Annotated in this window: 96 protein-coding genes and 4 pseudogenes (2 of these 100 running past the window's edge); 46 read left to right on the top strand and 54 right to left on the bottom strand. The window is 58.3% G+C overall.

Annotated elements, in window-relative coordinates; genetic code table 11:
• The 3 genes from KVH01_RS20150 to KVH01_RS20140 all read right to left on the bottom strand — a co-directional run.
• Positions 1 to 740: the 5' portion of an aminotransferase-like domain-containing protein gene (locus KVH01_RS20150; protein ID WP_217882624.1), read on the bottom strand. 667 nt of this gene lie to the left of the window's left edge; the window shows 740 of its 1,407 coding nt (coding positions 1-740); it begins with the start codon at positions 738 to 740; its stop codon lies off the left edge, out of view.
• A 33-nt stretch (positions 741 to 773) separates the two neighbouring features.
• A complete protein-coding gene (locus KVH01_RS20145; RefSeq protein ID WP_217882623.1) occupies positions 774 to 2,198 on the bottom strand; it encodes a hypothetical protein in 1,425 nt (474 codons plus the stop codon).
• A gap of 706 nt (positions 2,199 to 2,904) precedes the next feature.
• Positions 2,905 to 3,927: a zinc-dependent alcohol dehydrogenase family protein gene (locus KVH01_RS20140; RefSeq protein WP_043049405.1), complete on the bottom strand. Its 1,023-nt coding sequence runs from the start codon at positions 3,925 to 3,927 to the stop codon at positions 2,905 to 2,907.
• A 256-nt stretch (positions 3,928 to 4,183) separates the two neighbouring features.
• On the opposite strand from KVH01_RS20140, the gene KVH01_RS20135 reads away from it, so the two are divergent.
• The 3 genes and pseudogenes from KVH01_RS20135 to KVH01_RS20125 all read left to right on the top strand — a co-directional run bounded on the left by KVH01_RS20135 (position 4,184) and on the right by KVH01_RS20125 (position 6,000).
• Positions 4,184 to 5,098 carry a LysR substrate-binding domain-containing protein gene (locus tag KVH01_RS20135; protein ID WP_043049406.1) on the top strand — a complete coding sequence of 305 codons (915 nt, stop codon included), beginning with the start codon at positions 4,184 to 4,186 and terminating at the stop codon, positions 5,096 to 5,098.
• A 263-nt stretch (positions 5,099 to 5,361) separates the two neighbouring features.
• Positions 5,362 to 5,652: a type II toxin-antitoxin system ParD family antitoxin gene (locus KVH01_RS20130; RefSeq protein WP_217882622.1), complete on the top strand. Its 291-nt coding sequence runs from the start codon at positions 5,362 to 5,364 to the stop codon at positions 5,650 to 5,652.
• 2 nt (positions 5,653 to 5,654) lie between these two features.
• Positions 5,655 to 6,000, top strand: a pseudogene (locus KVH01_RS20125) (type II toxin-antitoxin system RelE/ParE family toxin).
• 539 nt (positions 6,001 to 6,539) lie between these two features.
• On the opposite strand, the gene KVH01_RS20120 reads toward KVH01_RS20125, so the two are convergent.
• The gene (locus KVH01_RS20120; RefSeq protein WP_043049411.1) at positions 6,540 to 6,950 is read right to left on the bottom strand and encodes a VOC family protein; all 411 of its coding nucleotides are present in this window, start codon (positions 6,948 to 6,950) and stop codon (positions 6,540 to 6,542) included.
• 77 nt (positions 6,951 to 7,027) lie between these two features.
• Complete coding sequence (locus KVH01_RS20115; RefSeq protein ID WP_217882621.1) at positions 7,028 to 7,768, bottom strand: SDR family NAD(P)-dependent oxidoreductase; 741 nt, start codon at positions 7,766 to 7,768, stop codon at positions 7,028 to 7,030.
• A gap of 156 nt (positions 7,769 to 7,924) precedes the next feature.
• Between KVH01_RS20115 and KVH01_RS20110 the strand changes: the two genes are divergently transcribed.
• Positions 7,925 to 8,584 (top strand): TetR/AcrR family transcriptional regulator, encoded by a 660-nt coding sequence (locus KVH01_RS20110; protein ID WP_217882620.1) that lies wholly within the window; start codon positions 7,925 to 7,927, stop codon positions 8,582 to 8,584.
• Positions 8,585 to 8,688: 104 nt separating this feature from the next.
• Entirely contained in the window at positions 8,689 to 8,904 is a 216-nt protein-coding gene (locus KVH01_RS30465; RefSeq protein ID WP_318836583.1) for a helix-turn-helix domain-containing protein, read from the top strand.
• A gap of 16 nt (positions 8,905 to 8,920) precedes the next feature.
• Here KVH01_RS30465 and KVH01_RS20100 read toward each other — a convergent pair whose 3' ends face one another.
• From KVH01_RS20100 to KVH01_RS20090, 3 genes are read right to left on the bottom strand one after another with little or no spacing between them, the layout of a single operon-like run.
• Complete coding sequence (locus KVH01_RS20100; RefSeq protein WP_217882619.1) at positions 8,921 to 9,895, bottom strand: saccharopine dehydrogenase family protein; 975 nt, start codon at positions 9,893 to 9,895, stop codon at positions 8,921 to 8,923.
• The gene (locus KVH01_RS20095) at positions 9,892 to 10,293 is read right to left on the bottom strand and encodes a VOC family protein (RefSeq protein WP_043049415.1); all 402 of its coding nucleotides are present in this window, start codon (positions 10,291 to 10,293) and stop codon (positions 9,892 to 9,894) included. Before KVH01_RS20095 ends, KVH01_RS20100 begins: the two co-directional genes overlap by 4 nt.
• Before the next feature lie 17 nt (positions 10,294 to 10,310).
• Positions 10,311 to 11,054: an SDR family NAD(P)-dependent oxidoreductase gene (locus KVH01_RS20090; RefSeq protein ID WP_217882618.1), complete on the bottom strand. Its 744-nt coding sequence runs from the start codon at positions 11,052 to 11,054 to the stop codon at positions 10,311 to 10,313.
• Between the two features lie 138 nt (positions 11,055 to 11,192).
• Here KVH01_RS20090 and KVH01_RS20085 point away from each other — a divergent pair, with 138 nt between their 5' ends.
• The gene (locus KVH01_RS20085) at positions 11,193 to 12,086 is read left to right on the top strand and encodes an AraC family transcriptional regulator (RefSeq protein WP_217882617.1); all 894 of its coding nucleotides are present in this window, start codon (positions 11,193 to 11,195) and stop codon (positions 12,084 to 12,086) included.
• 664 nt (positions 12,087 to 12,750) lie between these two features.
• On the opposite strand, the gene KVH01_RS20080 is transcribed toward KVH01_RS20085, so the two are convergent.
• The 7 genes from KVH01_RS20080 to KVH01_RS20050 all read right to left on the bottom strand — a co-directional run bounded on the left by KVH01_RS20080 (position 12,751) and on the right by KVH01_RS20050 (position 20,789).
• Entirely contained in the window at positions 12,751 to 13,179 is a 429-nt protein-coding gene (locus tag KVH01_RS20080; RefSeq protein ID WP_217882616.1) for a hypothetical protein, read from the bottom strand.
• A 288-nt stretch (positions 13,180 to 13,467) separates the two neighbouring features.
• Positions 13,468 to 14,568 carry a polyamine ABC transporter substrate-binding protein gene (locus tag KVH01_RS20075; RefSeq protein WP_137203770.1) on the bottom strand — a complete coding sequence of 367 codons (1,101 nt, stop codon included), beginning with the start codon at positions 14,566 to 14,568 and terminating at the stop codon, positions 13,468 to 13,470.
• 63 nt (positions 14,569 to 14,631) lie between these two features.
• Positions 14,632 to 15,447 carry a carbon-nitrogen hydrolase family protein gene (locus KVH01_RS20070; protein WP_217882615.1) on the bottom strand — a complete coding sequence of 272 codons (816 nt, stop codon included), beginning with the start codon at positions 15,445 to 15,447 and terminating at the stop codon, positions 14,632 to 14,634.
• A 369-nt stretch (positions 15,448 to 15,816) separates the two neighbouring features.
• Positions 15,817 to 16,731: a fimbrial protein gene (locus tag KVH01_RS20065; protein ID WP_217882614.1), complete on the bottom strand. Its 915-nt coding sequence runs from the start codon at positions 16,729 to 16,731 to the stop codon at positions 15,817 to 15,819.
• Positions 16,732 to 16,835: 104 nt separating this feature from the next.
• Positions 16,836 to 19,340, bottom strand: coding sequence for a fimbria/pilus outer membrane usher protein (locus KVH01_RS20060; protein ID WP_217882613.1), 2,505 nt, complete (start codon positions 19,338 to 19,340; stop codon positions 16,836 to 16,838).
• A gap of 81 nt (positions 19,341 to 19,421) precedes the next feature.
• Positions 19,422 to 20,141 (bottom strand): fimbrial biogenesis chaperone, encoded by a 720-nt coding sequence (locus KVH01_RS20055; protein WP_217882612.1) that lies wholly within the window; start codon positions 20,139 to 20,141, stop codon positions 19,422 to 19,424.
• A 54-nt stretch (positions 20,142 to 20,195) separates the two neighbouring features.
• Entirely contained in the window at positions 20,196 to 20,789 is a 594-nt protein-coding gene (locus KVH01_RS20050; protein ID WP_137203775.1) for a fimbrial protein, read from the bottom strand.
• Between the two features lie 303 nt (positions 20,790 to 21,092).
• Here KVH01_RS20050 and KVH01_RS20045 point away from each other — a divergent pair, with 303 nt between their 5' ends.
• On the top strand, positions 21,093 to 21,875 hold the full coding sequence (locus KVH01_RS20045; protein ID WP_217882697.1) for a response regulator transcription factor: 783 nt from the start codon (positions 21,093 to 21,095) through the stop codon (positions 21,873 to 21,875).
• On the opposite strand, the gene KVH01_RS20040 is transcribed toward KVH01_RS20045, so the two are convergent.
• Positions 21,866 to 22,975, bottom strand: a complete 1,110-nt coding sequence (locus KVH01_RS20040; RefSeq protein ID WP_217882611.1) for a DmpA family aminopeptidase — start codon at positions 22,973 to 22,975, stop codon at positions 21,866 to 21,868. The two genes, KVH01_RS20045 and KVH01_RS20040, sit on opposite strands and share 10 nt — an antisense overlap.
• Before the next feature lie 372 nt (positions 22,976 to 23,347).
• Here KVH01_RS20040 and KVH01_RS20035 point away from each other — a divergent pair, with 372 nt between their 5' ends.
• The 6 genes from KVH01_RS20035 to KVH01_RS20010 all read left to right on the top strand — a co-directional run bounded on the left by KVH01_RS20035 (position 23,348) and on the right by KVH01_RS20010 (position 33,491).
• Positions 23,348 to 24,904 (top strand): ShlB/FhaC/HecB family hemolysin secretion/activation protein, encoded by a 1,557-nt coding sequence (locus KVH01_RS20035; protein ID WP_217882610.1) that lies wholly within the window; start codon positions 23,348 to 23,350, stop codon positions 24,902 to 24,904.
• A 111-nt stretch (positions 24,905 to 25,015) separates the two neighbouring features.
• The gene (locus tag KVH01_RS20030) at positions 25,016 to 26,308 is read left to right on the top strand and encodes a filamentous hemagglutinin N-terminal domain-containing protein (RefSeq protein WP_217882609.1); all 1,293 of its coding nucleotides are present in this window, start codon (positions 25,016 to 25,018) and stop codon (positions 26,306 to 26,308) included.
• 223 nt (positions 26,309 to 26,531) lie between these two features.
• A complete protein-coding gene (locus KVH01_RS20025; protein WP_217882608.1) occupies positions 26,532 to 27,749 on the top strand; it encodes an MFS transporter in 1,218 nt (405 codons plus the stop codon).
• A gap of 62 nt (positions 27,750 to 27,811) precedes the next feature.
• On the top strand, positions 27,812 to 28,927 hold the full coding sequence (locus KVH01_RS20020) for an efflux RND transporter periplasmic adaptor subunit (RefSeq protein WP_217882607.1): 1,116 nt from the start codon (positions 27,812 to 27,814) through the stop codon (positions 28,925 to 28,927).
• 18 nt (positions 28,928 to 28,945) lie between these two features.
• Positions 28,946 to 32,047: a MexW/MexI family multidrug efflux RND transporter permease subunit gene (locus KVH01_RS20015; RefSeq protein ID WP_217882606.1), complete on the top strand. Its 3,102-nt coding sequence runs from the start codon at positions 28,946 to 28,948 to the stop codon at positions 32,045 to 32,047.
• A 10-nt stretch (positions 32,048 to 32,057) separates the two neighbouring features.
• Positions 32,058 to 33,491: an efflux transporter outer membrane subunit gene (locus KVH01_RS20010; protein ID WP_217882605.1), complete on the top strand. Its 1,434-nt coding sequence runs from the start codon at positions 32,058 to 32,060 to the stop codon at positions 33,489 to 33,491.
• Positions 33,492 to 33,528: 37 nt separating this feature from the next.
• On the opposite strand, the gene KVH01_RS20005 is transcribed toward KVH01_RS20010, so the two are convergent.
• Positions 33,529 to 36,759 carry a hybrid sensor histidine kinase/response regulator gene (locus KVH01_RS20005; RefSeq protein ID WP_217882604.1) on the bottom strand — a complete coding sequence of 1,077 codons (3,231 nt, stop codon included), beginning with the start codon at positions 36,757 to 36,759 and terminating at the stop codon, positions 33,529 to 33,531.
• A gap of 207 nt (positions 36,760 to 36,966) precedes the next feature.
• On the opposite strand from KVH01_RS20005, the gene KVH01_RS20000 reads away from it, so the two are divergent.
• On the top strand, positions 36,967 to 37,815 hold the full coding sequence (locus tag KVH01_RS20000; protein ID WP_217882603.1) for an EAL domain-containing protein: 849 nt from the start codon (positions 36,967 to 36,969) through the stop codon (positions 37,813 to 37,815).
• Between the two features lie 109 nt (positions 37,816 to 37,924).
• Positions 37,925 to 41,557 (top strand): transporter substrate-binding domain-containing protein, encoded by a 3,633-nt coding sequence (locus tag KVH01_RS19995; protein WP_217882602.1) that lies wholly within the window; start codon positions 37,925 to 37,927, stop codon positions 41,555 to 41,557.
• An 11-nt stretch (positions 41,558 to 41,568) separates the two neighbouring features.
• On the opposite strand, the gene KVH01_RS19990 is transcribed toward KVH01_RS19995, so the two are convergent.
• From KVH01_RS19990 to KVH01_RS19980, 3 genes are all read right to left on the bottom strand, one after another.
• Complete coding sequence (locus KVH01_RS19990; protein ID WP_217882601.1) at positions 41,569 to 42,198, bottom strand: response regulator transcription factor; 630 nt, start codon at positions 42,196 to 42,198, stop codon at positions 41,569 to 41,571.
• Positions 42,199 to 42,587: 389 nt separating this feature from the next.
• Positions 42,588 to 43,664 carry a fimbrial protein gene (locus KVH01_RS19985; protein ID WP_217882600.1) on the bottom strand — a complete coding sequence of 359 codons (1,077 nt, stop codon included), beginning with the start codon at positions 43,662 to 43,664 and terminating at the stop codon, positions 42,588 to 42,590.
• Positions 43,665 to 44,272: 608 nt separating this feature from the next.
• Positions 44,273 to 45,748 (bottom strand): aldehyde dehydrogenase family protein, encoded by a 1,476-nt coding sequence (locus tag KVH01_RS19980; RefSeq protein WP_217882599.1) that lies wholly within the window; start codon positions 45,746 to 45,748, stop codon positions 44,273 to 44,275.
• A gap of 86 nt (positions 45,749 to 45,834) precedes the next feature.
• On the opposite strand from KVH01_RS19980, the gene KVH01_RS19975 reads away from it, so the two are divergent.
• A complete protein-coding gene (locus tag KVH01_RS19975) occupies positions 45,835 to 46,755 on the top strand; it encodes an AraC family transcriptional regulator (RefSeq protein ID WP_217882598.1) in 921 nt (306 codons plus the stop codon).
• On the opposite strand, the gene KVH01_RS19970 is transcribed toward KVH01_RS19975, so the two are convergent.
• From KVH01_RS19970 to KVH01_RS19955, 4 genes are all read right to left on the bottom strand, one after another.
• Positions 46,752 to 47,501, bottom strand: a complete 750-nt coding sequence (locus KVH01_RS19970) for an SDR family NAD(P)-dependent oxidoreductase (RefSeq protein ID WP_217882597.1) — start codon at positions 47,499 to 47,501, stop codon at positions 46,752 to 46,754. The genes KVH01_RS19975 and KVH01_RS19970 overlap by 4 nt on opposite strands.
• A gap of 112 nt (positions 47,502 to 47,613) precedes the next feature.
• Entirely contained in the window at positions 47,614 to 49,431 is a 1,818-nt protein-coding gene (locus KVH01_RS19965; protein WP_217882596.1) for a Gldg family protein, read from the bottom strand.
• A gap of 4 nt (positions 49,432 to 49,435) precedes the next feature.
• A complete protein-coding gene (locus tag KVH01_RS19960; RefSeq protein WP_217882595.1) occupies positions 49,436 to 50,170 on the bottom strand; it encodes an ABC transporter permease subunit in 735 nt (244 codons plus the stop codon).
• Positions 50,167 to 51,090, bottom strand: a complete 924-nt coding sequence (locus KVH01_RS19955; RefSeq protein WP_217882594.1) for an ABC transporter ATP-binding protein — start codon at positions 51,088 to 51,090, stop codon at positions 50,167 to 50,169. Before KVH01_RS19955 ends, KVH01_RS19960 begins: the two co-directional genes overlap by 4 nt.
• Before the next feature lie 234 nt (positions 51,091 to 51,324).
• Here KVH01_RS19955 and KVH01_RS19950 point away from each other — a divergent pair, with 234 nt between their 5' ends.
• The 4 genes and pseudogenes from KVH01_RS19950 to KVH01_RS19935 all read left to right on the top strand — a co-directional run bounded on the left by KVH01_RS19950 (position 51,325) and on the right by KVH01_RS19935 (position 54,282).
• Positions 51,325 to 52,080, top strand: coding sequence for a hypothetical protein (locus KVH01_RS19950; RefSeq protein WP_217882593.1), 756 nt, complete (start codon positions 51,325 to 51,327; stop codon positions 52,078 to 52,080).
• Positions 52,081 to 52,178: 98 nt separating this feature from the next.
• Positions 52,179 to 53,156, top strand: a complete 978-nt coding sequence (locus KVH01_RS19945) for a fimbrial protein (RefSeq protein ID WP_217882592.1) — start codon at positions 52,179 to 52,181, stop codon at positions 53,154 to 53,156.
• 477 nt (positions 53,157 to 53,633) lie between these two features.
• Positions 53,634 to 53,924, top strand: a complete 291-nt coding sequence (locus tag KVH01_RS19940; protein WP_217882591.1) for a type II toxin-antitoxin system ParD family antitoxin — start codon at positions 53,634 to 53,636, stop codon at positions 53,922 to 53,924.
• A gap of 2 nt (positions 53,925 to 53,926) precedes the next feature.
• Positions 53,927 to 54,282: pseudogene (locus KVH01_RS19935) on the top strand (type II toxin-antitoxin system RelE/ParE family toxin).
• A gap of 729 nt (positions 54,283 to 55,011) precedes the next feature.
• Here KVH01_RS19935 and KVH01_RS19930 read toward each other — a convergent pair.
• The gene (locus KVH01_RS19930; RefSeq protein ID WP_217882590.1) at positions 55,012 to 56,187 is read right to left on the bottom strand and encodes a sensor histidine kinase; all 1,176 of its coding nucleotides are present in this window, start codon (positions 56,185 to 56,187) and stop codon (positions 55,012 to 55,014) included.
• A 5-nt stretch (positions 56,188 to 56,192) separates the two neighbouring features.
• Positions 56,193 to 56,882: a response regulator gene (locus KVH01_RS19925; RefSeq protein ID WP_043049438.1), complete on the bottom strand. Its 690-nt coding sequence runs from the start codon at positions 56,880 to 56,882 to the stop codon at positions 56,193 to 56,195.
• A gap of 219 nt (positions 56,883 to 57,101) precedes the next feature.
• Here KVH01_RS19925 and KVH01_RS19920 point away from each other — a divergent pair, with 219 nt between their 5' ends.
• Both KVH01_RS19920 and KVH01_RS19915 read left to right on the top strand, forming a co-directional pair.
• On the top strand, positions 57,102 to 57,914 hold the full coding sequence (locus KVH01_RS19920; RefSeq protein WP_217882589.1) for a MipA/OmpV family protein: 813 nt from the start codon (positions 57,102 to 57,104) through the stop codon (positions 57,912 to 57,914).
• Positions 57,915 to 57,930: 16 nt separating this feature from the next.
• Complete coding sequence (locus KVH01_RS19915) at positions 57,931 to 59,148, top strand: alginate lyase family protein (protein ID WP_217882588.1); 1,218 nt, start codon at positions 57,931 to 57,933, stop codon at positions 59,146 to 59,148.
• 192 nt (positions 59,149 to 59,340) lie between these two features.
• On the opposite strand, the gene KVH01_RS19910 is transcribed toward KVH01_RS19915, so the two are convergent.
• The 10 genes from KVH01_RS19910 to KVH01_RS19865 form a co-directional block, all read right to left on the bottom strand.
• Positions 59,341 to 59,478, bottom strand: coding sequence for a hypothetical protein (locus tag KVH01_RS19910; protein WP_217882587.1), 138 nt, complete (start codon positions 59,476 to 59,478; stop codon positions 59,341 to 59,343).
• A gap of 75 nt (positions 59,479 to 59,553) precedes the next feature.
• Positions 59,554 to 60,309: a 3-oxoacyl-ACP reductase FabG gene (gene fabG, locus KVH01_RS19905; RefSeq protein ID WP_217882586.1), complete on the bottom strand. Its 756-nt coding sequence runs from the start codon at positions 60,307 to 60,309 to the stop codon at positions 59,554 to 59,556.
• Positions 60,306 to 61,751 carry an FAD-binding oxidoreductase gene (locus KVH01_RS19900; RefSeq protein WP_217882585.1) on the bottom strand — a complete coding sequence of 482 codons (1,446 nt, stop codon included), beginning with the start codon at positions 61,749 to 61,751 and terminating at the stop codon, positions 60,306 to 60,308. Before KVH01_RS19900 ends, fabG begins: the two co-directional genes overlap by 4 nt.
• Positions 61,748 to 62,617: a fumarylacetoacetate hydrolase family protein gene (locus KVH01_RS19895; protein ID WP_217882584.1), complete on the bottom strand. Its 870-nt coding sequence runs from the start codon at positions 62,615 to 62,617 to the stop codon at positions 61,748 to 61,750. Before KVH01_RS19895 ends, KVH01_RS19900 begins: the two co-directional genes overlap by 4 nt.
• The gene (locus KVH01_RS19890; protein ID WP_217882583.1) at positions 62,605 to 63,087 is read right to left on the bottom strand and encodes an acyl-CoA thioesterase; all 483 of its coding nucleotides are present in this window, start codon (positions 63,085 to 63,087) and stop codon (positions 62,605 to 62,607) included. The genes KVH01_RS19895 and KVH01_RS19890 overlap by 13 nt, the downstream gene beginning before the upstream one ends.
• Complete coding sequence (locus tag KVH01_RS19885; RefSeq protein WP_217882582.1) at positions 63,077 to 64,906, bottom strand: acyl-CoA dehydrogenase family protein; 1,830 nt, start codon at positions 64,904 to 64,906, stop codon at positions 63,077 to 63,079. Before KVH01_RS19885 ends, KVH01_RS19890 begins: the two co-directional genes overlap by 11 nt.
• A gap of 30 nt (positions 64,907 to 64,936) precedes the next feature.
• A complete protein-coding gene (locus KVH01_RS19880; protein ID WP_217882581.1) occupies positions 64,937 to 66,154 on the bottom strand; it encodes a beta-ketoacyl-[acyl-carrier-protein] synthase family protein in 1,218 nt (405 codons plus the stop codon).
• A complete protein-coding gene (locus KVH01_RS19875; RefSeq protein ID WP_217882580.1) occupies positions 66,154 to 66,384 on the bottom strand; it encodes an acyl carrier protein in 231 nt (76 codons plus the stop codon). Before KVH01_RS19875 ends, KVH01_RS19880 begins: the two co-directional genes overlap by 1 nt.
• 46 nt (positions 66,385 to 66,430) lie before the next feature.
• Entirely contained in the window at positions 66,431 to 67,459 is a 1,029-nt protein-coding gene (locus KVH01_RS19870) for a beta-ketoacyl-ACP synthase III (RefSeq protein ID WP_217882579.1), read from the bottom strand.
• Between the two features lie 56 nt (positions 67,460 to 67,515).
• Complete coding sequence (locus KVH01_RS19865) at positions 67,516 to 68,409, bottom strand: DMT family transporter (RefSeq protein WP_217882578.1); 894 nt, start codon at positions 68,407 to 68,409, stop codon at positions 67,516 to 67,518.
• A 153-nt stretch (positions 68,410 to 68,562) separates the two neighbouring features.
• On the opposite strand from KVH01_RS19865, the gene KVH01_RS19860 reads away from it, so the two are divergent.
• From KVH01_RS19860 to KVH01_RS19835, 6 genes are all read left to right on the top strand, one after another.
• A complete protein-coding gene (locus KVH01_RS19860) occupies positions 68,563 to 69,144 on the top strand; it encodes a helix-turn-helix domain-containing protein (protein ID WP_217882577.1) in 582 nt (193 codons plus the stop codon).
• Between the two features lie 408 nt (positions 69,145 to 69,552).
• A complete protein-coding gene (gene mexE, locus KVH01_RS19855) occupies positions 69,553 to 70,794 on the top strand; it encodes a multidrug efflux RND transporter periplasmic adaptor subunit MexE (RefSeq protein WP_217882576.1) in 1,242 nt (413 codons plus the stop codon).
• Positions 70,795 to 70,809: 15 nt separating this feature from the next.
• Positions 70,810 to 73,989 (top strand): efflux RND transporter permease subunit, encoded by a 3,180-nt coding sequence (locus KVH01_RS19850; RefSeq protein WP_217882575.1) that lies wholly within the window; start codon positions 70,810 to 70,812, stop codon positions 73,987 to 73,989.
• Positions 73,986 to 75,401 carry an efflux transporter outer membrane subunit gene (locus KVH01_RS19845; protein ID WP_217882574.1) on the top strand — a complete coding sequence of 472 codons (1,416 nt, stop codon included), beginning with the start codon at positions 73,986 to 73,988 and terminating at the stop codon, positions 75,399 to 75,401. The genes KVH01_RS19850 and KVH01_RS19845 overlap by 4 nt, the downstream gene beginning before the upstream one ends.
• Before the next feature lie 291 nt (positions 75,402 to 75,692).
• The gene (locus KVH01_RS19840; protein WP_217882573.1) at positions 75,693 to 76,217 is read left to right on the top strand and encodes a hypothetical protein; all 525 of its coding nucleotides are present in this window, start codon (positions 75,693 to 75,695) and stop codon (positions 76,215 to 76,217) included.
• A gap of 990 nt (positions 76,218 to 77,207) precedes the next feature.
• Complete coding sequence (locus KVH01_RS19835) at positions 77,208 to 77,921, top strand: zinc-dependent metalloprotease family protein (protein ID WP_217882572.1); 714 nt, start codon at positions 77,208 to 77,210, stop codon at positions 77,919 to 77,921.
• A 284-nt stretch (positions 77,922 to 78,205) separates the two neighbouring features.
• On the opposite strand, the gene KVH01_RS19830 is transcribed toward KVH01_RS19835, so the two are convergent.
• On the bottom strand, positions 78,206 to 79,228 hold the full coding sequence (locus tag KVH01_RS19830; protein ID WP_217882571.1) for an AraC family transcriptional regulator: 1,023 nt from the start codon (positions 79,226 to 79,228) through the stop codon (positions 78,206 to 78,208).
• A 168-nt stretch (positions 79,229 to 79,396) separates the two neighbouring features.
• Between KVH01_RS19830 and efeU the strand changes: the two genes are divergently transcribed.
• The 4 genes from efeU to efeO (KVH01_RS19810) are packed head-to-tail and all read left to right on the top strand — an operon-like array spanning position 79,397 to position 83,617.
• The gene (gene efeU / locus KVH01_RS19825; RefSeq protein ID WP_043049834.1) at positions 79,397 to 80,242 is read left to right on the top strand and encodes an iron uptake transporter permease EfeU; all 846 of its coding nucleotides are present in this window, start codon (positions 79,397 to 79,399) and stop codon (positions 80,240 to 80,242) included.
• 10 nt (positions 80,243 to 80,252) lie between these two features.
• A complete protein-coding gene (efeO, locus tag KVH01_RS19820) occupies positions 80,253 to 81,455 on the top strand; it encodes an iron uptake system protein EfeO (protein WP_217882570.1) in 1,203 nt (400 codons plus the stop codon).
• Positions 81,456 to 81,468: 13 nt separating this feature from the next.
• A complete protein-coding gene (gene efeB / locus KVH01_RS19815; protein ID WP_217882569.1) occupies positions 81,469 to 82,773 on the top strand; it encodes an iron uptake transporter deferrochelatase/peroxidase subunit in 1,305 nt (434 codons plus the stop codon).
• Positions 82,774 to 82,798: 25 nt separating this feature from the next.
• Positions 82,799 to 83,617, top strand: a complete 819-nt coding sequence (gene efeO / locus KVH01_RS19810; RefSeq protein WP_217882568.1) for an iron uptake system protein EfeO — start codon at positions 82,799 to 82,801, stop codon at positions 83,615 to 83,617.
• A 73-nt stretch (positions 83,618 to 83,690) separates the two neighbouring features.
• Here efeO (KVH01_RS19810) and pssA read toward each other — a convergent pair whose 3' ends face one another.
• Entirely contained in the window at positions 83,691 to 85,034 is a 1,344-nt protein-coding gene (gene pssA, locus KVH01_RS19805) for a CDP-diacylglycerol--serine O-phosphatidyltransferase (protein WP_217882567.1), read from the bottom strand.
• Positions 85,035 to 85,159: 125 nt separating this feature from the next.
• Between pssA and KVH01_RS19800 the strand changes: the two genes are divergently transcribed.
• A complete protein-coding gene (locus KVH01_RS19800; protein ID WP_217882696.1) occupies positions 85,160 to 85,723 on the top strand; it encodes a TetR/AcrR family transcriptional regulator in 564 nt (187 codons plus the stop codon).
• Positions 85,724 to 85,778: 55 nt separating this feature from the next.
• Entirely contained in the window at positions 85,779 to 86,258 is a 480-nt protein-coding gene (locus KVH01_RS19795) for a nuclear transport factor 2 family protein (protein ID WP_217882566.1), read from the top strand.
• A 68-nt stretch (positions 86,259 to 86,326) separates the two neighbouring features.
• Here KVH01_RS19795 and KVH01_RS19790 read toward each other — a convergent pair whose 3' ends face one another.
• Both KVH01_RS19790 and KVH01_RS19785 read right to left on the bottom strand, forming a co-directional pair.
• Positions 86,327 to 87,484, bottom strand: coding sequence for a PQQ-dependent sugar dehydrogenase (locus KVH01_RS19790; RefSeq protein WP_217882565.1), 1,158 nt, complete (start codon positions 87,482 to 87,484; stop codon positions 86,327 to 86,329).
• A gap of 11 nt (positions 87,485 to 87,495) precedes the next feature.
• Positions 87,496 to 87,810 (bottom strand): hypothetical protein, encoded by a 315-nt coding sequence (locus KVH01_RS19785; RefSeq protein WP_124400574.1) that lies wholly within the window; start codon positions 87,808 to 87,810, stop codon positions 87,496 to 87,498.
• Positions 87,811 to 87,995: 185 nt separating this feature from the next.
• On the opposite strand from KVH01_RS19785, the gene ku reads away from it, so the two are divergent.
• Together ku and ligD are read left to right on the top strand one after the other, a co-directional pair.
• Positions 87,996 to 88,835 carry a non-homologous end joining protein Ku gene (gene ku / locus KVH01_RS19780; protein ID WP_217882564.1) on the top strand — a complete coding sequence of 280 codons (840 nt, stop codon included), beginning with the start codon at positions 87,996 to 87,998 and terminating at the stop codon, positions 88,833 to 88,835.
• A gap of 24 nt (positions 88,836 to 88,859) precedes the next feature.
• The gene (ligD, locus tag KVH01_RS19775; protein WP_217882563.1) at positions 88,860 to 91,358 is read left to right on the top strand and encodes a DNA ligase D; all 2,499 of its coding nucleotides are present in this window, start codon (positions 88,860 to 88,862) and stop codon (positions 91,356 to 91,358) included.
• 19 nt (positions 91,359 to 91,377) lie between these two features.
• On the opposite strand, the gene lpxO is transcribed toward ligD, so the two are convergent.
• Positions 91,378 to 92,277, bottom strand: a complete 900-nt coding sequence (gene lpxO, locus KVH01_RS19770) for a lipid A hydroxylase LpxO (protein ID WP_043049844.1) — start codon at positions 92,275 to 92,277, stop codon at positions 91,378 to 91,380.
• Positions 92,278 to 92,541: 264 nt separating this feature from the next.
• Positions 92,542 to 93,876: a Wzz/FepE/Etk N-terminal domain-containing protein gene (locus KVH01_RS19765; RefSeq protein WP_217882562.1), complete on the bottom strand. Its 1,335-nt coding sequence runs from the start codon at positions 93,874 to 93,876 to the stop codon at positions 92,542 to 92,544.
• 339 nt (positions 93,877 to 94,215) lie between these two features.
• Here KVH01_RS19765 and KVH01_RS19760 point away from each other — a divergent pair, with 339 nt between their 5' ends.
• Entirely contained in the window at positions 94,216 to 94,602 is a 387-nt protein-coding gene (locus tag KVH01_RS19760) for a TIGR03067 domain-containing protein (protein ID WP_217882561.1), read from the top strand.
• A gap of 139 nt (positions 94,603 to 94,741) precedes the next feature.
• On the opposite strand, the gene KVH01_RS19755 is transcribed toward KVH01_RS19760, so the two are convergent.
• A complete protein-coding gene (locus KVH01_RS19755) occupies positions 94,742 to 95,554 on the bottom strand; it encodes a class I SAM-dependent methyltransferase (RefSeq protein ID WP_217882560.1) in 813 nt (270 codons plus the stop codon).
• A 154-nt stretch (positions 95,555 to 95,708) separates the two neighbouring features.
• Between KVH01_RS19755 and KVH01_RS19750 the strand changes: the two genes are divergently transcribed.
• Both KVH01_RS19750 and KVH01_RS19745 read left to right on the top strand, forming a co-directional pair.
• Positions 95,709 to 96,947: an MFS transporter gene (locus KVH01_RS19750; protein WP_217882559.1), complete on the top strand. Its 1,239-nt coding sequence runs from the start codon at positions 95,709 to 95,711 to the stop codon at positions 96,945 to 96,947.
• Positions 96,948 to 97,089: 142 nt separating this feature from the next.
• On the top strand, positions 97,090 to 98,676 hold the full coding sequence (locus tag KVH01_RS19745; protein ID WP_080889092.1) for an ABC-F family ATPase: 1,587 nt from the start codon (positions 97,090 to 97,092) through the stop codon (positions 98,674 to 98,676).
• 75 nt (positions 98,677 to 98,751) lie between these two features.
• On the opposite strand, the pseudogene KVH01_RS29995 reads toward KVH01_RS19745, so the two are convergent.
• Positions 98,752 to 98,868: pseudogene (locus tag KVH01_RS29995) on the bottom strand (outer membrane lipoprotein carrier protein LolA); the annotation flags it as partial.
• A 39-nt stretch (positions 98,869 to 98,907) separates the two neighbouring features.
• On the opposite strand from KVH01_RS29995, the gene KVH01_RS19740 reads away from it, so the two are divergent.
• Positions 98,908 to 100,080 (top strand): MFS transporter, encoded by a 1,173-nt coding sequence (locus tag KVH01_RS19740; protein ID WP_217882558.1) that lies wholly within the window; start codon positions 98,908 to 98,910, stop codon positions 100,078 to 100,080.
• On the opposite strand, the gene KVH01_RS19735 is transcribed toward KVH01_RS19740, so the two are convergent.
• On the bottom strand, positions 100,074 to 101,111 hold the full coding sequence (locus KVH01_RS19735) for an alpha/beta hydrolase family protein (protein WP_217882557.1): 1,038 nt from the start codon (positions 101,109 to 101,111) through the stop codon (positions 100,074 to 100,076). The two genes, KVH01_RS19740 and KVH01_RS19735, sit on opposite strands and share 7 nt — an antisense overlap.
• A 190-nt stretch (positions 101,112 to 101,301) precedes the next feature.
• Positions 101,302 to 101,913, bottom strand: coding sequence for an FMN-dependent NADH-azoreductase (locus KVH01_RS19730; protein WP_217882556.1), 612 nt, complete (start codon positions 101,911 to 101,913; stop codon positions 101,302 to 101,304).
• Between the two features lie 125 nt (positions 101,914 to 102,038).
• Here KVH01_RS19730 and KVH01_RS19725 point away from each other — a divergent pair, with 125 nt between their 5' ends.
• Positions 102,039 to 102,947 (top strand): LysR substrate-binding domain-containing protein, encoded by a 909-nt coding sequence (locus KVH01_RS19725; protein ID WP_217882555.1) that lies wholly within the window; start codon positions 102,039 to 102,041, stop codon positions 102,945 to 102,947.
• On the top strand, positions 102,944 to 103,300 hold the full coding sequence (locus KVH01_RS19720; RefSeq protein ID WP_043049855.1) for an MmcQ/YjbR family DNA-binding protein: 357 nt from the start codon (positions 102,944 to 102,946) through the stop codon (positions 103,298 to 103,300). The genes KVH01_RS19725 and KVH01_RS19720 overlap by 4 nt, the downstream gene beginning before the upstream one ends.
• On the opposite strand, the gene KVH01_RS19715 is transcribed toward KVH01_RS19720, so the two are convergent.
• Genes KVH01_RS19715 through KVH01_RS19705 form a run of 3 tightly spaced genes read right to left on the bottom strand, consistent with a single transcriptional unit; the run spans position 103,289 to position 105,850 of the window.
• Positions 103,289 to 104,599, bottom strand: coding sequence for an amidase (locus tag KVH01_RS19715; RefSeq protein ID WP_217882554.1), 1,311 nt, complete (start codon positions 104,597 to 104,599; stop codon positions 103,289 to 103,291). The genes KVH01_RS19720 and KVH01_RS19715 overlap by 12 nt on opposite strands.
• Before the next feature lie 40 nt (positions 104,600 to 104,639).
• On the bottom strand, positions 104,640 to 105,023 hold the full coding sequence (locus KVH01_RS19710; protein WP_217882553.1) for a DUF1294 domain-containing protein: 384 nt from the start codon (positions 105,021 to 105,023) through the stop codon (positions 104,640 to 104,642).
• On the bottom strand, positions 105,020 to 105,850 hold the full coding sequence (locus KVH01_RS19705; RefSeq protein ID WP_217882552.1) for an undecaprenyl-diphosphate phosphatase: 831 nt from the start codon (positions 105,848 to 105,850) through the stop codon (positions 105,020 to 105,022). The genes KVH01_RS19710 and KVH01_RS19705 overlap by 4 nt, the downstream gene beginning before the upstream one ends.
• A gap of 227 nt (positions 105,851 to 106,077) precedes the next feature.
• Between KVH01_RS19705 and KVH01_RS19700 the strand changes: the two genes are divergently transcribed.
• From KVH01_RS19700 to KVH01_RS19685, 4 genes are all read left to right on the top strand, one after another.
• Positions 106,078 to 107,712 carry a methyl-accepting chemotaxis protein gene (locus KVH01_RS19700; protein WP_056845878.1) on the top strand — a complete coding sequence of 545 codons (1,635 nt, stop codon included), beginning with the start codon at positions 106,078 to 106,080 and terminating at the stop codon, positions 107,710 to 107,712.
• 111 nt (positions 107,713 to 107,823) lie between these two features.
• Positions 107,824 to 108,387, top strand: coding sequence for a nicotinamide riboside transporter PnuC (pnuC, locus tag KVH01_RS19695; RefSeq protein WP_217882551.1), 564 nt, complete (start codon positions 107,824 to 107,826; stop codon positions 108,385 to 108,387).
• The gene (locus KVH01_RS19690) at positions 108,384 to 108,914 is read left to right on the top strand and encodes an AAA family ATPase (RefSeq protein ID WP_217882695.1); all 531 of its coding nucleotides are present in this window, start codon (positions 108,384 to 108,386) and stop codon (positions 108,912 to 108,914) included. The genes pnuC and KVH01_RS19690 overlap by 4 nt, the downstream gene beginning before the upstream one ends.
• Positions 108,915 to 108,999: 85 nt before the next feature.
• A complete protein-coding gene (locus KVH01_RS19685; protein WP_217882550.1) occupies positions 109,000 to 110,517 on the top strand; it encodes an FAD-dependent oxidoreductase in 1,518 nt (505 codons plus the stop codon).
• Here the strand turns inward: KVH01_RS19685 and xth are convergent.
• The 5 genes and pseudogenes from xth to KVH01_RS19660 all read right to left on the bottom strand — a co-directional run.
• Positions 110,514 to 111,308, bottom strand: coding sequence for an exodeoxyribonuclease III (xth, locus tag KVH01_RS19680; RefSeq protein WP_217882549.1), 795 nt, complete (start codon positions 111,306 to 111,308; stop codon positions 110,514 to 110,516). The genes KVH01_RS19685 and xth overlap by 4 nt on opposite strands.
• 60 nt (positions 111,309 to 111,368) lie before the next feature.
• Positions 111,369 to 111,947 (bottom strand): annotated as a pseudogene (locus KVH01_RS19675) (gamma-glutamyltransferase); the annotation flags it as partial.
• An 84-nt stretch (positions 111,948 to 112,031) separates the two neighbouring features.
• On the bottom strand, positions 112,032 to 112,451 hold the full coding sequence (locus KVH01_RS19670; RefSeq protein WP_033901188.1) for a hypothetical protein: 420 nt from the start codon (positions 112,449 to 112,451) through the stop codon (positions 112,032 to 112,034).
• Positions 112,448 to 114,292: a site-specific integrase gene (locus tag KVH01_RS19665; protein WP_217882548.1), complete on the bottom strand. Its 1,845-nt coding sequence runs from the start codon at positions 114,290 to 114,292 to the stop codon at positions 112,448 to 112,450. The genes KVH01_RS19670 and KVH01_RS19665 overlap by 4 nt, the downstream gene beginning before the upstream one ends.
• Positions 114,292 to 115,343, bottom strand: the 3' portion of a protein-coding gene (locus tag KVH01_RS19660) for a hypothetical protein (RefSeq protein ID WP_217882547.1). It continues 562 nt past the right edge of the window; only the last 1,052 of its 1,614 coding nucleotides appear in the window; its start codon lies off the right edge, out of view; it ends in the stop codon at positions 114,292 to 114,294. Before KVH01_RS19660 ends, KVH01_RS19665 begins: the two co-directional genes overlap by 1 nt.

Genomic DNA, 115,343 nt, shown 5'->3' with positions numbered 1-115,343 from the left:
ACCGATGACAGCAGCACCAGGTGCACGGGTTCGTGGCGCAACAGGTGCTCGAACATCGCCAGGTCGAAGCGGCCATCGGCGAGCCAGGGCAATTCGATCACCCGTACACCAGCAGCCTGAAAGAGGCGCAAGACCCGATAATCACAGGGTGATTCGGTCACCAACACGGTGCCCTTGAGACCCAGGGCGTCAATCAGTATCTCCAGCACACCCTGTAGATCGGCACCGACATACACCTCGTCGGCCTGCCAGCAGCGCGTAGGCGATGAGGTATAACGTGCCGCTAGCGCTGCGCGCAGCTCCCATACACCGCAGGGTTGCGACCAGGGTTGCAGTTGGTGCGGGTAGCGGCGCACCAATTTGCGCTCCAGCGCCAGCAAGTCACCATCCAGCGAGCCCAACAGCGCCGGCTCATCCCCACTGAGCACGACCATGGCCGGCCGCCGCGCCGCCGCGTAGAGCCTTTCGAGCAGGTCAGCGCCCCCCGTCAGCTGGGGGTTGGCGGCTACCGGCCAGGCGAAGTATCCGGACTTGGCCACCGAGTACACCCGCCCTTCCTTCTCCAGCAGCGAGTAGGCGTATTGGATCGTCGAGATCGACACGTTCAAGCGTGTTGACAGCTGCCGCAAGGATGGCAACTTGACCGGTGTTTCCAGGCTGACTTCGTTGATCAGGTTGATCATGTAGCGGTAAACCGCCTGATAGGCAAAATCTGCCTGCCGCTCTCCCCGCAGGTTCATGGCCGCGCACCGGCCTGTACAAACAAATACACGCTAACGCCCCGATAACCGTGCAGTCGGTACTTCGGACTGCGTGAATCGCGGCTTGCGTGACAGGATGCCACGCTCCACCTGCAGCGGGCGCTTGCGGTACACGTGCTGCAATAGCGGCAATGGCAACCCACTGGTATCCACCAGCCACTGTTGCAGCATGTCGGCTGCAGGCTTGCCTTGAAGCGCCTTGTGCAGTTCGGGGAGCGCCACCAACATGCCGGGGTGGCATTGACGCAAGAAGCCCTCCAGCCGCTCGCCGTGCTCAATGAAGGGGGCGAACAGCAGGCAGGTCAGCTGCCCCTCGTCCAAGCCGAAGAATTGCTGGGCGTAGGTGGTGGACAGGATGCGCCCATCCTCGCTTGAGGCCTCGACGATCAATGCGTTTGGGATTTTCCGATGGAGCATGCAGTCCATTGCCTGGCGAATAAAACTCTCCACGCCATGCTCATAAGAAAGCTCACGCAGGCACTGGGCCTGCAAGCCGTGCAAGTGTGCCATGAGTAATGGATTGGGGGCGGCAGGATGGCTGAAGTGAAAATCAAACGGGTCCTGCTTGTGCGCCAGGAAGTCAGTCAGCAGCGTTGAGCGGGGTACATCCACATCATCGAGCAAGTCGGCAATGCCGATATAGGCGAGATGACGGTGCCCGCCCCGGCCCGGCTCCTCTGTACCCACATAATGCTCGCCATAGAGGTCACGGTAGCAAGCGATACTCCACTCCTCCATGCGTGCAAACAGCCGGTTGAGCGACATCGGTTTGCCAGGCGCGAAATCAAGTCCGGTTGCCAGCGCCGTTTTTTTCAGCCACGCCAGGTATTGGCTTTGCTTGCGTGGCGAGTCACCGCTGACCATGGCATGCACACCGCCGTTCCAGGTGGCAACGCATTGGTAGAACTCACCGAAGGCCAGGTAGGTGTCGTTGCACAGCGTGGCGCGGATATCGCCGGACGTCAGGTGGCCCAGCAGCAGCATATTGCGCTGACTGACCTCACGCCCGACGCTGGAAGCCGGGCGTTGCGGATTGAAGGGCTGGACGTCGCGGTTCTCGACCATCAACAACTCCACACGCGGGTCGTCATGAAAAAACAGCGCGCTATAGCCTTGGTTCAAGTTGTCGAGGGTGGCCTGGGTCATGCCGGCATAGCGCAGGGTAGCAACCCGCAGGTGAAACGTCTTGGGCGCACGGCCTGCGATGGTCAGTTGCGCGGCTCGTAGCATCGCCAGTGTATAACTGCTGACTTCGCCGCCGCCGTGGGTGATCAGCACCTTGTAGTGCCCCACTTGCTCCATGCCGCCGGCTGCCACCACAATTCGCTGGACCAACAATTGAAGTACCGTCCGCTCGGCCCGCGTGAAATGCCCGATCATCCGCTGCAGAACTTGTTGGTAAACATAGTTCATGGCTTGCTCATGAATTGCGCTCATTATTCTACTACCTGAGTTGAAGTGTCAGTTTCAAGCAACTATCAATATGCATTGCTCGACCCATTACGACTGTAGGTGTGTCGGGTGCCACACGGCGCAAAGACAGTTAAACATTAGCACCTTGCAATAAAAGCACCGGCGCCCCCATGCCTTCCCACCGTGGCCCAACCTCCGGGAAAATCGCGCTCCAGCTTGACATAGACGCGCTGGGTTACCGGCCCTAGGAATACTCCGACAACTTCCTACACTGTTTTAACTAAAAAACCAGGGACACATCTGACGAGTATTAATCACCCATTTCAATCTGCTCCTTGCAAAACAACCGGGCGTTTTCAGTACACTTTCAGGGTGCACAGTGACGCCTTCCTTAGTTCCTGAAGTACGCGGCGGGAATATCAGGTAATCAATCATTGCTCAGTCCTTGAGATGACAGGGTAGCCACAATTATCGGCGCTCAAGTAATGATTAACAGATACAGACGATCGCCGAAAACCCGTTCAGATTTGCCAGGTCAGAGACATTAATGGCGCCCACACGACAGCGCCGCACTGAGTTTCAGGGCGGCATAAGGGGAAAAAGGTATTATTTGCGGGGTGGGGTCCCCCTGGACAGGCTCAACCCCGGGGGTGGGTTAAGCCCTGTCAAATGGCGCATTTGCCTCATCGGCTCAGACGCCAGCGTATTCATTTGCGAATTCTCCTACAGCTCAAACAGCTTCAACCTGCAAGGCGACACGCTCGCGGCATGGACATTCGTCCATATAGCGGTGGGCTTCTACGAACTGATCGAACGCAAATACCGTGGTTTTCAGTGGCACAAGCACACGATCGGCCGTCAACTGGTTGATATCACGCAAGGCACGCTGCAGTGCCACCTGATCCTGGACAATGCCCAGCTCCGGCTTGCCGGTGAAGTTGCCGATACAGTGCACGAAGAACTGGATATTCTTCTGGAACGCTGCACAGGCCGGGAATGGCGTCTGGTTGCCACCTTGCAAGCCATACAACACCAGGCTGCCACGGGGCGCCAGGACGTCACCCAGCAACGACATCTGCGGGCCACCCAGGCCATCAAACACCACGTCGACGCCACGGTTGTCAGTGAACTTGTTGATCTGCATCAGCAGGTCTTGTTCTTCGGTGACAATGACTTTTTCCGCCCCAAGGGAGAGCAGATATTCGCGTTCGGCGCTGTTTTTCGTCGCAGCAATCACCCGCACACCCAGGGCCTTGCCCAGTTGCACAAACGAGGGGCCGGAACAGTGGCTGGCATCGGTCACCAGGGCAAACTGCCCGGGCTTGACCCGCGCCAGATCCATATAGGCGAAATACGCAATCAGCAACGGCGTGTAGTGCACGCTGGCTTCAATCGGGCTCAAGACATCCGGATAACGGGTCAGGGCAGAACGCGGCAAGATGATCTGCTCGCCATACACCGGGTAATCGTTGGGGCTTTCGGCCGGAAAACTAGCCACCTTGTCGCCCACAGCCAGGTCATCCACGCCGTCACCCAAGGCGACAACCACACCCGCCATTTCATGCCCCAGGCCCGAAGGCAGGCGAGCATGGGAAGACGCCAGGTTCTGGCGCCATAGAATGTCGTACCAGCTGATGCCAATCGCCTCGACACGCACCTGCACTTCGCCCGGTGCGGGCTGCGCGGCTGCATGCTCTTCGCATTTGAGCACCTCGGCCGGACCAAACTTGTGAAAACGGATCGTGCGGGACATCGCAAACCTCGTCAAAGTAACCTCTAATGCCATGAACTTTATCTGGGCTTTCCAGGTAAGGCCACCGGTCGCCATTAATAGTCGACATGTCTGTCATTGATTTCGCAAAGGAGGAGCAGAACTCAACTATCGTAGGAAAAATCAATTAGCCGGTGCAGAGTACCAGCCTTTCCCCGTAAGATTCATGCCGGTCATGCTGCTGAATCGTGCTATATGGCCGCTCACGTCAAGTTTACAGACTCTTCCAGGACACAAGATGAACCGTAACGACCTGCGTCGTGTCGACCTTAACCTCTTGATCGTATTCGAAACCTTGATGCATGAGCGCAGTGTGACCCGCGCCGCCGAGAAATTGTTCCTCGGCCAGCCGGCCATCAGCGCGGCCTTGTCGCGTCTACGTGGGCTGTTCGATGACCCGCTGTTTGTACGCACCGGGCGCAGCATGGAACCCACGGCCCGCGCCGTGGAAATCTTTGAGTTGCTCTCCCCGGCCCTGGACTCGATTTCCACCGCTGTCAGCCGCGCCGCCGAATTCGACCCGGCCACCAGCACTGCGGTGTTTCGTATCGGCCTGTCCGACGACGTGGAATTCGCCCTGCTGCCGCAATTGCTCAAGCGCCTGCGCGCCGAAGCCCCGGGCATCGTGCTGGTGGTGCGCCGCGTCAACTACATCCTGATGCCCGGCTTGCTCGCCTCGGGTGAAATCTCCATCGGCGTCAGCTACACCGCCGACCTGCCGGCCAACGCCAAGCGCAAGGTACTGCGCCGCAGCCTGCCGAAACTGCTGCGCGCCGACAGCGTGCCCGGCTCATTGAGCCTGGACGACTTCTGCTCGCGCCCCCATGCCCTGGTGTCCTTCGCCGGCGACCTGAGCGGGTTTATTGATGAAGAGCTGGAGAAACTCGGCCGCAAACGCCATGTGGTGTTGGCGGTACCTCAGTTCAACGGGTTGGGCACGTTGCTGGCGGGAACGGACATTCTGGCCACCGTGCCGGATTACGCCGCCGAGGCGCTGACCTCGGCAGGTGGCTTACGCGCCGAAGACCCGCCGCTGCCTGTGCGTTCGTTTGAGCTGCACATGGCCTGGCGTGGGTCGCAGGACAATGATCCGGGTGAGCGGTGGTTGAGGTCGCGGATTCAGATGTTTTTCGGGGATCCTGAGAGTCTATAGGAGCCGTCTGGCGTGCTGTTTATCTGATCAATTTTGCCTTTCGACAAACCATGGAGCTCCGTTCACGTCCAGTGGATGGCTACATTGGGGGCATATCTGAAGGCATGCTTTGGTATGGGCGGATGACTTTTAACCTTGCTGGTTGGCGCCGAATCAGCCATCACCTGATCGCCGGATGTAGGCCCCAAGTTATTCCCCTGAGCTAAAATGGCATAATATGCCAACAAGCAAAAGTGCCTGTTTGCATAAAACTGGAGCTAGTTATGGCGACGCGAAACGTTGTGCTCACCCCTCAGCAGGATCAACTTATCCATAACTTGGTGCAGTCCGGCCGTTATCAGAATGCCAGCGAAGTGACGCGAGAAGGTTTACGTTTATTGGAGCAGCGCGTCGCCGAAGACACCGCCAAAATTGAGGCACTGCGTCAGGCCACCTCGATCGGCATCATGGATCTTGAGCAAGGGCACTTTACTCAGGTGAACGAAGGGGATCTGGAGCACTACCTCGAGGGCTTGAGCTTGGAGGCAACCCTCCCCGCGAGAGAGAAACACTGAGCATGCCGCAATATCGGATTTCCAACCCGGCGCGCGCCGACATTGTCGACATCCTTAGGCTCTCCCAGACGCAGTTCGGCGATCAAGCACGCCAGTGCTACCAGGCGCTGATCCTCGCGGCGCTGCAAGCGCTTGCTGACACGCCTTATCGCATTGGCAGCCACGACCGCGATGAGCTTGCACCGGACCTTCGCAGCTATCACCTCATCTATTCACATCATCAGGCCAAACAACCCCATGGAACGGTCAAAAGCCCACGCCATATCGTGTGGCAAACGACGACGTGTCGAGGTTGTCAGACTCCTTCATGACGCCATGGAAGTGCAGTTGCACTTGCCTAACGACTGATAGCGACCTGGCCCAACGGCTTAACTGGCCAAAAATAGCGAAGTCCGCCGGAGATCGCCATTCGCGATCACTCGCACAGTCGGTGCGAATGAGGGCAAACTTGGGGGCAAACAAAAGTGTTACCGACCTAAAAACAGTGTCCTAGAGCCCAGTCAAAATGTTTTTTGGCGTCCCTGAGTTATATCTCGCCAACGATAATCCGACACAAGGTCAGCCACTGCATAGGTGTCAGAGGAAATGCACTAGGGCCGGTTAACATCGGCATCACTCATACGGTTGTCTATCGACTATTTGGCCCCAGGACCAATCAGTGAGCTTTCGATCTGAGCACCTGGCATCATTTGCTGCAGTCCCTCGATCAGCCTGTCACCCGCTTCCGTCAAAGCTTCAAGCGGCATCGCTGGCAGACAGTTCGACCCGCAAACGCAGTAATTGGCGCTTTCGCGCAACGACGGCGGGGCTGCCGTTGGTAGCCGATGCATTTTCTGCAAATTAAGGCTGTACCCTGGTATTTGGGATGGATCTGATGTGTGCCTCGATCAAGAGGCCACTTGGCAAACGGCTTCCAGATTCACGCCATCAGGTGTCAGCACATAAGCGGCGTAGTAATCGGCGTGGTAGTGCGGCCTGATGCCCGGCGGCCCATTGTCACGTCCGCCGGCAGCAATGCCGGCCGCGTGAAAAGCATCAACCGACTCACGAGTTGGGGCGATCAGTGCTATATGCACCCCCTGACTGGCGACGGACGCGCCATACAACCAAAAGAATGGCTTTCCTCCAGAACCAAACCCCAGTCGTCGAGGCTTCGGCCCTGGCGGATCCGCCAGGATACTCATCAACAGGGTGATCCCTAACGGCCTGAGCACCGATTCGTAGAAGGCTTGAGAATACGAAGTTTCCGAAACAGCGATGCCCATATGATCTATTGCCGAACCAGTAAAGTCGCTCATCAGGTAACTCCTTAAATGCCAATTCATTGGCATCGCATACAGCTTTTAACCACAGGGAAGGACTGTTCCGTACCCGCCTAGACCTGGGACGCACCACCGTCGGCGAACAGTTCAGCGCCATTGACGTAACTTGACGCATCACTTGCTAGGAACAGCGCGGCCTGGCCGATCTCGTGCGCCTGACCGATCCGACCAAGTGTGCTCTTCTCACTGAGAACATCGATGATCTGCTGTGCGTTATCGCCCAGTACATCGCGCAGAGACTGGGTGTTCACCGGGCCGGGGCTGAGCAGGTTGATACGAACGCCAGAGCCCTTGATATCCAGGATCCAACTGCGCACCAGCGCCCGTAGCGCTGCCTTGGTAGCCCCATAGACACCCAGGCCGGGGCCAGGATTGATCGATGCGGTCGAGCCAATGATGACGATACTGCTCCCCTTGCCCATTAAAGGTAGCGCACCCTGTACCGTGAACGTCGTGCCTTTGACGTTGGTTGTGAACAGCTTATCGAAGCCTGCGACGGTGATTGCTCCCAAGGGCTCGACTGCACCTGTCCCAGCGTTGGCAATCAGCACGTCAATACGGCCATGGACCGCCTGTATGTGACCGAATAGCGCGTCAAGGTCGGCGGGGTCCGAAATGTCTGCGCATACGGTAGATGCGTTTGCACCGAGGCGGCTCACGGCATCGTCGAGTTGGGCCTGGCGACGCCCGGTTATGATCAAAGTGGCACCTTGGTTGGCGAACGCTTCTGCAATCGCGAAGCCAAGGCCCGAAGAGCCACCGGTTACCAAAACGACTTTATTGTTGAACAGCATGAGAAACACCTCCAGGAATTTATGTAGCGAACACTATATAGATTTGCGCCCACCCACAAGTTTTTTAGCGACCACTATATAAAAAGACCTGCACGCGGCGATTGATATACGTTGTAGCGGTCGCTACAGTTGCCGTATCGACTCAGCGAGATGACCATGAACGAAAACAACCGGCAGCGCCGTCCCGCCTTCGACCGCGAGCAAGGGATAGCCATCGCTCAGGCACTGTTTCATCAACACGGTTTTGACGCCGTGAGCCTGTCCGATCTGACCAATGCCATGAACATCAAACCCCCGAGCTTTTATGCCGCCTACGGTAGCAAGGCAGAGCTCTTCGAGCGGGCGATGCGTCGTTACGCCGGTGAAAGCGCGCTTCCTTTAGACAGACTTCTGGCGCCGGATCGACCTCCTGCTCAAGCGCTGACTGCCCTGTTGGTTAGCGCTGCGACGCAATACGGACGAGATAAAACCTTGCGTGGATGCTTGATCACCGAGGGCATGCGGGCGGACGACCCGATTGCCCGAAAGATGGCAGAGACATTGGGTGATGCCGCGATTCAGACGATCCGTCGTTATCTCGACCAGGTTTGCCCGCAAGCCGCGCAGACGCTGGCCGACTACGTGCTGATTACCCTGCGGGGCCTATCCGCTGCAGCATGCAGTGGCCTGTCTCGAAAACGCTTGATGGAAGTAGCCCAAGTTGCCAGCAAAGCAATTTCTCTGGTATTGGCAGAACACGAGCCACCGCAGACTTCTGAGCCACTCAGTACTGCGCATCTTCCAAAAATCTTCGACTCCGGGCGTTCGTCGGCTTGAACAACGCTCATAGACGCCAAACGGCCTTTGATACGAAAGATTGAGGCAACGCAGCGTTAACCGTCGGGTTAATTTCGACCCTCCCCCCTTCATGGAGCGCAGCCTTGGATCAACTTCTCGCCATACGGGTCTTCATCCGAATTGCGGACGCTCGCTCATTTACGAAAGCTGCCGATTCGCTGAACATACCCCGCTCCTCCGTCAGTAAACTGCTCCAGGATCTGGAACAGCACCTGGGTACCATTCGGTCTGCCTCCGGCACGGGACGCGGCCAGATGCACGACGCCCGCCCCGACCCAAGATTTATAACAGCCTCTTGAACAGCCAACACTCACCTCAGAAGTCGGTGATCACCGTGCCGGCAATACTCTCGGCAAACCCACCACCAAACACGTTGGCAGGCGTTGCAAAACCCGGCTGCTGCTCACCGTGCATTACTCGCCGCGCAGCTTCTACCGCCGCCAGCGGCGTATAGGAATAGCCGTTCACGGTTTCAATCACCGAGCGCGCGATTGCGCCATCAGTCCCGGTGACCTCAACCACTGCCCGCGCGCGATAAGCAGCCCTTTGCTCGGGTGTGGGACCATCAGGCAACTGCGACAGATCACCTTCGGGAAACGCGTCGCCCGAGATATGCACGAACATCGCAATGTTGCGGATGCCGGTCGAATGCCAGCCCGTCACCAGATCGCCGAATGACAACGGCGCACAGAGGACCGGTCCCTGGCCAAAATCAAAAAGCCGCGGCGCGGCATCCGGTGTCGCAACCAGTTCGCCATCAACCCTGGCGAGCACGCCTGCGCCGATGATTTCGCTGACGCTCATCGCAGACCCGCGAGACATCGAACCGGGGACCTGAAGCGCGATACTCAGCGCAACCGGTTTTACTGCACGCTTGGCAACATGTACCGCCAGCGAATCGGTAGGAACGACATCCCAGCCGACACCCGGCAACAGCATGACGTGGTTAGCAGCCGCTTCAGCACCCAGCCCCTCGGCCATGCGGTAAATATTGATCTCGGCAGTGATGTCCAGATAGTGCACGCCGACCTTGATACAGGCGTGCATCAACGGCTCGGCCGTTTGCGCGAACGGCCCGGCGAAGTTCAGCAATACTGAGATGCCAGACAAAGAGTCTTCGGCATCATGGGTATCAAACACCCGATAAGGCACGTCCAACTGCGCTGCGAGCGTTTCGAGACGCTTGGCATTACGCCCGGCGATTTCGAAATCCAGACCGAGCGCTTTTGCTCGATCAGCAGCCATCCGACCGGTATAGCCTGTAGCTCCGTAAATCAGTAGCGTACTCATTGGACGTGCTGCCATTTCTTGTAGACGAATTCGAGGCTGTACCCGTCCGGGTCCAGCACATTGGCCGCGTAGTAATCGGGGTCGTAATGCAAGCGTGCCCCAGGTGGGCCGTTGTCGACCGCACCCTGATGCAGGGCGGCGGTATAAGCGGCATCAACTTCAGCCTGGCTGCTTGCGACAAAACCAACATGTACCGCGCGCCCTTCCACAACGCCTTCACGCAACCAGAAAAACATCCGGCCGTTGGCACCAAACCCTTTCAGGTCAGGATGGCCCGGTGGGCCATCCTTGCCGTCGTAGTCCAGGCGCGCGGTGATACCCAACGGGGTCAGAGCAGCTTCGTAGAAACGGATAGACCGTGCGATATCGCTCACGCACAAAAAGATATGATCCAGCATGGCAAAACCCTCATGATTCAGATGTTGTAGCCGCCGGCCACTTCGAGGGTCTGGGCATTGATCCAGGCGCCCTCCTCTGACAGTAACATGGCGATAACGTGCGCGACGTCTTGCGGCTCGCCGACCCGGCCGAGTGCCGTTTGCGCCGCCAGCTTCGCCTCGAGCTCAGCGTTCAGCCCCCCGCCCAAGTCGGTGCGGATGGCGCCGGGTGATACCGCGTTGGCCCGTATGCCCCGATCACCGAATTCTTTGGCCATGTAACGGGTGAGCACCTCGAGCCCGCCCTTGAAGGCGGCGTAGGGCGCCACGCCAGCAGTGGCGACGCGGGTCGTGGCACTGGTCAGGTTGACGATACTGGCATTTTCCGCGAACAGCGGCAGTAGGGTTTGAGTGAGAAAAAACGGCCCTTTGAGGTGCACGTTGAACAAGCCGTCGAACTGCGCCTCGGTCACAGTGGCCAATGGATTGAACAGGCCGTACCCGGCATTGTTGACCAGGCCACTCAGCAGGGTGGCGCTCCAGGTGTCCCGTAAGGTCAGCACCACTGACTCGCGAAACGCTTCGAAGCTGCCCACATCAGACACGTCGAGCTTGAGGGCGACAGCCTTGCCACCGACGCGCTCGATGCGTTCCACGACTGAGGCAGCGGCCTGGGAATCAGCGTTGTAGGTCAGAATGACACCCCTACCGCGCCGAGCAATGTGCTCGGCGGCACTGGCACCGATTCCACGGCTACCGCCGGTAATGACGATGACGCTCATTTGATGTTCCTCTGTGGCTTATAGATGGCCCCACAGTACTCATCACGATCGCCAGAGTCGTACCCATTTCTACTTGAAACCTGCCTGTTTCTGCTTTTCGCTTGCATGGCGCAGCGTTCTGCCGTCAGCATGCTCAGCATGGACAATCAACTGAATGAACTCAGGTCGCTCGCGGCCAAGGCTGAAAATCGCCGCACCGAAACGGGCATCCCGCGCGTGGCCATGGTCAAGGGCAAGATCCCCGAACACATGCTGGCGGCGGTCTATGACCCGATGATCAATCTGATCCTGCAAGGCAGTAAAAGCATGAGCGTGGGGGATCGAACGCTTCGGTATGACCCTGCGACCTATTTCGTCATGTCCATTGATTTGCCGGCAGTGGGGTCTGTTCATCCAAGCGTATCGGGAGAACCTTATTTGGCAGTCAGCCTTACTCTTGATCCAACTGTGTTGTCGACGCTGTTTGAAGACCTGCCCAAACCTGTCAGCCGCCCTGAGAACAATCTCGGGTTTTCAGTCGCGCCAGTCACAACCAATTTGATGGATGCGTGGGTACGAATGCTGCGATTGATGGGCGATCCTGACGCCATCGCAGCCCTGGCCCCGGTTTATGAACGGGAAATCATCTTCCGTGTGCTCCAGGGCCCCCATGGCTGGATGTTGCGAGAGATCGCAGCGCCAGATACGGCGATGGCCCGAGTCAACATGGCGATCCAGTGGATCCGCCGTGACTTCGCGCAGCCGATTGGGGTGGAACGCTTGGCGCAACGAGCTTCAATGAGCGTCTCGGCATTTCATCGCCACTTCAAGGCAGTCACCAGCCTGAGTCCTTTGCAGTATCAAAAACGGGTTCGCCTGCTCCAGGCTAGAACACTGATGGTGGCCCACGCCAAGAGTGTCATGGCGGCTGCCCTCGAGGTCGGCTATGAAAGTGCGACACAATTCAGCAGGGATTATTTACGGGTGTTTGGACTTCCTCCTGCACAAGATGCCGGGAGGATCCTCGGGGAAACGAGCGCCATCAGACGCTAATCAGCTTGAGGATTGGATAACCGGCTAGAAAAGATCCATGACCGTCAGCCAATTCGGATTTACCGGTTAGCCTCGCTGATAGCCGGCCTCTTGACGATTGAGTTCTGGACCCTCCGTCCGGATCAAATGTGGAATTACACTGAGAGCCAGCCAAAGCCACGCTGGTGTTTATCAGGAATCGCCATTCGCGATTGCTAACCCATCCGGCGCAAATGGGGGCAAACCTGGGGCATAATTCGATTTTTTCAGGCTGTAACTACCACACTAGAGCCAAGTCAAAATGTTTTTTGGATCACCTTGACCGCCGACCACGGCTCATAGTCATGAAACGGGTTGAGACCCATGACATTATGGAGGCTCTGACCGACATACCCTTGGTAACTGGCTATCCGAGCAAAAACGCCGCAGCATGGTTCAGATTCCAATCGCTGAGAAAGAGCAACAGTGCGGTAAACGCCATCAAGCGTTTACTCCCCCGCATTGCACCATACCCCCTGCCGATTGCTCTGCGCAGTGGATCGTAGTGATGTGATATGAAGTGCGACAGTGCAAGCGTGGCGTCGTACTCCATCTTTGATGTGGCTGGGTCGAAAGCTGGCTGCCCCTGATGATCACTCACGAGCTTTGCGATTCGAGAAACCAACCGCCTAATCATGCCCCTACGCTAGAAAAGATACCCGAGCGGCGACTCGTGACGGCGGGCCAGCATCACGTTCGTGGCCGTCCCGAGATCAAAGCCAGGAATACTCAGGAGCTCCTGGTTAATCGTCAGCCACTGCGACTGGTACTTAACCGGCCAAGCTCCGGCCTGCACCGTAGCGACCCACTGCAGTACCTGCTGATCTAGGTTTACGTCTAACTGGGAGGTGAGTTTTTTATGATGGAACCACTCACGCGCGCTCCTCATCTTGACTTGATCCAGCGCGCCGATTTGAATTGCTTTACACACCAAATCCCGTATCGCCCTAGATATCCCGTCACGTGCAGTCGAGATAAATTGAACTAGCCCTTCTGGAGCTTCGCCAGGCGGCAAAATGGCGAAGTCGCAAAATGGGTGGTGCCCACTAGGAAAACGGAAGTGCGCCTGCTTCACTGCCTCCTCGGTCACTTTCGAACTTGAAGCTCTAGCGACCTCGCGGCTCCCTTCAAAAAGCACTCCGAACATTCGAGATCACTATGAGTGGCCTGCTTCCAAGTATCCGGAATGGATTCCCTTGATTTCAACTTACCCCGCTGATGACTGTCGGCGAGATACTGCAGAAGCTGATCTACATCCAATTCCATTTGACGAGAGGCGGAGAAGGCGGTCAGCGGCATATCAAGACTCCATTTGAATGCAGTAGCCACCCGTTCGTCAGACCTACCATTGTCCACCACACAATCAGGTCCCACTCTTGACCTTACTCCAGACCCGCGTGCGCACCCGCTCCAGTTTCAAGGGCAGCGGCTCCAGCGCAAACAGCGTATCGAGCACCGCTTTGGAAGGATAAACCCCTGGATTTTCGCGCACCTTCGCATCCACCAAACCCTTGGCATCCTTGTTGGCATTAGCGTAGCTGAGATAGTTAGACGACGCGGCAATCACCGGCGGGCGAAGCATGTAATCGATAAACGCCAAACCCTGTTGGGGGTTCGGCGCATCATTGAGCAGCACCAGATTTTCCACCCAGATCGGCGCGCCTTCCTTGGGAATGCTGTACTGGATCCGGCGACCATTGCCGGCGGCATCGGCAGCTTTGCGTGCGTCCATTACGCCGCCCGCCCAGCCGACGACGGCGCAGATATCGCCGTTGGCCAAATCGGTGATGAAGCGCGAGGAGTCGAAGTAGCGAATGTGCGGGCGCAGTTTCAACAGCAGGGCCTGGGCCTTCACATAGTCGTCCGGGTTCTGGCTGTTATAGGGCAACCCCAGATAGTGCAAGGCGATCGGGATGATTTCAGCGGGTGCATCCAACATGGCTACGCCACACCCTCCCAGCTTGGCGAGATTCTCCTCCTTGAAAATCAGGTCCCAGGAATCCACCGGTGCGTCATTGCCCAGCAGCGCCTGGACTTTGGCTACGTCGTAGCCGATGCCGGTGGTGCCCCACAGATACGGCACTGCAAAGCGATTACCAGGATCGTTGCGGTTGACCTTGGCGAGGATGTCCGGGTCCAGATGGGACAGGTTGGGCAGTTGCGAGCGATCCAGCTCCTTGAGCACGCCGGCCTTGATCAGGTTGGGCAACAGGTCGCCGGTAGCCACTACCACGTCATAGCCGCTGCGCCCGGCCATGAGTTTGCTTTGCATGACCTCGCTGTTGTCGAACACATCGTAGGCCGATTGAATGCCGGTCTGCGCCTGGAAATCCTTCAGCGTAGTGGGCGCGATGAAGTCATACCAGTTATAGATATTGACCTTTGACTCCGCCGCTTGAGCGCAAGCCATTACGCCGCTGATCACGGCAGCCAGTCCCCATTGCATACATCGAATAGCGATCATCACGAACTCCTGGGCCGGCACCTGCGCGCCAGCTGATTATTGTTATGGAGGGTACAAACGCGGTCAGCGAATCAGCAGTTCACGGCGGCCGTCGGGGTGCTCGACAGCCTCTCCTTGCAGTTGCAGTCGACGATCATTGAGGTAGTGATAATCCCTGCGAGCCGCCTTGATTTGAGCAAGGTCCAGGCTGATCACATGGCATGTTTCTTCGCGCCCGGCTTCGTACAACACGCGTCCAAACGGGTCGACCACCGCACTGCCGCCGGCGAATACCAAACCGTCATCGCCCTGCCCGGCGCGGTTGACCATCACGCCGAACAGCTGGTTTTCCTGGGCCCTGGCCATGATCGCGGTGCGATGTACCGGACCGTAGGGGTCCATGTTGCCGTTGGTGACGATGATCAATTCAGCACCCAGTTGCGCCAGCGCCCGCGCCGTTTCCGGCAGCTCGATGTCGTAGCAGATCAGCAGGCCGACACGCACGCCGTTCCACAGCGTAGTGGCAAAGCGATCGCCGGGTGTGATGTCGGCGCGCTCGGAGGGCCACAGATGGGTTTTGCGATAGCGCAGGGCAATGCCGTCGGGGGTGATCAAGACCGAAGTGTTGTAGTAGTTGCCCGCGTCACGCTCGACCAGACCGATGACCACTGACACGTTGCGCTCACGCACCGCCTGTTGCACGGCTTGCAGTGTCGGCCCTTTCAGGGGCTCGGCGACGCTGGCCAACTGTTCGCCACCGACGAAGCCCATCAAATGGGTTTCCGGGAATACCAGCAGGTCGGTGTCCGCGTTGCAATTGACGATGGCCTTCAATGCGCAAGCTAGGTTAGACGGCGTGTCGCCATCGCGACCGGCTAACTGTATCAATTCAATTTTCATCGGTGATTCTTCCGCGCAGCTCAGCAAGTTCTGAAAGAGTATGGGCGGCGCTGACGAAGCGAAAAATCACGTCGATGGGGTACCCCCGTAGGGGTAGTGAGATCAAATAACACTCAGATCAAAGCAGACCGTTCATAAGACAATATCATCGTTACACCCGCGCTCACCGGCCCTGAGTGTGCGTTCACGGCCGTGCAAATGTAGCGCACGCTTAGGGGCTTACTGATCGACCCAGCGCCTTTAGGCATAGCGCCTAACGTGCGCGGGGAAGCAGCCTCCGAACGTCACTGCCGTTACCCCCGCCATGATCTGCAACCACACGCCTGAGGCCTGCTCGTTTACTTTCGCCAATGCAACTGCGGTTAAAAATTATTCATAAGAGAGCGTTACGGTGACTCCAGCGTTTACTTTTCCTGGTGTCATTTTCCCGGTACGAATATAGTGAACACCAAAGAGTTTACTAATAGTTCCGCCCTGAACCCCCATATCCCCGAACTCTCCTTTGAGTGTAGAAGCCGACGTTTGAGCCCCGAAGACCACAGGCGTCTCGCCATCAAGCACTTGCAGGGACACGCCCGAGGCCGAATTGCCTGCTGAATTTAGCATTAGATTTGAAGTTGTATTGCCCGGAGTATTCACATCCTCCAACGAATAAAGAATTTTGTACGCTGCATAGGAAGCGGCACACGTCACGCCAAGATTGAAATTTACTCTTCCGGTCGTCTCACCAACTGAGGAGAGTAACGACAAATTAGTCTTTTTTAGACCCACCACAGATGGCGCACTTAGCGTGCAGGACGTATTGTTCACAGAAATATTAGCTGAGGGTAAATATCCATTAGCGGAAAATTGGGGGTAACCCAATTCGAAAACTGATATCCAAAAAAATCGATTTATACCTGCTACTACTAGCTCACCAACTGGCAATCGGTTAAGAGACACATAACGATATCTATAGCTATAACTTTTTTTCAGTATTCCGCCATTGCCTGGAATGGAAAGCTTCCGAGTATAATAATTTACAGGCACGTAAGCCTCACCTGTAAAAGCGTGCTCATAAATCAAACCAATATTGGGATTATTAGTAGACGCCAATGAATACGATTTGCCCTCGAATTCATATGTAGAACTAGGATCCGCAGTAATGGCAAAAGTTATAGTAAAGACCGACTTTGGATCAGTCTCACTGCAACTCAAAAAATCAAGGGTGCTTCTTTCATGCCAAATACTCGAAAGCATCTGCCGCCCAGTCTGCCCCTTCGACTGCTGCACTTTCAGACTCACACTCGACGCCGCACTAAGAGATTGCTTTATACAATTAGCGGAGGCCCACGCGTTATTATTGCAAAGAAAAAAAAACACAAGACACATACACTTATAAACCAAATTCACCTATCACCTCCAACACAAACGGCATCAAAAACCTCATACATTAACTCTTTTTTTGCAGGCGGCAAATTATAACTAAAACTACATTGTCCACCGTGCCAGCCGACAGTGAGTTCGCCTTTGTCCGTCACACCGAAAACAAGAAGCCTTGATACATTATCAACTACGCCAAGCACATTTCCATTTTTCCCATAAACTTGAGCACCAAACGGAATTTTTTTACCATTACTCAACTGCAATGAAAACTGTAACCTGCGCCCCGACTCAACCTCAAACCGACGCTTAACCACAGCGCCACGCGTCGGCACCACCCGCTGCGAACTTTCTGCGACTTCGATATCGCTACCAAAAGTATTGGTATCCAAGTTGATCCAGTTGTAACGATAGGGTTGTGCATAGGGCACGACCGCATAGCCTTTTTTATCGGTACGCACCGCAGTCCCACTTTCGACGCCGACGCCCTTGGTATCGGGTACTTCAACCAATGCGAAGGTTTCACCGACCGGTTGCCCCAACGTCAACCCGCCGCTGTGAACCACTACCGATCCACTCGCCCCGACGTCAAAATGCTTGTTATCCCGACCCTGCCCATAGTTGCCACTGACTTTTGCGTTAGGCGTGTCCCAATTCATACCGACGCTGCCGGAGGCACCGCTGGTTTTGCTTTTGCTGCCCTGTACCGAATAACTCAAGGTATTTTGTTCGTCGATGTTGCCGGACAGGCCCGTTTGAATCGACGTCTCACCTTGGGACGATGAAGTAGCGCTGGTATACAGCCGCTGCGCGCGACGATTGTCACCGAACGGAATACTAAAGGACGCAGACACCTGGTTATCGATTCGTTGACTGCCACCCTGCCCCTCTGTACGGGACACGGCAAAGCTGTAGCTGGTATCGGCATAGCTGCCGTTGTAGCCGAACTGCCAACGCCGCGTGCTGCCCTGACCGTTCCAGTAACTGGTTTCGCCCAAACTTAGAAACAGCGACCCACGCCCTTCCAAGGACTGGTTGACGTTCATGTCAAAACGGCTTTTTTGTCGGCCGTAATAAGGGGTTGTGAAGCGATCCTGTTCATCCACATGTTGGCTGAACGTGCGATAAGACTCGGTGGAATAGCGATAGCCGACCATGGTGAAGGTGGTATCGGTGCTGCTCAGGGTCTTGGAATACAAAAAGCGCGCACTCTGGCCCACGTTCTTGCGCCCGGATGCATCCTTGGAGTTGCTGTTGGTGACGTCAAACGACACACCGCCCCACGGCGAGTTAACCCCTATGCCCAAGTTCAAAGCATTGTAGGCCTGGGAAGCGAGTAACCCGCCGTAGCCGGTGAAGTTGTCGGTCACGCCATACACCAGCGTGCCTTGCGTAAACTTGGGCGCCGCCTGCCCTTCTGTCTGGTATTGGCCGGCGGCCAGGCTGTAGCGGGTACTGCCTCGACGTGTCATCACCGGCAAGTATGAATAGGCCTGGGAGTATTGACGCTCGCGCCCATCGGCCTCGATGATCTTGATGCTCAAGTCACCGTTGGAGCCGCTGGGGTAAATGTCGCTGATCTCGAAAGCACCTGCCGGAACGCTGGCCGAATAGATCACGTAGTTGTTCTGGCTGATCTCCACTGTTGCGTTGGTTTCAGCGATACCGCGCACCACTGGTGCGAAACCGACTTCATCATCGGTCAGCATGCCGAGTTCCGATGTCAATTGAGCGCCGCGAAAACGCACACTGTCGAAGATATCGCCCTGGGTGTACAGCTCACCCCCCGCCAGTTTGCTCTTCAGGCTGATGACGTCACGCTCGGCATAGGTACGGTTGCTATTGAATGTGTCGCGCATACCGGTGCCGCCGGAGATCGACGACTCGTTGCGAAAGCGCCAGGCACCGAGGTTGAAGCCGTTACGCAGACCTATATAGCGGTAGTCGCTACTGTAACCACGGCTGATATTACGACTGAAGTTGGTCTGATAATTGGTGTACAGGGCGGTAATGCCGTTATCCCACAACGACGGATCGACATAACCACTGGACTGCCTCTTTACGTAGGCTTGGGGCATGCTGATCTGCAACGCCAGCGCCGTCACGTCAAACTCAACGTCGGCTCCCGGCACCAGCGCCGACAGATTGATCACAGTATCGTCGGCACTGCCCGCAGTGATGACACCTTCTTGCTCAAGCCGTGCAGTGTTCACCCCAATCGCCTTGAGCAGGCCCAGGTGTATGACCGGCTTGACTTCCGACCCGCCCTGCACGGCAAACTTAATAGATTCACGTAGTATCAAGACTTGATTGAGGTAAATATCAACATTGTACGTGCCAGGGGCGATCGTGCTTCCTTGCTCAAAGTACTTCAATTCGGCCGTGGCGCCATGCTTGTTCAAAAAGGCATCATTGAACTCCACGGCATGGGCGGCAAGCGGCAGGGAAGCGCTTGCCAGCACTAGACCAGAGGCGCCAAAACGACCAAACAGACGGGTACCAGTACAACTCCCAAAACAAAGTGCCCACATAAGAATTCTGCCTCATTACTCAATCGTTACCGCTCGACTTGTTTTAGGTGCAGAGCTGTCTGTTCTTTTTTTAAAAGCCAATCAGCTTGAAATATTGGCGAGACTCTTAACAGGAACGCCATAATCATTAATGGCATTAAATTCAACGACAACTTGAGCATTAGCAGGTATTGCACCGGCGCCTTCCACCAGAAACTTACCTGTCGTACCGGGCGCTACCATCTCCGCATTGACCGGGTGACGAGCGCCCTTATACTCAAGGGAAACAGCGCCAAAGGATGCGTAATAAACAGAGTTATTGGAGACCAACAGCCAGCGTTTTCCGCCTTCATTTACCAACTGCCACTTCAATAACTTGACAGACTCTTCAGGCGTACCGGACAAACCCGTCGGCCGATAAAACAGCTTGATCCGTTGGCGCACTGCAATTTGCAAAGTGTTATCGGCCTCAGACTTTTGGGGAATCTCCTGCACGCTGAGCCAGAACACCGATTCTTTGTCTGAGGGCAAACCTTTCCCCGCATAAAAAATGCGCAGGCTTTGTTGCTTGTTGCCGCCCAGGCGACTCAGCGAAGGGGTTAACGCAAACGGTACATCCTGATCCGTTTTTTTTGAATCCGGCTCCAACCAGGACTGAATCATGACGTCCCTGTCGGCGTCATTCTTGACCATGATGGAGGCTTCCTTGAGCTTTTGCGGGTAGATAACCCGCGTGCCGCCCAATGTAATACCGGCCTGTGCGATACCACTGAAGAGCAATATGATCCCCGCCAGCCAATACCTGGAGTACACGTTCTTCATTTAGTTACCTGCGATAAAGTAGAGAAGCATGAATATGCTTCTCTAATGAAAGACTTATTGGTAAGTCAGAGTGAATGGCAGCGTGCCATTGGCTGGACCAGGCACAATCGGACTAACACCGTTAGCCACATAAGAGGCACGCATGTTTAAATTAGCGGTATACGTGAAGGCTGGGTCAGTACCGGCCTTGACTAACGGCGCGTCAAAAGAGCCGTTACCTGCCAGATTAATCAAGTTATTGCTGCTATCGAAGATACCAATACCCACGCCCTTCGCAGCACCGGTGGTTTTGAGCAAGTTATTATTCGACCCATCCACACCGGAACCAGAGCTAGGGTCGAACATTACCTTAACAGTGGTCAACCCAGCAGCGGTATTACCACAGTCCAGATTAATATTAATCGCCGTGCCCGAAACAATCCCAGGATTTTTCGTGCTCAGGGAGTCAATACTGACCTTGCCCATCGGCACTTCAATTATCTGCGCACCGGCGGCTCCACCCACACTGGTACCGGCGCCTGAAGAGGCTTTGCAGGAAGCGGCAGTAATTTCACCGGTAAAATTGATAGTCCCGTCTGCCGCCAAAGCGGAAGTTGTAATCAACGCGGTGATAGCCGCTGCCAGAATATGCCTTTTTTGGATAGCCACAATCAATTTCCTTTAGGTTGTACAGGAGGTTAATACTTGTAATCGACCCTATAAAAGAGTCGGCTAAGTTTACCCAGTACACCCTCAGCAACAATCGCAAGAATCCATGCCTAGCCCTAGACGAATCCTTACAAGTCATCAGATAAATCCTACAAAGTTGACGAGTACTCAAATAACCTTTGATACAACGGCGAATACGGTCTGTAGACTGGCCCGTCTTACAATATACGCGCGAGACACGAGCCAGTGGCGCACGGCCAAGGGCAAGCGATAACGTCGAAAGGAGCACCGATGGGCAGTGAAATGAACCTGACATTGCAGGATGTAGCGTGGCATGACGCGGTCGGCAAGCTGATCGAGGCCCTGGACCGCCCAGACTTCTGGCGATCGTTGACGCGTTTGCTGGGGCGCTACGTACCGGTGGATAACTGGGTGGTGCTGATATTCAGCACGGGCAGGCCACAGGTACTCGCCGAGTCTGCCGCAGAGGGTAACGAGTCCGACTCACTCTTCCAAGATTACCTCAAGGGCCTGTACCTGCTAGACCCGTTCTACCTAGCCAACCGCGAGTTACCACAAAGCGGCCTGTTCCAGTTGGACGACGTCGCCCCGGAGTGCTTTGAGCAGACAGAGTATTACCAGCGCTACTTTAAGTTGAATGTGGTCGCCGACGAGATTCATATCAATGTGCAATTGGACACCAGCCGCACTTTGAGCTTGTCGCTAGGCAGTAGTAGCCGCTTCAGCCAGCAGCAGATCGCGTTGCTGGCCCTGGTACAGCCATGGGTCGCCGGCTTGATGCGCCAACGTTGCACGTTCGAACAGAGTTTGAAGTACGCACCGGAGCAGGCACCTGACTGGCAGGCGCGCCTCCACGCAACCACGCGACAGATCAGCGCTTCATTGTCTGCCCGCGAAATGGAAGTGGGTCAACTGATGCTCAGCGGCTGCTCAAACAAAGAGATCGCCCGCAAGCTGGCGATCTCTGCCGAAACGGTCAAGGTGCATCGCAAGCATATGTACAACAAGCTGGGGATCAAATCCCAGTCCGAGCTGTTCCTGTTATTCCTTCAGGCTCAGGAGTGAACCGGGGCCGTCCAGCCCACCTTCGCCATCGCTGCCAGCAGTTGCTCAGGCTTGAGCGCCAGCGCGTGCCGGCCACGGCCCTCAAGGTCGTTAGCGGCCAATAGCGCATTGAGAATTGCCTCTTCGACGGCGTCCGCTGCGGCAACGAATAACGTAGAGATGTAGTCGTTATTGACCATCTGCAAGGCCGTGGTCGGCGGGCCGGGTTGCCCGAGATTGGCCACCGGCAAGTCGGTATTGCCCACCGAGAACGCAATGAAGATGTCGCCGCTGTCGTCCTCGGTGCCGCCACCGACCCGCGCCAAGCCGACGCTTGCGCGCTGTGCAAGACGCGTGCACTGATGAGGCAGCAACGGCGCATCGGTCGCGATGGTGATCACGATGGAACCCATGCCGGGTACGCCGACATTAACCGGCCCGTCATAAGGCGAAGGCGTGTCCTGCAATACGCTGCCCACCGGGTAACCCGCCACGCGCAAGGCGCTGCGTACGCCGTAGTTGGCCTGCACCAATGCACCTACGATCCAGCCGCCCTCTTCGGCGCTCAGCACGCGAGACGACGTACCAATCCCACCTTTGAATTCATGGCAGATCATGCCGTTGCCACCGCCCACACAGCCTTCCTGCACCGGGCCACTGCGTGCATCCGTCAATGCGGCGTACACATGCTCGGCAGTGACGTGCTGGTCCCAGATATCGCTCAAAATGCCATCGTAGGTTTCCAGCACCACCGGCATGCACCAATAGGTATGTTGCTTACCCATCTCGCGCTCGGCAGCCACCAATGCATCACGCACCACGCCAACGCTATGGGTGTTGGTGTAGGCAATGGGCGTAGTCAGCAAACCTGCTTCGCGAATCCACTCCAGGCCGGTGGCGTCGCCATTGCCGTTGAGCACGTGAACGCCAGCGAAACACGGCGCCAGATGGGCGGCGACCGGGCGTGGCTCGATGATTGTCACGCCGGTGTGCATCGAGCCCTCCGAGCTTTCGGCGTTGAGGGTGTGATGGCCAACGCGTACGCCGGGCACGTCGGTGATGGCGTTGAACGCCCCGGGTGTGCCGGTACCAATGGAGATGCCTAGGTCTCGTAAGCGCATGTTTTAACTCTCAATAGTCGAGTGAAGAACGTGCGTGAAGTCTAAGTTGGCGGCGGTTGCGTGACGATAACCTCCTGTGGTTACCCTCGGGACGTTAGGCTATTCGTACGATTTATCGCAGCACCTATACGACTGCACCCGCCCCATTGAGCGTAATCTCCTTGGACCGCCGAGCTTCATCTTATTTTTTCCTGCGCTCGGTCTTCTTAGCATAGGCGGATGAAATCAACGTCCGGCAAGCTCGGCCCCCACGCCTGTATCACAACCACCCTGTATCTAACGACGCTATGGCTGTTTACGGCGATTCAGCTCGCGCGAGCGGCCAGCCCGATCGATATCGTCACCAGCACCCAACGCCTGCAAGACCTCCAAATGAAAAGTTTGCAATCCCAGGCACTTGGAACCCCGGGTGCACTGACCGCAACACCCCTGCCCTCCGCCAATGCGCTGAAGGTGCCGGAAGAATCACCATGTTTCGTTATCCGCACTGTGGAGTGGAAAGGTGCAGATGATTTCGACTGGCTGGAGCGCGCGCCGGCGATCCTGGGGCACTGTGTGGGCGGCGAAGGGTTGACGGTTTATCGCCGTTGGTTAGCAGCACAACTGATGGCGCGCGGATACATCACCACCCAGGTGTTGATACCGCCTCAAGACCTGAGCAGCGGCCACTTGATCGTCCAACTTATCCCTGGGCGCATGGGCAACATTGATCAGCAACCGGAATCGCTTGGCTGGCCAGGCATGGCCTTTCCCGCAGCCAAAGACGAACTGCTGAACGTGCGCGACCTGGACCAGGCGTTGGAAAATGTGCGCCGCCTGCCAGGCCAAGCCGCGACAACGCTGAATCTGATTCCAGGCGTTGAACTGGGTGAAAGCGATGTGATCATCCAGCAACCGCCGCAGGCGCGCCGGGTGTTTGGCTTGCTGACCGTCGATAACAGCGGTATCGACGCCACGGGCCGTCACCAACTCGGTGGGATTGTCGCCGTCGATTCTCCGACCGGGCTTTACGACCAACTGCTGCTGACCTACAGCACCGACACAGACTTCAATAACCACACCCGTGGGTCTTCGGCTAAAAGCCTGGCCTGGAACGTACCCGCAGGCTATGCCCTGCTGTCGTTCGGTGCCAGCGAGTGGACCAGCAAGCAAGCCTTATTCAAAGACCCCGGCGGACGAAGCATTACATTCAGCTCCCGCACCCGACGTATAGATGCCGGGCTGGACTACGTGGTGAGTCGCTCCAATCGCAGCAAAAGTGTGCTCAACGCTCGCCTGGTCAATCGTGAGGATCGCGCCTGGGTAGCCTCGACCGAACTGCAGCAATTGCACCGGCAGATCACCAGCTATGAACTTGGCCTGACCCACCGAGCCAACCTGCGCTTTGGCAAGTCAACGGTGCAGGCTGGTGTGCGCGGCTCACTGCCCGGACTCAGCAAAACGCCCGGCGCGCTCTATGAGCAACAGGACTGGAACGGTCGCTATCACCTGTTCACTGCCAAGGCGGCGTTTGAGATTCCGTTTGACCTGGGCGCAATGCGTTTGGGCTATCGCAACGCGCTGGTCTACCAATATGCGCCGGTGCCAGTGCCGTCGACCGAATACATGCAGATCGGCGGCCGCTACAGCGTGCGCGGCTTTGACGGTAACACCACCCTCGCCGGCCCCACTGGCTGGACCCTGCGCAATGAGCTGTCCATCACCGCCTTCAGTGGCAGCCAGGCGTATGCGGCACTCGATGCCGGTGCGGCGTCGCCGGTGGGCGGCCAGCGGCAAGATCGACAGCCATTGATCGGCGCAGCTGTCGGCTTGCGCGGTAATGTCAGCCGCTTTGGTTACGACCTGGCCCTGGGCATGCCGATCAAGCGCAACGACGAGATGAACACCACCACGCCAACCCTCGATTTCTCCCTGAGCAGCCGCTTCTAGGCGAACACTTTTTCCCAGGGATGGGAATCCGAGTGCCACCCAGTGCACCCGCCCGGCGCCCGCAGTCACTGCTGCGGGACGCCTCTTTAACCTTCAACCCTCGAGGTCTGTATGAACCCAATGATTCAACCCACTCGGCGCCCGTCCAAGCGCACGCTGCTGGCCCTCGCCTTAATGGGCAGCCTGCCGCTGCTGCAAAATAACGCGCAAGCGCAACCCGCCCTGACGTTGGACCCGAGCGCTGCGCGCAATGCAGCACTGTCGCAGATCAACGACACCCCGGTGGTCAACATTGCCGCGCCGAATGCCGCAGGTGTTTCCCACAACCGCTTCACCGAGTTCAATGTCGGCACTGCCGGGCTGATCCTCAACAATAGCGCCGCAGGCGCCCAAACCACCCTGGGCGGCGCCATTGCCGGTAACAGCCTGCTCAACGGAACCTCTGCCGGCGTCATTCTCAATGAAGTCACCGGTAAAACCGCCTCAAGTCTCAATGGCATGATTGAAGTCGCAGGGCCGAGCGCCCGCGTGATCATCGCCAACCCCAATGGCATCACCGCCAGCGGCGCTGGTTTTATCAACGCCAATCGCGTGTCGTTGGTAGCGGGCACGGCGGTATTGGACGCCAACGGCCAAGTAGCTCGATTGCAAACCGACCACGGCCAGATCCGCGTGGAAGGTGCTGGCCTTGACGCGTCCGGTGCCAACGAGGTCGACCTCGTCGCACGTACCCTGCAGATCAATGCGCAGCTGCAAGCCAAAAAGCTCAACGCCGTGGCCTTGAAAGGCGAAGTCGACGCGATGGACCCAACCACTGTTCTCAAGCACCTTGGCGCCGATGGCAAAGCCGATATCGCCATCGACGTGGCCCAATTGGGCAGCATGCACGCCGACTCGATCCGTCTGCTCGGCAAGTCGGCCGGCGTAGGCGTGAACGTTCAAGGCAACGTCAAGGCCCTGACCGGCGACTTGAAGGTCACCGCCGATGGCAAGGTACAGATCGCTTCAACGGGCGTGTTGGACGCCAAGCAGGCGCTGTCGATCGCTGGCGATCTGAACAATCAGGGCGTGCTGCGCAATGGCGGCCCGTTGAGTATGGTCGGCAATATCGACATCCAGGGCCCGATTCACTTCGGCGGCACGGCTGGGTCGGTTAACAACCTCAAACCTGGCACTATTGTGACGGGCGGAGCCGCCGCCACAGGCGCTCAAAATGGTACGGGTGTGGTGATCAATCGACCGATCGCTTCGCGCCCGTCCTATGTCGTCGCGCCGCCTGTATGGAGCAAGCCGGTGGCGAGCTACCCAGCGTTCAACTGGGGCGCCTATCCGTCGTTCGCGTTTAACACTGCGACAAGCCTGAAACAACCGACCCGCATCCTCCCGCAACCACGCTACTGGTAAACCGCTCCAGCCGGGCGCGGTGGTCCACACCCACCCGGCCACCTCTCAAGCCTCGCTGACGCGGCTGCCTGGACGATGACGAATGAAGCCTGGGGTTTCGGGCATGGTGCCAATCGCACCGGTCCGTATCATTTGCCAATGGGCAAAGCCCTCTAAACCGCATTCACATCCCGCTTGCAAACATTCACTCGGCAAAAGCCCTGAGCGCTGGGCTGGGAGACACATGTCCGTCGATATCACTAAACACAGCTCAAAAGGCTTGTTGTTTTTTCTCGCGCTGTCACTGACCGCAGCGCTCATGAACAGCAGCGCACCCACGCCGCTGTACCCGTTTTACCAAGAACATCTGCAGATCAACGCTGTGGACCTGACGTTTATATTCGGCGCCTACGGTGCCGGTGTTTTGCTGGCTTTGATGACCCTGGCGCGCATCGCCGGCCATGTCAAAGACCAGCGTTTTTTGCTGCTCCCAGCCATTGCACTAGTGCTGATCGGCGCATGGTTGTGCGCCGAATGCGATTCGTTGTGGGCCCTGTGTGCAGCCCGCGCCATCTCGGGGCTTGGCGCAGGGATCATGACCACCGCGGTGAACGTGACGCTGGTGCGGTTCGGTCCGCTCGACAACGGCAAGCTGGCGGCGACGCTGGCCACCTTGGCAATGATCCTGGGGTTGGCTTTCGGCCCGGTACTCAGCGGCGTGGCGTTGCAACTGAACCTGTACCCGGCCAGCCTGCCCTTCTGGTCGATCATGGCCCTGGTCACCATCGCCGCCCTCGGCGTACTGGCGCTCTGGCCGCGCCGCGCCCTCCAGGCCCACACCGCCGCTCACACTGCACAAGCGTCGTTACGTGAAGGCCTGCGCGGTATTGGTCGGCCCTTCCACTTGTGCGCATGGTCGGTGTTTTTCAGTTGGTCGTTCACGGCCTGCGTCTTCGTGATTGGCCCCGGCGCTGCCGAACAGCAACTGGGCTTGAGTGACCGCGGGATGTTTGGCTACAGCATGGCGGTGTACCTGTTGATCGCCGGGGCCAGCCAGCTGTATTGCAAACGCCTGGATGCAGCGCGTGCATTGCGTTCTGGGCTGCTCGCCCAGTGTGCAGCCTTCCTGCTCCTGCTGACGGCCTTCTCGGTCCATTCGCTGACGCTCGCCGCGTTGGCCCTGGTAATCGGCGGCTATGCCTACGGGGCCATTTTTGTCGGCAGTGCGCGGCTGATCAATCAGCTGGCTCCCGCCAACTGCCACGCCAAGTTGGTGGCGTATTTCTATATGACCATCTACCTGTTCAACGCTGTGCCTATTCCACTTGGGCTGCTGGTGGACTCGATTGGGCTTGCCCCGAGCGTGCTCGCCGCCTTGGTCTTTTTTCTGGGGCTCGGTGCCGTGCTGGCGATTCTCGCTGCACGGGTCCGACTCCCTCATGCGCATCAACAACCCGGTTGAGCGCTCGTCACCGTTGAACCCTCAGGGTTCTTAATTTTTTGCCTTACGTCAGTACCGGAACCATGCATAAAAAACTTAAAGTGTGCGTCACGATTGCTGCGGTGCTCGCCATTGGCGGCGCCGTCGGCCTGTACCGGCAGTCCACCTCTGCCCAACCTACCCAAACGTCGGCCGGAACGGCTGCGCCGGCCATCCAGGTGGCCGTCGCCACCGCCACGCAAGCCGATATGCCCAACACTCTGGCGGGTATCGGCGAACTGGAAGCCACCCGCCAAGTCATGGTCACCGCCGAAAGCGGTGGCCTGGTACGTGCCATTGCATTCCAACCCGGCGAGCGGGTGAAAGCCGGGCAAACCCTGGTGCAGCTCAACGATGCGCCGGAACAAGGCGAACTGGCCAGGCTTCAGGCCCAGGCCGCCAACGCCAAGGCCCAGTTACTGCGAACCCAGCGTTTGCTGCCTCAGCAGGCGGCGACGCAAGAGGAACTGGATCAAGTGCAGTCCGCCTACTCCCAGGCGCAGGCCGATATCGTGCGGATCAAGGCGCTGATCGATCAAAAACGCATCAAGGCGCCCTTCACCGGCGTGCTGGGTGTGCGCAAGGTCAACCTGGGTCAGTTCGTGCAGGCCGGCGATGCCATGGTGTCGCTGACCGACGCACAGACGCTGTACGCCAATATCACCCTGCCCGAACGTGCCCTGGCACAGCTCAAAACGGGCCAGGAGATGAGCGTCAGCGTAGACGCGTACCCCCAGCGCTTGTTCAAGGGCCACGTCAGTACCCTCGAACCACGTATCGACCCAGGCACCCGCACGGTGCTGGTACAGGCCACGCTAGCGAATCCGGACAACCTGCTGTCACCCGGCATGTACGCCAATGGCGAAGTCCATCTGCCAGCCAAAAAAGATGTCATCAGCGTGCCCGAAACGGCTGTGAGCTACAGCGCCTACGGTGACTTTGTCTACGTGGTCGAAGGCGCCGATACACAACTGACCAACACGGTACGCCAGGTCTACGTGAAGACCGGTGAGCGCTCCGAAGGCCGGGTCGTGCTGCATGACGGCGTAAAGGCCGGTGATCGCGTGGTCACCTCCGGTCAGTTGCGCTTGAGCAGCGGCGCCCTGGTACGCATCGCGCTCAAGGACACCGTAGGGCTCGATCAGGCCTCGAGCCGCTGATACACCAAGGATCTGAAAATGAAATTCACCGACTTGTTCGTGCGGCGCCCGGTATTGGCGCTGGTGGTCAGCACCCTGATTTTATTGATGGGGCTGCTGGCCATAAACAACCTGCCGATTCGTCAGTACCCCCTGACGGAAAGCTCCACGCTGACGATCACCACCCAGTACCCCGGTGCTTCGCCGCAACTGATGCAGGGTTTCGTCACCCAGGCCATCGCGCAATCTGTCGCTACGGTGGAAGACGTCGACTACATGAGTTCGACGTCGACCCAGGGCAAAAGCGTGATCACTGTGCGCATGAAGCTCAACGCCGACTCCAACAAGGCCATGACCCAGGTGATGGCCAAGGTCAACGAGGTCAAATACCGCTTGCCGGAGCAGGCTTACGACCCGGTGATTGTGAAATCCTCCGGTGAAGCCACAGCCGTGGCCTATGTGGGTTTTTCCAGCCCAACGCTGTCCACTGCTGCACTCTCGGACTACTTGCAGCGCGTGGTGCAACCGCAACTGTCTTCCATCGAAGGGGTCGGCAGCATTGACCTCAACGGCGGGCAGAAAATGGCCATGCGTATCTGGCTGGATGCCAATCGCATGGCCGCCCATGGCGTTTCCGGCAGCGATGTGGCCCAGGCCCTGTTGAATAACAACGTGCAGGCTGCGCCCGGCCAGGCCAAAGGTTTGTATGTGGTATCAGATATCCAGATCAACACCGACCTGGTGGATGTCGCCGAGTTTCGCCAGTTGGTGGTCAAGTCCAGTGCAGCCGGTGTGGTACACCTGAACGATATCGCCACGGTGGAACTGGGCGCGGCGTCGACCGACACCAGCGCCACCATGGACGGCGTGCAAGCGGTGTTTTTCGGTTTGAATGCCGCACCCAATGCCAACCCTCTGGTGATCGTCAAGAAGCTCAACGAACTGCTGCCGGGCATCCGCGCCAACCTGCCGCCGGACGTGAAAGTCGCTGTGCCGTTTGAGCTGGCACGTTTTATCAGCGCATCGATTGATGAAGTACTCGGCACGCTGGGCGAAGCCATCGCCATCGTGGTGCTGGTGATTTTCTTAAGCCTCGGCTCGGCGCGGGCAGTGATCATTCCGGTGGTCACCATTCCCCTGTCGATGTTGGGTGCAGCCGCGTTCATGTCGATGTTCGGGTTCAGCATCAACTTGCTGACCTTGCTGGCGATGGTATTGGCCATCGGCCTGGTGGTGGATGACGCGATCATTGTGGTAGAGAACGTGCATCGTCATATCGAAGAAGGCAAGTCTCCCACTTATGCAGCCCTGCTGGGCGCGCGTGAGGTGGCAGCGCCGGTGATTGCGATGACCCTGACGCTGGCGGCGGTGTATGCCCCCATCGGCCTCATGGGCGGGCTGACCGGTTCGCTGTTCAAAGAGTTCGCCTTCACCTTGGCCGGCTCGGTGGTGGTCTCGGGCATCATCGCGCTGACGCTGTCGCCGGTCATGAGTTCACTGCTGCTCAACAGCCAGATGAACGAGGGCTGGATGGCGCGCAAGGCCGAGAGCTTCTTCCATCGCCTCGGCAGCGCTTACGGACGCGTGCTGGATCTGTCGCTGCATCACCGTTGGGTCACGTTCACGATTGCGGTCATCGTGTTGATCAGCGTGCCGTGGCTGTACAGCCGTGCCCAAACCGAACTTGCGCCCACCGAAGACCAGTCCACCGTGCTGACCGCAATCAAGTCACCACAGAACGCCAACATTGATTACGTCGAGAAGTTCGGCAAGCAATGGAACGACGTCATGGTGACCTTGCCGGAGCAGAGCAACCTGTGGCTGATCAACGGCAGCAACGGCGTATCCAACAGCATCGGCGGGGTCAACTTCGTCGACTGGGAAAAACGCGAGCGCAACGCCGACCAGATCCAGGGCGATATGCAAAGTCGCGCCAACACCATCGAGGGCAGCAACGTCTTTGCCTTCCAGTTGCCTTCACTGCCGGGCTCGACCGGGGGCCTGCCGGTACAGATGGTGATCAAGAGCGCCGGTGACTACAGCGTGGTCTATGAGGCGATGGAAGCACTCAAGCACGCTGCGCGTGAAAGCGGCTTGTTCATGGTGGTCGACAGCGACCTGGACTACAACAACTCGGTGATCAAGATCAAAGTCGACCGCACCAAGGCCAATAGCCTGGGCGTGACCATGAAGGATCTGGGCGACACCCTGGCGGTGCTGGTGGGCGAAAACTACGTCAACCGCTTTGCCATGGACGGCCGCTCCTATGATGTGATCCCGCAGAGCCTGCGTGGTGAGCGGCTGACGCCAGAAGCACTGTCGCGCTTTTATGTGACCAGCGCCACGGGTGGGCAAGTACCGCTGTCCAATCTGGTCAGCGTCTCGACCGGGGTCGAGCCCAATCAATTGACCCAGTTCGACCAGCTCAACTCGGCGATCTTCCAGGCGATTCCTGCCCCAGGCGTGGCCATGGGCGACGCGGTGAAGTTCCTCGAGGCGCGAGCCAAACTGCTGCCGCCGGGTTTCACCTACGACTGGCTTTCGGATGCTCGCCAATACCATCAGGAAAGTGGCGCGTTGGTCATGGCGTTCCTGTTCGCAATCATCGTGATCTACCTGGTACTCGCTGCGCAGTATGAAAGCCTGCGTGACCCGTTGATCATTCTGATCAGCGTGCCGATGTCGATATGCGGTGCATTGATTCCACTGGCCCTGGGCATGGCGACCATCAATATCTACACGCAGATCGGCCTGGTAACGCTGATCGGCCTGATCAGCAAGCACGGCATCCTGATGGTGGAGTTCGCCAATGAGATGCAGGTCAAGCAGGGCCTGGATCGTCGCGAGGCGATTCTGCACTCCGCCAAGATGCGCCTGCGGCCGATCCTGATGACCACAGCGGCGATGGTGGCGGGCTTGATTCCCCTGCTGTTCGCCTCCGGTGCCGGTGCCCATAGCCGTTATGACCTGGGCCTGGTGATCGTGGTGGGCATGTTGGTGGGTACGCTGTTCACTTTGCTGGTTTTGCCGACCATGTATTCATTCATTGCCGTCGACCATCGTATGGCGGCCACCACACCGCGCGCCCGTGCGCTGGCCGCTGCCGATGCAGCCGACGCCGCCACGGCTCAGTCGGTGTAAGGAGACACACATGCATCCTATCAATACCTTCGTGATTCGCCCGCTCGCGCTGCTGGTCTGCTCGGCCTGGATGACGGGCTGTACCGTCGGCCCGGACTACCGGGCCAGTAACGAGCCCGCAGTAGAGCTGACTCAAAGCCCCGATACCGCGCTGTATAGCAGCACCCGCCTACAACAGGATTGGTGGCGACAATTCCAGGACCCACAACTGGATGCGCTGATCGATCAAGCGCTGTCGCGAAACCATGACCTGCGCATTGCACAAGCCCGGTTGCTGGAGGCTCGCGCGGTGCTGGACCAGCGTCAGTTGGACCAACTGCCAACAGTGACCGCCAGCGGGGCTTATTCCCGCAGCCTGTCCCAGGCCAACCCCGGCCCGAGCGGTGAGCGCAACCTGGCCAAGACCTATCAGGCCGGCCTGGATGCGCAGTGGGAGCTGGACCTGTTCGGCAGGCTGCAGCGCCTGTCGCAGGCCTCTTCGGCACGCGCCGAGGCCGTCGCAGCAGACCTGGCACAAACCCGCATCGTAGTGACCGCCGACGTGGCGCGTCACTACTTTGAACTGCGCGGCGCGCAACGGCAGTTGGCGGTGGCCCAGGCCAACCTGAGTAATCAGGAAAAAACCGTGGCGCTGGTACAGGGCCGCGTGGATGCCGGGCGCGGCACCGCCGACGAACTGGCCAGCGCCCTGGCCGAGCGCGCACGGGTGCAAGCCACATTGCCGAGTCTGGAAACCCGTCAAGCGCTCAGCCGTTATCGACTCGCCGTACTCACGGGCTCGCGTCCCAATGAGCTGCAAGCGCTGACCGACCTGAAACCCTTGCCGGCACTGGTCACACGCCTGCCGATTGGCCAGGTCAGCGATTTGCTGCGACAGCGTCCCGATGTCGCCAGCACCGAACGCGCTTTGGCGGCCTCGAATGCGGACATTGGTGCCGTGACAGCCGAGCTTTACCCAAGGATCGACCTGGGTGGCTTCCTCGGCTTCGTGGCCTTGCGCGGTGGGGATTTGGGCGACAGCGGCAGCCGCGCGTTCAGCGTAATGCCCTCGATCAGTTGGCCTGCTCTCCACCTGGCCAGTGTCAAGGCAAGGCAGCGCGAGGCGCAGGCGCGTGAAGTGGGTGCCCAAGCGCGTTATGAGCAAGTGGTGCTGAATGCGATTGAGGAAACCGAGGGTGCGCTGACGACCTATAGCCTGTCGCAGCAACGGGTTCGTAGCCTGGCTGAGGCAGCTGCGCAAAGTGAGCGTGCAGCTCGACTGGCACATGCGCGTTATGAAGCAGGTAGTGCGGCGTATTTGGTAGAGCTGGACGCGCAGCGTACGCAACTGAATGCTCAGGACGCGCTGACGCAGGCAGAGACCGCGTCGTATCTCAATGTGGTGCAACTTTATAAAGCGTTGGGTGGCGGCTGGCGTGCGCCGGAATCAGTGGTATCCAAGTAACCCATAGCCGCCCTGAACGGGGCGGCATTTTCAATGCTTATACATTCGCAATAGCGCGTTCGACGCGCTGGATGAAAGCAGCCACGTCTGGATGGGTATGGACCAGCCCGTCCCGGGCGACAGCGACCTCCAACTCGCGACACAGTTGGATCAGACTTTTAGCTTTGCCTACCGCCAACGCACCCCGAATCCGATGCAGCAAACGGACGGTTTCATTACGGCCCTGCCCCCTGTCCAGCGCTTTAAGCTCACTCATATCCTGGGCGATGGTCTCAAGGAATAGTTCAAGCATGCGCTCCGGTACATTGATCTCGTCTACATCGCTCACCGGCGTATCGATTTCGCAAGCCTGGAAGACCGCAGGATCAAGCACACTGCGCAAACACAGATAGAGCCCCTGGATATCCATCGGTTTGGATAACCAACTGTTCATGCCCACGCGGATGCAATGCTCGCCCTCCTCGCGCAGCGCATTGGCGGTGACGCCGATAATCGGCATATCCACATCGCGCTGGCGCAATGTATCGGCAAGTTCATAGCCGTCAATCAGCGGCATGTTCACATCCGTCAGCAGTACGTCGTAAGCCTTCAACTCCAACTGCAGCAACGCCTGGACGCCATCGGGCACGACATCCACCGTACAGCCGATACGTTCCAGTTGCTCTTTCATCAGCACCTGGTTGACCGGGTTGTCTTCGGCCACCAGCACATTCAGCTCCAGTTGCAGATGCGTCACCGGTGGTTGCGGTAACGGTGCCTCCGATTCGCCAGTGATCGCCATCACCAACGCACGGCAAATGGACCCGACGCTGTTCTGGTTCACCACCACGTCCTGGCCGATAAACTGGGGCGTACTACTGAAATCATGCTGGGCGAAGACATTAATCGCGCCTGAGCTTGCCACCTCAACCTCTTGCGGCATGACCGTCAACACGGCATCAGGCGCTCCGCGAGCATCATCACCCATCACGGTAGTGTGTGCCCCGTGCCACTCCAGCCAGGCGCAAAGGTTATCGGACAAGGTTGCATAGGGGGTGCGAACATCGATGCACTTGCCTAATAACTGCGGCAGTGAAGATTGACGGGCCTCTAGAATTTCCAGGGCCAACTCGAATATGAAGGTACTGCCCTCGCCCAGCACACTGTCCACGCTCAATGCGCCCCCCATCATCTGGCTGAGATGGGAGCAGATAGGCAGCCCGAGCCCGGTGCCGGCGACGGTGTGATGCTTGCTGTCAGCCTGGTAAAAGCGCTCGAACAGTTGCGCCTGCACCGCTTCGGACATCCCTGGGCCGCTATCGATCACGCACCATTGCAGGCTCACTTCGCCTGCGCAGACTCCGATAGGCGACAGGAAGACTGCGACATGCCCGCTCTGGGTGAACTTGATCGCGTTATTGAGCAGGTTGCCTACGATCTGCTGGATACGCAGGCGGTCACCCTGCACAAGGTTCGGCACGCGCGGGTCAACGCAGCAGTAAAGCGCCAGCCCTTTGTTCGCCGCCACCGCCGAGAACCCGCGCACGGTTTCTTCAAGCATTTCCAGAGGCTGGAACGCCACGGACTCCAGAACCAGCTGGCCCGCTTCGATCTTGGACAGGTCGAGCACATCGCTGATCAAATGCATCAATACCGCGGATGAGCTATCGATTGTACGCAGATAACCACGTTGGCGTTCATCCAGAGAGGTCATGCCCAGCAGTTCAAGCGTGCCCAGCACACCATATAACGGCGTGCGTAGCTCATGGCTCAAGGTGGCGACGAAGTTGCTTTTCTGTTCATTTGCCGCATCCGCCGCCTGGCGGGCGAGGAGCAACGATGCAGATGCTTCGCGGTGGGAAGAAATATCAGTGAAGGTACACAGCAACACGCTGTCGCCAAGATACTCGGTGGGTGTATAGCGCACATGCAAGACCCGCTGATCGAGCAGCAGGCAGCCTTCACCGGTAAGGGGTTTATCCTGCTCAAACAGCGGCCATAGCGCCATCATTTGTGCAAACTCGGTTGGCTCGCCCAACCACTGCGTATACAAACTGTTTTGCGTCAGCAGTTCAATCTGCGGCCCTTTGACCACACATAACGCCAGCGGTACTGTCTGCAGCAAAGACAGGTTGAAGTCATGGTTGACCAACAACTCTCGAAAGTCATTGCTCGCCGGCACCACGATGCGCCGCTGGTACCACCGGATGACGCCCCAGCCACAAAGGACACACACACCCAGCAAACCGACCAGCCCAAGTAGCGGCCACCGCGCATCCCGAATCAGTTGCTCATAGGGGATGCGATACAAGGCTTGCCATGTACCGAAATCACCAGCACTGCGTTTGATCAACAGGCCGGAGGGGGTGAAGTGAAAGCCACTTTCGTACTGGTAGATCTGCGGCGACTTGTCGCCCACGACCCTCGTGCCATCCGGCGCAACGACGTCGACAGCATCGAACTGCGGCAGGTCAAAATATTGTTTTTCTATGCGAACGCCAGCCGTATCGAACTCCTCCCAATCGAGTAACGTAGCAGCCACCAACTCTCTTGGTGGGCCCTCTTGCTCCCACGCAAGAGCCTCACTGCGCCCCGAAATATAGCCCAGGATCTGCGTACCCTTGCCGCCAAGGTAACGATGAGTGGGTCGCCAGCGCACGATCAAATCACTGCTGCGCGGTGGAATTTGCAGTGCGGCTCGCCTGACCTCGTGCAGCACCTGGGAAAAATACCTTTGCCCAGCATGGGCCATGGTGGTCTCGTTGCTGAATGCCGGCACGGCAAAAGCGTAATCGCTCATCAGGTCAAACACGAACATCTGCGGAGACTGGAAGGTCGAGCCGCTCCAAAAGTCTCCGTAGACGTTGGTCAACGCATTGCCAAGATGCAATTGCTGATCCAACACACGCGTGTTGCGGCTCAAAATGTCGGTAGGCACTGCCGCCTGGAACGTTAGCGGCAACTGAGAAGCCTGGGCCTCGTAAATACGCACATTGCCCTGGGATGCAGAATTGACCACATAACTGGCGGGATTGAAGACGGGCTTGTATTCCAATTGACTGCTGGCTTTTATCACCCGCAGTAGGAATATCTCATGATCGTAGGCGCGGCTCACCAAGCGCATGAAGTGATAATCAACTTTCAGCACTTCACCGCGTATGACCTTGTAGGTCACCCAATAGCCGGCCACGGCGAAAAATACCAGCAACAACAAAGACACGAGTAAGCCGAAACTCAGGCGTAGAGAGACTTTCTCGAGCTTGCCTACGGTAGATTGCCTATAGCGCATACGTGATGCCAGTTACACGGTTCATCAGGGAAATCCAGGACATTGATTATTCATGTGCGGTTACCGAGCAACGGACCCTGCGGACAAGTCTATAGGCTTTTCATTAGCCAGTAAGATTAGTCCTACATATCAGCTCGAAAGAGCTGACATTTATGGTTACGTATATCCCGCAAAATTAACTCATGGCCATCCCTTGCAGGGCATTACATGAAAACCTCAGCCGCACTCAGCCTAAGTCAGATTCCAGCCGCCCCGAGGGTTCAAGAGCCCGACGTCCAGGAGCTACGCCAAGGGTTGGCGGATCACGAGTTTGTGGGTTTTTACCAACCTCAGCTTTCGTTGAAAACGGGTACGATTAGCGGCTTGGAAGTACTTGCACGCTGGCAGCACCCTCACAAAGGCCTGCTGACGCCCGGTTATTTCCTGCAAGCACTAGCGCGTCATGACCTGATGGATGAGCTGTTCCTGCGCCTCTTCGAGCAAGGGCTGATCCTGCGCCAGAAACTGGCCAGCCTGAACCTGCCATTGACGATGTCATTCAACCTTCAGCCGTCTCAACTCAGCAACCCCATACTGAGCCAGGCGATTAAAGTGCTGCTGCGTGCACATGAGTGCCCTGCCCGAAGCATCATCTTCGAGATCACCGAAACCGGCACGCTCAATCCGTGCAGTGTCGCCATGAACAACCTGTTGCAACTCAAACTGTTGGGCTGCGGTTTGTCCATGGATGACTTTGGCACCGGTTTCTCGTCACTGGAGCGCTTGTGTGATGTGCCTTTCACCGAGCTCAAACTCGACGCCGGTTTCGTACACAAACTCGACACGCACTCGGCCTGCACCGCCATTGTCGCCCATACCGTCAGCCTGGCAGCCAGCCTGGGTGTGTCGCTGGTGATCGAGGGTGTCGAGACCCCGGCCCAGCTCAAGCGGCTCAAAACCCTGGGCGTATCCATTGTGCAGGGATATGCCATCGCCCCGCCGATGGCGGATACCGCGCTGCTGCCGTACATCCTTGAATACATTGCGGGCTCACAGGTGGTGCTGACGTCAGTCTGAACGCCCATTCACATCGCTCTAACTTCCCTCCCCACCCGCCACGTCCGTGGTCGACCTTGAGCCGGCCAGCGCGGCGTACTTGGCATTTTGCAGTCAGGTATACGTTTTCATGTCCACGCTCAGAGCCTTCGTGGCTTTCTTCACCGTACTGCTGCCGGCTGTATCGTACGGCGCTGCCGCAACGATACCCATGCCGCAACAGCCCCTGCACTTGCTTAGCCAAGTGAGTCAGGAACCACAAAAGCTGCAATTACCGGAAGCCGACTGGGCCTGGTTGCGCCAACGGCGTGTCCTCACCCTGGGCGTTGTCGCACCGTTCACCCTGCCCTTCGACATGGTCTACGGCAACGGTGATTACGAGGGCATCAGCGCTGACGTGGCGACAATGCTCAAGCAGCAACTGGGCCTGGATATCAAAGTCGTCGGGTTTGCTGACCGAGGGCAAGCGATGGCCGCCTTGCGAGCCGGCGAAATCGACTTGATCAGCCGGTCCAGCGACTATGATCGCGACTCTTCTGACACGGTGGTGACGCTGCCGTACAGCGTCAATGCCCCCGTACTCTATCAACGCCAGGACAGCGACATTGCGGTTTCCTCAGATCTCAATGGGCTAACCGTAGCAGTCTCCAAGGACTACCTGCCATACGCGCTACTGACCGACCGCTATCCTCATGCACAGTTTTTTACCTACGGCACCACCGCGCAAGCCTTGGCCGCCGTCGCGTTCCAGAACATCGACGTGTTTTTGGGCGACTCGGTAACCACCCACTACTTGGTCAACCATAGCTTTTTCAGCTATCTCAAATTTATCCAGTTCGTGAAAGTCGACGCAGGCGGCTATGGGTTTCTGCTCAAGCAGGAAGATCAACGCCTGCTACGCATTCTAAATGCCTCGCTGACCACATTCGGCCAACTGCGCATGAGCTACCTGATCAAGCGCTGGACCGGCGGCGGCACAGTAATGCCGGACGATAATGTGCATCTGAACGCCCAGGAAAAACGCTGGCTGGCCCAGCACCCAGTGGCGCGCTTCATGATTAACGATGACATGGCACCCTCGGCGTTTTTTGACGCCAAGGGCCGCTTCAACGGTGTGATATCCGACTTGTTCGAGATCATCACCCAACGCACCGGGCTCAAGTTCGAGATTCAACGCGCCTCTAGTTTTGAAGGCATTCAGGACGCTTTACGCGACGGCGATACCGATTTAGCCGTGTTGACGGCCAGCCCGGAGCGGCTGAACCATTTCCGTTTCAGCCATCCATTCGCAACCAGCTCGTTTGCGCTGGTCGCGTCGACGGCTGAATCGGGCCGATCGCGTTCGAGTCTCAATGCTTTGACCGGCAAGCGCCTGGCCATAGTCCAGGGGCATGTGCTGATCGACAGCATTCGCAAAGGCTTTCCCACGGTGCAGTTGATCACCCCAACAAACAACCTTGAGGCCATGCGCATGGTGGTCAATGGCGAAGCCGACGCAGTGTTGATGACCCTGTCCATGGCTCGCTACTACACCGCGCGCCTCTATGAAAGAGACCTGCGCGTGGCCGGGGTCGTCGACGGCCAGGCGGCCACCGCCAACTTCGCCATGCGCCGTGGCGAAACCGAGCTGCAGTCGATCATGGATAAAGCTCTGCTGAGCATCCCACCTGACGAGCTTAATGCAATCACCATTCGCTGGCGCGCAAATGCGGCCATGAGTGGCCAGAACTGGCGCGACTACAAACTGGTCATCCTGCAGATCATCTGCTGCGCATTGCTGGTGCTGCTGATTTCGATCATCCGAATCGTGCAACTGCGCCGTCAGATCCGGCGCCGGGTCGCAGCTGAAAAAGCCCTGAATGATCAGCTGGAGTTTTTGCAAACCTTGAACCATGCCATGCCCGTTCCCGTGTATGTACGCGACCGCGAAGGACGCCTGCTGTCATGCAGCCGCAGCTATGAACACGTCATGAAACTGTGCCAATCCCAGGTGCTGGGTAAAACTGCTTTGCAAACGAACCATGGCGATATCGAACTGGCGCCCTCGCTCCACCAGAGTTACCTGCAAGCCATGGAGGATGGCAATGCCATCGAACAGCAACTGCAGATCACCATCGAGGGACAATCCCACTTCATCGAGCATTGGATTCAGCCGTTTCGTGATTCTAATGGCACGATCGCCGGGGTGATCTGTGGCTGGCAAGACGTCTCGCAACATCATCACCTGATCGAACAACTGCAGCAGGCCAAAACCCAGGCCGACGAGGCCAGCCGCGCCAAAACCCAATTTCTTGCGACCATGAGCCACGAAATCCGCACCCCCATGAGCGCGGTGATCGGCACGTTGGAGTTGGCGCTCAAACGCGCCGACCACGGCGTACTGGATCGAGTGAACATCGACGTGGCCTACACGGCCGCCAAAAACCTGCTGGAGCTGTTGGGCAATACGTTGGACATCGTACGTATCGAATCCGGGCACTTGAGCTTCTCGCCACGCCGGGCCAACCTCAAGAACCTGGTGGAGATGGTGGCGCGAGTGTTCGAAGGGCTGGCGAGAAAGAAGAAACTGGACCTGATTCTCGAGATCGACGCCGGCACCACCCTTGATGTCTCCATCGACCCGCTGCGCTTCAAGCAGGTACTGTCCAATCTGGTGAGCAATGCGATCAAGTTCACCGAGCGCGGCCGAATCGTCATCCGCTTGGTGTGCCGCGTGTTGAAGGGGCAGACACTCAACATGCATCTGCAAGTGCAGGACACGGGCATGGGCATCAGTGAGGCAGACCGGCAAACGCTGTTTCGCCCCTTCGCGCAAGTGACTCAGTCGGACCTATCGGTGCATGGCGGCAGCGGCCTCGGGCTGGTGGTGTCGCGGTCGCTGTGCGAGATGATGGGTGGCCGCCTGGAACTTACCAGCACGCTGGGGCAAGGCACTACGGTCAATGTAACCCTCAAGCTCAAGCTTCTGGAACCGCTGCCTGAAGAAGAAACGCCGCTGGCTGCGTCTTGCGAGGCCACTCCAAGCTGGGCCATGCGAGTGCTGATCGCAGACGACAATACCTTGAACCGTCAAATGCTGCGCGCGCAGCTGGAGTACCTGGGCTGCAAGGTGATTGAAGCCAGCAATGGGCTGGAGGCATTGGAGGCCTGGCGTGCCTTTCCGGTTGACTGGCTTATCACGGATTACCACATGCCGATCATGGACGGAGTAGAACTGACACTGGCGATCCGCAAGGAAGAACAGCAACGCAACAGCGGTGTATTGACGATTCTGGGGGTGACAGCCGACGCCCAGCAGGAAGAAATGGACCGCTGTCTTAATGCGGGCATGGGCGACTGTCTGATCAAACCCATCAGCCTGACCATCCTTGAACAGCGCCTGGCATCACTGGAGCCTGCGGATAAGCCGGCCTATAAAGGCACCAGACCGACGCTGCATCGGCCTGAATTCGACATGAATCTGCTCCAGCCGATTACCGGTGACAACCCGGCAATCATTCAACAACTGCTAGCTGAATTGATGCGCAGCAATCAACAGGATATCGAGCAGTTGCGTGACTTCAGTGAGACACGGGATCTCGCAGGCATTGCGGAGCTGGCACACCGTTTGAGGGGCAGCGCGGCATTGATGCGCAATGACTATCTGCTTGGGCTGTGCAAAGAACTGGAGCATGGCTGCCGAACCGGCGCTGAGGACGTACCGGCGCAGGTCAGGCAGGTGAAGAAGGAGTTACGGCGCATTCAAAACATGCTCGAGCCCTAGGCTGTGAGCGACTACGCCAAGCCATTGCGCTTGGCCAGGTCACCGAGCGCAATCAGGTTTTCTACACTCAGTTTGCGTTGCAGGCGGATTTTATAAGTGCTCACCGTTTTGTGATTGATCATCAACTCATCGGCGATGGCCTGGTTGCCCATGCCGCGTGCCAGCAGTTTCAACACGGTGATCTCACGATCTGACAATTGCGCAATCAGCTGGCTTTCCTCGCTGGCGGCCTGGGTATTGTCGCGTAATTGGTGGATGGTATTGACCGGGAAATAGCTGTAACCCGACAGCACTGCCTTCACCGCCCCTATCAGCTCGTCCAGGTTGTCATCCTTGCAGACAAAACCTGCGGCACCGGCTTGTAACGAGCGCATGGCGAAGTTGCGAGTGTCGCCAGAGGTGAGGATCAACACACGGGTAGAAATGCCGATAGCCTTCAAGTGCGCGATGACAGAGAGGCCGTCCATTTTCGGAATACTCAGGTCAAGAACGATCAGGTCCGGGAGCAGTTTGCGGACGACTTCTACCGCGTCTACACCGTTGTCGACCTCGGCGACAATCGAATGGCCTTCTTGCTCAAGCATCACGCGCACAGCCATACGCATCAGGGGGTGGTCGTCGACGATGACTATGTTGCCCATAGTTAATGAGTTCCTTACAGTTGAGATAAGATGGTAGGCCTGCTGATGACAGTTCAAGCCTACATCGGCCCGCGGGGGCTGTATTATTGTAACCCTCCCCTCCCCATTCGCCACTACTAATCGCATACTCGACGCACTACGAGTACGCAGAAAGAATAACAGCTTGCTCATAGAGCATGGATAGGGTGAAGGTAAAAAACCTTGAGCACATCACCCGCAAACAAAGGAGCAACCGTAAATAGCAACACTTACCCGATCATTGCAATACGCGTGAAGTCCAAGTAACAAACAAAAGACATGACCACCACCCTCATGCAAAGTTTATTTTTTTGGAGAAGCGCCTGCAAGCCAATACATAATTTACAGAAAATCCATAATTTAAGCGCGCCTCATTCATAAACCAGAGTGACAACCACACCTGCCTCAACGAGACCTGGGGACATTTTTGAAGCATCACGCTTATACCGAGCAAAAAACTGCTTACTTAAGTTTGCGCCTGCAGTCCCTACAGCACCAATATAGCGCCTGCTAAGCGTGGTAAGTTCAGAGCTAAAATTCACTGGAGTAAATCCATCAATCACTTGCACGCGTATTCCTTTCACATAACGTGCCCCATCCGGAGAGGCGAGCAGAGCACTGTTATTTGCTGAATTATAGGCATCTGTCATATAGTAGGATACCGTGTATGGAGCAAATGAATCGGAACAAACCAGCGAAAGACTAAATTGGGTGTCGCCCGCGGTATCACCGACCGATTTAAACTGTGAAAAGCTGGACTTTGGTAGCTTTACAACATCCGGCGACTCAAGAGTACATGATTTTGACTTTGCAGTGACTGTCGTGCCGGAGGTAGTTGCAATACCCATATCAATCGACGCAAAACCGTTTTGATCAAACGTCGAGGCTATTACATTGAAGGGGGGAACGGTATAAATACCTGACTTGAGACCCTTATCTATAGCCACCAATCTTATTCGCGCACCTATCTTGATATGTTGATTAATAAACGATACCGGAGCACCTGACGAGCTATGTGTAAGCATCACGCCACCACTAGCTGTGACATCAGTAGCCGCCCCCCAATCCCCGATCATATACATAAGCTCAGCAATAAAACCTACACCCGGGACCGGTGTTGAAAACAATGAATAGTTACTTTTGCCAAATGAGAACGTGCCTACACGAGGGGCCAAGAACGTATTATTCAATTGAAAAACACCAACACCATTGCAAATCCTTTGATTGGATGCGGTATGCCACTCGGTAGAAATCATACCATCAGCATGGCTTTCTTTCTGCCAGTTTATGTCAGACGGTAAGATTATCTTCAACGGTGACGAGACCGGAGCGCATACAATTTCCGCATTACATACGCGAACAAAAAAACAGAAAAACACAAACCATAATTTTCTCACACCACTCTCCACATCGCCCAAGAGGAAATACAAATCAAACTTATCATACATCAACTCCCTAAATTGATAGTACCGTCAGCAGCCATAGCAGATGTAGCGAAAAGCCCAACGATGGACGACGCGAGAATTATTTTGAATGGAATAGACACCACTGTGTACCTCTAGGTTGGCAACAACAAATAGATAAGTTCACTATGCTTAAGAGTTCCCGGATTCTACCTTTCTCACAGAAGCAGCCAACCGCAACGATCCACACAGACCAAAGATAGATCCTCAGGCCTTGTAGGACTATTCCTACACAGCATAAATAATTTTTCTCAGCCGACATCAACCCCAACAAAACATAATGAATTAGAGCATATAAAATATGATGAAATATATTCGGACGGGAATTCCGATAGCGGAAAACCAATCACACTCCGAGAGGGATTATTGATATTTCTAACACAGTTCACATTCAGGCATGAAGTGAGTCACATCATCATTGGATAAGAAGCTCGACCGTACCGAGACAAAAAAATTGGCGTGCATCTGTGAGGCAACGCCAACCTAAACTTCTACATTTTAACCTTGCATGTTTTTATCGATTCTAAAGCACTCAACATGCGCAAGGTGCTGGTGGGCGCAAAAAATCAACTACCCAAATGAATTGCCTGTTTTTATCTTTCGGTGAACCATACCTTCGGCAACCTTGCTTGTACCGTCACAGTTTTGATCTGCGTGTAGGCATTCAGGGTCTCCCGACAGAACTCTCGACCAATACCACTATTTTTATAGCCGCCAAAGGCGGTGCCATCGGTAATGTTCGAATAACGATTGATCCACACCGATCCCGCCTCCAACCTTGCTGCGGTTTCCATAGCGTGCTGCAAGTTGCTGGTATAGATTCCGGACGCCAAACCATATTCGGTGTCATTGGCCTGGGCGATCATCGTTTCATAATCATCCCACACGATCAGCGACAGTACCGGGCCAAAAATCTCTTCTTGGCAGATGCTCATGTCATTACGTGCAAGTAACAAGGTTGGCTGGATGAAGTAGCCGTGATTACTACCTGGTACTGCTGCGCGACCGCCACCTGCGAGCAGCTCGGCGCCCTCTTCCAAGCCCATAGTTATGTAACTCAACACACGCTCACCTTGTTGCGCGTTGACCAGACAACTGACCCGCGACTCTTCGGACAGTGGAGAACCCACTTTCACTCGATTGAACGCGGCAATCAGCTTTTGCTTGAACACTTCAAAAATCGCGGCATGCACAAACAAGCGGGTACCGGCCAGGCATGACTGCCCGTTGTTATGAATAGCTGCGAAGGTGGCGTTATCGACCACCGCATCAATGTCGTCGATATCGGGGAACACAATATTGGCGCTCTTACCCCCCAGTTCGAGTGTCGCGGGTACCAGACGCCGGGCGGCCACTCCGGCCACGGTGCGACCGACTTGCGTACTGCCAGTAAATGACAGCTTCCTGACCAGAGGATGCTCGCTCAACGCCGCACCGACTACCTCCCCCAACCCGGTGACCATGTTCACCACCCCGGCCGGGAAGATCTCGTTAATCAGCTTGCCTAATTCAAGCGTCGATAAAGAGGCGTTTTCATCGGGTTTCAAGACCACAGTATTGCCGGCCACCAATGCCGGAGCGAGCTTGAACGCAGCCATAATCGCCGGCGCGTTCCAGGGAATAATCTGCCCGCACACGCCCAAGGGTTCACGCTTGGCGATGGCGTAACCACCGTCGATTTCCCGACCAGTGTCTTCATGAGCCATGATCACTGAGGCGAAATAGCGATAGTGCCGAACGGCGGTAAGGTAGTCCTTGCGTACTTCGCTGATGCAACGACCCACGTCATGGGCATCGATCATGGCCAGGCGTTCACTGTGCTCTTCTATCTCGTCCGCCAGCAGATTTACCAGACGTGCGCGCATCTGCTGACCCAGGGCACGCCAGGCTGGAAACGCAGCATGCGCCGCAGTAACGGCGCGATCGACGTCCGCGGCGTCACAATAACGGATGTAGGCTAAGTGCCTGCCCGTGGCAGGGTCGATCGCAGCAAAAGAGTGCGCTTTATCGTCAGTTTCAAACACCCCATTGATCAGTGGGCCATAGGACTTATCGAAATTGATTTGCATGGTGTACCTCATATTTAAACGTGAAATCTGGATGATCTATGTTATAAAATCCAGACTACTTTATTTTCCGTCCAATTGGGTGATATATGGATCCTCTGTCCGACGTCCTTTCATTGTTAAGAATCCGTAATTACCACTCCGCCACGCTGTCCTTGGGCGGTGATTGGGCTTTCACCTTTCCTGAACGCGAAGGCATCAAGTTCACGGCGGTAGTCAAAGGCAGTTGCTGGCTACAAGTGGATGGCGAACAACAACCGCAGCGACTGCATCAGGGCGATTGCTTTCTGATGACCAGAGGCATGCCTTTTTCGCTCTACAGTGATATGTCCCAGCCGGTGATGAATTCCGACGGTCACTTTCAAACCCTCGCGGCGGACGAACTGGCCCTGCATTACGGCGGCGATGAAACTCAGTTGGTCGGTGGCCGTTTTGACTTCAGCGGTGTCCCTACTCAATTGCTACTCAGCGGCCTGCCCTCGCTGGTTCACGTACAAGGCAATGATCCGCAGGCCTCGGTCCTGCGCTGGGCGCTTGAGCGGTTCACCTCGGAGTTGCAGCAGAAGCGCCCAGGCCGCTCGCTGATGAACGAACACTTGGCGCACCTGATGCTGGTCGAAGTCTTGCGCACCCACCTGGCGACCCTGGAAAGCAGCGGCATCGGATGGTTTTACGGCTTGGCCAACCGCAACCTCAGTGTTGCCCTTAGCGCGATGCACGCCGACCCGGCCCATCGCTGGAGCGTCCAGGAGCTGGCGCAACTGGCGACCATGTCACGCTCAGCATTCGCGCTGCGCTTCAAGCAGGTGGTCGGCGCAGCACCTATGGAGTATCTGACGTACTGGCGCATGTTGCTGGCCAGTGATCGGTTGAAGAACTCCGATGACTCGGTGTCTACCATCGCGTTCTCATTGGGCTATGAGTCCGAAAGCGCATTCAGCACGGCATTCAAGCGCGTCATGTTGCAGTCGCCCCGCCACTATGTGCGCGAGCATGCCACCCAGGCTTAGTGCAGCCCGCCGCCGATTATCAGGGTTTCACCGGTGATCCAGCTTGCATCCGACGATGCCAGGAAGGCGACTGCGGGTGCAATATCCTCGGGCTGACCAATGCGACCCAGCGGCGTTATGGCTTCTATTTTTTCGCGAAACGCATCTTCGAAAAAACCGCTGGCATGTACGCCTTCGGTGACAACCAACCCTGGGTTTACTGAGTTGACACGAATATTTCTGGGGCCCAGTTCATTGGCCAGGGTACGGGTGATGGCGTCCACAGCCGCCTTGGAGGCGGTGTATACCGCCGAGTTGGCCGGTGTGAACGAGGTGACGCTGGAGCTGATGTTAACGATGCTGCCGCCCTTAGCGTTGAACACTTCAACTGCTGCCTGGGTACACTGGATCAGTCCCAGGACGTTGAGGTTGAACTGGCGATGAAACTCCGCCTCAGTAATGTCGGCCAAGGCGCTGGTCGAGTAGACACCGGCATTGTTGACCAAAATATCGAGGTGACCATGCTCATGCACAATGGTCTTGAACAGCGCCTTGAGGTCGGCGCTGTTGGAAGCATCGGCCTGCACTGCATATGCCCTGGCGCCGGTTTGCAGGATCTGTTCAACCACCCGGTTAGCGTCCTCGCGACTGTTGGCGTAATTAACGATGACAGTGGCGCCATCCTGGGCCAATTGTTTGGCAATGGCCGCGCCAATACCCTTGGAGGCGCCGGTCACCAGCGCGACTTTCTTGTGTAACCTGTTCATGTTCACTTCCTTTCTATTGCAGGCTGAAAATCAGTGAATCCAGCTTAAGAGGATGGCGGGAACCGGTTAATAGCCAATGCTCCAGAAAAGCTTAGTAATCGTCCTGCCTTCATCACGACCGCCCGCGCCAAAAGAATATGCAAAAGCAGATCAGTGAAAGCAGCAATGGGATTGCCAGGATGTTGAGCGCCTTGAGCAACAGGCCTAGATGCTCAACCTGAAGGGTCAGCTCTCGCGCTACAAGGCGCATCTGCATTTCAACGCCTGCTTTTTCAGCGTTAAATTGTGCAAGGGCGGTTTGCTGTTCCGCCGTCAGAGGCATATTGCGCCCCTGCTCTGCGGCCAATGGCGCGAGATGCTTTTCAGCTTCATCGAGCTTGCCCTGCAACTCAAGGCTCATTCTGCGATAACGCTCGCGGGATTGCTGCTGCAAATGTTCGACCACAGTGAACGTTCGGCTGTAATGCCCGCGCGAGCGCAAGCTAATCAAGGCATCCGACCCGGACAGGCTGTCCAGCGCATTGAGCACAAACACCGCATTGTCAGCCCATGGCACGGTTACCAGCCGGTCCCCTTGCTGCTGCACATCCGCCCACAGGTTGTCGCTCAGCATATCCGTGTCCGCCACAACTACGACGTTGACGTTCTGCGCCTCGGTAAGCGGTCCGGCAATGTCGGTGAAGGCCGAACGTGCCGGCCCTTGCAGCCGCACCGCAATCAAGTAGCGTTCACCTGTAGCCCTGAAGCTCTTGACCAAGTCATCAGGGTTTTTCAGATGATCCAGCCGCGCCGTCTTGAAAGCCATGGCCTGTTCTGAACTGTGCAGCAGCGGCGTCAACGTGGTCGTCGCACCGGGCACTGCGCTCAGAATACCGACGGTTGTCAGGTTGAGGCTGCCAATGCCGGCTGTAATCACGTCCTGTGCGTTCATCGAGGCAGTTGGCAACCCTAAAGCGGTTGGTTGCCAGACCGGTACTGCGCCTGGCGCCAAAGCCACAAATTGGCCATGACGACCGTCGCCCAACACACTATCGCTCAACAACTTGATACCCCAAGCCTTAAACAAGGGCGAGAGATCGGAGGACTTGTCTTTACTGGGTATCCCAAAATAATGATCGCCGCGATCCTGCTCGCTATAAGGATCGGCGAACACCAGCAATCGCCCACCGCGCAGTACAAACTGGTCGATGGCGCGCAGTGTCGCCTTTGGTAACCGCTTGGGATGAACCAGCATCAAGACCTTGAGTTCGCTGTCGATAGTGTCAACATCAAGCTGCACTTCGCGTACGTCAAACGCGTTACCGATCTCCTGCATAATCCGCCACGGCTGCCGGGTTCGCCCCAACTGAGCGTCGAAGCCTCCCACCAACGGCAGCGAAGACATTAAGCCGATCACCGACTTTTTGTTTCGAGCCAGCGCCTGCAATGTGCGACTGATGTCGTACTCAAGAAACACCTGCTGTTCAAGCGCAAAAAAACCGATGCTCGCGTGCCGTGCCTGGGCGTCGACCATGGCCAGGCCAAAAAACACCGCAGACCCTGCCTTGCCGATAGGGGCAGATTGCATGCCAAGCTCCACTGCGCGCGCTTCGTCTGCTGAAAATGGCGCAGGATCTATGACATGAATCCGTAACCGACCCTTCGAGACGCGCTCGTACTCGCGCAGCAGGGCCTCGATGCGCACCGCATAGCTGCGCATGACCAAAAGATCCCTAGCGGCCTGGCTGGAAAAGTAGAAGTACAGGTCCGTGGGTTCGGTCACGGCCTGGATAATCTGGCGGGAGCCCGGGCTGATGGTATAAAGCTGCTGCTCGGTAAGGTCCGCCCGCATTGATGCCAGACGCGGCGCCAAGTCAAAATTGACCGCCACGAAACCGACGATAATAATCGCCAGACACAAGCAACTACGTGTCAACGGTTTGAACGACATGGCCTCATACCGCCTTTTTTAGCTCAACCGCGATGACAGTGGCGGCGAGCCAGGCGACAAGCTGGCTGATAAAGTACAGCAGGTCCTGCGGGTCTAACACCCCTCGGCAGAGCCCCTCAAAGTGCGTGAGAAAACTCAGCGAAGCCACGCCATCCAGCCACGGCAAGCTAGCCCAGCCACGCAAGGCATCCAACAAAACCGGGGTACCACAGACCATGAATGCAAGACACAACACCATCGCTGTAAGGTAGGCAATCAATGGGTTCTTGGTCAGCGCTGAAAGACAGCCGCCGATCGCCAGGCAGCTCCCCGCCAGCAGCCAACTGGCCAAGTAACCGCAGAGGATTACGCCGTTGTCCGGTACACCCAGGTAGTTGACCGTGATAACCAACGGAAACGTCATTGCCAGCGCGATTGCGCTGACTACCCAGGCGGCGAGGAACTTGGCTACAACCGCTTCCGCCGTCCCCACCGCCAGGCACATCAACAACTCGATCGAACCGGTCTGCCGCTCAATGGACCACATGCGCATCGCCAAGGTTGGCAACAGCAGGGCGAATAACCATGGCAGGCAGTCGAAAAATGGCTGCAAGTCAGCTTGGTTGCGCTGGTAAAAGTCGCCTAGGTAAAAGGTGCTGATACCGCTGAGCACCAGCAACAACATGGTGAACACGTAGGCGATAGGCGTGATGAAATAACTGCACAGCTCGCGCTTGAACACTGGCCAGAACGTCTTCATGCGTGTTGCTCCCGGGTCAGCAGCCGGAAAACTTCACCCAACGAGCCGCGTTCGACTTCCTGGCGGGGCACATCCCAACCGCGGCTCAGAATAAGCGAGTTGATCGCCGGTAATATCACCACTCCAGTGCGTGCCAGCACCCGCACGCTATGGAGTTCAGGCCCCGCCTCGATGCCAGCAACGCCTGGCAGCATACCCAGCGTCATCATATCCAGAGGCTGTCTGGGATAAAGCGTCACGGCCTGGTGATAACGCGAACGACTTTCCAGTTCCAGTGGGGTGCCGTCCACCAACAGACGCCCTTTATCCATGACCAGCACACGACTGCACAACGCGGTGACCTCTTCCAAAATATGCGTGGAAATAATCACGATCTTGTCGCGGGCCAAGTCTTTGATCTGCTCACGTACGCGGTGTTTTTGATTGGGATCGAGGCCATCAGTGGGTTCATCGAGGATCAGTATCATGGGGTCATGCAAAATCGCCTGCGCCAAGCCGATACGGCGCTGAAAGCCCTTTGACAACGTATTAATAGTCTGGCCACGGACCTCCATCAACTCGAATTGCTCAAGCATGGCTGTGACCCGTGACTTCTTATCGCCCCCACGCAAACCACGCACTTGAGCGATGAAATCTAGAAAACTCACGACGGACATTTCGTTGTAACAGGCACCGGTTTCCGAGACGTAACCGATCAAGCGCTGAGCATGGCGCGACTGCCGGCGGATATCAAAACCACAGAGGTTGGCGGTACCCGAGGTGGGCGATATGAAACCGGCGAGCATACGTAAGGTGGTTGATTTGCCGGCGCCGTTTGGACCGAGCATTCCCAACACCTCTCCGGAGGTTGCACTGAAAGACACATCATCCACTGCAAGAGCATTGCCGAACCGTTTGGTTAAATGGGCTATATCAATCATGGCTATCGAATTACCTGCGCAAACGCGTTGAAGCGCATAGGAGTGCACGCTTCGTTTCGCACGCACCTTAACCACAGGATGAGGGCCCTGAAAGGTCAAGTGTGATAAATCCGATTGTCCCTTGGCGCGCTTCGAAATATCTACGAGCAAGTGCGATTTATCTGATATGCGCATCAGAGTCGGCTGGCTATTGTCTCAATCTTAAATCCCTCAATCTAAATAGCTGGAATCCAAATGTTATTGCGAACCCTCGAAGTACCTGACGGCCACGGCCAACTACACAATGCTGTAGTGCTGTGTGGCTTTATCGCCACGCACATCAACCGAAAGTTTCTGGTTTATAGCCTGAATGAAAAATCTGGCGATGAATTGATCAAGATTTATCTCACACCCCTCGAAGGAGATGATCGTAGCCTTGATATGTGTAACGCCCCACCGGAAGCGCTGACGACCGCTACACAAGTGCTAAAAAGTATTATTCGCGATGCTTGCTCAGTTGATGCCACGCAGACTGACGACACCTATAGGGTATTGGACCTGACAGAAACAAACATTCTGTGCAGCTCAGAGAACACTCATTACAACTTGAAAATCAGCGAAACGTGGCTTAATAGTCTTCTGCACTATAGCCCTGGCACTTACGAAAATTCACCCTCCTTTCAATCCAGTGGCAGCGATGAGCCTGAGCGCAGTGCAACAAAGACTGAATCGGCTTCTTCAAATGAGTTACTAGAAAAACCCTGCGAACAGATAACCTCTGAAAAAATTGAAGTGAACTTGAAATCACTCATTGCCAGCGTGGTTAAGCACAAGGAAATATTACTGGGAAAATATATAGCACTTGAAGAGCGAGAAAGAGAGTGTGAGCGGCGAGAAAAATTTTTAACAGATCAGGAGTTGATAATGAGCCAACGCGAAAAAGAGCTGCACAGAAGTATTGAATCACTGCAATCGGCTGAAAAACAACTCAACGCACTTTTGAGAGCCTGAACACTTTATCCCTTCGCGCCTTTTATCGCTCCAGTCATTGAAAAGGCTCACCACAAAAAAAACACAAAATACAGTAAATTTAAAGGAATCAGTGAACCATGAGAATAGGCTTTCAAAAGCTATCAGTAGCGAGCGGAGCTTGCTTTTTCCTTTTGTATATCAGCAGCAACCTGATGGCTGACTGTAGCTTCCCTTCTGGAAATAGCAAAAGTGTGATATCAATTAATTTGCCAAAAACAATTGTGCTACCGAGGGATACTCCGTTAGGCACAACGGTGTTTGAATCGGCAACTTACCCGCACAATAGTAATTCATTAATACATTGTAGCGGACAAACCCCATTCGGTGTCACAAACAATCTTGGAAGCAACCCAACTACGACAGATTTATTTCCTATCGGGGACACCGGACTATCCTGGCAGTATGTCTACAATCGCGTAACTGTCAAAGGATACGGCTATACAATAACCAACCTCCCGCCCACGGGCTCGACTAGCTCATTAGCAAATTCGACAGGCGCTCTGCGTATTGTAAAAACTAGCAAGATCGTGAGCGGGGCGACCATTCCTGCCGGAGATATGGGTGGATTGACATTTGGAGGGCTTCTTACAACTAGCATTCGGCTGACCAGCATTGCAACCGTTACAAGCCCAGCCTGCCAAACCCCCAGCGTGCAGGTCGACATGGGCCAACATCGACTCGACGATATGCCTAAAGATGGCTCGCCTTCAAAAAAAAACATCGCATTCAATATCAACCTCTACAACTGCCCGCCCGGTATCAAGAAGGTGTTGTATACGCTCACGCCCACCTCATCCTCGCCGTCATCGAACAGCAGCCTGGGCATTATTAAACTCAACCAAACCTCGACAGCGAAAGGTATAGGCCTGCAGATTGTCGATGGCGACCTTAAGCCTGTAGCACTAAATACCCCCATCACTCTCAATGATTATTCGGAGACCGGCGTAAGCTTCACCATTCCTTTGAACGCGCGTTATACTCGAATTGCAAGTGGATCGAAGATAAGCCCGGGTACAGCAAATGCCGAAATAACATTCGTCATGAGCTATTTGTAGCATTTAGGTCTCAACTTTTTCGCAGTCTTTATGGAAACGTAAACGTAAACTCTGCCGCTCCGTTGGCTGCACGAGCTTTCAAGGCCTCACCACTGCCCAACCGAACATACTGAGCACTCAAGAGTATTTCCATCCCCGGCCCACTTCATTGCATAATTGACTCTGTCGTAACGAACCACCTATGGGTTATTTCATTCGTCATGACAATCCCGAAACAAAGAATTTGGTTGCCGGCGTGAGAGCGCCGGACACATCAAACTAGGCTTGGCCAAACTGAAGGCCAAAGGCCTACACTAATCAAGCTGGCTATGACGTCCCGCTACGACAGCCCGCTTTTGACTTTGTGCGCATGCCACAAAGGATGACCCCGTACGACACAGTTCGTCAGATTCAAATCCAAAACTGTGTGCACCCAGAAAAAATGGCATAATATGCCAAAGTTCGAAAGATACTGTTTATCGAAAGCTGGAGCTTATTATGGCGACGCGAAACGTTGTGCTCACCCCTCATCAGGAGCAGGTTATCCATGACCTGGTGCAGTCTGGCCGCTATCAGAATGCTAGCGAAGTGATGCGGGCAGGTTTGCGGCTATTGGAACAGCGTCTCGCCGAAGACACTGCCAAAATTGAGGCCCTGCGTCAGGCGACCTCAATCGGCATCATGGATCTTGAGCACGGGCGCTTTACTCAGGTGAGCGAAGAGGGTCTGGAGCACTACCTCGAGGGCTTGAGCCTGGAGGCAACCCTCCCCGCGAGAGAGAAACACTGAGCATGCCGCAGTATCGGATTTCCAACCCGGCGCGCTCCGACATTGTCGACATCCTCAGACTCTCCCAGATGCAGTTCGGCGATCAAGCACGCCAGCGTATCAGGCGCTGATCCTCTCGGCGCTGCAAGCGATCGCCGACACACCTTATCGCATTGGCAGCTACGAATGCGATGAGCTGGCACCGGGCCTTCGCAGCTATCACCTCATCTATTCACGACAGCTGGCCAAACAGCCCCATGGGGCGGTCAAGAGCCCTCGCCATCTCGTGTTTTATCGTGTAGCAACCGCCGACGTGATCGAGGTCGTCCGACTCCTTCATGACGCCATGGAAGGGCAACTGCACCTGCCCAACGACTGATCGCCGAGCGAGCTCAAAGGCTTAGCTGGCAATGAACAGCGAAGGTAAGGCGCCCGCATCTATATGCAACCTGAGCGCCCTCGCTGCCATCCGGCTCCGTACCCCGTTGAAGCGAGAGGTTCTGGGGCCGACCGGACTATTGAGACCCATGATCAGAGGCACGATGCTCAGCGTTGCGTACCACATTGAATACTGAACAACCGCTTCCTAGGCGTTTTCGGTGGCCAGGCGCCTAGCATTCCCCTCCGTCAGCCGTTGGACACGCGGATCGATCTCCCTGGCGACCAGCGCCATTGCAACATCTCGCAGAGCATGAGCATCTTACGATGCCAATTTCAGGACAGGTGCTGAAAGACAGCCCGGACAACTCCAATTAAGGACATCGATTCATCTAACGACCAAGAATTTGCCAGATTCGGGTTGGTCATCCAGTATACGGAGGCGCACTGAATACCAGCCACGGCCACCCCGCTCCGGGTCAGAAATCGCCATTCGCGATCGCTCGCCCACCCTGTGCAATTGGGGGCATATCTGAGGGCATGCTTTGGAGGGCTTGAAAAGGCTGCCCCCACCGACGCCCCTACCGCCCCGCTCAAGGCCAAGACCGCCAAGACAGTGCGCACCACGTTTTCCACTCCATGCGCAATGCCCCGTCAATGCAGACGCTCGAATGACCGACGTAGACGGCATATTTGCCTATATCCAGCCATAGACATATAGCCCGAAAAACTACAGCGCAAACTCCGCCCGGATCAGCGTCCCCCCTTCGGCGCGGTTGCTGGCGGTAATGGCTCCGCCATGGGCCTGGCAGATTGCGCGGGCGATGGACAAGCCCAGCCCGCTGCCGCCCGAATAACGCGCCCTGGAGCGCTCCGCCCGCCAGAAGCGGTCAAATACGCTGTCCAGGTGCTGAGCCTCGATACCTGGGCCGCGATCACCGATCTCTAACACCATCCGGTCTTCGACTCGATGCGCCATGACGCTCAATTCGCCCCCGCCAGCCGCGTAACGCAGCAGGTTATCAACCAGGATATTGATCACCTGGCCCAGACGATCGCGATCGGCATGCAGACGAAACCCATCGGCAATACTGACCTGCGTGCGCACGCCGGCCTCATCCAGTTGCGGCTGGAACCAGGCCAGTCGTTCGGCGACCAGGGCCGCCAGGGAAAAATCGCTGCGCTCCAGCACCAACCGGCCGGCCCGGGCCATCGATAACAGGTGCAGGTCATCCACCAGTTTTCGCAGTTGATCGAGCTGGCGCTTGACCATGCCCAACTGCGCGGCATCGCTGGGGAACACCTCATCGAGCATGCCCTGCACCCGGCCCATGGCGGCGTTCAATGGCGTGCGCAGTTCGTGGGCGATGACCGCGCTGGACTCGCGTACATCGCGCTCATAGCGCTCCAGTTGCGTGGTCATGCTGTTGAAGTCACCGATCAGTCGCTGCAGCTCATCGGGTGCGTCGCGGTGAACCGGCAGGCGCGTCAGGAAATCACCGCCGGCAACCCGTTGCGCGCCCTGGGCAATTGCCGAGAACTGGCTGGACAAGGGGCGCGAAAACCACAAGCCACAGGTGATGATGATCGGAATTGCGGCCAGGACCAGGCAAGCCAGAATCAGCCAGTCGCGGTTGGCCATGTCCGGCAGGAAGAATTCCAGCGGATAGTATTCGGCAACCAGTTGGCGCAAGCGTGTCTCATTGAGCTGCGGCTCGACGCGCAGCTGCAGCAACTCCTCGCGCGCCGCTGGCGGCAGGTGCTGCAAAAAATACCGGTCCGACAGCCTGAAGTTGATCCACATGCAGATGGCGATCACCACCACCGCGCCGATCGCCAACAGGCTCATGCGCATGCCGACCCAGCGCCACAGGGGTTTGTCGTTGACCCGTGAGTTCTCAAGCATGGTGCTCACCTGAATCGATAGCCGATGGAGCGCACCGTCACCAGTACCCCGACGATGCCATGGGTTTCGAGCTTGCGCCGCAGGTTGTGCACATGGGCGTCAACGACGCGGGCCAGGGCTTCGCTTTCCGGCAGGCAGATTTCCAGCAGCTCATTACGGGTGAAGGCCTTGGAGGGGGTCTTCAGCAAGGTGACCAACAGTTTGAACTCCGTCGGCGTCAGGTCCAGCAACTGCGACGGCGCATCGCGGTGTTCAATGGCCGCGGTGAAGGCGACGAGGTCCACTCGCAGGTTTTCATGACGCAGTGACTGTTCCACCGGTTGGCTGCCCGTGGTACGCCGCAACACCGCGTGCACCCGCGCCACCACCTCGCGTGGGCTGTAGGGCTTGACCACATAGTCGTCGGCGCCATAGCGCAAGGCGCCGAGTTTTTCCGGCTCGTCGCCCATGGCCGTGACCATGATCACCGGCGTATCACTGCTGCGCCGCACGGCGGACAACACCTCGGTGCCACTCAAGCGCGGCAGCATTACGTCGAGCAATATCAGGTCGGGCCGCCAACTTTTGTGCAGGTCCAGGCCGCGTTGGCCGTCTTCGGCCAGGGCCACCTCAAAACCGTCCCGACGCAGATAGGCTTCGAGAATGTTGGCGCTGTCGGCGTCGTCTTCGACGATGAGGATACGTTTTCCTGACACAAAGAAGCCTCTTGATGAAACCTTGATAATTCACGAACGGTTTATTGAAAGTCCGTGGGCAGTATTGCCCTACGCCCGGCTTTCGCGAGCCGATCCTATGCCGACCACTGCATCGCTGTCCAAGCCTATCCAGCTGCCTGAACGTCTTGGCGCGGTTTTGCTGTTGGTCGCCACGCTGTCCGGCGCACCGTTTTTTTTCTCCGCTGAAAGGGTTTCAACATGAACTTGACCACTCCTCCTACCCGTACCGTGCTATGGGGCGCCGCCGCATTGATGGCCTGCACGCTCGCGGCCCCGGCACAGGCGGCCGACGCCAGCCCGGCAGCCGACGAAACCACCGCCACCTTGGGCCTTGGCATGGGGGTCACGCCGCGCTACATGGGCGCCGACCGCTACCACGCGCTTGTGCTGCCGATGTTCAGCATCCAGCACGGCGTGCTGTTCGCCGATACCACCCGTGGTCTGGGCCTGCAATTTCAATCCGACAGCGGCTTTGGCGCCAGCGCGGCGATCAACTACGACCTGGGTCGCAAGGAGAAGGACAGCACCAGCCGCCCGGGTGACCGTGAGCTGAACGGCATGGGCGATGTCAACGGCGCCACCGTCGCCGACTTCACCCTCAGCCAGCAACTGCTTGACTGGCTGTCGGTCAGCGGCGAAGCCGAACTGCGCATGGCCGGTGAGCACCGTGGCAACCGCTACCGCTTCGGCCTGGAAGGCATCCTGGTGCATACCGACAGCGACACCCTGGCCCTGGACATTGACGCCCATGCCGGCGATGGCCGCTACAACCAGACCTTCTTCGGCGTCACCCAGGCACAGAGCCAGCGTTCGCTCTATGGAAAATACAGCGCCGATGCCGGGATCTACGCCTACTCCGCCGCCTTGAACTGGCAGCACAGCCTGGACGCACACTGGTCGACGCTGGTCAGCCTGACGCTGACCCAGTACGCCGACCAGGCCCGTAACAGCCCGTTGGTCCGGCGTGAGAGCGCAGGCCAGGGCATGTTCGCCATCAACTACACCTTCTGATAACGAGGCGCCAGGCATGCAGGGTTTTGCTCAATTGCTCCGTCCTTGGGGCCGTCTCCTGCTGCTCGGCGCGCTGTCGCTGAGTACCGGTGCCCAAGCCTCGGCGTTCGTCCATCCGGGCCTGCTGCAGACCGAGGAGGACTTCATACGCATCCGCGAAAAACTGGCCAACCATAACCAGCCGTGGCTGGCCGGCTGGCAGAAGCTGATCGCCAACCGGCACGCATCCCTGGCCTGGAACCCAAGCGCGGTCGCGGTGGTGTATCGGGGGGCAGATGGTCGACATCCGGAAAACTACGCCAGGTTATTCAACGACGCTGCCGCCGCGTACGCCTTGGCCCTGCGCTGGCAGCTTTCGGGCGATACCGCGTATGCCGACAAAGCCGTAGCGATGTTGAACCAATGGTCCACCACCCTGACGGCGATTGAAGGCACATCGGACCGTTTCCTGGCATCCGGTTTGTATGGTTATCAACTCGCCAATGCCGCAGAGTTACTGCGCGGTTATTCAAAGTGGACGGCTGCGGATTTTCATCAATTCCAACGCATGATGCTCACGGTCTTCTACCCGATGAACCATGATTTCCTGGTACGTCACAATAACGCGCGGGTCGACCACTATTGGGCAAACTGGGACCTGGCCAACATGAACTCGATGCTGGCAATTGGCGTACTGACCGACCGCCGCGATATCTATAATGAAGCGGTCAACTATTTCAAACATGGCGCTGGCAACGGTGCCATTGAGCACGTGGTCTGGAAGCTCTACGGCAATGGCCTGGGCCAGGTCCAGGAAAGCGGGCGTGACCAGGCGCATACATTGCTCGACATCGCCTTGCTCGGGAGTTTCTGCCAAATGGCCTGGAGTCAGGGTGAGGACTTGTTCGGTTACCAGAACAACCGCGTGCTACAAGGCGCCGAGTACGTGGCCAAGTACAACCTGGGCCACGACGTGCCATTCACTCCCTTCATCAATAGCGGTTTCAAGCAAACCGTTATCTCGCCGGAACATCGCGGTGACATCCGTCCGATCTGGGAACTGCTCTACAACCACTACGTCGTACTTAAAGGCCTAAAGGCGCCGAACGTGAAAGCCTTCGCGCAGAAGGTCCAGGTTGAAGGTGGTGGCGGGGATTACGGACCGAACAGCGGTGGCTACGATCAGTTGGGGTATGGAACCTTGCTGTATTCGTTGGGGGAATATGGGCTGTCCAACACTGAGCTGATGCCGTGAAGGTCCATCTTCGAGCCGGCAGCCCCGCTTTAGAACGGTAGCCGGCCGCTCAGCATGTCCCACCAATTTTCCAATCACCTGATCCATGCTTTACCGGTTTATATCCGGCAATGGCCCCCACTTTATCGGATTTACTTACTGCCAAACCGGCAGTCATTCGAACCGTCGCAGCGCTTGAACCCGAACAGGCGCTCACAACGGCCCGCAAAATAGCCCCAGGCAGTGCTGCTGAGCCAAGTGGGTGGCGACCAGCAGCGTACGCCAACCCTCAAAGTCATAGAACAGGACCTGCCATATCAACCACAGCCACAGGTAGTTGAATTGAAACACCGCCCCGATCATTTCTGGCGACCCACGGTTCCACTAAGCCTGGCCTCCACTGCCATGTCGATCGGCTCCGATAACTCAGGTCAGGCCGCCGTCCACCACCATGACCTGGCCAGTCATGTAGGCCGCGTCCTGCGACAACGCGAAGGCCACGACTTTTGCGACCTCTTGCGGGGTGCCGAAGCGGCGCATGGGGATGCGGTTTTCCATGTCGGCCACCCGTCGTTCGTTTAGCTTGCGGGTCATGTCGGTGTCGATGAAACCGGGCGCGACGACATTGAACCGCACGCCACGGGCGGCGAATTCGACCGCCATCGAGCGCGTCATGCCGATCAGGCCCGCCTTGCTCGCGCAATAGTTGGCCTGCCCGGGCACGCCGATCAGCCCGGATATCGAGGCCATATTCACTACTACGCCAAAGCCCTGTTCGATAAACAGCGGTAACACCGCCTTGCAGGCAAGGAACGCGCTGTCGAGGTTACTGCCGATTACGCTGTGCCACTGTTGCTCAGTCATGGCCAGCGCGCTGCGGTCCTGGGTGATGCCGGCGTTATTGACCAGCCCTTCGAGGGAGCCAAAGTGCGCTACGCACGCCTTGACGGTCTGCTCGAGAGCATTGGCATCACGCCCATCGGCACGCACCGGCAGCACCCGATCAGTGCCCAGGGTTGCCGCCAATTGCTCGGCCTGCTCGATATTATTGAGGTAGGTAAAACACACGTTCAGGCCGCGTATCACGAGGTCCTGGACCACCGCGGCGCCCAGCCCGCGTGAACCGCCGGTTACCAGCACCGTACGCATTGGATGATCGGGGCCGTTGGATTTATCGGTCATGAATGCGCCTCCCTGGCAGGTGTATCGATGGAAAAGATCTTTCCGGGGTTGAGAATGTTATCCGGGTCCAGCGTGCGCTTGATCGCGCGCATCATCGCCACGGCCCCCGCGCCTGCCTGGTCGATCAGATAGCCCTGCTTGTGCAGCCCGATACCGTGTTCGCCCGTGCAGGTGCCCGAGAGCCGAATAGCCCGTGCCACAAGCCGATCGTTGAGTGACTCGGCCAGCGCCCTTTGCTCCGGGTCGTCAGGATCAATCAAGTAGCCGAAGTGGAAATTGCCGTCGCCCACATGCCCTACCAGAAAGTACGGCAGGCCCGTCGCGTCGACTTCGGCGATGGACTCCAGCAGGCATTCGGCCAAGCGGCTGATCGGCACGCAGGTGTCGGTGCTGATTGCACGGCAACCGGGCTGCGATTGAATCGCGGCAAAGTAGGCATGGTGTCGAGCCGTCCATAACCGCCGACGCACCTCGACGCTGGTCGCCCATTCAAACGCCTGGCCGCCCCACTCGCCGGCAATCGTCTCCACGGCTTGTGCCTGCTCACGCACACCCAGTTCGCTGCCATGGAACTCCATCAACAGCATCGGCGCCTGCGGCAGCTCCAGTTTGCTGTGCACATTGACCATGCGTACGGTATTGGCGTCGATCAGCTCGATTCGCGCCACGGCGATACCGGACTGGATCACCTGCATCGCCGCGTTCACCGCCTGGTCGATGCTGTCAAACGAACACACGGCAGCGCAGATCGACTCCGGCACAGGGTGCAGGCGCAGGGTGATCTCGCTGATAATGCCCAGGGTGCCTTCGCTTCCCACCATCAAGTGGGTTAGGTCATAGCCGGCGCTGCTTTTTTTGGCCCGGGTACCGGTGCGGATGACATCGCCGTCGGCAGTCACCACCTGCAGGGCCAGCACATTCTCTTTCATGGTGCCGTAGCGCACCGCATTGGTCCCGCTGGCGCTCGTGGCGCACATGCCACCGATGGACGCATCGGCGCCCGGGTCGATGGGAAAGAACAGGCCGGTGCCCTTCAAGGCCTCTTCAAGCTGACGGCGGGTCACGCCCGGCTGCACGGTGACGCTCATATCTTCGGCATGGATCGCCAGGATCTGGTTCATCTGGCTGAGGTCAAGGCTGATGCCGCCCTGCACCGCCAGCAAATGACCTTCGACGGACGACCCGGCACCATAAGCGATCAGCGGCACGCGGTGCGCAGCCACCAGGCGTACGGTGTCAACGATGTCTTCGGTGCTGCGGGCAAACACCACGGCTTGGGGCAGCGGTGCATCGACATACGCCGACTCGTCGCGGCCATGCTGCTCACGTACGGCCGTAGCGGTCGAACAACGTTCATCAAAACGTGTCGCGAGGGCTTCGATAAGCTCAGCCGGCGCTTCACGTAATACCGTGCGGGCAAAGGTCTGGGCAAGTTGGCTCATGTCATTTCCTTATTGAATGCGCGGCATACCTGACGCTGCGCGCCCAGGCCAGCGACCTCGGCCTCGACCACATCGCCGTCGCGCAGGAACGCCTGGCCAGGTCGCCCCAATGCCATACCCCCCGGGCTTCCGGTGAGGATCACATCGCCAGGGTGCAGGGTCATGAAGCGGCTAAGGTAGTGAATCAGGTGATACACGTCGAAGATCATGTCCTCGCTGCTGTCGCGCTGCATGACCTCACCATTGACCCGGCAAATCAGTTCCAGCGCCTGGGGCGACGGCACCTCATCGGCCGTCACCAGATAAGGCCCCAGCGGTGCAAAGCCATCGAATGACTTGCCCTTGATCCATTGCCCGCCCCGCTCCAGTAACCAACTGCGTTCGGACAAGTCATTGGCGGTGCAGTAACCCAGGATGCAGGTTGCCGCGTCAGCGGGCATGGCCAGGTATTGGACCCGCCGGCCGATGACCACACCCAACTCCACCTCCCAATCGGTCTTGTCGCCGTCCAGTGGCAGCACCAGGTCATCGAAGGGGCCCGCCAACGCATGCACCGATTTACTCGACACAATGGGTTCTTCCGGCACTGCCATCCCCGCCTCCCGCGCATGCCGGTGGTAGTTCAGGCCAATCGACAGGATCTGTCCCGGCCGCAATGCCGGCCCGATGCGTTCGTGCTCGATATGAACCTGCGGCAGTTGCGCCCATTGCTGGGTGAAACGCCGCGACAACGCTTCCATCTGCGCCACCGCCAGCGTTGCCCCGGCCCAATCATCGACCCACCCACTGAGGTCACGCACCGAGCCATTGACGTCGACTGCACAGGGGCGCTCACGCCCCGGTGCACCCACCCTCAGCAGGCGCATGACAACGCCTTACGTGGGCTGAGGAAACGCTCGAAGAACGCCGTTTCTTCATCGCTCATGGTGCGCGGATAGCGCCCTTCATAATTGAATGGCGCCATGGTGGTCGACGCTAGGGCGCACAACGTGTCGCCATCACGCACTTCGTATTCGATCGTGACAGCGGCGGCACGCACTTCGGAGACCCACATATGGATGGCCACGGGTTCATGCTTATGCACCAGCGGACGCTTGTATTCGATCCCATGCCTGACCACCACGGAGCCGCCGCTGAAGAAGGCATCGCCCTGCTCCGCGCCCAGGCGCCAGATGAAGTCCACCCGCGCCTCCTCGAGCAAGCGCAGGAACGAAACATTGTTGACCACCCCGTACACGTCCATGTCGGACCAGCGGACGGGGCATTGATAGATGTGCACAGAAGTCTGTGCAGTAGCCGACGTGTCTATGCGTGGGCTGGCAGTATCAATCGACATTGGCGTGTACCTGCATACAGAAAGCCTGGATGTAGTCGTCCTGGGCAATGGGCGCGCGCAACAGCTCAGGTGACAGGGCAAAACCCTCGATCAGGGTCGGCACGTGGGGGCGCAGGGCTGTGCATTGCTGGTCGATTCGCCCCGACAGCGATAAGGCTTGGCCGGCGTCGATAAGCTCATGTGCCAGGAACCAAACTGCGTCGCGCTGCAGCAGGTTCAGGCCGTACAGCGACACCAGGCCATTGAGCGCCGCCTTGGTTTCGTCCTGCTGCGCATGCAGCGAAGCACTCCACAGTTGCTCCAGGGCCATGCGCTCACCGCGCAGCCGCGCAAGCTCCAGGCCCGGATTCATTGCGTCGTTCCACACCTCGAAATAGCCGCGTTCATCAGCGTTCATCTCCTCGCGGATCGTCAGCCACAGCTGATGCTCACGGAACGCGATGGCCGTGATCAGCCACTCCGGTTCGGCCAGGCGTCGGGCGCGTGCCGGGCGTAGCGGCACTGGCCCTTGCCAGGCCTGCGCGAGCAATTGACCAGCCACGGTTGCGAGCAGCACCAGGTTGTCACCCTCGGCGGTCACCAGGCCTTGCAGCAGCGAACCGTAATCGGCGATGCGGTTCACACTGAAAATGCCTTGTGCGCCACAACGCTCGCGGCACTCGGCAATCACGCTGGAGGCATCCCAGGTCGCCAGCGCCTTGGTAATATTGATCAGGCTGACGACATCGGCAGCCGGCTCCACCGTGTTGGCCAAGAAACGCGCCTTGGCTTCGTTGAGCAGCAGCGTCATTGCATAGGTGCTGGCCAGTGCCGAGAACAGCGAGCGCTGGTAGCTGCGGTACTCGATGACAGGCATGTCGTTGGTTCCGGGAGCGTTGGTCAACCGCTGCTGGCCATAGCGCAATGCGATGTACAGGCTCGCACGACTGGCGCCCTGGGCGGCACTGGCCACACACAAGCGGCCAGGCACGATTCGCGACATGGCACGCAGGAAGCGCGAACGAGCATTGCCCGCGCCGAGTACGAAGCTACCGTCTTCGCTGAAGTGGCCCATGTCGCCGTGCAGCAGGCTGCTACGGGGCACGCGCACGTTGTCGAACCAGGTCAGGCCGTTGTCGAGCCCTTGCACCGGTTTCTCCGGGCACATGACCGCACGGATGCCCTGGCATAAGCCAGCCTCAGTGGACAGCCTGATCAGAAACGGAAATACGCCGTGATCCTTGCCGTCGATTTTCAAGCGCGCCATCACGGTGGCGACTTTGGGGATATCGCCGAACCCGCTGTAGGACATGTACTTTTGCGCGCCGGCACTCGGCGTATTCAGCGTAAAGGTCTGTCTGTCGCGGTCATACACCGCCTCAGTCTGCAACGCTGCGACGTTATTCCCAAAGCCCAGTTCGGTCGCCATGTAGGGGCCGAACGAGGTCAGCTCGTCCAGCGCCTCGGTCAGCCCGGCGATGTCGTCACGGCCCTGGGCGTGATCAAACACCGTGCCCAGGCAAAGATTGTAGTGGACCATCAACAGCGAGAAGCTGGCGACGTCCAGCAGACTGGGCCATTCGGCCAGGGCAAACAGCCTGCGCGGGTTGGCGAGGATCTGCAGCGGACGTTCCAGCGCCGCGTGCAGATGGCGGCTGCGGGCGTAGGCCAGCCGTCCGGCCTCCTCCAGGTTCAGACCTGGCTGCGGGTCGAAGATCGGGTCGAGCAGCAGCTGGCGTATGCTCTGGTGATGGCTCTCGAAGGTGCCGGCAAACAACAGGTCGCGCAGTTCGTCGCGCGCCAGGGGAGCGACGGCTCCCGGGATGCTTGGTTGAGTCATGACATGTCCTGTGCAGTGAGCGGCGATGTCTCAGGCGGCGAATACCAGTGAGACATTCTGGCCGCCAAATCCGAAAGAATTGGAAAGCGCCACCTTGATTGGCTGCACGCGTGCCTGACCCTGGACCAGATCAACGGCGATCTGCGGGTCGGGGTTGCGCAAGTTGGCCGTCGGTGGCACCCGCCCGTGTTCAAGAGCGAGCAAGGTGTAGGCCGCCTCGATAGCGCCAGCGGCGCCCAGCAGGTGTCCGGTCACGCCTTTGGTCGAACTAACCAGCATGCGGGTACCGAACAACTCGGCGATGGCATGCGACTCGATCACGTCATTGCCCGGCGTCGACGTACCGTGGGCATTTACGTAATCCACGACGCCGGCCTCGATACCGGCATCGCGCAACGCCGCCTGCATCGCCAAACGGGCACCGAGACCTTGCGGATGAGGCGTGGTGACGTGGTGAGCATCAGCCGATGCGCCATAACCGAGCAAACGGCCACGGCTGCGTGCACCTCGGGCCCGGGCATGCGCCTGGGACTCCAGCACGAACATCCCCGCGCCTTCACCGATGACGAAGCCGTCACGCGCCGCATCGAATGGTCGCGATGCACCACTGGCATCAGGGTTGCGCGATAACGCCCGCATCTTGGCAAAGGCAGCGACATACAGGGGAGTGATCGGTGCTTCCGCACCGCCGGCCACCACAATGTCACATACCCCGCGGTTGATCAGGTCCTTGGCCATGCCCAGCGCCGAGGCCCCTGATGCACACGCCGAGCACGGCGCCAGGCATGGGCCGCGCGCGCCCAACTCAATGGCCACCTGCCCGGCGGCCATGTTCAGCAGACCCATGGGCAGGGTCAGCGAGGACACATCGTCAGCCCCTTCGGAGAGCAACACGGCGTGCTGCTGCTCCAGGGTGGCGGTGCCCCCTGCCCCGGAACCGATGATCACCGCGACGCGGCTCGCATCTGTCCAGCTGCCGGCCTCGAGGCCAGCATCCTCGAGGGCCTGACGCGCAGCCAGCAAGGCGAACTGCGCGTAACGGTCCCACTGCCAGGGGTTCTTGACGCCCAGCAAGACGCTGTCAAAACTGGGCACACGGCACGAGATCCCCACCGGCATCGCTTCGAGCGTCTGGTCCGGCGCGGCCGTGGCTTGACCTGCCACCACCCGCTGCCAGTTCGCCTCAAGGCCAATGCCGGCGGGGGTGACCAGGCCGATACCGGTCACGACCACCGCTTCAGCGACCATTACGCCTTACCGTTGGCCAGTGCCAGAACGTCACCGACCGTGGCGACTTCCGACAGCTGCGCATCGCTGATCTGCACACCGAGTTTCTTCCTCAACAACTGGGCCAGGTCGACCTGGGACAGCGAGTCAAAACCCAGGTCTTCAAGGGAAGCCTCCGGCACGATACGGCTTTGTTCGATGTTGAAACGCGCGGCAATGGCTTGGGCGATAGCTTCGTTACTTACGGTCATCACATGACTCCTGTTGTGTGGAACTGTAGGTGGGTACAAATCTGAATCAGTCCTGCCACTCGCTGCTGCGGGTAGTCAGCTGTGGCCACTGCAGCACGGTCGAGCCCCATGAGAGGCCGGCGCCGAAGGCACTCACCAACACGCGTTGGCCAGCCTTGAGGTCGCCGCTCATTGCCATGTCGTTAAGTAACAGCGGGATAGAAGCCGTCAGGGTATTACCCAGCCGCTGGATATTTACCGCCACCTTCTCTGTGGGCAGGCCCAGTTCGAACGCCACGGATTGCAGGATGCGCACATTGGCTTGGTGACCGACGAACCAGTCGACTTGGTCCATTGACCAATGCGAGCGGTCCAGCACGCTGCGGGCCGATGCAGACATGCGTGCTACGGCCTGTTCATACACCGCGCGGCCATCCATGTGCAGGTAGAACTCGCTCGGTGCTACCCTGTCGTGCCCCAGGCCGGCACTGGCCGAACGTTGTCGCGAGCCGCCCGCGGGGATGGCCAGCAGGTCCGAACGGGCACCGTCACTGCCAAGGTCGAAGCCCCCCAGGGCACCGGGTTCATCCGCCTCGCCACGGCGCAACACCACGGCACCGGCACCGTCACCGAAGATTGGCCGGGTGGCGCGGTCTCGTGGATTGACGAAGGTGGTAAAGGCTTCTGCACCGATGAGCAGGACGCTGTTGGCAATACCTGCTGCAATCAACCCGGACGCCGTGGCCAGGCCATACACGAAGCCGCTGCAGGCAGACGTGATGTCATACGCGGCGATGTCACCCAGACCCAATGCCGATGCTACCTCCGGCGCCACCGCTGGGCAGATGCGCTCCGGCGAAGTGGTTGCGACGACCACCGCCTGCACCGCCCGCCCCTCTGCCGAGGCGAGCGCACGCGCACCGGCCTTGATCGCCAGATCGAGCATGCTCAAGCCATCACTGACCATTCGGCGCTCGCGGATGCCAGTGCGCGACTCGATCCATTCAGGCGTGGTGTCCAGCCCGCTGGAAATCTGCTGATTGTCAATTATCTGAGGCGCAAGGCAGCCTCCCAGGCCACACAAAATCACAGTCACGATCAACTCCCTTGATTTAACGATGGTTCAGATGGCGTGTGCTGTCGCGTGCGCCCCTACGTCACTTCCTGACGCGGGGCGCGACCCAGCGACCAACCGAAGTTCATGCCCGCAGCCGCCAGCAGGATGGCGCTCGCACCGATCACTTGCAGGACGCTGAGCGGATGCGCAAAGGCAACCCAGTCGACCAGAATGGCCACGATCGGATAGATGAATGACAAAGCCCCCACCAGCGCCGTGGGGATTTTCTGAATGGCGCTGTACAGCAAGGTGGACATGAGCCCGGTATGAACCACGCCGATAATGATCAGGTACGTCCAGGCGCCCTCCACCGTATCGACCCTGCCCACATCCACGAACGGGGCCAGGACCAGCGCACCGACCACCATCTGGATCAGCACGATCAGGTGCGCGGGCAGGTCCTTGAGGCGTTTGGTGATCGCTGCCGCCACCGCGTAGAAGAAGGCTGAAGCCAGGGCCAGGCAAACGCCCAGCACATAGTCGGCACCCGTGGCCTGCCCACTGCCCTTGGCGGATACGATCAGCATCAGGCCGGCGAAGGCCAACAGCAGCCAGCCGACCTTGGCGGCGCTGAGGCGTTCGGCAAAAAACACTACACCCAGGCCCACCAGCATGAACGGCTGGACGTGGTAGACCACTGTGGCAATGGCGATGGAGGAGTGTTTGTAGGCACTGAACAACAGCACCCAGTTGAGGATCAGCGCCAGCCCGCCCAGGCACACCAGCATGAACTGCCGCAGGCTGATCACAGAGCGGCGCAGCACCCCGAGCACGAGGCACGCAACCAACATCGCCATGGCACCGAACACGCAACGCCAGAACACCACGGCCTCCGGACTCTGCCCCGACATGACGACGAACCAGCCCACTGTGCCGGAGATCACCATGGCCGAGATCATTTCGAGGGTCCCACGGGTTTGCGACTTCATCACTCACTGCTTCCTTGCTCTCGACATTGCCGTAACCTAAGCCCGCCATAGACAGCCCGGCTGGAAAGTCGAACTTTATAATGAACTATTGGACGTTATACTGAACAAGGCGTTTAAGAGCGTCAACTCATTTAAGGATGTTTTATAAAACAAATGACCGACATAACGAACGCCGTCACGGTAAACACCCCTAGCCGCATCGACCTGCTGGCACTCTCAATCAAACGCGAACGCTTGGCCGCCGGGCTCTCCTTGACCGAATTGGCGAAACGCGCCGGGGTAGCCAAGTCGACCTTGTCTCAATTGGAAGCGGGCATCGGTAACCCCAGCATCGAGACCTTATGGGCGCTGGCGATGGCAATGGGTTTGCAAGTCACCCGGTTCTTCGAGCAACCCCAGCAGACGCTACGGGTGATCCGCGCCAACGAGGGCATGACCGCCTATGCCGAGACGGCCAATTACGCAGCGACACTGCTTGCCGATTGCCCTGCGGGGGTACAGCGCGACATCTACCGGCTGAAGGTGCAGCCCGGCGAAGTGCGGCTGTCTCAGCCTCACCCTTCGGGCACCATAGAGCACGTGGTGCTGTGCAGTGGCAGCGCCCATATAGGCCCGGCAAGCGGGCCTGTGCTGCTGAACGCTGGCGACTACATCAGTTACCTGGCAAATGTGCCGCATATGTTCGAAGCACTTGAGGCGGATACGACGGCGGTGATGGTGATAGAGCATTCCTGAGAAGGAGGCCCTGGAAACGGCGGGGCTGCGTGGTGCCGCCATCGCCAACCTGCCGGTCGCCTTCGCGGCCGATGAGATCACGGATGGACACGTGATTGCGTTGCTGCCTGAGTGGCAGTCCGCCGAATGTGTGATTACCGTCGTCTTTGCGTCCAGGCGTGGGCTGATGCCGTCGGTGCGGTCCTTGATTGACCTCCTGGGCGAGGCGTTCAAGGTTCCTTGCACCCTCGGCAATAGTCTTTTGTCATCAAGCCCATTGATAGCTCCCTAACGAAACCCCCATGCTAGACGGCTAAGTACGCGCTTATATCATTCCGAATGATAGTTACCTTTGCTTCATTCGATTCGTGACATACCGCCTCGCCGCGCATGATCCGCCCATCTCAAATACATTGGCGGATGCACCTCATGGAACAGTCACTCAAACATTTGCGCTTCCCCTTGGCGATCCTGGCCGTGGTGGTGATGAGCGCGTGCGGCAAGACCCCGGACCAAGCGGCCGCCATGCCCCCGGCCAAGGTCAGCGTAGCCAAGGTACTGGAGCAACCGGTCAACGAGTGGGACGAATTCACCGGGCGTCTCGAGGCGCCGGAAACCGTGCAGATTCGTCCTCGGGTCTCGGGCCAGATTGACCAAGTCGCTTTTACAGAAGGCGCTTTGGTCAAGAAAGGCGACCTGTTGTTCCAGATCGACCCTCGCCCCTTCCAGGCGGAAGTGCGTCGTCTCGAAGCCCAGCTCGCACAAACCAAAGCGGCCGCCACCCGCAGTGAAAACGAAGCGCAGCGCGGCGAACGCCTGCGCCAGAGCAATGCGATCTCCGCCGAACTGGCCGACTCGCGCACCACCGCCGCCCAGGAAGCCCGCGCGGCCATGGCCGGGATCCAGGCACAGCTGGACCTGGCCAGGTTGAACCTGAGCTTTACCCGCGTCACTTCGCCCATCAGCGGTCGCGTCAGCCGCGCGGAAATCACCGCCGGCAACCTGGTCACCGCCGATACCACCGCACTGACCAGCGTGGTCTCCACCGACAAGGTCTATGCCTACTTCGATGCCGACGAGCGTGTGTTCCTCAAGTACACCGAACTGGCCCGTGAAGGCAGGCGTGGCGCCACCACCCCGGTGTACCTGGGCCTGTCGAATGAAACCGGCAACCCGCACCTGGGCCAGATGAACTTCGTCGACAATCAGGTTAACCCGTCTACCGGCACCATCCGTGGCCGTGCGGTGTTCGACAACAGCAAGGGCGAATACACCCCTGGCCTCTATGCACGCTTGAAGCTGGTCGGCAGCGGCACCTACTCCGCCGTGCTGATCAACGATGAAGCCGTCGGCACCGACCTGGGCAAAAAGTTCGTGCTGGTGATGGAAGGCGACAAGCCGGCTTACCGCGCGGTAGAGCTGGGGCCGAAGATCGAAGGCTTGCGCATTGTGCGCAGCGGCCTGAACAAGGACGACACCGTGATCGTCAAGGGCCTGCAGCGCGTGCGCCCGGGTTCGCCGGTCGCGCCGGAAACCATCCCGATGGCCAGCAAGGAAACCCTCGCCGCCTTGGCCCAACAACGACAAGCGCTTGAGGCCAGCAACCTGGAGCAAGTGGCGCCGCAAACCGCCACGCCCAAGCTCGCCAGCACTGCGACCCCACGCGGTTAAGGGATACGACTCAAGATGAATTTTTCCAAGTTCTTCATTTCGCGGCCGATCTTCGCAGCGGTGCTCTCGCTGTTAATCCTGATCGCAGGTGCGATCTCGCTGTTCCAACTGCCGATCAGCGAATACCCGGAAGTGGTGCCTCCAACTGTAGTGGTACGCGCCAACTTCCCCGGCGCCAACCCCAAGGTTATCGGCGAAACCGTGGCCGCGCCGCTGGAGCAAGCCATCACCGGCGTCGAGAACATGCTGTACATGTCCTCGCAATCCACCGCCGACGGCAAGCTGACCCTGACTATCACCTTCGCCCTGGGCACCGACCTGGACAACGCGCAGGTGCAGGTGCAAAACCGTGTGACGCGCACCCAGCCCAAGCTGCCAGAGGAAGTGACGCGCATCGGTATTACCGTGGACAAGGCCTCCCCCGACCTGACCATGGTGGTGCACTTGACCTCCCCGGATCAGCGTTACGACATGTTGTACCTGTCCAACTACGCGATCCTCAATATCAAGGATGAGCTGGCCCGCCTGGGCGGCGTTGGCGATGTACAGTTGTTCGGCATGGGCGACTACTCCCTGCGCGTGTGGCTGGACCCGAACAAGACCGCTTCGCGCAACCTGACCGCGACCGATGTGGTCACGGCGATCCGCGAGCAGAACCGCCAGGTGGCAGCCGGTGCCCTGGGCGCGCAGCCTGCGCCGAGTGACACCAGCTTCCAGCTGTCGGTCAACACCCAGGGCCGCCTGGTCACCGAGGAAGAGTTCGAGAACATCGTGATTCGCGCCGGCGCCAACGGTGAAATCACGCGCCTCAAGGACATCGCCAGGGTCGAGCTGGGCTCCAGCCAATACGCGCTGCGCTCGCTGATCGATAACCAGCCTGCCGTCGCGATTCCGATTTTCCAGCGTCCCGGCTCCAATGCCATTGACATCTCCAACGATGTGCGCAGCAAGATGGCCGAGCTGAAAAAGAGCTTCCCGGCGGGGATGGATTACCGCATCGCCTATGACCCGACCATCTTTGTACGCGGCTCTATCGAAGCCGTGGTGCACACCCTGTTCGAAGCACTGATCCTCGTGGTGCTGGTGGTGATCCTGTTCCTGCAGACCTGGCGCGCCTCGATCATTCCATTGGTGGCGGTGCCGGTGTCGTTGATCGGTACATTTGCGGTGATGCACCTGTTCGGGTTCTCGCTCAATGCGCTGTCATTGTTCGGCCTGGTACTGGCCATCGGTATCGTGGTGGACGACGCCATCGTGGTGGTGGAGAACGTCGAACGTAATATCGAGCTGGGCCTGGAACCGTTCCCGGCGACCGAAAAAGCCATGAGCGAGGTTACCGGCCCGATCATCGCCACGGCGCTGGTGCTGTGTGCGGTGTTTATCCCGGCCGCCTTCATCAGTGGCTTGACCGGGCAGTTCTACAAGCAGTTCGCCTTGACCATTGCGATCTCGACCGTGATTTCGGCGTTCAACTCGCTGACACTGTCCCCAGCCCTGGCTGCGGTGTTGCTGCGCGCTCACGACGCGCCGAAGGATCGTTTCTCCAGGTTCCTCGACAAGCTCTTCGGTGCCTGGCTGTTCCGGCCCTTCAACCGCTTTTTCGAAAAGGCCAGCCATGGCTACGTGGGCACCGTGCGCCGAGTGATTCGCGGCAGCGGCATTGCCCTGTTCGTATACGCCGGCCTGATGGTGCTGACGTTCTTCGGGTTTGCCCACACCCCGACCGGTTTCGTACCGGCCCAGGACAAGCAATACCTGGTGGCCTTCGCCCAACTGCCCGACGCTGCGAGCCTGGACCGCACCGAAAACGTGATGAAGCGCATGTCGGAGATCGCCCTTAAACAACCCGGCGTGGAAGCTGCGATTGCCTTCCCGGGCCTGTCGATCAACGGGTTCACCAACAGCCCGAACAGCGGCATCGTGTTCGTGACCTTGAAGCCTTTCGACGAGCGTAAAGACGCGAGCATGTCCGCCGGTGCGATTGCCGGTGCGCTGAACGGCCAATACGCCAATATCGAAGAAGCCTACATGGCGATCTTCCCGCCGCCGCCGGTACAAGGCCTGGGCACCATCGGCGGGTTCCGCCTGCAGATCGAAGACCGCGGCAACCTCGGCTATGACGAGTTGTATAAAGAAGTGCAGAACGTCATCGCCAAGAGCCACAGCGTGCCTGAGTTGTTCGGCCTGTTCACCAGCTACACGGTCAACGTGCCGCAAGTCGATGCCGCCATCGATCGCGAAAAGGCCAAGACCCACGGCGTAGCGATCAGCGACATCTTCGACACCCTGCAGGTCTACCTGGGCTCGTTGTATGCCAACGACTTCAACCGCTTCGGGCGTACCTATCAGGTCAACGTGCAGGCCGAGCAACAGTTCCGCCAGGACTCCGACCAGATCGGCCAGCTGAAAGTGCGCAACAACAAAGGCGAGATGATCCCGCTGGCGACCTTTATCAAGGTCAGCGACACCTCGGGCCCGGACCGCGTGATGCACTACAACGGCTTTATCACCGCTGAAATCAACGGCAACGCCGCACCGGGCTACAGCTCCGGCCAGGCCCAGGCCGCGATTGAAAAGCTGCTCAAGGATGAATTGCCCAACGGCATGACCTACGAGTGGACCGACCTGACTTACCAGCAGATCCTCTCGGGCAATACTGCGCTGTTCGTGTTCCCGCTCTGCGTACTGCTGGCGTTCCTGGTACTGGCCGCCCAATACGAAAGCTGGAGCCTGCCGCTGGCGGTGATCCTGATCGTACCGATGACGCTGCTGTCGGCCATTACCGGGGTGATCATCTCGGGCGGCGACAACAACATCTTCACCCAGATCGGCCTGATCGTACTGGTGGGCCTGGCGTGCAAGAACGCGATCCTGATCGTCGAGTTCGCCAAGGATAAACAGCAGGAAGGCCTCGACCCGCTCGCCGCGGTACTGGAAGCCTGCCGCCTGCGTCTGCGGCCGATCCTGATGACCTCGTTCGCGTTCATCATGGGTGTGGTGCCGTTGGTGCTCTCCAGCGGTGCCGGCGCCGAGATGCGCCATGCCATGGGCGTGGCGGTGTTCTCCGGGATGATCGGCGTGACCTTCTTCGGTCTGTTGCTGACACCAGTGTTCTACGTACTGATCCGGCGCTATGTGGAGCGCCAGGAAGCGCGCAAAGCGGCCAAGGCCTTGAAGCTGGAGACACAGCAATGAGTGTGAAAGTATTCCTGCCGAGCTTGCTGGTACTGGCGCTCGCCGCCTGTGCCGTAGGCCCGGACTACAAGACCCAGCAGTTGGAGGCGGCCAATATCACGGCCGCCGCCGACAGCAAAAGCTACGACCATGCCAAGTACGAAGGCATCTGGTGGCAGCAGTTCGACGACCCGACCCTCGACCAACTGGTGACCCAGTCACTGAGCGGTAACCGCGACCTGCGCGTGGCCTTCGCCCGCCTGCGAGCGGCACGGGCGATCCGCGATGATGCGGCCAACGACATCATGCCGGTGGTTACCTCCCGCGCCAGCAGCGATGTGGGCAAGGGCCAGATTCCCGGGCAGACCACCCAGCGCGTCAACAGCGAGCGCTACGACCTGGGCCTGGACATGGCCTGGGAGGTGGACTTGTTTGGACGCATCCGCCGTAACCTGGAAGCCAGCGACGCCGACCAGCAGGTGGCCGAGGCCGACCTGTATCAACTGCAAGTCACCATGATTGCCGAGTTGGTAGATGCCTACGGCCAACTGCGCGGTGCGCAACTGCGTGAACGCATCGCCCTGGACAACTTGAAGAATCAGCAGGAATCGCGTGCCATCACCGTCAGCCTGCGTGATGCCGGCGTCGGTGATCAGCTCGACGTGGAACGTGCCGATGCGCGCCTGGCGGCGGTGGAAGCCAGCGTGCCGCAACTGCAGGCCGAACAAGTGCGCGAGCGCAATCGCATCGCCACCCTCCTCGGCCAGCGCCCCGACAAGCTGAGCGTGGACCTGAGCCCCAAAGACCTGCCGGCGATTGCCAAGGCGTTGCCGATTGGCGACCCAGGGCAATTGCTGCAACGTCGTCCGGACATTCTCAGCGCCGAACGCAGGCTGGCTGCCGCCACTGCACGGATCGGCGTGGCCAAGGCCGATCTGTTCCCACGGGTCAGCCTCAGCGGCTTCCTCGGCTTCACCGCCGGGCGGGGCTCGCAGATCGGTTCGGCCGCGGCGAATGCCTGGTCCCTGGGTCCAAGCATTACCTGGGCCGCGTTTGACCTGGGCAGCGTGCGCGCGCGTTTGCGTGGTGCGAATGCCGAAGCCGATGGTGCGTTGGCGACCTATGAGCAGCAGGTGTTGCTGGCGCTGGAAGAGTCTGAAAACGCCTTCAGCGATTACGGCAAGCGCCAGCAACGTTTGGTCTCGCTGATCCGCCAAAGCGAATCCAGCCGCGCCGCCGCCGACCTCGCGGCGATCCGCTACCGCGAAGGCACCGTGGACTTCCTGGTATTGCTCGACGCCCAGCGCGAACGCCTGGCTGCCGAAGATTCCCAGGCCCAGGCCGAAGTGGATCTGTATCGCGGCATTGTGGCGATCTACAAGGCGTTGGGTGGTGGCTGGCAGCCAGATACGGTAGTCGCCAGCAGCAAGTGAGGTAAAGAGCTCCTTTGGTTGGTCGCATCCAGCCAATTTTTAGCCCCGTGGATCATTCGGTCACGGGGCTTTTTTTTGCCAGGACTTCCTAAAATATTGAAAGATATTTCTGTAAGACAATTAAGAAGTCCTTCGTAGGTAGTTTCCTAGTACCGCGCTATACCTGGCTTTCAGGTTTAAATGCCTCACAAACAACTGTGCATTTTCATGTAGGCAAGCGTTACGTCTACGTTAAAGTAATTGGCCCACACGTCGACAACCAAGTGCCACTTACTAATGGAGGAAGGCGACATGGCTATCATGTTGACTGCTGAGCAGATGAGGTATACCAAGGCAACCAATGCATTCGTGATCAAAAATCCAGAGCAGACAACCAATGCATTTACGATTACAAAGAAGAACGTAGCGGCTGACACCCTACAGCTCAATGACAACAGTCAAATCACCCAACTCAAGGCTTATCTGAAAGATTATGATATGACGTCTATTAATTCAGACGACTTAAGAAAGGTGGGACGCACGCTGTTCGAACACGACATGATTGATATCTATGCATACAGGATGTTCATAGGTGGCAATCTGCACACCGACGCAAACGGCGTTCCAACGGAAACGCACGTAAAATTCAACGCGATTGCCTTATTTAACGAGCGACTGGTGGAGTACAGCGAATTCTTGGAAGACAACCCTGCGGGGGCAAACGAGCATACGTTGAGATGGAGGCAGGGAATGGTAGCCGCTAATCACGCCATGGGGGCACTGGCCTATTTTGTAAACTCTTCCAATAGCGTTTTATCAGTAGATGAAAAAGCTTGATTAAGATGTTCGCAAACAGTGCGCCAATAAACCTCGTGGCGCACTGTTTGGCTTAACGGCTCAGCGGCCGTATCTAGCAGTGCCAGAATAAGATTGCGCCTCCGAACCAGAATTAATCATGACGATTCGATAGGTTCCAAACACACCAGAGTAGGACGTCGTACCTCCAAAGGTTCCAGCAACATCCCCCCAGGAAGCGCCCGCCTGTTTTTGAATAATCAACTGTGGCGCCCTCCCGCCACCGCTCGTGGAAGCTGAAACATCAATAGTCGCACCCGCACATCCATTCGCGGAAGTTATTGTGAACGGGCCATATACTGTCGTTTCCACACCAGGCTGCAAAAGCCCGCTATAGCTATCACTTATATACAGACACAAGGCCGACACCTGAGTAGACAAAAGCATTAACGCGAGACACGGCAACGCAATAAGACCTTTCATGATCTCACCTCAAATCAGTAAATAATGAATAAATACTCACTCGAAATATCTGATCTTTTATTTCCCCATAAGCGCACCTCACAGTTAAGCAACGGCTGCCAGCACACGACACTCGATATCAATCCAGCAGATATCAAGCACCCACTAATGCAGGTAGGAACACGTTGCTTACGGTGCACGAAATCAAGCGCCAAAGATGCCAGCCGCTTCCTAAAACATAGAAGGACCGCTCTGTCATACCCAGATGAAGGAATAAGTGAGAAATGTCCTAGTCCTGCATAACAGCGGTTAGAACCGACTTGGCTCGTTCAAAATCAAACTCCGATAATGCTGCCTTATAAATCTGAATGAAGCACGTAAAACCAAACCTTATCGAGCTGAGAGGCACAAGGGAATTTCCTGCGGCACCGATAGCATTTGCCCGCGCACAATAGCGAATTAGCCAAGCCTCAACGGAACCATTTCGAAAGTGACCGCCACCTATTACGTACTTGCATAGGACGCTGGCATGTAGGCTCTTCACCAGGACGGTTCACTAAGGGGATACCATTGAACATTAACGCAACCCACTCTCCACCGCTCCCGTCGACCTATAACTCGCCTGATATTCTAAATGACGATCAAACCACAGCTTCGGCCAGGAGCAGGCAAAAGCGTGGCGTCGCTGACACAGCATACCTTTGGCCACAGGGCGCCACGATAAAAATAGGCATGGTTGGCACGACGCAAAAAGAAGAAGAATTGATCAGAGAAAACATTAACAAATGGGCTCCCTATGTAAATCTAAACTTTGAATTCGTCGCCGACCCCAAAGACGCAGATGTAAGAGTTGAAGTCGATCCTTATAGCGAAGAAGGGTATGCCTGGATAGGCACAGAAAATACACTTCATCCAGACGCGAAAGCTCATGTCACCATCGGCACAAACGCCTCCCCGGAACACATAGCCGATACGGTCATGCATGAGTGGGGGCATGTGCTCGGCCTAAAGCATGAACATGAGCACCCATATAGAAACCTGGACGATCCTGATTTAGAAGACACGCCACCTCTTCCCGACGATGGTTCATTCACATTAAGTCCCTATGACAACGATTCAATAATGCACTACACCTTCGAGACTGACAGTGACGGAGAGTCGGTCTTTAGGCCGAAAACAATATCAGAAGAAGACAAGAAATTTGTAAGCACCCTTTATCCCCCCTTTACTAAGAAGCTCCCAAACCTTGCCAGCAACCATCCTTTGCAAAACCCGGCGACTTAATGCTCGACGCCCATCGCTAACGTCGGACAGACGCATGCACTGGTCGTCGGCAGCCCGTAAAGAAAGAGTTGATTGGACGCTTCGAGTCATTTCTTAGCTCCGAGGATGGACTCTTGGCAACCGAAGAGTCCGTAACCGCCGACACACTCAAACTTGATGAAAAAATCATCAATCTGAAGAGGTATCTTCTTCCAGAAGTAATTTAAAGCTCAATGCGAATGCTTGAGCCCAAGGCGTTTTATCAGTGCGTTAAGGAGGATCTTGACGCACTGTCTACACATCGGTTAGAGCCGACTCGGCTCGTTCAAGATCAAACTCCGATAATGCCCGGGATTGGACCCTGACCACTTACGAAAAGCCTTGTAGAACGAACTCGCATCGGCAAACCCCAGCCGCGTGGCGATTTCGGCAAAGCTGATCTGCGGTTCCGCCAACCAAACAATCGCCAGTTCCTTGCGCACGCTGTCCTTGAGGCCCTGATAGGTCTGGCCTTCTTCCGCCAGGCGTCGACGCAATGTAGAGGCGGAAATGCATAACGTAGCCGCAAGCCCGTCGGTTTCGGGCCAGGCGTCGGGAGGCATCTGCCGAAGGTCATGCTTGATGCGGGTAGCCAGGCTCTCGGGGTCGCGGTACTTGACCAGAATATTGGCCGGCGCATGGGCCAGAAAACGTTGGAGCTCCTGCGGGCTGCGCTTGATCGGCAGGTCCAGGCAGTCCGCAGAAAAGATCATGCGGGTCCGGGGTCGATCAAAGCGCAGGTTATCGGAAAACATCACCTGGTAATCGTCACAGAAGTCCGGCTGCGCACAACGCAACTCAATGGCGAGGATGGGGATTCGACGCCCTGCCAGCCAACAGGCAACGCCGTGCACGATCATCCAGTAGGTGAAATAGGTGAACGCACGCTTAGGCTCAGGCTCGGGTTCGAGCAGGACGATCTCCGCCAGGCTCTGTTGGCGAACCAGCTGCGCGGGCATGCGCTCAAGCATCAGCGACAGAAACCCCAAGCCCGTTTCCAGGCCTGCGGCCAGGCTGGGTTGCGCCATGGCGGCGCGACACAGGAACGCCAGGCTGCCGGATTTGAGCTTGCGCGGGTCCATGCCGAAGAACTCGTCGTCCGTGCGCCGCGCCAGCAAGCGCCACAGCCGCGCATAGGCCGTGGCCGCAACCCGGGCGCTTGGCTGCTCCAGCAATGCGGGATCAATCCCGACCTTGCTTAACGCCTCAACGGTGGCCGCCCCAGGCGCACAGCTCTGCAACAGGGCTTCACGCACGAGGTGGATGGAGATGGTGTCTTTTTCCGACATGAGCTGTTGGCCAATCCGACGGCTACTTCAGTGGCGTGCATCATAAAGGCGGTTGCGCTTCGCCACCACCGTTCAGCCCAGGTTCAGCAAAGGTCAATATTTCTTGTTTAGCAATGAGTATCATTATGTTACAACTTAGCTTCCTAACTAGTTACGCCCCGGTGCCCGATGCTCGTTCCGTTTTTAATCATGTTGCGCGAAGGCATTGAAGCCGCCTTGATCGTTGGAATCATCGCCAGTTACCTGCAGCAGACCGGTCGTGGCCAGTGGATGCCGGCGGTGTGGATCGGCGTATTCCTGGCCGCGGCCCTGGCGTTGCTGGTGGGCGGCGGTCTGGAACTGGTCAGTGCGGAATTTCCGCAAAAGCAGCAGGAATTGTTCGAAGGCATCGTCGGCCTGGTTGCCGTGGGCATCCTCAGCTCCATGGTGTTCTGGATGCGCAAGGTGGCGCGTTCGATCAAGCATACCCTGCACGAATCCCTCGACCATGCGCTGGCAGGTTCCAGGCATCAGGTGATCGCGTTGATTGCCATGGTGTTTTTCGCCGTGGCCCGCGAAGGTCTGGAGACGGTATTTTTCCTGTTGGCCGTGTTCCAGCAGAGCGAAGGCCCGGGCGCGCCGATAGGTGCCCTGCTCGGCCTGATCCTGGCCATCGTCGTCGGTTTCCTGATCTATTCCGGCAGCATGCGCCTGAACCTCGGCGCGTTTTTCCGCTGGACCGGCCTGTTCATCCTCGTAGTGGCCGCCGGCATTCTCGCCAACTCGGTGCAAGCCCTGCACGAGGCCGGCGTGTGGAACCACTGGCAGACCGTGCTGTTCGATTTCAGCGCTGCGCTGCCGATGGACAGCCCCTTGGGCTCGGTACTGGCCGGCATGTTCGGCTACCAGGAGGCGCCGACGGTCAGCACCCTGGGTGCCTATGTGATTTACCTGGTGGTGGCGTTGGTGATGTTCTTCCTGCCCTCGCCCCCCGCCAAGCCCGTCGCCAAGACCTCTTCCGTTTCCAGCCAGTAAGGACCGTCCCTTGTCCAACCCAACCCCTCAATCGGCCCCGCCGTCCCGTGCCTTGCGCTGGGGCGTGGCCGGCTCGGTGGTGGTGATGATCGCCGCCGGTGGCCTGTTCTACTACGCCTCGCAACTGGCCGCTACCAAACGCCAGGTCAATCACAATGAAATCGCGGTGACGATCCACGCCCACGCCTGTGAGCCCAACGCCCTCACCGTACCGGCCGGGCGTGCGAGCTTTCGTATCATCAACCGCTCCGACCGTGCGGTGGAGTGGGAAATCCTTGATGGCGTGCTGGTGGTCGAAGAGCGGGAAAATATCGCACCGGGCCTGAGCCAGGTGATCAACGCCAATCTGCAGCCCGGTGACTACGCGATCACCTGTGGCCTGCTGAGCAATCCCCGTGGCACGCTGCATGTCACGCCCACCGCTGAGTCCGACGCCCAGGCCAAGGCCAAGCCGTCAATGGTGGCGTTTATCGGTCCGCTGTCGGAGTTCCGTGTGTACCTGAGCGGCCAGGGCGGCGCCCTGATCAAGGCCGCAGCCGCCCTGCAACAGGCCATCGACACCGGCGACCTGGCACAGGCACAGGCGCTGTATGCGCCGGCCCGTGAAGCCTATCAGCGCCTGGCGCCGGCAGCCCAACGCCTGGCCGAGCTGGATAACGCCATCAACGCCCGCGCCGATTACTTTGAAAAACGCGAGCAGGATCCTGCGTTCAGCGGCTTCCACCGCCTCGAATACAGCCTGTTCCAGCAACGCAGCCTCGATGGCCTGGCGCCTGTCGCTCAACGCTTGGTCGCCGACGTCACCACCCTCAAGCAACAGCTGCTGGCCCAGTCCCTGCCGCCGGAGCAATTGGTCAGCATTGTGGTGCGCAACCTCAACAGTCTGGCGGATGTGCGCGCGGTGAGCGGTGAAGAGGAGCGCTACAGCCATATTGACCTGAATGGCTTTGCCGCCAACCTGCAGGTCGCCCGCAAAGTGGTCGACCTGATGCGTCCACTGTTGACCAAGTCCGCCGCCGACCTGCTGCCCAACATCGACAGAGCGCTCGATGCCTTCGATGCCGAGCTCAATGGATTGAAGGTCGACAACCATTACACCCGTTATGACAGCGTCACCGACGATCAGCGCAAGCAGATCGCCGACAAGGCCAAGGCAGTGGCCGCCGCACTCGATGGAATCGACCCCGCCCTTGGCCTTTCCGGCCTGCAGTGAAGACGACCGCACTATGAGTGATACACCACAGTTTGATCTCCAACGCCGCCGCGTCCTGCTGGGCATGGCCGCCACTGGCGCGGCAATTGCCGGCAGCAGCTTGAGTTGCCCGGCCATGGCCGCAGCAGCAGAGCAGGTGACCAGCGCACCGCGCAGTGACAAGACCCATGACCGCCAGGCGTTTTTCGGCCAGCACCAAAGCGGCATCGTCACACCACGCCCGGCCTGCGGCATGGTCGTGGCGTTCGATGTACTGGCCAGCGACCGTGAAGATCTGGAGCGGCTGTTGCGTACCTTGAACGAGCGCATCGCGTTCCTGATGAGCGGTGGCACCGTGCCCCAAGTCGATCCGAAATTGCCACCTACCGATTCCGGCATCCTCGGTCCGGTGGTGTCGCCGGATAACTTGACCATTACCGTGTCGGTGGGCGAGTCGTTGTTCGATGAGCGCTTCGGCCTCAAGGCAGTCAAGCCCAAGCGCCTTAGCCGCATGGTCGGCTTTCCCAACGATGCGTTGGAACCGGCGCAATGCCACGGCGACCTGAGCCTGCAGTTCAGCTCCAATACGCCGGACACCAATATCCACGCCCTGCGCGACATCGTAAAGAACCTGCCCGACCTGCTGCTGGTGCGCTGGAAACAGGAAGGCAGCGTGCCGCCCCAGGCACCGGCCAAGCCCGGCGAGCCTGCGCAGAGTGCGCGCAATTTCCTGGGTTTTCGCGATGGTTCGGCCAACCCGGACTCCAACGATGCCAAGGCCATGGACCAGATCGTCTGGGTCCAACCCGGCAACGACGAACCGGCCTGGACCGCCCATGGCAGTTACCAGGCCGTGCGTATCATCCGTAACTTTGTCGAGCGTTGGGATCGCACCCCGCTGCAAGAACAGGAAAGCATAATAGGCCGCGTTAAACCCACGGGCGCCCCCATGGATGGCCAGCATGAAACCCAGGTTCCGGACTACAGCAAAGACCCGGAAGGCAAGTTGACCAAGCTCGACGCCCATATCCGCCTGGCCAACCCGCGCACGCCGCAGACCCAGGCCAACCTGATCCTGCGCCGGCCCTTCAACTACTCCAACGGCGTCAACAAAAACGGTCAGCTGGACATGGGGTTGTTGTTCATCTGTTACCAGGCCGACCTGGAGAAAGGCTTTATCAGCGTGCAAACGCGGCTCAACGGCGAGCCCTTGGAGGAATACCTCAAGCCGGTTGGCGGCGGCTATTTCTTCACCTTGCCGGGGGTCACCGGACCCAAGGATTTCCTTGGGCGCACACTGCTCGCCGCAACGTCCTCACCAACCACTGCCAATACCTGAAACAAACCAGAGCGGAATGTCTCCCATGAAGAAGTCGTTTATCGCGTTGCCGTTGTTAATGAGCCTTGCGCCGCTGGCAGCCTTCGCCGCCACCGCACCACTGGATCTGGTAGGGCCGGTGTCGGACTATAAGATCTATGTCACCGAAGAAATCGGCGAGCTGGTCACCCAGACCCAGGCCTTCACCGACGCCATCAACAAAGGCGACCTGGCCGCTGCCAGGCAGCTCTATGCGCCGACCCGCGTGCACTATGAGGCCATCGAGCCGATCGCCGAGCTGTTCAGCGACCTCGACGCGTCCATCGACTCCCGCGTCGATGACCATGAAAAAGGTGTGACGGCCGAAGACTTCACCGGCTTCCACCGTATTGAATATGCTCTGTTCGCGCAGAACTCGACCCAGGGCCTGGAGGCTCTGACCGCCAAGCTCAACGCCGATGTGAACGACCTCAAGACCCGCGTCGACGGCCTGACCTTCCCACCGGAAAAAGTCGTCGGCGGCGCCGCCGCGCTGCTGGAAGAAGTCGCCGCCACCAAGATCTCCGGCGAGGAAGACCGCTACAGCCATACCGACCTGTATGACTTCCAGGGCAACATCGATGGCGCGAAGAAAATCGTCGACCTGTTCCGTGGCCAGATCGGCCAGCAAGACCAGGCCTTCCTGGCCAAGGTCGACAAGAACTTCGCCACCGTCAACAAGATCCTGGCCAAGTACAAGACCCAGGATGGCGGCTTCGAGACCTACGACAAGGTCAAGGACAACGACCGCAAGGCGCTGGTGGGCCCGGTCAACACACTGGCTGAAGACCTGTCGATGCTGCGCGGCAAGTTGGGCTTGAACTAAGCGCTTCGAGCAAAAAAAAACACCCAGGTCCCGTTAAGGGGCCTGGGTGTTTTTTTACCCGTGACTTATTCGGCTACAGGATGCGGTACAGCAAACGCTCGATGCGCACCCGGCTGACCCGGCGCAGGAACTTGCCCACCGCTGGCGGATAATCCACCAGCGTCTGCAACTGCTGGTAACCCTGGATACGCGTGGTGTGCTGGAAAATCTGCGTCAACTCCGCACGCCGCGGCGCCAGCCATTGGCCTTTGGGATCGTCTATCAACAAGCCGTTTTCCAGGTCGAGGCGGAACGCCCGAGGGTTGAGGTTGTTGCCGGTAAGCAACGTGTAGCGCTGGTCAACCCACAGCCCCTTGAGGTGGTAAGTGTTGTCGCCATCGTGCCAAAGGTGCAGGTTCAACTGGCCGCTGTCGATCATCGGCTGGTGACGCTTGGCAAACCGCCGCAGGCTGATCTCGTACAGGTACGGCAATGCCGCAATCACCTTGAACGGCTCGCTGGGCGGAATGTAGAAGTCGTTGGCGGTCTTGTCGCCGACCACGATGTCGATCTTCACCCCACGCGCCAGGGCGCGGTTGATCTCGCGGGTCACCGGCAATGGCAGGTTGAAGTAAGGTGTGCAGATGGTCAGTTGCTGCTGGGCGCTGGCGATCAACTCGAGGATCACCCGGCTCAGGGGGTTGTTCTTGCCGACACCGAGCAATGGGCTGACTGACAGGTGGCCGTTGGGCAACTGCCCTGCCGTGGTGTCATAGGCCGCATGCTTGAGGCGGCTGCGCAGGTCGCCGATGTCGTTGCGCAGGCTGCGGGTGGTGGGCGGGTTCGGCAGGTCCAGGCGATGCACCGCCTTGGACGCTACCAGACCATGTTCCACCAGGTGCTGCATCGAATCGGCCAGGGCCTGGCTGTGGATCAGGTGGTAACGGTCGAAGCGGTATTTGTCGAACTTGTGCAGGTACACATTGTTCAGGCTGGCACCGCTGTACACCACGCTGTCATCAATGACAAAGCCCTTGAGGTGCAACACGCCGAACAGCTCGCGGGTTTGCACTGGCACGCCATACACCGGCACTTCGCTGGCGTGGCTTTGCGTCATCGCCTGGTACCAGGCGCTGTTGCCCGGTTGCTTGCCGGCGCCGATCAACCCGCGCTGGGCCCGCAGCCAGTCAACCATCACCACGATATCCAATTCGGGTCTTGCAGCCTTGGCGGCGTTCAGGGCGTCGTAGATTTCCTGGCCCGCTTCGTCCTGCTGCAAGTACAGCGCAACGATGTAGATACGCCGCGTGGCCTGGGCGATTTTCTCCAGCAGGCAGCGACGATACGCGTCAGCGCTGGGCAGCACCTCGATGGCCTCGGGGGACAATGGAAAACCGCGCAGCTTGGGCAACAGGGAACGTTTGAAGAACGTCGGCATAAGGCTCGCAATGGGTCGAATCCGAAGAGGCCCCGAGCTTACACCATGGGGCGGCCCAGGTCTCGCCATCGACAAATGAAAAAAGCCGCTTGACCATGAAGAACGATCGTTCTACTTTATCCGACATGAATGATATAGCCAGCACTGAAACCCGCGACATTATCCTCGACGTCACCGAAAAGTTGATCTATCGGCACGGCATCGCCGCCACCGGCATGGACTTGCTGGTGAAAACCGCCGGCGTGTCGAGAAAAAGCATCTATCGCTACTTCGCCAACAAGGACGAGTTGGTGATTGCCGCCCTGCAACGCCGCGACGAACGCTGGATGCAGTGGTTGCGCAGCGAAGTCGAACGCAACGAGGACAGTGGGGAGCGTCTGCTGGGGCTGTTCAGTGCTCTCAAGGGCTGGTTTGGCTCGGCGGACTTCCGTGGCTGCGCCTTTATCAATACCAGTGGTGAAACCGGCAGCGCGCAAGACCCGGTTCGCCTGTTAGCCAAGGCGCATAAACAAAAGCTGTTCGAGTACGCACTTGAACTATGCCAAGCACATGGTATCCCCGACCCGGAACGGCAGGCCGCGCAACTGCTGATCCTGATCGATGGCGCCATTACCGTTGCCCTGGTCATGGGCGATTCAACAGCTGCCGATAATGCGCAATGCATGGCGCGAACGTTATTGCAACTTTGAACCCCACTGGCCAGGCAACTTTCGATCTAACTTAATTGTATTCAGGAGCCGCCCAATGTCAGCACAAACAGAAGCCCGTCCGCCCCTGCCGCCGTTTAATCGCGAGTCGGCCATCGAAAAGGTCCGCCTGGCCGAAGACGGCTGGAACTCCCGCGACCCACAGCGCGTGTCCCTGGCCTACACTCTGGACACGCAGTGGCGTAACCGCGCTGAATTTGCCCACAACCGCGAGGAAGCCAAGCAGTTCCTGGCACGCAAATGGGCCAAGGAGCTGGATTACCGATTGATCAAGGAACTGTGGGCGTTCACCGGTAACCGCATTGCCGTGCGCTATGCCTACGAATGGCATGATGATTCGGGCAACTGGTTCCGTTCCTACGGTAATGAAAACTGGGAGTTCGATGAGAACGGCCTGATGGCCAACCGCTTTGCCTGCATCAACGACAGGCCTATCCAGGAAAGCGAACGCAAGTTTCACTGGCCGCTGGGCCGTCGTCCTGATGATCATCCGGGGTTGTCGGACTTGGGCCTGTAACATTCCCGTTCTGCAACCTGATGGGATCCAATTGTGGGAGGGGCTTGCCCTCTCCCACACAAGCCTGATCAGTCCTGATTGAGCCCGACCCGATACAGCACGCCATCATCTTCATCGGTCAGCACATACAGAAAGCCATCCGGCCCTTGCCGCACATCGCGGATCCGCGCTTTCAACTCGCCCAGCAAGCGTTCCTCATGAACAACTTTGTCGCCATCGAACTGCAGTCGAATCAGTTCCTGGCTGACCAGCGCACCAATAAACACGTTGTGCTGCCACGCCTTGAAGCGGTCGGCATCATAGAACGCCATGCCGCTGATGCCTGGAGACTTTTCCCACACATGGTGCGGCGCCACCGTGCCTTCCGCAGTCTTGCCCTTGGCCTCGGGAATGGGCAGCAGGGAATAGTTGATGCCATGGGTTGCCAGCGGCCAGCCATAATTCTTGCCGCGCTCGATGATATTGACTTCATCACCGCCACGGGGCCCGTGTTCGTTTTCCCAGATCGTGCCGCTCCACGGGTTCAGCGCCAGGCCTTGGGGGTTGCGCTGGCCGTAGGACCAGATCTCGGGACGTACACCGGGCTGGCCGACGAAAGGGTTGTCATCGGGTACGCGGCCATCCGGATAGATGCGCACGACCTTACCCTGCAATTTGTCCAGGTCCTGGGCCGTCGGGCGGTCGTTGTTCTCTCCCAGGGTCACGAACAGGTAACCGTCACGGTCAAACGCCAGGCGCGAGCCAAAGTGATTGCCGGTGGACAGCTTGGGCTCCTGGCGCAGGATGACCTTGAAATCCTTCAGGCCGCTCAGGTCGTCAGCCAGACGCCCGCGCCCTACGGCGGTTCCGGCCTTGCCGCCTTCACCTCCACCTTCGGCGTAGGACAGGTAGACCATACGGTCCTGCTTGAAGTCCGGCGACAGCACCACATCGAGCAAGCCGCCCTGCCCTTTGGCCCAAACCTGCGGCACACCCGACAGTGGCGCGGAAAGTTTGCCGTCCGGGCTGACAAAGCGCAGGTGCCCAGGTCGCTCGGTCACCAGGAAGCCTTGCTGGTCGGGCAGGAACGCCAGCGCCCACGGGTGGTCCAGGCCCTTGGCGATCGGCGTGGCGGTGACGCTGCCTTGCTCACTGGGAAATTGCTGGCTATCGGCGGCGTGTACCGTGCTCAACGGCACAAGAACGGTGGCGCACAATGCGGCCAACAAGGTTTTGCGTAGCAACATAAGACGAGTCCTTAGCGGCGATTGCCGTTGGCATCATAGGTGGGCGCTTTGGGTTCAGTGGCCGGGCGACTCGGCGCCGCTTCCTGCCTCGGATAACGGTTGCCGATGCCGCCGTTTTCCACAGTCGGTCGCGGGCTGGTCGGGGTGGTCTGGATTCCACGAACAGCCGGCGCATTGGGCTGGGTGCCCTGCATGCTGTTGGGATTGGCCCGATGAATCGGGCTGTTGTTGGTGTCGTAACGGCCCGGCAGGTTTTGCGCCTGGGCCAATGGTGCCAGGGCCAGGCCCAGCGCAAGTGCTGCAAGATGACGTACACAACGGTTCATGAGCAAACCTCTCTATGCCGAGTACTACCTGCGTTCGATAACACGCTACCCCGAGGGTTCGCGTTGTGACACTAAATAGTTTCTCATCAGGTGTAACACGATCTGTCCGAGCATCTACCCGTCGAAACTTTTGCCCTGGCCCACGAGTCACCAGAACACAGTCTCTTCGTTAAGGAGTTGCATCTATGCCGCGGGCAATCTGGAAAGGCGCCATCAGTTTCGGCTTGGTTCACATCCCGGTATCGCTGGTCTCGGCCACGTCATCCCAAGGTGTCGATTTCGACTGGCTGGACAAGCGCAGCATGGACCCGGTGGGCTATAAGCGCATCAACAAGACGACCGGCAAGGACGTCACCAAGGAGAATATCGTCAAGGGCGTGGCCTATGAAAAAGGTCGTTACGTAGTGCTCAGCGAAGATGAAATTCGCTCGGCCCACCCCAAGTCGACCCAGACTATAGAGATCATCGCCTTCGTCGCCAGCGACCAGATCCCGCTGCAAAACATCGACACGCCGTATTTCCTGGCCCCGGACAAACGCGGCGGCAAGGTCTATGCGCTGCTGCGTGAAACCCTGAAGAAAACCGGCAAGGTCGCCCTGGCCAATGTCGTGCTGCACACCAAGCAGCATTTGGCCGCATTGATGCCGCTGGAGTCGGCCCTGGTGCTGGTGATGTTGCGCTGGCCTGCCGAAGTGCGCAGCCTGGACGAGCTGGAGCTGGGCAGCGATGTGACCAAGCCGACCTTGGCCAAGGGAGAACTGGACATGGCCAAGCGCCTGGTGGAAGACATGAGCGCCGACTGGCAGCCCGATGAGTACCGCGACAGCTTCCAGGACAAGATCATGGCCCTGGTGGCGCAGAAGGCCAAGGCTGGCAAGATCGAAGATGTAGAGACAGCCGAGGGCAGCGAAGAGCGCAAATCCGCCGACGTAATCGACCTGACGGAGTTGCTCAAGCGCAGTCTGGCGGGCAAACCGGCAGCGAAGAAGCCCGCCGCAAAAAAGTCCGGTAAAAAAGCCTCTTGAGTCCGCCATTGGCTGGAGAATGACATGGCAAAGCCCCTGAGCGAGTACAACCGCAAACGCGATTTTGAGATCACCGCCGAACCGGCCGGCAGTTCACGCGCCACAAAGCGCAAAACCTCGGCCCTGAGTTTTGTGATCCAGAAGCATGATGCGCGCAACCTGCACTATGACTTTCGCCTGGAGCTCGACGGTGTGCTGTTGAGCTGGGCCGTGCCCAAGGGCCCGAGCCTGGATCCGACCCAGAAGCGCCTGGCGGTGCATGTCGAGGACCATCCCCTGAGCTACAGCAGTTTCGAGGGCAGCATTCCCGCCGGCCAATACGGCGCCGGGGATGTGATCGTGTGGGACCGTGGCCTGTGGCAACCCCATGATGATCCGCACAAGGCCTACGCAGCCGGCAAACTCAAGTTCACCCTGGTCGGCGAGAAGCTCTCGGGGGATTGGGCCCTGGTGCGTACCCGGCTTAAAGGCAGCGGCGACAAGGAGCAATGGTTGCTGATCAAGGAAAAGGACCAGCAGGCCCGCCCAGCGTCCGACTACGATATCGTCCAGGCCCGGCCCGACAGTGTGCTCAGCGACGCCTCGGTGGGCAAAGTCAAAGCCGCCGGCAAAGCCAGGAAAGCTGCAAAACCCAAGAAAGCAACCGCTGCCCTTCCAGAGCAATTCTCCCCGCAACTGGCAACCCTGGTCGACCGCGCCCCTGCTGGCGACTGGCTGTACGAGATCAAATTCGACGGCTACCGTATGCTGGCGCGTATCCGCGACGGTGAGGTGCGCCTGTTCACCCGCAACGGCAACGATTGGACCGAGCGCTTGCCGCGCCAGGTGAAAGCGTTGCAGGCGCTCAAGCTCAAGGACAGTTGGCTGGACGGTGAAGTCGTCAGTCTCAACGCCGACGGTCTGCCGGATTTCCAGGCGCTGCAGAATGCCTTCGATATTGGCCGCAGCCTGGATATCGTCTATTACCTGTTCGATGCGCCCTTCCTCGATGGGCAAGACCTGCGCCACATTGCGGTAGAAGAACGCCGGGCCGCGCTCAAGGCCGCGCTTTCCGGCAGCCGTAGCAAGCTGCTGCGCTTCTCTGAAGCGTTCGCCGCCAACCAGCGCGACATTTTCGAAAGTGCCTGTGACCTGGCCCTTGAAGGCGTGATCGGCAAGCGCGCCGGCAGCCTCTACGTATCAAGCCGCAGCGCGGACTGGATCAAGCTCAAATGCCGCTTGCGCCAGGAGTTCGTGATTGTCGGCTACACCCGCCCGCAAGGTTCGCGCAGTGGGTTTGGCGCACTGTTGCTGGCGGTCAACGACGACAACGGGCTGGTTTACGCCGGGCGCGTGGGCACGGGCTTTGACCAGGCGGCGCTGAAGAGCATCTACGCCAAGCTCACCGCCCTTGAGCGCAAAACCTCGCCGCTGGGAAAACCACTGACCAGCGCCCAGGCCCGTGGCGTGCATTGGGTTGAACCGACGCTGGTGGGCGAAGTGCAATTTACCGAATGGACCCGTGAGGGTGTGGTGCGCCAGGCGGCGTTTCTCGGCTTACGCACGGACAAGCCTGCCGCACAGATCATCCATGAACAGCCGCGCGCGGCAAAATCCCTGGAGAAGCCCAAAAAACCCACGGCAAAAACCACCGAAAGTGGGGTGAATATCACCCACCCCGAGCGCGTCATCGATACGCAAAGCGGCACGCAAAAACAGCAACTGGCACAGTTCTATGCCGGCATCAGCCAATGGATCCTGCCATTCCTGCACGGTCGGCCCGTGTCGCTGCTCAGGGCCCCGGAGGGGATTGAGGGCGAACAGTTCTTCCAGAAGCACTCCGAGCGCATGACCATTCCCCACATCAAGCAACTTGACCAGGCGCTGGACCCTGGCCACGCGCGTCTCATGGAAATCGACAGCCAGGACGCGTTGGTCGGCGCTGTGCAAATGGGCACCGTCGAGTTGCATACCTGGGGCGCCACGACAGACAAGATTGAAACGCCGGACCTGTTCGTGCTGGACCTCGACCCGGATCCGGCCTTGCCGTGGAAAGCCATGCTGGAGGCGGCCCAGCTGACATTGTCAGTACTGGATGAGCTGGGTTTGCAAGCCTTCGTCAAGACCAGCGGCGGCAAAGGCCTGCACTTGATTGTGCCGCTGGCCCGACGCGATGGCTGGGACACTGTGAAAGCATTCGCCAAGGCAATGGCCCAGTTCATGACCCAGCAGCTGCCGGAGCGTTTCACCGCCACCAGCGGCCCCAAAAACCGTGTGGGCAAGATCTTTATCGATTATCTGCGCAACGCCCGGGGCGCCAGTACGGTGGCAGCTTATTCCGTGCGGGCGCGGCCGGGCTTGCCGGTATCGGTGCCGGTCAGTCGGGATGAATTGAAAGACTTGCGTGGCGCCCAGCAGTGGACGGTGGCGAACCTGCATGAGCGGCTGCAGGGTCTGAAGGAGGATCCGTGGGCCGGCTACGCCAATCGACAGAAGATCAGCAAAAAGATATGGGACAGGCTGGGCGCGAAACCACCACAGTGATTCGCACCCGGCGCCAGGTTCAGATAAGAATGAAGATCAGCGCCAAGCCGGCAAAGATCACCCATTTTTCCAGATAGTAACGTGTGCGGTTACGCTTCTTGAGCTCTTTGCCGCGCAGGCGGATCTTGTACAGGCGGGTAAAGGCACGGTTCAGGCCACCGGTCTTGTCACCCTCGTCATTGGGCGAGCCCGCCGCCGCCATCACGTTGCGACTGAACCAACGATTGAACGCCGCAGCCCAGCGGTACTTCATGGGGCGTTCGATATCGCAGAACAGAATGATGCGGTTTTTCCCGGTGGTGTTTTCCGCATAGTGGATATAGGTCTCATCGAACATCACCGGCTCGCCGTCGCGCCAGTAATAGCTCTCGCCATCCACATTGATGTAGCAGCCCGGATCGTTAGGCGTATCCAGCCCCAAGTGGTAGCGATAGGAGCCTGCGTACGGGTCACGGTGACGCACCAGCTTGGAGCCTGGCGGCAGCTCAGCGAACATGGCGGCCTTGATCGAGCCGATGCTTTGCACCAACTCGGTGGTGCGTGGGCATAGCTTCATCGCCGAGGGGTGGCTGTCGCCGTACCACTTGAGATAAAAGCGTTTCCAGCCCGACTTGAAGAACGAATTGAAACCTACGTCGTTGTACTGATCCGAACGCTTGATCTCCCCTGCCCTCATCAGGTTCTGGCCTTCCTGGCGGATCTCCTCCCAATGCTCCTGCAAAGGGCTCAGCTCTGGAAAGTCGCTGGGTGAGAGATAGGGGCGGCCTGGCTGCTTGGAGAACAGGTACAGGAAGCAGTTGACCGGCGCCAGGAACGTCGAGTGATCGCTAAGCTGGCGCCCCAGCTTGTGCCGCACCCGGCCGCGCAGGTGTACATACGCAATGGAGGCAACGTAGAGAGCAACAATGATGAGTTTCAAGGGATTCGTCACAAGTCAGGGAGAGAACAGGCTGCACCTGCGGGCCCACAACGGCCGAGGATGATAAGCAGCACCTGAAATCACAATTCACATACAGGCGGCACGACCGGTCGGGCAACCCTTCGGCGTGGAACCACTGGCCGTTATTTAGCCACACTTTGTAACCTAAGGTTAACTAAGAATTGTGAAAACCTGTCCACTGATTGTGCTATGGGTATGAGCAGGCGGGCCTTTGTGCCCACCTGTTTCTGGCGTTTGTCACACTTACAAGGTCTCGTCTTTACCCTCGCGACGGGTAAAGCTGCTATCACCCAATGCCGTATAAGGTACCGCCTGGCTACGGCTACGGATGAAGTAGCGGATCAGTGCGATCATCAGGCCAAGCAGCAGGCCACCGACCAGACTCAATGCGATCACCAGCGGTTTTTTCGGCTTGATCGGCGACAAAGGTTCCTGGGCACGGCGGTCGATCGTCACCAGCTTCAGGTTGCTCATATCGATGTTCAAGCCGCGCAACCTGGCGACTTCAGCGCGAAGCGGCTCTACGTCCTGCAGGAAAATGTCTTCATTACCCCGCTTGCGCAGCACCTCGACCTCGCGGTTGCTTTCCAGCAGTTGCAACTCCTTGCCGATCTCGGCAATGCGCGGGTTGGTGAAATCATCGCTGGTACGCTGTTGCAATGCGGCGCGTTCGGCCTCCAATGCTTCAGTGCCCATGAAATACAGCGGGATCTTCTGATTGTTCACCTCGGTGCGCATGACCTGGCCCGAACTGCGCGTGGCGTCGGCCATGGAAGACGGTGTGGTCGGTGTGCGGATACCCATGGACTTGGCAATGCTGATGGCTTCCGCCAGCTCGGCCAGGCGATTGGTGCGCTCCATCTTCATCTGCAGGCGCAGCGCGCTGAGTTCGTCCTGTAGCTGGGCGCGCTTGAGACGGTCAGCCTCAAGCAGCTTGGCAATCTTGGACTCCTTGTCGGTATCGTAGTTGGAGCGGGCGGCGTCGATCTTGCCCTTGAGCTCGGTCAAGCGGTTATTGACGATGACCTTGAGATCGGCACCGACTTGCTGGCGTTCCGCAGCAATGGCGTAGTCCACAAAACCGTTGAGGATCGCGACGCCATCGACGTCGGCCGGGTATTGCAGTTCCAGGCGGATATAGTTGCTCAGCGAATCGGATTTCTTCGGGTCGGGAAGGATCAGATTGACGGAATTGCGGTTGAACTCCTCAAAGCTCTGCTCAAGGCTCTGCCCAGGTTTCTTGAACGCCTTGAACAACTCTTCATGGTCCTTGAAGAAGCCTAGGCGGGCCTCGTAGGAGTCCAACTGGGCGCCCACCTTCAGCAACGCATCAGCGGGGGGCAACTTATAAACTTCCGAACGGTTCAAGGCATCCAGTTCGTTAATTGCCGCAGGTCGCAGCACACTGCTGACTTCATACGTCTTGGGCGCCAGGAAGGCATACCCCGCACCTAATACACCTGCCAAAAGCGTACAGCCGATGACGAGCTTCTTTTGCCGCCAAATGGCGTGAAACAGTTCAAACAGATCAATTTCATCAGACGCTGCGGAAGGCGGGAGTGGGGTAGTTCGATTCAAAATAAGAACACCTTAAAATAATACTAAAAGGCCATCATTCTCAGAAGTCCGAATGACTTCAAAAATCAGGGACAACGCCCTGGCTACGGCGGACCAATGGCGATCTGACCACTTAGTCTGCTGAAATATCCCACAGCTTGGGGGATTATTTCGGTTTTATATCGATGAGTAGTCCAAATGAAACAGCCATGTCGGACTAACCTCGATACCATCGTAGTCAATACAACATGAAAATGCTGTCAAATACCTGTCTTATAAAGAAAAAAATCAGCATCCCCGCTTTGTGGCCCCACTCTCGGTACAATTGAATACTTTTTGGTTCAGCAATAAGGAATTTGCATGTCGCCTCTGTCAACCGCTGACTTTCACGCTCTTCAAGGTGCCTGGGAACAAACGGCCCTCGAAGACGCTGGCGTGCTCAACCCCGACGACGCTCACAGTGCGCCGGGTGCTATCACGACTATCAACGCAGACCGCTTCGAAGTTGTTACGGTAACGGGAGAGACATTGCTGGCTGGCCGGTTTGTGCTGGACGCCGATACCGCACCCAAGAGCATCACTTGGATTGACACCATCGGTGATGACGCAGGCAAGCGGTTACCGGCCAGTTACCGGCTCGAAGGCGATGATTTTGTATTTATCGCAGCGGACGAAGGCATGCCCAGGCCAAGGGTATTCAGCACCGGCCCTGGGCAAACCATGCGCACCTTCGTGCGACGGTCGTGATCGTCGCGTTTATCCGATTCGATCACGGTATTTTCACAAGACCTTCACTTTCCGGCCGTTAGAGTCAGGCCTACCTACTCCAGTGAATCACTTGGCCCGCCTCTCCTCGCGGGCTTTTTTTTGCGTGAGCCAAACGCTGTCATTCGACCAGCTTGGTGGCCGTGAGGGTAAAGCACAGGGGCAATTGCGCTGCCTGATGTTCATATTGATCGTAGAGTTCTTCCCGATTGGAGTGCGGGTATTCCTGCAAATGCCCAATCTGCATGTGCGCAGCAATTGCCCCGCTGACCACGTTGCCCAGGGTGTGCACGTACCAATAGGACGTCGGTCCGGCCAGTTCGCCCTGCCCTTCATAGACAATGGATTCCTGCAGCACAAAAGGCTCACGCTGGAAGTAAGAGCTGGCAGGCAGCAACGGGTTGGCCGCCCGCGGGTCGAACACCTCAAGGAAGGGATGGGTTTCGTACATCACCAGCGTGCCGCCAGGTCTCAGCACACGGGCGACATGCTGCATGAACAACGCCACATCCGGCATCCAGCCCAGTACACCAATGGTCACCAGGGCGATATCGAATTGCGCGTGCAAGCGCTCCGGCAAAGCGTGGATGTCACTCTCTATGAACTCGGGGCTATGGGGCGAGACTGCAGCCAGTTCCCGCGCCTGCCCAAGAAACGCCCCGGATTGGTCGATCCCCACCACCGAACGCGCGCCCAGGCTATACAACGACAGGCTTTCGCGCCCGTTGTTACAACCCAGTTGCACCACATCCTTGCCCGCCACACCGACCTCTTGCAGCACCGCGGTAATGGTGGGATCAAGGCAGGAGAAATCAGGCTTGGCGACCTGGCCCAGAAGCGTCGACCAGGTCGCGGTGTCTTTGTGCAGCCGGGCCGACTCATCCCAGGCGTTCTTGTTGCTGGCAATCGCCTCTTGCGCTGAGGGCATGTCCATTGCTTCTCCAGAAAGTCAGTACTGCGGGCTTGGGAAAGTAAGACAAATACCTGCAGGATGAAACCCTCGGCTTCGGCGAAACTTATCGTCGAGCTTGCAGGTCATTACCCCAACGTGTGTTCGGCCCCCGGACGCCGCTCTCGAAGAACGCACCGTGGCCCATCCCTCAGACCAGCGCATTGCCTTATCCCTGGACAGCCTGAACTTCTTCCTCGCGGATGTGCGCGACGGTCTCGGGCCGTACCTGGCGATTTACCTGCTGGCAGTCCATAAATGGGACCCGGCCAGTATCGGCGTGGTCATGACCCTCGCCGGCATCGCCGCCTTGGTCACCCAGGGCCCGGCGGGGGCGTTGATCGACCGAACGCGCAGCAAGCGTGCAGTGATTGCCATCGCCGCGCTGCTGGTGACCGCCAGTTGCCTGCTGCTGCCCTTCGTCAGCTCATTTGGCTGGGTGACGCTGACCCAAGCCGCCAGCGCCGTTGCCGCGTCAGTATTTGCCCCGGCCATTTCTGCCATCTCCCTTGGTATCACCGGCCCCCGTGCCTTCACTCGGCGCACCGGGCGCAACGAAACCTTTAATCACGCCGGCAACGCCGTGGCCGCATTGCTGGCCGGAGGCCTGGCTTATCTGTATGGGCCGGTGGTGGTGTTCTACCTGATGGCATTTATGGCAGTGGCCAGTGTCATCGCCGTCAGTTGCGTGCCGGCCAGGGCGATTGACCATGAGGTCGCCCGTGGCTTCGACCCCGCCCATCACAACGACCATGAGCAGCCCTCGGGTCTGAACGCCCTGCTGACCAACCGCCCGCTGCTGCTGTTCGCCGTCTGCTGCGCGCTGTTTCACCTTGCCAATGCCGCGATGCTGCCACTGGTCAGCCAGAAGCTGGCGCAGATCAACCTGCAGATGGCGACGCCGCTGACCTCCGCCTGCATCGTTGCTGCGCAGTTGGTGATGGTGCCGATGGCTTGGCTGGTAGGGCTCAAGGCCGATGTATGGGGGCGCAAGCCACTGTTGCTGGCTGGCTTTTTGATCCTGCCGCTGCGCGGCGTGCTCTATACCCTGTCCAGCGACCCCTATTGGCTGGTAGCAGTGCAAATGCTCGATGGCATCGGTGCCGGTATTTTCGGCGCCCTGTTCCCTGTCATCGTCAAGGACCTGACCCAAGGCACCGGGCGCTTCAACGTCAGCCTGGGCGCCCTCTCCACCGTGTTCGGCCTGGGCGCGGCGCTGAGCAACAGCCTGGCCGGTTTCGTGGTGCAGCAGGCTGGCTACAACGCGGCTTTCCTGGCGCTGGCCGGCGTGGCAGGTATTGCGTTGCTGCTGTTATGGCTGGCCATGCCGGAAACGTTGGCAAAACCATCCTTCGTTCGCCATACACCTGTTGCCTGACATATGCGACAATGCGCGCCAAATTCCAACACACACCCCAAATTTTTCGCTCAGCGACCGGGTTTCGCGCCTTGATGTCGCTGTTGACGCATGCCTGAAGGCACCTGCCGTCACGCTCGCAACCCATTGATAGGTAAAGTAATTGATCTCCACAGCTAACATCACCATGCAGTTCGGCGCCAAGCCGCTCTTCGAGAACGTCTCGGTCAAGTTCGGCGCCGGCAACCGCTATGGCTTGATCGGTGCCAACGGTTGCGGCAAGTCGACCTTCATGAAAATCCTCGGCGGCGACCTTGACCCATCCGGCGGCCAGGTCATGCTGGAGCCGAATGTGCGCCTGGGCAAACTGCGCCAGGATCAGTTCGCCTATGAAGAATTCACCGTGCTTGACACCGTGATCATGGGCCACGAGGAGCTGTGGAAGGTCAAAGCCGAGCGCGACCGTATCTATTCGCTGCCGGAAATGAGCGAAGACGACGGCATGGCCGTGGCCGAGCTGGAAACCGAGTTCGCCGAGATGGACGGCTACACCGCCGAGTCCCGCGCCGGCGAGCTGTTACTGGGTCTGGGCATTCCCCTGGAGCAGCACTTCGGCCCGATGAGCGAAGTGTCCCCTGGCTGGAAGCTGCGCGTATTGCTGGCCCAGGCGTTGTTTTCCGACCCGGAAGTGCTGCTGCTCGACGAACCGACCAACCACCTGGACATCAACACCATCCGCTGGCTGGAAAACATCCTGACCCAGCGCTCCAGCCTGATGATCATCATCTCTCACGACCGTCACTTCCTGAACAGCGTGTGCACCCACATGGCTGATTTAGACTACGGTGAGCTGCGCCTGTTCCCGGGCAACTACGACGAGTACATGACCGTGGCGACCCAATCCCGCGAGCAGCTGCTGTCGGACAACGCCAAGAAGAAAGCGCAGATCTCCGAGCTGCAATCCTTCGTCAGCCGCTTCTCGGCCAACGCCTCGAAAGCCAAGCAGGCCACATCCCGTGCCAAGGCGATCGACAAGATCCAACTGGCCGAGGTCAAGCCTTCGAGCCGTGTGAGCCCGTTCATTCGTTTCGAGCAGACTAAAAAGCTGCACCGCCAGGCGGTCATGGTCGAAAAGATGGCCAAAGGTTTTGATGGCAAGCCGCTGTTCAAAGACTTCAGCTTCCAGGTTGAAGCCGGCGAGCGCGTGGCGATCATCGGCCCCAACGGCATCGGCAAGACCACCCTGCTGCGTACCCTGGTCAACGAACTGACCCCGGATGCCGGCAGCATCAAGTGGACCGATGCTGCAGAACTGGGCTACTACGCCCAGGATCACGCGAGTGACTTCGAAAACGACATGAGCCTGTTCGACTGGATGGGCCAATGGACCCAGGGCGAGCAAGTGATCCGCGGCACCCTTGGGCGCATGCTGTTCTCCAACGACGAGATCCTCAAGTCGGTCAAGGTGATCTCCGGTGGTGAGCAAGGACGTATGTTGTTCGGCAAGCTGATCCTGCAAAAGCCGAACGTGCTGATCATGGACGAACCGACCAACCACTTGGACATGGAATCCATCGAAGCGCTGAACCTGGCGCTGGAGAACTACCCGGGCACGCTGATTTTCGTCAGTCACGACCGTGAGTTCGTATCGTCCCTGGCCACTCGCATCATCGAGTTGAGCCCGAGCGGCGTGATCGACTTCAGCGGCACCTATGACGACTACCTGCGTAGTCAGGGCGTGGTGTTTTAAGGGCAGCCATTAGTTTTTAGCTGCAAGCTGCAAGAAAAAGCCCTGTCCATGTGACAGGGCTTTTTGCATACCCACTACTGTAGGAGCGAGCTTGCTCGCGAAAAACCTGAGAGCGCCGCGGAGAATCAGTCTACCCGCGTTATCATTGACGCTCTTCGCGAGCAAGCTCGCTCCTACAGGGGTGCCGGTTATGCCATGATGCTTTCACCGCCCGCCAGCGAACGAGTGCCCATGCCTGCCGCCCCCTCCTCCCTGTCGATCACTTTGCAGATCGTCTCCATCGTCTTCTATACCTTCATTGCCTTTATCTGCATCGGCCTGCCGATAGCGGTAATTCCAGGCTATGTGCATGAACAACTGGGTTTCAGCGCGGTAGTGGCCGGTATCGCCATTGGCTCGCAATACCTGGCCACGCTGCTCAGCCGCCCGATGGCCGGACGGATGTCGGATAACGTCGGCACCAAGCGGGCGATTGTGCTGGGTTTGGCCGGCATCCTGATCAGCGGTGTGCTGACCTTTATCGCCACGCTGCTGGAAAGCCTGCCGAACTTGAGCCTGGGGATTCTGATCGTCGGCCGTTTGTTGTTGGGCGTGGCCCAGGGCCTGATCGGCGTGGGCACCATCAGCTGGTGCATGGGCGCGGTAGGCGTCGAACATACCGCGCGTTCGATTTCCTGGAATGGCATCGCCTCCTACGGCGCCATTGCCATTGGTGCGCCATTAGGCGTGGTGATGGTCGCGGAATATGGCTACATAAGCCTCGGTATTGCGCTGTCAGTGTTGGCGGCGTTGGGCCTGGTGCTGATCCGCAATAAGCCATCAGTGCCGGTGGTGCGCGGTGAGCGGCTGCCGTTCTGGGCGGTGTTCGGGCGAATCGCACCGTTCGGCACCAGCCTGTGCCTGGCCTCGATTGGCTATGGCACGCTGACAACCTTTATCACCCTGTATTACCTCAATCGTGGTTGGGCCGGTGCGGCGTACTGCCTGACGGTATTTGGCCTGTGTTTTATCCTGTCGCGCCTGATGTTTATCTCCGCCATCAGCCGCTTTGGCGGGTTCAACGCCGCCATCGGCTGCATGCTCATCGAAACCCTGGGCCTGACCCTGTTGTGGCTGGCGCCATCCACCGGCGCGGCCTTGATCGGCGCCGGCCTGACTGGCTTTGGCTTGTCGCTGGTGTACCCGGCGCTTGGGGTGGAGGCTATCAAGCAGGTGCCGGACAGCAGCCGCGGCGCAGGGTTGAGTGCCTATGCGGTGTTTTTCGACCTGGCCCTGGCGATTGCCGGACCGCTGATGGGCGCCGTGGCGTTGAACCTCGGCTACGGCTGGATCTTTTTCTGCGCGGCCTTGCTGTCGGTCAGCGCACTTGCCCTCACCGTACTGCTCAGGCGCCGCGCCTACTGATCAGCAGTCTGCAAGCCGGCGCGGGTCGCCTCGCCGAGGGTATGGCTGAAAAAGCGCCCGGCCTCGGAGACCATGTCGCGATGGATACCTTCCCGGTCAACCCCATCGGCATCGGTGCAGGTCGCCGGCATCGTCGCCAGTTGATCGCTGTCACACGGCGCCATGAACACAAAGTGCCCTGCCCCGGCCAACAGCTTGAAGTCCGGGGGCTGCGGCAGTTTACGCGCCAGGGCGGCGGCGTTTTTGTCCACCGCTACCAACTGGTCGCCGTCGCCACTGTAGAGCAGCACCGGTACGTGCACGTCCGCCAGGGTATGGCGGCCGAACATCAGGCTCAGCGGCGCCATCAGCATCAGGGCATGGATACGCGGGTCGGCCTGGGGCTGCAAGTCATCGCGGTCGACCACCAGCTCGCCGTTGGTGGTGCAGGCATCGCGGTCCTCGGGGCGTTGCTGGCAGTAGCGGCGCAGGCGCTCGAAATCAGGCTTGGCGCCCGCGAGGATCAGCGCCGTTTCACCCCCGGCTGAATAGCCGATGACGCCAATCTGATCGATATCGACAAAAGGCGACAGCAGCGGGTCGGCCAGCGCGGCGGTAATGGCCTGGGAAATCTGGATCGGCCGGCCATACAGGTTGCTCACGGTGCCCAGGCGGCTGTGATCCTTGTAGTTGTCGCCAGGGTGCAGCACGGCCACCACCACAAACCCCTTGCGCGCCAAGGACGTGGCCAGGTCGTGCAAGGCCAGGGGCGTACCGGTATTGCCGTGGGACAGCATCAGCATCGGGAAACGACCGATGGCGATCTTGGAATCTTCGCTGGCGGCAACTTGATAGGCGCCCAGTGGCGTGGTGCGCTCGGCCTCGGTGGAAGGGTAAAACGCGATGGCTTTCATCGGCTGCGAATCCAGCGGGTCGAGCACACTCATGCGATGAAAGCCCACGCTCCAATGGGGGTGCGGTGCCGGGGCGGCGTGCACTGTAACCAGGCCGCCGAGCAGGGAGAGAGCCAAAACAGCACAAAGACGCATCATGGGGACGTCCACCTTTGCTGCGCAAAAACCGGCATGGCGAATAAAAGCCCAGGGTATCGGAGCGATGGTTGCATAACCTGGGCCATAAACGAAAAAACTCCATACTCCGCTCGCGTTCAGGCGATCAGAATACAGAGTTTAGGCGCCCGGCTTCAGAATGAAACCGGGCAAGGTGCAATTTACACAAGCCTTACGCAGCGGCGAACAACTGCTGGTTGATGCGCGCGTTGGCATCACTCAACGCTTTGCTGCGCGCTTCATCACCGTAGGCCAGGCCTTCGGCGCGAACGATTTCGATATCGGTGATGCCGAGGAAACCAAACAGCAGTTTCAAGTAGCCTTCATGGGCTGCGCCCGAGGCCTGGTCCGCATGCAGACCGCCGGCAGTGGAGACAATAATGACTTTCTTGTTGCCGCACAGGCCTTCCGGGCCGGCTTCGGTGTAGCGGAAGGTCTGGCCGGCGACCGCGATGCGATCGATCCAGGCTTTCAACTGGGTAGGAATAGTGAAGTTGTACATCGGCGCACCCACGACCACGGCATCGGCAGCCAGGAATTCAGCCAGCGACGTTGCACTCAGTTGAGCCTCATGTTTTTGTTCCGCATCGCGCAGTTCAGCAGCCGTGCCCAATGCGCCCAGGGTAGCGCCGGAGAAGTGATTGATGCCTTCGCTGGCCAGGTCACGGTAAGTCACTTCCACGCCCGGTTCAGCCGCTTGCCACGCCTTGACCACGCCGGCGCTGAGCTGGCGGGAAGCGGAGTTGTCGCCGAGGATGCTGGAATCGATATGCAGTAGTTTCATGGTGGATCTCCGAGGTGGGATCGACAGTGGCGATCAGATGGGGGTGATGCTACGCATGAAACCAATAGTCGATAAGCCAGCTAAAATGCGATAGTTTGTCCCACTGACAGGACAATAGGCCCAGCATGCAAGACCTCAACGACCTCTACTATTTCGCCAAAGTCGTCGAAGCCGGCGGTTTCGCTGCGGCCGGGCGGCTACTCGGGATTCCCAAGTCCAGGCTGTCACGGCGCATCGCCGAGCTGGAAGAACGCCTGGGCGCACGCCTGTTGCAACGCACCACCCGACAACTGACCCTGACCGCCGTCGGCGAGCGTTACTTGCGCCATTGCCAGGCCATGTTGCTGGAAGCGGAGATGGCCGATGAGGCCGTGGCGAGCATGTCCAGCGAGCCCCGTGGGCGCCTGCGGGTCAGTTGCCCGGTGGGCCTGGCCCAGCACATCCTGCCGGAACTGGTGGCCGGATTTCTTGCTGCGCATCCGTTGGTGCAGTTGGATATGACCCTGGTCAACCGCCGCGTCGACCTGGTGGCCGAAGGCATTGACGTGGCCCTGCGCGTGCGCGAACTGGGCGATGAAGATCCGCTGCTGGTGACCAAGCGCTTGCGCCAGGCCCAGACCGTGCTGGTCGCCAGCCCGGCGCTGATGCGTGAGCGGCAGGTACATACCCTCGACGACCTCAGACAACTGCCCGTACTCGGCGCACTTGAAGCGGACCGCATGGTGCATCAGCGGATTATCGACCCCCAGGGTACCCCCCACGACCTGGTGATGGAGGCCCGGCTGGGCATTGAAGACTTTATCGTACGCAAGGCCAGCGCCATTATGGGGCTGGGCTTCACGGTGCTGCCGATGATGTATTGCGAGGAAGAACTGGCCAGTGGCCACCTGGTGCAATTGCTGCCGCAATGGTCATTGCCGGGCGGCTGGTTGCAGGCCGTGTACCCGCATCGGCGTGGCGTGCTGCCGGCCATCCGCGCCTGGATCGACTACCTGGAAGAAGGCTTCAAAGGCTGTGGAGGCCGTTTGCTATGAGCCTGAGCGAAGCACAAGTCGCCGCGTTCTGCCTGGGCCTGCCTGGTGCCCGGGAAGACTATAAATGGGGCGGCGTGCGCGTGTTCTCGATTGCCGGCAACAAGATGTTCGCCCTGCAGAACCTGCGTGGTGAATCGCTGGCATTCAAAGTGGACAAGGACCTGTTCCTGGGCCACGTCGACCGCCCGGGCATCCACCCGGCGCCGTATCTGGCCCGGGCACAGTGGATCATCATGAACACGCCCTACCCGCTGGGCGCAGAGGAGCTGCGTAGCCTATTGCAGCGCTCCCACCAATTGGTGGTGAGCAAGCTGCCCAAGCGCACCCAGGTTGGGCTCAGGCTAGATGTCTGATTGGGCGACGACGCATGGTGTGAACGGCAGCGCCCGCTCAATGACCCGCGCCGCTGCTAACGCCAGGTGCTCATGCCACGGCCGAGCGACGATCTGCACGCCCAACGGCAGGCCCGCAGCATCCGTTCCCGCACGCAGCACTACACAGGGCCAGCCGGCCAGGCTGTAGGGCAAGGTATGGTTGAACAGCCCTGGCCGGAGCTCTTCCAGGCGTGGCGCCGCGGCAGCATCGACCGGGCACAGGATAAGGTCGTAGCTCGCCATGAACCCCAGCATGGCACTGCGAAACCGGTCCCAGTCTGAGAACAACTGGATGGACTGCGCGCCGGTTCCCGCGCTCATCGACCAATAGCGCTCGGTTATACCGCGAGCGCTACTCAGTGCCGAGGGAAAAGCCGCGTCAACCAACGCGCCTGCGCTTTCCAGGTGATCGGCGACGGCTTGCAGCATGGCCTCAGTGATCGAGTCAACGGGTTCAATGCCGCCGTCGCTGTACCACGCGACCCTCAACCCTCTGACGCCGTGAACAGGCGCATCGTGCAGCGGCATTGGAATCACCCCTGAATCGCGCCCATCCTCACCGGCAATCACCCGGAGCACCAGCGCCAGGTCGTCCACATGCCGGGCCATCGGGCCGATCTGGCTACGAGGGTCGCTCAAACCGCCTGGGTGATCAAAAACGCCGGTATTGGGAACTCGGCCGCTGGTGGGCTTCAACGTGCAGATACCGCAAAAATGCGCAGGCACTCGCAGGCTGCCGCCGGAATCACTGCCCAGCCCCAAGGGTGAGAGGCCTGCGGCAATCGCCGCCGCTTCGCCACCGCTGCTGCCGCCAGGGCCATGGGACAGCGCATGGGGATTGCGCGTCGCGCCGTAGACAGGGTTGTCGGTCACCCCACCGCCACCACCCGGCGGGCAGTTGCTCTTACCCAGCAGAATGCCACCGGCGGCCTTCATGCGTGTGACCACCATGGCGTCCTGCTTCGGCAGATAGTCGGCCCGATCAGTCAGACCCACTGCCGATATCACGCCCTGGGTATCGAACACATCCTTGACGGTAAATGGCACACCATGCAGCGGGCCCCGGCAGTTGCCTTGAGCCAGTGCACGATCCGCCGCCCAGGCATCGGCCAGCGCCGCCTGCGTGCGTACTTGCACCAGGGCGTTGATCGATGGATTGAGCGCTTCAATGCGGGCGAGATAGGCCGACACAACAGCCGTGGAGGTGAGCTTGCGTTGCTGGATCAGCGTCGCAAGCTCAGTCGCCGAGTGGCGTAGCAATGAATCAGAGCATGACATTCGTATTATCCCAATGCGTGCCAGTGCGATGAGCCGGCCCCTACAGAATCGATAGCAGCGTACCGCCCAGCACTAGCTGATCCAGCCAGAACACCTGGTGCAACACCACGATGACCCAGAACAGCACCTGATAGGACACCTTGCGCGTCTTGTGCCGGAACACCTGCTGGGCGATCAACGCACCCGGCCAACCGCCCGCCAGCTCGACGGCATGCAGGATGTTTTCCGGGGTACGCCAGCCTTCGGTCTGGGCCTTGCGCTTGTCGCTCCAGTACAGGAAAAACGCCACCACGCTGACCATGCCATACGCCGCCAACGGGATCACCGTCTCGCCGCGATACCACAGCAATGCCGAGCCCAACAGCGGTGCGGCGCACAGCAGCACAAAAATAGATGCTTTAAGGCGTGGGTGCTGGATGCTCATGGCTTGACCGCTGTCCAGTCGATCCAGCCGAACTGCCAGGTCGCCAGGATCACCAGGCCAAAGGCGATCCGGTACCAGGCAAACGCCGCGTAGCTGTGGCTGGCGATGAATTTGAGCAACGCCTTGACCGCGATCATCGCGAAGATGAACGAGGTGACAAAGCCAATGGCGAATACCGGCAGGTCGGCCGGCTGGAACAGGTCACGGTACTTGTAGCCCGAGTACACCGCCGCACCGACCATGGTCGGCATGGCCAGGAAGAATGAAAACTCGGTGGCGGTCTTGCGCGACAGGCCGAACAGCAGGCCGCCGATAATCGTCGCACCGGAGCGCGAAGTACCCGGGATCATCGCCAGGCACTGGGCCAGGCCCACCTTGAGGGCGTCTTTCCAGGTAATGTCATCCACGGTTTCAGCGCGCACCGCGTGCTGGCGGCGCTCGGCCCACAACATGATCACGCCACCCACCACCAGGGCGGTGGCGACGGTGATCGGGTTGAACAGGTAGTGCTTGATCAGGTCGGCAAAAATCACACCCAGTACCACCGCCGGCAACACGGCGATGATCAGGTTGACGGTGAAGCGCCGGGCCTTGGGTTGGGTCGGCAGGCCGGTGACCACGTCGAGGATCTTGCGGCGAAACTCCCAGACCACGGCGAGGATCGCACCGAGCTGGATGATGATATTGAAGGCTTCGAAACGTTCGCCGCCGAAATTGATCAGGTCGGCAACGATGATCTGGTGGCCGGTGCTGGAGATCGGCAGGAACTCCGTCAGCCCCTCGACGATGCCGAGAATCAATGCCTGTATGGCGGTCCAAAAATCCATGCTGTCTCCAAAGGTCACGCGCGTGGCATGCCTCTTAAGTTTTTTTAAAGTTCACTGACGACGAGCGCACTCAAGCGCCCGCAGTTGATTCTCAACGCCGGTCTGCAAAAATTCCGTGAAAAATCAGGCAGTACTCAGGTTTTCCGATTCCGGGCCGAAAGCCTATCAGACACGCCGGAAATCTCGAAGCAGCACCACAATTATAAAGAGCATGGAGTGACAGGACGATGAACAGTTTGCGCAGCATGTCGATCAGCCGCCGCCTTTGGCTGATCCTGATAGTCGCCGTGTTGATGCTGTTGGCCTTGGGGCTGCTGATGCTCAACCAGATCCGTGGCGACCTTTACCAGGCCAAGCGCCAACAGACCCAGCATGTGGTGCAGACCGCCAGCGGCGTGCTCAGCTATTACCAGAACCTGGAAAAGACCGGCGTACTGACCCGTGATGCCGCGCAGCAGCAAGCCCTCAGCGCAGTGCGCGGGCTGCGCTATGACCACGATGATTACTTCTGGATCAACGACCTCACCCCCGTGATGATCATGCACGCGGCCAACCCCAAGCTCGATGGCCAGAACCTCTCGGCGATTCGCGACCCGGACGGCTTTGCCGTATTCAACGAGTTCGTGAGCCTGGCCAAGGCCAAGGGCGCCGGTATCGTCAACTACCGCTGGCCGAAGCCTGGGGCCGAAGCACCGGTGGAGAAAACTTCGTATATCCAGCTGTTCGAACCCTGGGGCTGGATTATCGGCTCCGGCGTCTATGTGGATGATGTGCAGGCCGAATTCAACGCTCAGGTGTGGAAAGCCTCGTTCATCGTGCTGGGCATCGTGCTGGTCATGGGGCTGCTGGTATCACTGATTGCCCGCAGTATCGTGCAGCCGTTGCAGGCGGCGGTGAACGCCATGGGCAATATCGCCAGCGGCGAAAGCGACCTGACCCGCAGCCTCGACACCCACGGCAGCGACGAGCTCACCCAACTGGCCCGGCATTTCAACAGCTTCACCGCCAAGTTGCGCCAGGTGGTCGGCCAATTGCAGGTATGCGCGACCGCCCTGGGCCAGTCGTCCACGGAGCTCGGCCACAACGCCAGCCAGGCCCACGACCGCAGCCAGCAGCAATCGCAGCAGATGGAGCTGGTGGCTACCGCTATCAATGAAGTCACCTACGGCGTGCAGGACGTGGCGAAGAATGCCGAACATGCCGCCAGCGAAATGCGCGATGCCCAAGCCCAGGCGCAACAGGGCCAGGTCAACATCGACGGCAGTTTGCAACAGATCGACCAGCTCTCCAGTACCATCAGCCAGGCCGTAGAGGTGATTCGCACGCTCTCCAGCGAAAGCACCCAGATTGGCGGCGTCCTCGAAGTGATCCGCTCCATCGCCGACCAGACCAACCTGCTCGCCCTGAACGCCGCCATTGAAGCCGCCCGCGCCGGCGAACAGGGCCGTGGGTTTGCGGTGGTCGCCGATGAGGTGCGCCTGCTGGCCCAGCGCACGCAGAAATCCACCGCCGAAATCCAGGCAATGATCGAGCGCCTGCAAGGTCACTCGGAAGCGGCGGTCAAGGTCATCAGCGACAGCCACAGCGCCTCGCAACTGACCATCGAGCAGGCCGGCCAGGCGGGGGCCAGCCTCACCGCCATCGGCCAGGCGCTGCACAACCTCAACGGTTTGAACGCCTCGATTGCCAGCGCCACCCTGCAACAGGCCCATGTGGTCGAAGATATCAACCAGAACGTCACCCAGGCCGCAGGGTTGTCCCACAGCACGGCGCTGGCGGCGGAACAATCCAGCGTGGCGAGTGGGCAGTTGCGTGGGCTGAGTGAGCAGCTTGATGGTTTGCTGCGCCAATTCCGAATCTAGCGCCGGCAACTGTGGGAGGGGCGGTGCGATGTATGTCCATTGCACGCAAGTTTGAAGATCGCTGACCTCTAGGTACAATCACCGCCCTCTCCCACTTCCCAAGGATCCACCATGTCCGGGCTTGAACTGTTCGCCGCCGCCCTGGGGGTGATCGCTGTCTGGCTGACGGTCAAGCAGAACCCCTGGTGCTGGCCCATCGGCCTGGTGATGGTGCTGCTCTACACTTGGGTATTCTTCGAGGTAAAACTTTACTCCGACATGCTGCTGCAGGTGGTCTACGCCGCGTTGCAGGTCTATGGCTGGTGGCAGTGGACCCGCGCCGGCGAGGTCAAGCAGGGCCGCCAGGTCACCCGCCTGAGGATGCCTGCGATCATGGCCAGCCTGGCCGTGGGCGCCGCTGGCAGTCTGTTGCTCGGCGCCGCCATGGCCCACTGGACCGACGCCGCCCAGCCATGGCTTGATGCGGCCCTTACCGGTTTCAGCCTGGTGGCGCAGATTTGGATGGCGCAAAAGCGCGTGCAGTGCTGGCCGTTGTGGATTGTGGTGGATGTAATATTCGTCGGCCTGTTCCTCTACAAAGGCTTGTACCTCACCGCCGCGCTCTACGGGCTGTTCACCGCCATCGCTGTGCAAGGCTGGCGTGAATGGCGCGCCGACCCGGCGTTGCAGCCATGAAGGTGGTGGTGCTGGCAGGCCCGGAATCCAGTGGTAAAAGCTGGCTGGCCGCCGAGTTGCACGCGCACTTCGGCGGGTTGATGGTCGGCGAGTACGTGCGCTATTTCATTGATCACCATCAGCGTGACACCTGCCTGGCGGATATCCCGGCGATCGCCCGTGGCCAGCTGGAATGGGAAGACGCTGCCCGCGCCGAGCGCCCTGGCCTGCTGGTGCTCGACACACACCTGCTGGCCAACAAACTGTGGAGCCAGACCCTGTTCGGCGACTATCCCGGCTGGCTCGACAGCGAACTGCTGGCACGGCATTACGACCTGCACCTGCTGCTCTCTCCCGAGGATGTGCAATGGAGCGCCGACGGCCAGCGCTGCCAGCCGGAACTTGAGGACCGCCGCGCATTTTTTCAGGCGACCCTGGACTGGATGCAGCAGCATCGGCAGCCGATGCTGGTGATTCGCGGAAGCTGGCAAGACCGCCGCACGGCGGCATTTGCTGCGGTAGAGCGACTGCTCGCCCAACCCGTGTAGCAACGCACCGCCACCGGCACCGACCGTCGGGTCAACGCAGTCCATCGCTGTGACCGCCAGTCAACCTTTCAAAGGAGACTGGCCTATGAATATGCGCATCGTTGCCCGCCTGATCAATTTGCCCGAGAACCGTGGCGTTCGCGTCGAAACGGCGGCGCACCCGCTGTTACTGGTACGCAGTGGAGGCCAGGTACGCGCCTTCCAGGCCGATTGCCCCCATGCCGGCGCGCCACTGGAAGAAGGCGTTATCTGCCAAGGCCGCATCGTCTGCCCCTGGCACAAGGCAACCTTTGCCGTGGCCAATGGGGCGGTGCTCGAACCGCCAGCCTTGGTGGCGCTCAAGCAATACCCGGTGCAGGTTCGCGATGGTGTGGTCAGTGTCGGTGACGCGCCGGTTGACCCTGCACCCACGGCCGTGGTCGATGACTCGCGTTGCTTCGCGGTGATCGGCGCGGGTGCGGCCGGTACCGCAGCGGTCGCCACCTTGCGCCGCGAGGGTTTTACTGGGCGCCTGCTGTGGATCGACCGCGAATCGGCGCCGGCCTACGACCGCACCGCCTTGAGCAAATTCGTGATCGCAGGGCAAATGGCGCCGCAGGATACGCCCCCCCTGCTGGAAGACGCGCCCTTCGAAACCCTCGGTATCCAAGGTAAGGTGCAACGCCTGGATGCCGTTGCCAAGCGCATCGAGCTGGCCGACGGCCGCCACTTCGACTACGACGCCGCGCTGCTTGCCACCGGCGGCCAGCCGCAGTCACTGGATATTCCCGGCGCCGTATTGAGCAACGTATTCGTGCTACGCAGCCGCGAAGATACCGCACGCATCGACGCGGCCGCAGAGTCGGCAGCCTGCGCAGTGATCATCGGCGACAGCTTTATCGGCCTGGAAGCCGCATCGGCCCTGCGCCAGCGCGGCTTGGTGGTGCAAGTGGTCAGCCGCCATGACATTCCACTTGCCGCGCAATTGGGCCGGCGCATCGGCGCCGCCCTGCGACAGTTGCATGAAGACAATGGCGTAATCTTCCACAGCAATACCGAGCCGGTAAGCCTGGACGGCCACGGCGCTGTCGGTACGGTACTGCTGAAAAACGGCAAACGACTGGCGGCCGACCTGGTGGTGATCGGCGTCGGCGTAACGCCTGCCACGGGTTTTATCGAGGGTGTCAGTAAAGCCGAAGACCAATCGCTCCTGGCCGATCACAACCTGCAAGCCGCCCCTGGGTTATGGGCGGCCGGCGATAACCTGACCTTCCCTTGGAACCACCAGCCAACGCGCATCGAACACTGGCGCCTGGCCCAACAGCTGGGGGTGCTGGCGGCACGCAACATGCTCGGCGGCGCCCAGACCTATGCCGACGTGCCCTTCTTCTGGACCTACCACTTTGGCAAGACGTTCGAGGTGCTCGGCCATGCACAGCACTGGAACCGCCTGCACATCGAGGGCGACTTGCAGCGACATCACTTCATTGCCCTGCTCTGCCATGACGATCAGGTGGAAGCGGTGGTCGCCTGCGAATACCCGCAGGCGATGGCACGCCTGTCCCAGCGCATGCAGCATCCGCTGAACAAGACCGAAGCCCTTGGGTTCATTCGCGAAGGTTAGCGCTTTTTGCGCGTACTCAACTGAATCCACGTCGGCGCATGGTCGCTGGCGTGGGCCTCGTTGCGTACCCAGGCATCGACGCCCGCGTCTTTCAAGTACGGCTTGAGCGCGGGGTTGAGCAACAGGTGGTCGATGCGCAGGCCGGAATTTTTCTGCCAGTGCTGGCGGAAGTAATCCCAGAAGGTGTAGACGCGCTCTTCGGGATACAGGTGGCGCAAGGAATCGGTCCAGCCCTGCTCCAGCAATCGCTGGTAGCAGGCGCGGCTCTCGGGCTGCAACAAGGCATCCTTGAGCCAGGACCGCGGGTTGTAGATGTCCAGGTCGGTGGGCACCACATTGAAATCCCCCGCAAGCAGCACTGGGTGCTCACTGGCTTGCAGGGCCTTGGCATAGTCGATCAGGCGTTCGAACCAGGCCAGTTTGTAGTCGAATTTCGGCCCCGGTTGCGGGTTGCCATTGGGCAAGTACAGGCAGCCGACCAGCACGCCATGCACCGCCGCTTCGAGATAGCGGCTCTGGGTGTCGCTGTCATCGCCGGGCAAACCACGCCGGCTTTCCAAGGGCTGCGCATCCCGCGCCAGGATCGCCACGCCATTCCACGACGCCTGGCCCAGGCAGATCGAGCCGTAGCCGGCGGTTTCGAACTCGGCATAGGGGAACAGGCTTTGCGGCGCCTTGAGTTCCTGCAGGCAGACGATGTCCGGTTGCTCGCGCTGCAACCATTGCAACAGGTTAGGCAGGCGCGCGCGGATACCGTTGATGTTGAAGGTGGCGATTTTCAGCGCTTTCATCGGCTTGGTTCCTCTTCCAGGGCTCTTGGGGTAGAGCCTGGAAGGGTCCCGGATGTTCCTTTAATACCCCAAGGACAAGCCCGTATTACGCCGTGGGTCGTTCGCCCCATAGAAGCGGTTGTTGCCCACCGGCTTGCCATCCAGGGACGGCGCCCCCACCAGGATCGCCGCCAGGTGATTGGCATCCTGGGGGCCGGCAAACTTGTGGCCCCAGCTTTCGAGGATTTTCTGGGTGTCTGGGCTGACGGCGAAGGTCTCCAGGTTGGTGGTGTCAGGCATCCATTGCTGGTGGAAGCGCGGTGCATCCACGGCTTCCTGGATGTTCATCTTGTAGTCGATGACATTCAGTATTGTCAGCAAGGTAGCGGTAATGATGCGGCTACCCCCCGGCGTACCGACCACCATCACCGCCTTGCCATCCTTGGTGACGATGGTCGGGCTCATCGACGACAGCGGCGCCTTGCCCGGTGCGATGGCGTTGGCCTCACCCTGGACCAGCCCATACATGTTCGGCACGCCGACCTTGACGGTGAAGTCATCCATTTCATCGTTGAGGATCACCCCGGTCTTGCTCGCCATCACCCCGGCGCCGAACCAGTCGTTGAGGGTGTAGGTCACCGAAACCGCGTTGCCCCAATAATTTAGTACACGATGTAACAGTGTTACTAGAGGGAGAGCCCCTAACCACGAGGCTTTGAGATACGTAACAGTTCCTAGCGATTTTTACCGTTTTTTCAGCTCATGGACGTTCGGGCTGGTGAGTCTCGACCGCAACTCTGCATTCTGAAGCATCAACGTAGCGTTTACGGAGGCGATCTCAGCGACCTCGGCCTTGAGTTGGATAATCTCCGCTCTGAGCTGAGACGCCTTTCTGCGCTGCTCTACAAGCACCTGCTGAGTAGCGTCTCTTTGGTGGCGAACGTCTTTGTTGGCTAACAGTCGAATTTGCTCGGCCAAATCCGCATAGTTATTGTGAATAGTCGCGTTACTTACTCCTGCCTCATCCGCAACCGCCTTGATGGATATTTTTCTGTCTTTTGAAATTACTCTGGGACGCCCCTTCGTGATCGCAAGAATGGCTAGCCGTATCGCCTTCCTTGTAGCTTCCCCTTTGGTCGCTACCGATTTTACGTCATCGTTCAAAACCCACCTCCGACTTCAGCGCCCAAGTCAGACAATACCTTCGTGCAACGAGCCATATCCCTTCTTACGCGTTCGATACCAGAGGCGCCAATATCGGTCAGCTTGATCAACTCAAGCTGCTGAGAGTAGATGGCTTGCCACACGGGAACTTTCGTGTCGTCTATTATAGAGTTGACACAGTCTCCGCAGCGCGTGGCTTCAACACCTGAACCGCCAACGCAACTTACTAAGTCATTGGTACACCAAGCAACTGACGTTGCCCGGATAAACACCGAATCAGAAACGGTTTTAACCATTGCGGAATGGCTTTTATATGTCTGGATCTTTGCAGCACGGAATTTTCTCACGCTTTCCGCTAGTCCTCCGCTAAGCGGTGTGGACTCATCTAGGATATGCTCAAGAACGTCATATTTGGCTTCACTGAAAGCTGCCATAACCTCATCAAGCAGCTCAGAGTCTCGCTCATCGTGCGAGGCATACAGCGCAGTCATATCTAAACTCCAGTGCTTAAAGTGTTGCTTCAGATATCGGATGTCACCATTGGCACTGCGAACAACGTATACGGCAAAAGTACGCCTGAATTGGTGAGGGGAAATCTTCCACTTCAAGCCGATGCCTTTACAATACTGACTAACCAAGCTTCCAAGCCACCCACTCGAGATAGTCTGTATTTTTCCGGTAACGAAATTTCGCCCGATAAATATAGCCTCCCTGTAGGCGGTCATTTGCCAAGTCGCAGTACATTCTGGGTCTGCATGCAAACGCCTATTTATGTCGCTTTCAAGCTCATTACGTAGCGGCTCAGTTATTCGGGTTGCAATGTTTATTGCCTTCCTAGTGATATCGGTAATGATCCATTCGGTGTCCCCCTCATAAGTCTTTTCTGATCGCCCTCTCATCCAGATTATAGTGTTACCGTCATCATCAATATTAGTGAACGAACACCCTTTTTTTATCGAAAGGAGCTCATGATTTCTAACGCCACTGGTTGTAAGTATGATAATGGCGGAAGCAATAAATGTTTTTCTCAGCTCGGCGTTTAACCTTCGACGACCACCGTCATACCCCAAGCTCTGCAAGTATTGCGTGGTGTAGAGAGTCCAACTCGCCTTTGATATCCTGCGTTGAATTTCAAGACACCCATCGCGCAGTTCTAATAGATGTTCGGCACGTTCAATATCTTTCGCCGCGCTCTGGAATAGAGGTGCCAAAACCTCATCAGGGATGATCGGAGTTTTCCCCTTTAGATACCAAGCTGTGCCATTCTTTCCTGCAAGTGTTGATGCAGAAGAATCAGGCCAGGGATGCGGCATTGGATCAATGGTACCCTGACTAATATGATGTAAGGTCTGCACAGCGATAAATCTGGACCGAAGAGCATCCACAGACAATTTATCTGCTTTTCGACCTTTAACAGTTTTAGAATCAAAAACATAGTTGGAAAATAATATTGGCTTGATGCTTTGCAGATCCACCGAATGTTTCGAAATATAAGTGAGGAACGAAATCGTGCCTACAAAAAAATGGATTATTGTATTTCCTCTTGGAGCACCTTGATCATAAAGTCCAAAAAGAGCATATTTCAAAACACATACTTTCATCACATGACGAAACTGCTCAGGGTACCGTCCAAATTCAAGTCTTTTATGCGAACTGGTAACATTAGTGGGGAAATAGGAGTCAGGGATGATCCAAGTATCATCTGTAAAGCGGCTAAGTACAGACCAGTTTCCGCTAGCAGTTTGTGCATATGAGAAGATAACTTGCGCAAAATTATTCTGATCAATTGCTTGCCTTGTCATATTCTGATTTAGAATGCGCGGATCAGCCACAGCTACCATTACAGTTCCTCAACATCTAAAAGCATCATGTTATTTTTGGTCGAGCGCCACATTGGGTGGGGTTCGCTCATGGCTTGACTCTTAGCTTGATCAACAACATTTTTATCAAACTTTGTCGCGATATCCCTATCAATAACCCGTATTATGTAAGCGTACTCCTGCCCCCACCGCTTCCCCCCCATCTCGTTTCTCATTGAAATAACGTAAAAGTAAAAGCTGAAAATTTTGTACAAATCGTCTCCTGTCACCACGAAGCTTTCGCACTTAAAGCATCCAAAAACCTCCACGCAAACACTGCCATTCTTAGGGGCTCTGTGGCCTCTGACGTTGTCCTTGCAGCTGGCGACAGATGTGCGATCTACGGTTGCTGAGAGCAACTCTTTATTGCGAATCTCCCCCATGAACGCATGGTTTTGCTCCGCATCAGGCGGTGGGGCCAGATAGTGGTCATCACTCACTTGTATCGTATGCCCGGCCAGCGCTGCAGCCACAACAGGGTCATAGCCAGATAACTCGAAAACTCTGTTTACAAACGTTTTCCTAAGTTTCGCCACACTCAAAACCAAAGGAGTTCCATCATCTCCCTTCAGATCATATTTTCTGACTAACAGTTTAGCAGCACGAATAACCTGTCCGGAGGCTATTCGAGTTGGCTGAGCAGCCATGTCTGTGCTCTGTAGAAAAATGAATAGCGAATCAGGAAACAAGCTGTTTAACCGCAGAGTCCGATTTCTGCTCTCTACAATCTTAAATATCGCATCCACGCGCGGAGCCATTTCGAAAACACTCTCAATATCAGTGCTTCCACGAAGTGTGGTGATATGAGTATTTCTCCCGCGTCTTTTGTAAGTAACAAGAAGGCGTTTGTGCGGATGAAAAAGATGCGGCTGCAGAGCATCAACACGCAACTCCAGTAATGGCTGCGTGTTAATCCCTGTACAGGTCGATATCCAAAAAATGCAATACGCAAGTTCGCTGGCTGACAGTGGCCCTGCTTCAGCCTTTATCCTGTGTATCTCTGTGGATAGTGCTTGCACAAGCCTTTTCCGCT

This window comes from Pseudomonas khavaziana, assembly GCF_019145205.1.
GTDB lineage: Bacteria > Pseudomonadota > Gammaproteobacteria > Pseudomonadales > Pseudomonadaceae > Aquipseudomonas > Aquipseudomonas khavaziana.
The sequence above is the reverse complement of the archived record's forward strand: the minus strand, read 5'-3'. Positions and strand labels throughout refer to the sequence as shown.

Excerpts from the sequence above, each read along its gene's own strand:
- KVH01_RS19830 (WP_217882571.1), bottom strand. The coding sequence starts at position 79,228 with ATGTCGGAAAAAGACACCATCTCCATCCACCTCGTGCGTGAAGCCCTG.
- KVH01_RS19735 (WP_217882557.1), bottom strand. The coding sequence starts at position 101,111 with ATGATGCGTCTTTGTGCTGTTTTGGCTCTCTCCCTGCTCGGCGGCCTG.
- KVH01_RS19710 (WP_217882553.1), bottom strand. The coding sequence starts at position 105,023 with ATGAGCATCCAGCACCCACGCCTTAAAGCATCTATTTTTGTGCTGCTG.
- pssA (WP_217882567.1), bottom strand. The coding sequence starts at position 85,034 with ATGCCGACGTTCTTCAAACGTTCCCTGTTGCCCAAGCTGCGCGGTTTT.
- KVH01_RS20030 (WP_217882609.1), top strand. The coding sequence starts at position 25,016 with ATGAACCCAATGATTCAACCCACTCGGCGCCCGTCCAAGCGCACGCTG.
- KVH01_RS19920 (WP_217882589.1), top strand. The coding sequence starts at position 57,102 with ATGAACTTGACCACTCCTCCTACCCGTACCGTGCTATGGGGCGCCGCC.
- KVH01_RS20120 (WP_043049411.1), bottom strand. The coding sequence starts at position 6,950 with ATGAGCGACTTTACTGGTTCGGCAATAGATCATATGGGCATCGCTGTT.
- ligD (WP_217882563.1), top strand. The coding sequence starts at position 88,860 with ATGGCAAAGCCCCTGAGCGAGTACAACCGCAAACGCGATTTTGAGATC.
- KVH01_RS19730 (WP_217882556.1), bottom strand. The coding sequence starts at position 101,913 with ATGAAACTACTGCATATCGATTCCAGCATCCTCGGCGACAACTCCGCT.
- KVH01_RS20145 (WP_217882623.1), bottom strand. The coding sequence starts at position 2,198 with ATGAGCGCAATTCATGAGCAAGCCATGAACTATGTTTACCAACAAGTT.
- KVH01_RS20060 (WP_217882613.1), bottom strand. The coding sequence starts at position 19,340 with ATGTGGGCACTTTGTTTTGGGAGTTGTACTGGTACCCGTCTGTTTGGT.
- KVH01_RS19700 (WP_056845878.1), top strand. The coding sequence starts at position 106,078 with ATGAACAGTTTGCGCAGCATGTCGATCAGCCGCCGCCTTTGGCTGATC.
- KVH01_RS20095 (WP_043049415.1), bottom strand. The coding sequence starts at position 10,293 with ATGCTGGATCATATCTTTTTGTGCGTGAGCGATATCGCACGGTCTATC.
- KVH01_RS20100 (WP_217882619.1), bottom strand. The coding sequence starts at position 9,895 with ATGAGTACGCTACTGATTTACGGAGCTACAGGCTATACCGGTCGGATG.
- KVH01_RS19685 (WP_217882550.1), top strand. The coding sequence starts at position 109,000 with ATGAATATGCGCATCGTTGCCCGCCTGATCAATTTGCCCGAGAACCGT.
- KVH01_RS19705 (WP_217882552.1), bottom strand. The coding sequence starts at position 105,850 with ATGGATTTTTGGACCGCCATACAGGCATTGATTCTCGGCATCGTCGAG.
- KVH01_RS19885 (WP_217882582.1), bottom strand. The coding sequence starts at position 64,906 with ATGACTCAACCAAGCATCCCGGGAGCCGTCGCTCCCCTGGCGCGCGAC.
- KVH01_RS19945 (WP_217882592.1), top strand. The coding sequence starts at position 52,179 with ATGAGAATAGGCTTTCAAAAGCTATCAGTAGCGAGCGGAGCTTGCTTT.
- KVH01_RS19975 (WP_217882598.1), top strand. The coding sequence starts at position 45,835 with ATGGATCCTCTGTCCGACGTCCTTTCATTGTTAAGAATCCGTAATTAC.
- KVH01_RS19875 (WP_217882580.1), bottom strand. The coding sequence starts at position 66,384 with ATGACCGTAAGTAACGAAGCTATCGCCCAAGCCATTGCCGCGCGTTTC.
- KVH01_RS20035 (WP_217882610.1), top strand. The coding sequence starts at position 23,348 with ATGAAAAGTTTGCAATCCCAGGCACTTGGAACCCCGGGTGCACTGACC.
- KVH01_RS19740 (WP_217882558.1), top strand. The coding sequence starts at position 98,908 with ATGCCTGCCGCCCCCTCCTCCCTGTCGATCACTTTGCAGATCGTCTCC.
- KVH01_RS19795 (WP_217882566.1), top strand. The coding sequence starts at position 85,779 with ATGTCAGCACAAACAGAAGCCCGTCCGCCCCTGCCGCCGTTTAATCGC.
- mexE (WP_217882576.1), top strand. The coding sequence starts at position 69,553 with ATGGAACAGTCACTCAAACATTTGCGCTTCCCCTTGGCGATCCTGGCC.
- fabG (WP_217882586.1), bottom strand. The coding sequence starts at position 60,309 with ATGACCGATAAATCCAACGGCCCCGATCATCCAATGCGTACGGTGCTG.
- KVH01_RS19880 (WP_217882581.1), bottom strand. The coding sequence starts at position 66,154 with ATGGTCGCTGAAGCGGTGGTCGTGACCGGTATCGGCCTGGTCACCCCC.
- KVH01_RS19665 (WP_217882548.1), bottom strand. The coding sequence starts at position 114,292 with ATGGTAGCTGTGGCTGATCCGCGCATTCTAAATCAGAATATGACAAGG.
- efeB (WP_217882569.1), top strand. The coding sequence starts at position 81,469 with ATGAGTGATACACCACAGTTTGATCTCCAACGCCGCCGCGTCCTGCTG.
- KVH01_RS19915 (WP_217882588.1), top strand. The coding sequence starts at position 57,931 with ATGCAGGGTTTTGCTCAATTGCTCCGTCCTTGGGGCCGTCTCCTGCTG.
- KVH01_RS19790 (WP_217882565.1), bottom strand. The coding sequence starts at position 87,484 with ATGTTGCTACGCAAAACCTTGTTGGCCGCATTGTGCGCCACCGTTCTT.
- KVH01_RS19900 (WP_217882585.1), bottom strand. The coding sequence starts at position 61,751 with ATGAGCCAACTTGCCCAGACCTTTGCCCGCACGGTATTACGTGAAGCG.
- KVH01_RS19845 (WP_217882574.1), top strand. The coding sequence starts at position 73,986 with ATGAGTGTGAAAGTATTCCTGCCGAGCTTGCTGGTACTGGCGCTCGCC.
- KVH01_RS20115 (WP_217882621.1), bottom strand. The coding sequence starts at position 7,768 with ATGCTGTTCAACAATAAAGTCGTTTTGGTAACCGGTGGCTCTTCGGGC.
- pnuC (WP_217882551.1), top strand. The coding sequence starts at position 107,824 with ATGTCCGGGCTTGAACTGTTCGCCGCCGCCCTGGGGGTGATCGCTGTC.
- KVH01_RS20110 (WP_217882620.1), top strand. The coding sequence starts at position 7,925 with ATGAACGAAAACAACCGGCAGCGCCGTCCCGCCTTCGACCGCGAGCAA.
- KVH01_RS20045 (WP_217882697.1), top strand. The coding sequence starts at position 21,093 with ATGAACCTGACATTGCAGGATGTAGCGTGGCATGACGCGGTCGGCAAG.
- KVH01_RS20020 (WP_217882607.1), top strand. The coding sequence starts at position 27,812 with ATGCATAAAAAACTTAAAGTGTGCGTCACGATTGCTGCGGTGCTCGCC.
- KVH01_RS19930 (WP_217882590.1), bottom strand. The coding sequence starts at position 56,187 with ATGCTTGAGAACTCACGGGTCAACGACAAACCCCTGTGGCGCTGGGTC.
- KVH01_RS19690 (WP_217882695.1), top strand. The coding sequence starts at position 108,384 with ATGAAGGTGGTGGTGCTGGCAGGCCCGGAATCCAGTGGTAAAAGCTGG.
- KVH01_RS19785 (WP_124400574.1), bottom strand. The coding sequence starts at position 87,810 with ATGAACCGTTGTGTACGTCATCTTGCAGCACTTGCGCTGGGCCTGGCC.
- KVH01_RS20005 (WP_217882604.1), bottom strand. The coding sequence starts at position 36,759 with ATGCGCTATAGGCAATCTACCGTAGGCAAGCTCGAGAAAGTCTCTCTA.
- KVH01_RS20085 (WP_217882617.1), top strand. The coding sequence starts at position 11,193 with ATGGACAATCAACTGAATGAACTCAGGTCGCTCGCGGCCAAGGCTGAA.
- KVH01_RS19995 (WP_217882602.1), top strand. The coding sequence starts at position 37,925 with ATGTCCACGCTCAGAGCCTTCGTGGCTTTCTTCACCGTACTGCTGCCG.
- KVH01_RS19960 (WP_217882595.1), bottom strand. The coding sequence starts at position 50,170 with ATGAAGACGTTCTGGCCAGTGTTCAAGCGCGAGCTGTGCAGTTATTTC.
- KVH01_RS20040 (WP_217882611.1), bottom strand. The coding sequence starts at position 22,975 with ATGCGCTTACGAGACCTAGGCATCTCCATTGGTACCGGCACACCCGGG.
- efeO (WP_217882568.1), top strand. The coding sequence starts at position 82,799 with ATGAAGAAGTCGTTTATCGCGTTGCCGTTGTTAATGAGCCTTGCGCCG.
- KVH01_RS19955 (WP_217882594.1), bottom strand. The coding sequence starts at position 51,090 with ATGATTGATATAGCCCATTTAACCAAACGGTTCGGCAATGCTCTTGCA.
- KVH01_RS20070 (WP_217882615.1), bottom strand. The coding sequence starts at position 15,447 with ATGAAAATTGAATTGATACAGTTAGCCGGTCGCGATGGCGACACGCCG.
- KVH01_RS19715 (WP_217882554.1), bottom strand. The coding sequence starts at position 104,599 with ATGTCATGCTCTGATTCATTGCTACGCCACTCGGCGACTGAGCTTGCG.
- KVH01_RS20140 (WP_043049405.1), bottom strand. The coding sequence starts at position 3,927 with ATGTCCCGCACGATCCGTTTTCACAAGTTTGGTCCGGCCGAGGTGCTC.
- KVH01_RS19980 (WP_217882599.1), bottom strand. The coding sequence starts at position 45,748 with ATGCAAATCAATTTCGATAAGTCCTATGGCCCACTGATCAATGGGGTG.
- KVH01_RS20130 (WP_217882622.1), top strand. The coding sequence starts at position 5,362 with ATGGCGACGCGAAACGTTGTGCTCACCCCTCAGCAGGATCAACTTATC.
- KVH01_RS19725 (WP_217882555.1), top strand. The coding sequence starts at position 102,039 with ATGCAAGACCTCAACGACCTCTACTATTTCGCCAAAGTCGTCGAAGCC.
- KVH01_RS20135 (WP_043049406.1), top strand. The coding sequence starts at position 4,184 with ATGAACCGTAACGACCTGCGTCGTGTCGACCTTAACCTCTTGATCGTA.
- KVH01_RS19970 (WP_217882597.1), bottom strand. The coding sequence starts at position 47,501 with ATGAACAGGTTACACAAGAAAGTCGCGCTGGTGACCGGCGCCTCCAAG.
- KVH01_RS19865 (WP_217882578.1), bottom strand. The coding sequence starts at position 68,409 with ATGAAGTCGCAAACCCGTGGGACCCTCGAAATGATCTCGGCCATGGTG.
- xth (WP_217882549.1), bottom strand. The coding sequence starts at position 111,308 with ATGAAAGCGCTGAAAATCGCCACCTTCAACATCAACGGTATCCGCGCG.
- efeU (WP_043049834.1), top strand. The coding sequence starts at position 79,397 with ATGCTCGTTCCGTTTTTAATCATGTTGCGCGAAGGCATTGAAGCCGCC.
- KVH01_RS20025 (WP_217882608.1), top strand. The coding sequence starts at position 26,532 with ATGTCCGTCGATATCACTAAACACAGCTCAAAAGGCTTGTTGTTTTTT.
- KVH01_RS19860 (WP_217882577.1), top strand. The coding sequence starts at position 68,563 with ATGACCGACATAACGAACGCCGTCACGGTAAACACCCCTAGCCGCATC.
- KVH01_RS20075 (WP_137203770.1), bottom strand. The coding sequence starts at position 14,568 with ATGATCGCTATTCGATGTATGCAATGGGGACTGGCTGCCGTGATCAGC.
- KVH01_RS19940 (WP_217882591.1), top strand. The coding sequence starts at position 53,634 with ATGGCGACGCGAAACGTTGTGCTCACCCCTCATCAGGAGCAGGTTATC.
- KVH01_RS19840 (WP_217882573.1), top strand. The coding sequence starts at position 75,693 with ATGGCTATCATGTTGACTGCTGAGCAGATGAGGTATACCAAGGCAACC.
- ku (WP_217882564.1), top strand. The coding sequence starts at position 87,996 with ATGCCGCGGGCAATCTGGAAAGGCGCCATCAGTTTCGGCTTGGTTCAC.
- KVH01_RS20055 (WP_217882612.1), bottom strand. The coding sequence starts at position 20,141 with ATGAAGAACGTGTACTCCAGGTATTGGCTGGCGGGGATCATATTGCTC.
- KVH01_RS19890 (WP_217882583.1), bottom strand. The coding sequence starts at position 63,087 with ATGTCGATTGATACTGCCAGCCCACGCATAGACACGTCGGCTACTGCA.
- KVH01_RS19895 (WP_217882584.1), bottom strand. The coding sequence starts at position 62,617 with ATGCGCCTGCTGAGGGTGGGTGCACCGGGGCGTGAGCGCCCCTGTGCA.
- KVH01_RS19990 (WP_217882601.1), bottom strand. The coding sequence starts at position 42,198 with ATGGGCAACATAGTCATCGTCGACGACCACCCCCTGATGCGTATGGCT.
- KVH01_RS20015 (WP_217882606.1), top strand. The coding sequence starts at position 28,946 with ATGAAATTCACCGACTTGTTCGTGCGGCGCCCGGTATTGGCGCTGGTG.
- KVH01_RS19985 (WP_217882600.1), bottom strand. The coding sequence starts at position 43,664 with ATGTATGATAAGTTTGATTTGTATTTCCTCTTGGGCGATGTGGAGAGT.
- KVH01_RS19965 (WP_217882596.1), bottom strand. The coding sequence starts at position 49,431 with ATGTCGTTCAAACCGTTGACACGTAGTTGCTTGTGTCTGGCGATTATT.
- KVH01_RS20090 (WP_217882618.1), bottom strand. The coding sequence starts at position 11,054 with ATGAGCGTCATCGTCATTACCGGCGGTAGCCGTGGAATCGGTGCCAGT.
- KVH01_RS19850 (WP_217882575.1), top strand. The coding sequence starts at position 70,810 with ATGAATTTTTCCAAGTTCTTCATTTCGCGGCCGATCTTCGCAGCGGTG.
- KVH01_RS19755 (WP_217882560.1), bottom strand. The coding sequence starts at position 95,554 with ATGGACATGCCCTCAGCGCAAGAGGCGATTGCCAGCAACAAGAACGCC.
- KVH01_RS20000 (WP_217882603.1), top strand. The coding sequence starts at position 36,967 with ATGAAAACCTCAGCCGCACTCAGCCTAAGTCAGATTCCAGCCGCCCCG.
- KVH01_RS19800 (WP_217882696.1), top strand. The coding sequence starts at position 85,160 with ATGAATGATATAGCCAGCACTGAAACCCGCGACATTATCCTCGACGTC.
- KVH01_RS19720 (WP_043049855.1), top strand. The coding sequence starts at position 102,944 with ATGAGCCTGAGCGAAGCACAAGTCGCCGCGTTCTGCCTGGGCCTGCCT.
- KVH01_RS19760 (WP_217882561.1), top strand. The coding sequence starts at position 94,216 with ATGTCGCCTCTGTCAACCGCTGACTTTCACGCTCTTCAAGGTGCCTGG.
- KVH01_RS20010 (WP_217882605.1), top strand. The coding sequence starts at position 32,058 with ATGCATCCTATCAATACCTTCGTGATTCGCCCGCTCGCGCTGCTGGTC.
- KVH01_RS19950 (WP_217882593.1), top strand. The coding sequence starts at position 51,325 with ATGTTATTGCGAACCCTCGAAGTACCTGACGGCCACGGCCAACTACAC.